General features: G+C 66.4%; 103 protein-coding genes (2 of these 103 cut by a window edge). 68 read left to right on the plus strand and 35 right to left on the minus strand.

From position 1 onward, the window contains the following. Positions 1-299, plus strand: partial view of a GNAT family N-acetyltransferase gene (locus LK539_RS02085; protein ID WP_227799249.1) — the end only. Its footprint begins 391 nt before the window's first position; only the last 299 of its 690 coding nucleotides appear in the window; its start codon lies beyond the left edge, outside the window; its stop codon occupies positions 297-299. A 7-nt stretch (positions 300-306) separates the two neighbouring features. On the opposite strand, the gene LK539_RS02090 is transcribed toward LK539_RS02085, so the two are convergent. From LK539_RS02090 to imuA, 3 genes are all read right to left on the minus strand, one after another. Next, positions 307-756, minus strand: a complete 450-nt coding sequence (locus LK539_RS02090; protein ID WP_227799250.1) for a response regulator — start codon at positions 754-756, stop codon at positions 307-309. A 189-nt stretch (positions 757-945) separates the two neighbouring features. After that, complete coding sequence (locus tag LK539_RS02095) at positions 946-2463, minus strand: DNA polymerase Y family protein (RefSeq protein ID WP_227799251.1); 1518 nt, start codon at positions 2461-2463, stop codon at positions 946-948. After that, positions 2393-3127, minus strand: a complete 735-nt coding sequence (gene imuA / locus LK539_RS02100) for a translesion DNA synthesis-associated protein ImuA (RefSeq protein WP_227799252.1) — start codon at positions 3125-3127, stop codon at positions 2393-2395. The genes LK539_RS02095 and imuA overlap by 71 nt, the downstream gene beginning before the upstream one ends. Before the next feature lie 230 nt (positions 3128-3357). Here imuA and LK539_RS02105 point away from each other — a divergent pair, with 230 nt between their 5' ends. Genes LK539_RS02105 through LK539_RS02115 form a run of 3 tightly spaced genes read left to right on the plus strand, consistent with a single transcriptional unit; the run spans position 3358 to position 5482 of the window. Further along, positions 3358-4596, plus strand: coding sequence for a putative Na+/H+ antiporter (locus LK539_RS02105; protein WP_227799253.1), 1239 nt, complete (start codon positions 3358-3360; stop codon positions 4594-4596). Between the two features lie 23 nt (positions 4597-4619). Then, entirely contained in the window at positions 4620-5057 is a 438-nt protein-coding gene (locus tag LK539_RS02110; protein ID WP_227799254.1) for a DUF86 domain-containing protein, read from the plus strand. Then, complete coding sequence (locus tag LK539_RS02115; RefSeq protein WP_227799255.1) at positions 5057-5482, plus strand: DUF4375 domain-containing protein; 426 nt, start codon at positions 5057-5059, stop codon at positions 5480-5482. The genes LK539_RS02110 and LK539_RS02115 overlap by 1 nt, the downstream gene beginning before the upstream one ends. 9 nt (positions 5483-5491) lie before the next feature. On the opposite strand, the gene LK539_RS02120 is transcribed toward LK539_RS02115, so the two are convergent. Further along, the gene (locus tag LK539_RS02120; protein ID WP_227799256.1) at positions 5492-6583 is read right to left on the minus strand and encodes an endonuclease/exonuclease/phosphatase family protein; all 1092 of its coding nucleotides are present in this window, start codon (positions 6581-6583) and stop codon (positions 5492-5494) included. Between the two features lie 212 nt (positions 6584-6795). On the opposite strand from LK539_RS02120, the gene LK539_RS02125 reads away from it, so the two are divergent. Beyond that, positions 6796-6951 (plus strand): hypothetical protein, encoded by a 156-nt coding sequence (locus LK539_RS02125; protein WP_227799257.1) that lies wholly within the window; start codon positions 6796-6798, stop codon positions 6949-6951. 23 nt (positions 6952-6974) lie between these two features. Here LK539_RS02125 and LK539_RS02130 read toward each other — a convergent pair whose 3' ends face one another. Beyond that, positions 6975-8000 carry an NADP-dependent oxidoreductase gene (locus tag LK539_RS02130; RefSeq protein ID WP_227799258.1) on the minus strand — a complete coding sequence of 342 codons (1026 nt, stop codon included), beginning with the start codon at positions 7998-8000 and terminating at the stop codon, positions 6975-6977. 353 nt (positions 8001-8353) lie between these two features. On the opposite strand from LK539_RS02130, the gene LK539_RS02135 reads away from it, so the two are divergent. From LK539_RS02135 to LK539_RS02145, 3 genes are read left to right on the plus strand one after another with little or no spacing between them, the layout of a single operon-like run. Next, positions 8354-8812: a hypothetical protein gene (locus tag LK539_RS02135; protein ID WP_227799259.1), complete on the plus strand. Its 459-nt coding sequence runs from the start codon at positions 8354-8356 to the stop codon at positions 8810-8812. A gap of 3 nt (positions 8813-8815) precedes the next feature. Continuing rightward, positions 8816-9718 (plus strand): DUF2145 domain-containing protein, encoded by a 903-nt coding sequence (locus LK539_RS02140; RefSeq protein WP_227799260.1) that lies wholly within the window; start codon positions 8816-8818, stop codon positions 9716-9718. An 11-nt stretch (positions 9719-9729) separates the two neighbouring features. Then, positions 9730-9870: a hypothetical protein gene (locus LK539_RS02145; RefSeq protein ID WP_227799261.1), complete on the plus strand. Its 141-nt coding sequence runs from the start codon at positions 9730-9732 to the stop codon at positions 9868-9870. A 63-nt stretch (positions 9871-9933) separates the two neighbouring features. Here LK539_RS02145 and LK539_RS02150 read toward each other — a convergent pair whose 3' ends face one another. Further along, entirely contained in the window at positions 9934-10131 is a 198-nt protein-coding gene (locus LK539_RS02150) for a hypothetical protein (RefSeq protein ID WP_227799262.1), read from the minus strand. A 376-nt stretch (positions 10132-10507) separates the two neighbouring features. Here LK539_RS02150 and LK539_RS02155 point away from each other — a divergent pair, with 376 nt between their 5' ends. The 4 genes from LK539_RS02155 (at position 10508) to LK539_RS02170 (ending at position 17473) form a co-directional block, all read left to right on the plus strand. Beyond that, a complete protein-coding gene (locus LK539_RS02155; protein WP_227799263.1) occupies positions 10508-12025 on the plus strand; it encodes a BCCT family transporter in 1518 nt (505 codons plus the stop codon). A 230-nt stretch (positions 12026-12255) separates the two neighbouring features. Continuing rightward, positions 12256-12840, plus strand: coding sequence for a DUF2760 domain-containing protein (locus tag LK539_RS02160; RefSeq protein ID WP_227799264.1), 585 nt, complete (start codon positions 12256-12258; stop codon positions 12838-12840). Beyond that, complete coding sequence (locus tag LK539_RS02165) at positions 12837-14672, plus strand: Hsp70 family protein (protein ID WP_227799265.1); 1836 nt, start codon at positions 12837-12839, stop codon at positions 14670-14672. The genes LK539_RS02160 and LK539_RS02165 overlap by 4 nt, the downstream gene beginning before the upstream one ends. 5 nt (positions 14673-14677) lie before the next feature. Continuing rightward, positions 14678-17473, plus strand: coding sequence for an Hsp70 family protein (locus tag LK539_RS02170; protein ID WP_227799266.1), 2796 nt, complete (start codon positions 14678-14680; stop codon positions 17471-17473). Between the two features lies 1 nt (position 17474). Here LK539_RS02170 and LK539_RS02175 read toward each other — a convergent pair whose 3' ends face one another. Beyond that, the gene (locus LK539_RS02175; RefSeq protein ID WP_227799267.1) at positions 17475-18692 is read right to left on the minus strand and encodes an MFS transporter; all 1218 of its coding nucleotides are present in this window, start codon (positions 18690-18692) and stop codon (positions 17475-17477) included. Between the two features lie 106 nt (positions 18693-18798). Here LK539_RS02175 and LK539_RS02180 point away from each other — a divergent pair, with 106 nt between their 5' ends. Then, positions 18799-19701, plus strand: coding sequence for a LysR family transcriptional regulator (locus LK539_RS02180; protein WP_227799268.1), 903 nt, complete (start codon positions 18799-18801; stop codon positions 19699-19701). A 211-nt stretch (positions 19702-19912) separates the two neighbouring features. On the opposite strand, the gene LK539_RS02185 is transcribed toward LK539_RS02180, so the two are convergent. After that, positions 19913-20527 carry a TetR/AcrR family transcriptional regulator gene (locus LK539_RS02185; protein WP_227799269.1) on the minus strand — a complete coding sequence of 205 codons (615 nt, stop codon included), beginning with the start codon at positions 20525-20527 and terminating at the stop codon, positions 19913-19915. 151 nt (positions 20528-20678) lie between these two features. On the opposite strand from LK539_RS02185, the gene LK539_RS02190 reads away from it, so the two are divergent. Next, positions 20679-21704 (plus strand): SDR family oxidoreductase, encoded by a 1026-nt coding sequence (locus tag LK539_RS02190; protein ID WP_227799270.1) that lies wholly within the window; start codon positions 20679-20681, stop codon positions 21702-21704. A gap of 413 nt (positions 21705-22117) precedes the next feature. After that, on the plus strand, positions 22118-22771 hold the full coding sequence (locus LK539_RS02195; protein ID WP_227799271.1) for a PRC-barrel domain-containing protein: 654 nt from the start codon (positions 22118-22120) through the stop codon (positions 22769-22771). 144 nt (positions 22772-22915) lie between these two features. Here the strand turns inward: LK539_RS02195 and hrpA are convergent, their stop codons facing one another. Continuing rightward, entirely contained in the window at positions 22916-27082 is a 4167-nt protein-coding gene (hrpA, locus tag LK539_RS02200; protein ID WP_227799272.1) for an ATP-dependent RNA helicase HrpA, read from the minus strand. Positions 27083-27137: 55 nt separating this feature from the next. Between hrpA and argA the strand changes: the two genes are divergently transcribed. After that, a complete protein-coding gene (argA, locus tag LK539_RS02205; protein ID WP_227799273.1) occupies positions 27138-28451 on the plus strand; it encodes an amino-acid N-acetyltransferase in 1314 nt (437 codons plus the stop codon). A 52-nt stretch (positions 28452-28503) separates the two neighbouring features. Beyond that, complete coding sequence (locus tag LK539_RS02210; RefSeq protein ID WP_027864371.1) at positions 28504-28779, plus strand: oxidative damage protection protein; 276 nt, start codon at positions 28504-28506, stop codon at positions 28777-28779. Between the two features lie 34 nt (positions 28780-28813). Here the strand turns inward: LK539_RS02210 and LK539_RS02215 are convergent, their stop codons facing one another. Continuing rightward, positions 28814-29842, minus strand: coding sequence for an AraC family transcriptional regulator ligand-binding domain-containing protein (locus tag LK539_RS02215; RefSeq protein WP_227799274.1), 1029 nt, complete (start codon positions 29840-29842; stop codon positions 28814-28816). Beyond that, the gene (locus tag LK539_RS02220; protein ID WP_227799275.1) at positions 29839-30699 is read right to left on the minus strand and encodes a GGDEF domain-containing protein; all 861 of its coding nucleotides are present in this window, start codon (positions 30697-30699) and stop codon (positions 29839-29841) included. Before LK539_RS02220 ends, LK539_RS02215 begins: the two co-directional genes overlap by 4 nt. Positions 30700-30975: 276 nt before the next feature. Between LK539_RS02220 and LK539_RS02225 the strand changes: the two genes are divergently transcribed. Continuing rightward, positions 30976-33468, plus strand: a complete 2493-nt coding sequence (locus tag LK539_RS02225) for a TonB-dependent receptor (RefSeq protein WP_227799276.1) — start codon at positions 30976-30978, stop codon at positions 33466-33468. Next, the gene (locus LK539_RS02230) at positions 33468-35303 is read left to right on the plus strand and encodes a phytase (RefSeq protein WP_227799277.1); all 1836 of its coding nucleotides are present in this window, start codon (positions 33468-33470) and stop codon (positions 35301-35303) included. The genes LK539_RS02225 and LK539_RS02230 overlap by 1 nt, the downstream gene beginning before the upstream one ends. Before the next feature lie 18 nt (positions 35304-35321). Here LK539_RS02230 and LK539_RS02235 read toward each other — a convergent pair whose 3' ends face one another. Further along, positions 35322-35666 carry a hypothetical protein gene (locus LK539_RS02235; RefSeq protein ID WP_227799278.1) on the minus strand — a complete coding sequence of 115 codons (345 nt, stop codon included), beginning with the start codon at positions 35664-35666 and terminating at the stop codon, positions 35322-35324. 11 nt (positions 35667-35677) lie between these two features. After that, the gene (rpiA, locus tag LK539_RS02240) at positions 35678-36355 is read right to left on the minus strand and encodes a ribose-5-phosphate isomerase RpiA (RefSeq protein ID WP_227799768.1); all 678 of its coding nucleotides are present in this window, start codon (positions 36353-36355) and stop codon (positions 35678-35680) included. A 166-nt stretch (positions 36356-36521) separates the two neighbouring features. Here rpiA and LK539_RS02245 point away from each other — a divergent pair, with 166 nt between their 5' ends. From LK539_RS02245 to LK539_RS02260, 4 genes are read left to right on the plus strand one after another with little or no spacing between them, the layout of a single operon-like run. Further along, on the plus strand, positions 36522-37736 hold the full coding sequence (locus LK539_RS02245; protein WP_227799279.1) for an efflux RND transporter periplasmic adaptor subunit: 1215 nt from the start codon (positions 36522-36524) through the stop codon (positions 37734-37736). Next, complete coding sequence (locus LK539_RS02250) at positions 37736-38482, plus strand: ABC transporter ATP-binding protein (RefSeq protein ID WP_227799280.1); 747 nt, start codon at positions 37736-37738, stop codon at positions 38480-38482. The genes LK539_RS02245 and LK539_RS02250 overlap by 1 nt, the downstream gene beginning before the upstream one ends. Then, the gene (locus tag LK539_RS02255; protein WP_227799281.1) at positions 38479-39702 is read left to right on the plus strand and encodes an ABC transporter permease; all 1224 of its coding nucleotides are present in this window, start codon (positions 38479-38481) and stop codon (positions 39700-39702) included. Before LK539_RS02250 ends, LK539_RS02255 begins: the two co-directional genes overlap by 4 nt. After that, on the plus strand, positions 39695-40186 hold the full coding sequence (locus LK539_RS02260; RefSeq protein ID WP_227799282.1) for a GNAT family N-acetyltransferase: 492 nt from the start codon (positions 39695-39697) through the stop codon (positions 40184-40186). Before LK539_RS02255 ends, LK539_RS02260 begins: the two co-directional genes overlap by 8 nt. On the opposite strand, the gene LK539_RS02265 is transcribed toward LK539_RS02260, so the two are convergent. After that, positions 40156-40662, minus strand: a complete 507-nt coding sequence (locus LK539_RS02265) for a DUF1203 domain-containing protein (RefSeq protein WP_227799283.1) — start codon at positions 40660-40662, stop codon at positions 40156-40158. The two genes, LK539_RS02260 and LK539_RS02265, sit on opposite strands and share 31 nt — an antisense overlap. Positions 40663-40957: 295 nt before the next feature. Here LK539_RS02265 and LK539_RS02270 point away from each other — a divergent pair, with 295 nt between their 5' ends. Both LK539_RS02270 and LK539_RS02275 read left to right on the plus strand, forming a co-directional pair. Then, positions 40958-41374: a response regulator gene (locus LK539_RS02270; RefSeq protein ID WP_227799284.1), complete on the plus strand. Its 417-nt coding sequence runs from the start codon at positions 40958-40960 to the stop codon at positions 41372-41374. Further along, the gene (locus tag LK539_RS02275; protein WP_227799285.1) at positions 41371-43020 is read left to right on the plus strand and encodes a sensor domain-containing diguanylate cyclase; all 1650 of its coding nucleotides are present in this window, start codon (positions 41371-41373) and stop codon (positions 43018-43020) included. Before LK539_RS02270 ends, LK539_RS02275 begins: the two co-directional genes overlap by 4 nt. A gap of 4 nt (positions 43021-43024) precedes the next feature. Here the strand turns inward: LK539_RS02275 and LK539_RS02280 are convergent, their stop codons facing one another. The 4 genes from LK539_RS02280 to edd all read right to left on the minus strand — a co-directional run bounded on the left by LK539_RS02280 (position 43025) and on the right by edd (position 47220). Continuing rightward, positions 43025-44032, minus strand: a complete 1008-nt coding sequence (locus tag LK539_RS02280) for a cyanophycinase (protein ID WP_227799286.1) — start codon at positions 44030-44032, stop codon at positions 43025-43027. Positions 44033-44106: 74 nt separating this feature from the next. Then, entirely contained in the window at positions 44107-44616 is a 510-nt protein-coding gene (locus tag LK539_RS02285; RefSeq protein ID WP_227799287.1) for a Rhs element Vgr protein, read from the minus strand. A gap of 52 nt (positions 44617-44668) precedes the next feature. Further along, the gene (eda, locus tag LK539_RS02290; protein ID WP_227799288.1) at positions 44669-45292 is read right to left on the minus strand and encodes a bifunctional 4-hydroxy-2-oxoglutarate aldolase/2-dehydro-3-deoxy-phosphogluconate aldolase; all 624 of its coding nucleotides are present in this window, start codon (positions 45290-45292) and stop codon (positions 44669-44671) included. 8 nt (positions 45293-45300) lie between these two features. Then, entirely contained in the window at positions 45301-47220 is a 1920-nt protein-coding gene (gene edd, locus LK539_RS02295) for a phosphogluconate dehydratase (RefSeq protein WP_227799289.1), read from the minus strand. A gap of 226 nt (positions 47221-47446) precedes the next feature. Here edd and pgi point away from each other — a divergent pair, with 226 nt between their 5' ends. Together pgi and LK539_RS02305 are read left to right on the plus strand one after the other, a co-directional pair. Continuing rightward, positions 47447-49090, plus strand: a complete 1644-nt coding sequence (pgi, locus tag LK539_RS02300; RefSeq protein ID WP_227799290.1) for a glucose-6-phosphate isomerase — start codon at positions 47447-47449, stop codon at positions 49088-49090. Between the two features lie 18 nt (positions 49091-49108). After that, positions 49109-50005: an SMP-30/gluconolactonase/LRE family protein gene (locus LK539_RS02305; RefSeq protein ID WP_227799291.1), complete on the plus strand. Its 897-nt coding sequence runs from the start codon at positions 49109-49111 to the stop codon at positions 50003-50005. A gap of 157 nt (positions 50006-50162) precedes the next feature. On the opposite strand, the gene LK539_RS02310 is transcribed toward LK539_RS02305, so the two are convergent. Beyond that, positions 50163-52694, minus strand: a complete 2532-nt coding sequence (locus tag LK539_RS02310) for a PAS domain-containing protein (protein WP_227799292.1) — start codon at positions 52692-52694, stop codon at positions 50163-50165. A gap of 238 nt (positions 52695-52932) precedes the next feature. Between LK539_RS02310 and zwf the strand changes: the two genes are divergently transcribed. The 3 genes from zwf (at position 52933) to LK539_RS02325 (ending at position 55833) form a co-directional block, all read left to right on the plus strand. Beyond that, entirely contained in the window at positions 52933-54402 is a 1470-nt protein-coding gene (gene zwf / locus LK539_RS02315) for a glucose-6-phosphate dehydrogenase (RefSeq protein WP_227799293.1), read from the plus strand. 12 nt (positions 54403-54414) lie between these two features. Further along, a complete protein-coding gene (locus LK539_RS02320; protein ID WP_227799294.1) occupies positions 54415-55269 on the plus strand; it encodes an SIS domain-containing protein in 855 nt (284 codons plus the stop codon). Between the two features lie 138 nt (positions 55270-55407). Continuing rightward, positions 55408-55833, plus strand: a complete 426-nt coding sequence (locus LK539_RS02325) for a hypothetical protein (RefSeq protein ID WP_227799295.1) — start codon at positions 55408-55410, stop codon at positions 55831-55833. Between the two features lie 137 nt (positions 55834-55970). Here LK539_RS02325 and LK539_RS02330 read toward each other — a convergent pair whose 3' ends face one another. Beyond that, positions 55971-57305: a hypothetical protein gene (locus LK539_RS02330; RefSeq protein WP_227799296.1), complete on the minus strand. Its 1335-nt coding sequence runs from the start codon at positions 57303-57305 to the stop codon at positions 55971-55973. Positions 57306-57911: 606 nt separating this feature from the next. After that, positions 57912-59108 (minus strand): S8 family peptidase, encoded by a 1197-nt coding sequence (locus LK539_RS02335; protein ID WP_227799297.1) that lies wholly within the window; start codon positions 59106-59108, stop codon positions 57912-57914. A 459-nt stretch (positions 59109-59567) separates the two neighbouring features. Between LK539_RS02335 and LK539_RS02340 the strand changes: the two genes are divergently transcribed. Together LK539_RS02340 and tal are read left to right on the plus strand one after the other, a co-directional pair. Then, entirely contained in the window at positions 59568-60068 is a 501-nt protein-coding gene (locus LK539_RS02340) for a GAF domain-containing protein (protein ID WP_227799298.1), read from the plus strand. 21 nt (positions 60069-60089) lie between these two features. Then, a complete protein-coding gene (gene tal, locus LK539_RS02345; protein ID WP_227799299.1) occupies positions 60090-61022 on the plus strand; it encodes a transaldolase in 933 nt (310 codons plus the stop codon). A gap of 157 nt (positions 61023-61179) precedes the next feature. Here tal and LK539_RS02350 read toward each other — a convergent pair whose 3' ends face one another. After that, positions 61180-61797: a TetR family transcriptional regulator gene (locus LK539_RS02350; RefSeq protein WP_227799300.1), complete on the minus strand. Its 618-nt coding sequence runs from the start codon at positions 61795-61797 to the stop codon at positions 61180-61182. Between the two features lie 154 nt (positions 61798-61951). Here LK539_RS02350 and LK539_RS02355 point away from each other — a divergent pair, with 154 nt between their 5' ends. The 4 genes from LK539_RS02355 (at position 61952) to LK539_RS02370 (ending at position 69002) form a co-directional block, all read left to right on the plus strand. Next, on the plus strand, positions 61952-63241 hold the full coding sequence (locus LK539_RS02355; RefSeq protein ID WP_227799301.1) for an efflux RND transporter periplasmic adaptor subunit: 1290 nt from the start codon (positions 61952-61954) through the stop codon (positions 63239-63241). A gap of 27 nt (positions 63242-63268) precedes the next feature. Next, positions 63269-66430, plus strand: coding sequence for an efflux RND transporter permease subunit (locus LK539_RS02360; RefSeq protein ID WP_227799302.1), 3162 nt, complete (start codon positions 63269-63271; stop codon positions 66428-66430). Continuing rightward, a complete protein-coding gene (locus tag LK539_RS02365) occupies positions 66427-67857 on the plus strand; it encodes an efflux transporter outer membrane subunit (RefSeq protein WP_307729076.1) in 1431 nt (476 codons plus the stop codon). The genes LK539_RS02360 and LK539_RS02365 overlap by 4 nt, the downstream gene beginning before the upstream one ends. 158 nt (positions 67858-68015) lie before the next feature. Further along, positions 68016-69002 (plus strand): M28 family peptidase, encoded by a 987-nt coding sequence (locus tag LK539_RS02370; protein ID WP_267877661.1) that lies wholly within the window; start codon positions 68016-68018, stop codon positions 69000-69002. Between the two features lie 126 nt (positions 69003-69128). Here the strand turns inward: LK539_RS02370 and hemW are convergent, their stop codons facing one another. From hemW to LK539_RS02395, 5 genes are all read right to left on the minus strand, one after another. After that, entirely contained in the window at positions 69129-70364 is a 1236-nt protein-coding gene (gene hemW, locus LK539_RS02375) for a radical SAM family heme chaperone HemW (RefSeq protein WP_227799303.1), read from the minus strand. Then, positions 70361-70945, minus strand: a complete 585-nt coding sequence (rdgB, locus tag LK539_RS02380) for an RdgB/HAM1 family non-canonical purine NTP pyrophosphatase (protein WP_227799304.1) — start codon at positions 70943-70945, stop codon at positions 70361-70363. Before rdgB ends, hemW begins: the two co-directional genes overlap by 4 nt. 177 nt (positions 70946-71122) lie before the next feature. Next, the gene (gene rph, locus LK539_RS02385) at positions 71123-71854 is read right to left on the minus strand and encodes a ribonuclease PH (protein ID WP_227799305.1); all 732 of its coding nucleotides are present in this window, start codon (positions 71852-71854) and stop codon (positions 71123-71125) included. 11 nt (positions 71855-71865) lie between these two features. After that, positions 71866-72792 (minus strand): PP2C family serine/threonine-protein phosphatase, encoded by a 927-nt coding sequence (locus LK539_RS02390; RefSeq protein ID WP_227799306.1) that lies wholly within the window; start codon positions 72790-72792, stop codon positions 71866-71868. Positions 72793-72802: 10 nt separating this feature from the next. Then, complete coding sequence (locus tag LK539_RS02395) at positions 72803-73792, minus strand: serine/threonine-protein kinase (RefSeq protein ID WP_227799307.1); 990 nt, start codon at positions 73790-73792, stop codon at positions 72803-72805. A 94-nt stretch (positions 73793-73886) separates the two neighbouring features. Here LK539_RS02395 and LK539_RS02400 point away from each other — a divergent pair, with 94 nt between their 5' ends. The 4 genes from LK539_RS02400 (at position 73887) to LK539_RS02415 (ending at position 78196) form a co-directional block, all read left to right on the plus strand. Continuing rightward, positions 73887-74774 (plus strand): YicC/YloC family endoribonuclease, encoded by an 888-nt coding sequence (locus tag LK539_RS02400; protein WP_227799308.1) that lies wholly within the window; start codon positions 73887-73889, stop codon positions 74772-74774. A 203-nt stretch (positions 74775-74977) separates the two neighbouring features. Continuing rightward, on the plus strand, positions 74978-75625 hold the full coding sequence (gene gmk, locus LK539_RS02405) for a guanylate kinase (protein WP_227799309.1): 648 nt from the start codon (positions 74978-74980) through the stop codon (positions 75623-75625). A gap of 48 nt (positions 75626-75673) precedes the next feature. Continuing rightward, the gene (gene rpoZ / locus LK539_RS02410; RefSeq protein WP_005665923.1) at positions 75674-75877 is read left to right on the plus strand and encodes a DNA-directed RNA polymerase subunit omega; all 204 of its coding nucleotides are present in this window, start codon (positions 75674-75676) and stop codon (positions 75875-75877) included. A gap of 75 nt (positions 75878-75952) precedes the next feature. Next, positions 75953-78196 carry a bifunctional (p)ppGpp synthetase/guanosine-3',5'-bis(diphosphate) 3'-pyrophosphohydrolase gene (locus LK539_RS02415; protein WP_227799310.1) on the plus strand — a complete coding sequence of 748 codons (2244 nt, stop codon included), beginning with the start codon at positions 75953-75955 and terminating at the stop codon, positions 78194-78196. 23 nt (positions 78197-78219) lie between these two features. Here LK539_RS02415 and LK539_RS02420 read toward each other — a convergent pair whose 3' ends face one another. Next, entirely contained in the window at positions 78220-78786 is a 567-nt protein-coding gene (locus tag LK539_RS02420) for a hypothetical protein (RefSeq protein WP_227799311.1), read from the minus strand. 133 nt (positions 78787-78919) lie between these two features. Here LK539_RS02420 and LK539_RS02425 point away from each other — a divergent pair, with 133 nt between their 5' ends. Continuing rightward, entirely contained in the window at positions 78920-80881 is a 1962-nt protein-coding gene (locus LK539_RS02425; protein WP_227799312.1) for an ATP-binding protein, read from the plus strand. A gap of 16 nt (positions 80882-80897) precedes the next feature. On the opposite strand, the gene LK539_RS02430 is transcribed toward LK539_RS02425, so the two are convergent. Continuing rightward, positions 80898-82496: a methyl-accepting chemotaxis protein gene (locus LK539_RS02430; protein ID WP_227799313.1), complete on the minus strand. Its 1599-nt coding sequence runs from the start codon at positions 82494-82496 to the stop codon at positions 80898-80900. Between the two features lie 264 nt (positions 82497-82760). Between LK539_RS02430 and LK539_RS02435 the strand changes: the two genes are divergently transcribed. Together LK539_RS02435 and LK539_RS02440 are read left to right on the plus strand one after the other, a co-directional pair. Next, a complete protein-coding gene (locus LK539_RS02435; protein ID WP_227799314.1) occupies positions 82761-84932 on the plus strand; it encodes a tetratricopeptide repeat protein in 2172 nt (723 codons plus the stop codon). 19 nt (positions 84933-84951) lie between these two features. Next, positions 84952-85338: a VOC family protein gene (locus LK539_RS02440; protein WP_227799315.1), complete on the plus strand. Its 387-nt coding sequence runs from the start codon at positions 84952-84954 to the stop codon at positions 85336-85338. A gap of 18 nt (positions 85339-85356) precedes the next feature. Here the strand turns inward: LK539_RS02440 and LK539_RS02445 are convergent, their stop codons facing one another. The 3 genes from LK539_RS02445 to greB all read right to left on the minus strand — a co-directional run bounded on the left by LK539_RS02445 (position 85357) and on the right by greB (position 87102). After that, complete coding sequence (locus LK539_RS02445) at positions 85357-85779, minus strand: YciI family protein (RefSeq protein WP_227799316.1); 423 nt, start codon at positions 85777-85779, stop codon at positions 85357-85359. Between the two features lie 100 nt (positions 85780-85879). Beyond that, positions 85880-86473, minus strand: coding sequence for a biliverdin-producing heme oxygenase (locus tag LK539_RS02450; protein ID WP_227799317.1), 594 nt, complete (start codon positions 86471-86473; stop codon positions 85880-85882). 59 nt (positions 86474-86532) lie between these two features. After that, positions 86533-87102 (minus strand): transcription elongation factor GreB, encoded by a 570-nt coding sequence (gene greB, locus LK539_RS02455; RefSeq protein ID WP_227799318.1) that lies wholly within the window; start codon positions 87100-87102, stop codon positions 86533-86535. 59 nt (positions 87103-87161) lie between these two features. Here greB and LK539_RS02460 point away from each other — a divergent pair, with 59 nt between their 5' ends. The 4 genes from LK539_RS02460 (at position 87162) to LK539_RS02475 (ending at position 91564) form a co-directional block, all read left to right on the plus strand. Beyond that, positions 87162-87773 (plus strand): hypothetical protein, encoded by a 612-nt coding sequence (locus LK539_RS02460; protein ID WP_227799319.1) that lies wholly within the window; start codon positions 87162-87164, stop codon positions 87771-87773. Further along, a complete protein-coding gene (locus tag LK539_RS02465) occupies positions 87770-89227 on the plus strand; it encodes an ATP-binding protein (RefSeq protein WP_227799320.1) in 1458 nt (485 codons plus the stop codon). The genes LK539_RS02460 and LK539_RS02465 overlap by 4 nt, the downstream gene beginning before the upstream one ends. Then, positions 89220-89867: a response regulator transcription factor gene (locus LK539_RS02470; protein ID WP_227799321.1), complete on the plus strand. Its 648-nt coding sequence runs from the start codon at positions 89220-89222 to the stop codon at positions 89865-89867. Before LK539_RS02465 ends, LK539_RS02470 begins: the two co-directional genes overlap by 8 nt. A 128-nt stretch (positions 89868-89995) precedes the next feature. Next, entirely contained in the window at positions 89996-91564 is a 1569-nt protein-coding gene (locus tag LK539_RS02475) for a GGDEF domain-containing protein (protein ID WP_227799322.1), read from the plus strand. A gap of 6 nt (positions 91565-91570) precedes the next feature. On the opposite strand, the gene LK539_RS02480 is transcribed toward LK539_RS02475, so the two are convergent. Then, positions 91571-91819, minus strand: coding sequence for a hypothetical protein (locus LK539_RS02480; protein ID WP_227799323.1), 249 nt, complete (start codon positions 91817-91819; stop codon positions 91571-91573). Positions 91820-92226: 407 nt separating this feature from the next. Between LK539_RS02480 and LK539_RS02485 the strand changes: the two genes are divergently transcribed. The 9 genes from LK539_RS02485 (at position 92227) to LK539_RS02525 (ending at position 101372) form a co-directional block, all read left to right on the plus strand. After that, a complete protein-coding gene (locus LK539_RS02485) occupies positions 92227-93666 on the plus strand; it encodes a flagellin (RefSeq protein WP_227799324.1) in 1440 nt (479 codons plus the stop codon). Between the two features lie 88 nt (positions 93667-93754). Continuing rightward, the gene (locus LK539_RS02490; protein ID WP_227799325.1) at positions 93755-94114 is read left to right on the plus strand and encodes a flagellar protein FlaG; all 360 of its coding nucleotides are present in this window, start codon (positions 93755-93757) and stop codon (positions 94112-94114) included. 185 nt (positions 94115-94299) lie between these two features. Next, entirely contained in the window at positions 94300-96951 is a 2652-nt protein-coding gene (gene fliD, locus LK539_RS24525) for a flagellar filament capping protein FliD (protein WP_227799326.1), read from the plus strand. A gap of 23 nt (positions 96952-96974) precedes the next feature. Beyond that, the gene (gene fliS, locus LK539_RS02500; RefSeq protein WP_227799327.1) at positions 96975-97433 is read left to right on the plus strand and encodes a flagellar export chaperone FliS; all 459 of its coding nucleotides are present in this window, start codon (positions 96975-96977) and stop codon (positions 97431-97433) included. 5 nt (positions 97434-97438) lie between these two features. Further along, positions 97439-97768: a flagellar protein FliT gene (locus LK539_RS02505; RefSeq protein WP_227799328.1), complete on the plus strand. Its 330-nt coding sequence runs from the start codon at positions 97439-97441 to the stop codon at positions 97766-97768. 24 nt (positions 97769-97792) lie between these two features. Next, positions 97793-98920 (plus strand): flagellar hook-length control protein FliK, encoded by a 1128-nt coding sequence (locus LK539_RS02510; protein ID WP_227799329.1) that lies wholly within the window; start codon positions 97793-97795, stop codon positions 98918-98920. Continuing rightward, positions 98913-99281, plus strand: a complete 369-nt coding sequence (locus LK539_RS02515) for an EscU/YscU/HrcU family type III secretion system export apparatus switch protein (protein WP_227799330.1) — start codon at positions 98913-98915, stop codon at positions 99279-99281. Before LK539_RS02510 ends, LK539_RS02515 begins: the two co-directional genes overlap by 8 nt. After that, positions 99274-100023 carry a flagellar brake protein gene (locus LK539_RS02520; protein WP_227799331.1) on the plus strand — a complete coding sequence of 250 codons (750 nt, stop codon included), beginning with the start codon at positions 99274-99276 and terminating at the stop codon, positions 100021-100023. Before LK539_RS02515 ends, LK539_RS02520 begins: the two co-directional genes overlap by 8 nt. Positions 100024-100115: 92 nt before the next feature. Beyond that, entirely contained in the window at positions 100116-101372 is a 1257-nt protein-coding gene (locus LK539_RS02525; protein WP_227799332.1) for a sensor domain-containing diguanylate cyclase, read from the plus strand. A gap of 5 nt (positions 101373-101377) precedes the next feature. Here the strand turns inward: LK539_RS02525 and LK539_RS02530 are convergent, their stop codons facing one another. Continuing rightward, positions 101378-101992, minus strand: a complete 615-nt coding sequence (locus LK539_RS02530; RefSeq protein ID WP_227799333.1) for a response regulator transcription factor — start codon at positions 101990-101992, stop codon at positions 101378-101380. Positions 101993-102162: 170 nt separating this feature from the next. On the opposite strand from LK539_RS02530, the gene LK539_RS02535 reads away from it, so the two are divergent. Next, entirely contained in the window at positions 102163-102624 is a 462-nt protein-coding gene (locus LK539_RS02535) for an Rrf2 family transcriptional regulator (protein ID WP_227799334.1), read from the plus strand. Between the two features lie 111 nt (positions 102625-102735). Here the strand turns inward: LK539_RS02535 and fliE are convergent, their stop codons facing one another. Further along, positions 102736-103110: a flagellar hook-basal body complex protein FliE gene (gene fliE, locus LK539_RS02540; protein WP_227799335.1), complete on the minus strand. Its 375-nt coding sequence runs from the start codon at positions 103108-103110 to the stop codon at positions 102736-102738. A gap of 172 nt (positions 103111-103282) precedes the next feature. Between fliE and fliF the strand changes: the two genes are divergently transcribed. The 11 genes from fliF to fliP form a co-directional block, all read left to right on the plus strand. After that, positions 103283-104980, plus strand: a complete 1698-nt coding sequence (gene fliF / locus LK539_RS02545; RefSeq protein ID WP_227799336.1) for a flagellar basal-body MS-ring/collar protein FliF — start codon at positions 103283-103285, stop codon at positions 104978-104980. Further along, positions 104973-105977 (plus strand): flagellar motor switch protein FliG, encoded by a 1005-nt coding sequence (gene fliG, locus LK539_RS02550; protein WP_227799337.1) that lies wholly within the window; start codon positions 104973-104975, stop codon positions 105975-105977. The genes fliF and fliG overlap by 8 nt, the downstream gene beginning before the upstream one ends. Continuing rightward, positions 105977-106690: a flagellar assembly protein FliH gene (gene fliH / locus LK539_RS02555; protein WP_227799338.1), complete on the plus strand. Its 714-nt coding sequence runs from the start codon at positions 105977-105979 to the stop codon at positions 106688-106690. The genes fliG and fliH overlap by 1 nt, the downstream gene beginning before the upstream one ends. A 105-nt stretch (positions 106691-106795) precedes the next feature. Continuing rightward, a complete protein-coding gene (gene fliI / locus LK539_RS02560) occupies positions 106796-108196 on the plus strand; it encodes a flagellar protein export ATPase FliI (RefSeq protein WP_373889505.1) in 1401 nt (466 codons plus the stop codon). Positions 108197-108232: 36 nt separating this feature from the next. After that, positions 108233-108676 (plus strand): flagellar export protein FliJ, encoded by a 444-nt coding sequence (fliJ, locus tag LK539_RS02565; RefSeq protein WP_227799339.1) that lies wholly within the window; start codon positions 108233-108235, stop codon positions 108674-108676. A gap of 17 nt (positions 108677-108693) precedes the next feature. Beyond that, positions 108694-110037, plus strand: coding sequence for a flagellar hook-length control protein FliK (locus tag LK539_RS02570; RefSeq protein ID WP_227799340.1), 1344 nt, complete (start codon positions 108694-108696; stop codon positions 110035-110037). Between the two features lie 163 nt (positions 110038-110200). Further along, complete coding sequence (gene fliL / locus LK539_RS02575; RefSeq protein WP_227799771.1) at positions 110201-110725, plus strand: flagellar basal body-associated protein FliL; 525 nt, start codon at positions 110201-110203, stop codon at positions 110723-110725. An 11-nt stretch (positions 110726-110736) separates the two neighbouring features. Then, positions 110737-111720, plus strand: a complete 984-nt coding sequence (gene fliM, locus LK539_RS02580; RefSeq protein ID WP_227799341.1) for a flagellar motor switch protein FliM — start codon at positions 110737-110739, stop codon at positions 111718-111720. Positions 111721-111778: 58 nt separating this feature from the next. Further along, on the plus strand, positions 111779-112213 hold the full coding sequence (gene fliN, locus LK539_RS02585) for a flagellar motor switch protein FliN (protein WP_227799342.1): 435 nt from the start codon (positions 111779-111781) through the stop codon (positions 112211-112213). A 158-nt stretch (positions 112214-112371) separates the two neighbouring features. Continuing rightward, positions 112372-113091: a flagellar biosynthetic protein FliO gene (gene fliO / locus LK539_RS02590; protein ID WP_227799343.1), complete on the plus strand. Its 720-nt coding sequence runs from the start codon at positions 112372-112374 to the stop codon at positions 113089-113091. Next, a protein-coding gene (gene fliP, locus LK539_RS02595) for a flagellar type III secretion system pore protein FliP (protein WP_229520561.1) crosses the window boundary here: on the plus strand, positions 113081-113109 show its beginning. It continues 724 nt past the right edge of the window; only the first 29 of its 753 coding nucleotides appear in the window; it begins with the start codon at positions 113081-113083; its stop codon lies beyond the right edge, outside the window. Before fliO ends, fliP begins: the two co-directional genes overlap by 11 nt.

Below are 113109 nucleotides of genomic sequence, written 5' to 3' on the forward strand. Positions count from 1 at the left end.
ACGAGCTGGGCGAGTTCCTCGGCATCCGCGCAGGCGGGCGGCTGGCGGCGATGACGGGAGAGCGGATGCGCCCGACGGGTGCGGTCGAGGTGAGCGCGGTGTGCGTGCATCCGGATTTCCGTGGCAAGGCCTATGCGCGCCAGCTTCTGGCCGAGCGCACGCGCCGCATCGCCGCGCAGGGCGACCAGCCTTTCCTGCATGTGTATCCGAGCAACAAGGGTGCGATCGCCCTGTACGAATCCTTGGGCTATGTGGTGCGGACCCAGCTGCACCTGACGCGTGTTGCGCTGGCGCCTTGATGCCGGCTCAGGTGTGCAGAAGCTTGAGGAGATGGTCGATCCGGTAGGGTTTGGCGATGAACAGCTGCTTGAGCGGCTGGCCGTTGAACATGGACGGGGCCATGTAGCCGGATGCCAGGATGATCTTGACCTTGGGATAGTTGCGTGAAATCCGCTCGGCCAGTTCCAGGCCATTCATGCCGGGCATCATGACGTCGGAAATGACGGCGTCGATGTCGGGATGGGTGGCCAGCAGCTCGAGGGCCTGGGCGGCGGAATAGGCGACCATGGCATCCAGACCATGCGCCGACAGCAACATCTCGGCCAGGTCGGCGACGTCGGCTTCGTCATCGACGACCAGCACCTTGCGGATGCCGCCCACCTGCGCTTCCGTGTCTTCCCCGTAGGGCTGTCCAGCACCAGGAGGGAATCCCGGATGTCCCGCGCTGCACCAGCGGCTGCTCATCAAGCCGAACACTCAGCCTCCATCCCATGCATGATCGATTGCCGACGCAGGCGCAATGCAACATGCACGCCGCCTGTCGACCTGGCGCTAGTATCGCGCAAACGCGCAAATTGAAGCGCCCGGTTAGCCGCACCATGACCCCGCGCGGATATGCATGGGACACGCGGCCCGCGCCTCGCGCAGCAGGCCGCAGCCGCCGTGCTAGCCGAACAGCCCGTGCAGGTACCAGCGCGGCTCGGCATCCTCGCCCGACCCGACGATGCGCTCGCGGTAGATCCAGTACAGCGTATGGTCCTGGCCTTCCGCAATGAAATAGTCCCGGGTTTGCGTGTCGCTCCACCAGCCGGCCTCGATGCGCTCAGGCGTCGAGGCCACCTTGAGCGGCGAACCGTAGAAGGGTCGGTGGTTGCGTATAAGCAGCGCGATCGGCTTGGCCAGCAGCCAGCTCGGGCGCGGCAGGCTGGACACGTCCGGCGGCAGGCGCGCCGCAGCCTGCGCCGCACGCTCGGCCTTCTGCTGCACCGGCACCCATTCGTTAGCGACCTCGGGCCGGTAGTCGGCCTGCGGCAGCGCCTGCAGCACGTTGTCGGCGCCCAGCCGCGCCACCAGCAGCTCGAGCATGCGCATGCGGTCTTCCTCGCTGCCGCCCGGCTCGGGAAACAGCGATTCGGTGGGCGGCGCCATCGCCCTCACCTGCCGCGCCTCCAGGCCGAGGCCGATGACCGGCGCCGGCAGCTCCTGGCGGGCCAGGCGTTCCTTGAGCAGGCGCACCAGGTGCTCGTCGCGCCAGCTCGGCTCGGCCAGGGCGATCTCGAGCGGCGTGGGCGGCATCCCCACCCGTCCGCGCTCGTGTTCCATCAGCAGCGTGATGCGCTCGACCGCAAGCTGGCGCGCGCACAACCAGCCGACCAGCTGCAGCACCAGGTGACGGGCGCCGGCCAGCAACAGATCGGCCTGCTCGATGCGGTCGAACAGTTCCAGCCGGGCGCGGAAACTCTCGGGCGGCGCGACCCATTCGAACAGCTCGGGACACATGCCGTAGGCGGCGTCGAGGGTGTCGAGCAGTTCGCGCCCGCAGCGCCGTTGCAGGCCGGGGCGCGGCAGGCGCCGCAGCTCGCCCAGGCGCTCGCAGCCGATGCCTTCGAACCAGGACATGTAGGGCCGGGCCGGCGGCAGCAGCGCCACCGGCAAGTGTTCCAGGCGGCGCTCGAGCGAGGCCATGCGCAGCGCACGTCCGCGGCCCTGCCGCTGGCCATGGGCAAGCCGGTTGGCGCCGGCGCGCGCCAGCAGCCAGGCCGCGCGCGCCGTCGGCGCACAGCTGATGGAGGCCGTGAAGCCGAGCGCCTGCAGGCTGGCGCGCACCCGTGCGCACAGGGCGCGGATGCCGCCGAACAGGCGCAGGCTGGCGCCGATGTCGAGCAGCAGCGTCGCTTCCTCGGCCAGCGCGACCTGGGGCGTGAATTGCAGCATCGCCAGCGCGACCGCATCGAGCGCCTCGGCTTCGCGCGCGGGGTCGCGCTCGTGCAGGCGCGCCTCGGGCATGAGCATCAGCACGCCGCCGCGCCGCATGCCGCGCCCGACGCCGGCGGCGCGTGCCAGCGGCGAGACCGCCAGCACGCGCTCCTGCTCGAGCACGACGCTGCCCGCGTCATTGCACCAGTTGGGGCTGAAGATTTCGAGCGCCAGCTGGGGTAGGGACAGGCCGATCCACAAACGCATGTCGTTGCAGGAGAGAAGAAGCAAGTGGTAAACCAAGCGGCAGGAACAGCGGCGCATCGCGCTGCGGCCCCCGGCGCTTGACGAAGTCGATGTGCACGCCGCCGGCCGCCGGGCGCAGGGCCAGGCGCAGCGGCGCGGGCGAGGCATCCTGGGCCGCGGCCAGCGGGCGCAGCATGAAGAACAGGGTTTCGCCGGCCTGGGCCGCCAGGTGCAGGCGGCGCAGGCTTTCGCCGCGTGCATGGTTGGCCCAGAACAGCAGCGCGCCGCAGCTACCGCTGCGCAAGACCTGCTCGGCCGCCCACAGCGCGTCGGCACTGCGGCTGGTACGCAGCCACAGCAGTTGCGAAGGTTGCAAACCCAGCGCAGCCAGCGCCAGGGCCTGGGGTGGATGGGGCGGCTGCAGCAGGACGATGCGGCGTTCGGCGCAGGCCTGCAGGGCCGGGCGCAGCAGGCGCATCTCGCCGATGCCGGGCTGTTGCTGCAGCAGTTCGACGAGGGTGCCGACGGGCCAGCCGCCACCCGGCAGCTGGGGCGACAGCGCCGCATGACCGGTGTCGATGCAGCGCGTGCCGGAGCGCGCCAGCTGCGAGGCGCGCCACAGCGAAGGGTGCAAAGCCTCCGGCGCAGCCAGCGGGGATACCCCCGGTGTGGATGAGCAATTCATATGGGTTGGCAAACAAATACTGTATAAACGTACAGTACTCGTTGAGCCCGGGTTTGGCAAGGTGTATTCATTTCGGCCATACCAGTTGGGTGATTGGTATTGACAGAAGCTAAAGGTGCTCTCTGCCCGACAATCCAAGGCCGTCGCTGCGAAACATGGAATAATGCGGCTTCGTCCATTACCATCCAGACAATGCGCAATCTGTCTCCCGCACGCCACGGAGTCCATCCGTGACCACGCTCCAGCTCACCGGCGCCATCCTGTTCGCGATCGCCCTCGTCCATACCTTTTCCACCAAGCTGTTCCATTCGCTCGCGCGGCGCCATCCGCGCCATGCCGGCCTGTTCCACCTGCTGGGCGAAGTCGAGGTGGTGTTCGGTTTCTGGGCCTTCGTGCTGATCCTGGCCATGGCGCTGCTGGCCGGCGGGAGCGAGGCCATCCGCTATGCGGAAACGCGCCAGTACACCGAGCCGCTGTTCGTGTTCGTGGTGATGGTGATCGCTGCCTCGAAGCCGGTGCTGGACGCCGTGCGCGACCTGCTCGCCCTGCTCGCCCGCCTGGCCCCGGTGCGCACCGAGGTGGCGCTGTGCTGGCTCGGCCTGGCGCTGGTGCCCTTGGCCGGTTCCCTGATCACCGAGCCGGCCGCGATGACCCTGGCGGCCCTGATGCTGGCGCCCCAGGTGTTCCGTCCCGGCATTCCGGAATGGATGAAGTACGGTGCGCTGGGCGTGCTGTTCGTCAACGTCTCGATCGGCGGCACCCTCACCGCCTATGCCGCGCCGCCGGTGCTGATGGTGGCCGGCACCTGGGGCTGGGACAGCGCCTACATGGCCGCCACCTTCGGCTGGCGCGCCGCGCTGGCGGTGTGCATCAACGCGACGGTCGTGACCCTGCTGCTGCGCCGCCACCTGGCGCCTGGCGCCGTGGTGGAAGATGTCCGCATGCCGGTCATCGTGTCGCTAGTTCACCTGCTGCTGTTGGCGGGCGTGGTGCTGCTGGCGCACCACCCGGTGCTGTTCATCGGCCTGTTCCTGCTCTTCCTCGGCTATACCCAGGCCTACCCCAAGCACCAGTCGCCGCTGATCCTGAAGGAAGGCCTGCTGGTCGGCTTCTTCCTGGCCGGGCTGGTGGTGCTGGGCGGCATGCAGCAGTGGTGGCTGCAGCCGCTGGTCTCCAGCCTGGAGCCGACCGCGCTGTTCTTCGGCGCGCTGGCCCTGACCGCAATCACCGATAATGCGGCACTGACTTACCTCGGTTCGCTGATCGAAGGCCTGTCCGAGCACGCCAAGTACATGCTGGTGGCCGGCGCGGTCGGCGGCGGCGGGCTGACCGTGATCGCCAACGCCCCCAACCCGGCCGGCGCCGCCCTGCTGCGCGAGGGTTTCAATGACGGTTCGATCGGCATGGGCGGGCTGTTCCTGGGAGCGTTGGGGCCGACTTGTGTAGCGGCGCTGATGTTCCTGATCTAACTAAAAGACGCGCGGAGGGTTTGATGGACGACGACATCCTGATTCACAAGGCCGGCACGATCGAACGCTGCTGCCGGCGCGCGCGGGAAGAGTACGAAAAGGACCCGACCACGTTTGTTACCGACCTGACGCGCCAGGATGCGGCCACCCTCAACGTGATCCGCGCCTGGGAAGCGGCCATCGAGATGGGCGACTACGTGATCGGCAACGCCAGGCTCGGCCTGCCGCACGACGAGCGCGAAGTCATCACCCTGCTGGCCGAGCACGGCTGGATCCAGCCCACGCTGGCCGAGGACCTCAAGCGTACCGGCGAATTCTGCCGCGCCGAATGGGATTACCAGGAAGCGCCGCTGCCGGCCCTGGTGACCATCATCAAGCGGGGGCTGGATGATTTCACCCTGTATGCCCAAGCCCTGGTCGCCGGCGCCGCCAGCGTGGAAGGAAGGTCGGGAGACCAATAATGGTGCAGGGCAAGGATATGCTGTCGACCTGCTATACCATGTTCGAACAGCTAGGCAAGCCGCTCGAGCACCTCAACGATCCCTGCCGCAGCGCTATCATCGTCGACACTGCTCTCGGCATCATTGGCAATGGCGGATTTCAGTATTTTTTCGAGGCAAATTTCTCGGACAATCCCGACTATGGGATCTTTGTCGACGCATTCCAGCGCGTCGGCTTGAACGAGATCGCGCAAGGTCTTGCCGCCCTGCTTGCAATGTTTCCGTTCGAAGCGCCACACCAGTCTGCTGAACGGCGCCAGCGCTTTCTCGAGGCTAGTTCCGACGAATTCGAACAGGCCATGCAGCGGCTGGAAGATCTCATCTATGCCCGCAAAGACCTCGACTCTGTCGTGGAAGATTTCCTCAAGCGTTCAAGGGCAGCATAAGCCCCGGCCTCACGCCTGGGGTTCGTGCACGTCGTCCACCGTCACATCCTCGGCGGCGATCTTTTCATCGGCCAGCGCATGGTCTTTCTCGTCCGCGACCAGTCCTTCCTGGCCGGCGCCGTGCTTGCTGTCATAGGTCAGTTCGACCAGCATCGGGAAATGGTCCGAGCCGAAGGACGGCAGGCGCCGGATGAAGGACAGCGTGAAATGCTCGCTGTGGAACAGGTGGTCGAGCGGCCAGCGCGCGAACCAGAAGCCGGCATGGAAGGTATTGAACATGCCGCGTCCGATGCGCGGATCGAGCAGGCCGCTGATCTTGCGGAACAGCCGGGTCGTGGTCGACCACGCCACGTCGTTCAGGTCGCCGGCGACGATCACCGGCGTCGCCAGGCCGGCCTCGGCCACGCTCTTGGCCACCACTAACAGTTCGGCGTCGCGCTGGGTCGATTCCATGTGCTCGGTCGGGCTCGGCGGCGTCGGGTGCAGGAAGTGCATGCGCACCTTGTGCCCGGACGGCAGCACCACAAGGGTGTGCATCGAGGGGATGTCGTCCTCGACCAGGAACTGGATCGCGCTGTCCTCGAGCGGATAGCGCGAATACACGTGCATCCCGTACAGGTTCTCCAGCGGGCACTTAAGCGAATACGGATAGTCCTTTTCCAGCACATCCAGCCTTTCCTGCCACCATGCATTGGTTTCCAGGGTGACGAAGATGTCCGGATTGTGCACACGGATCAGGGTGATCAGGCCTTCGGCATTCCGGTTCGGCATCAGGACATTCGCAGTCAGGATGCGGAACTGCCGGCTGCTGTCGGCGATCACGGCGGGCTTCACTTCACGGGGATAGGCTTTGGTATAGGGAATGATCCACCAAGCCTGGTAGGCCAGGCAGGCGGCATTCGCCACCAGCAGCCAGTGGAAATGGCTGTCGCGCCAGTCGAGGAACACGAACTGCCCGACCAGCACCGCCAGCGACAGGATGGCCAGCTGCAGGCGCGGGAAATCGAGGTCGCGGATCCACCACCCGGTACATCGCAACAAGGGCAGCAGCGTCGCGAGGACGATGACGGCAACCAGGGTCACGAAGGTAGGCAGCAGCATGGCGATCTCAAAGTCGGTTATGGCTCATCAATACAATGCCTCGAATATGCTCCTTTCCGGCGTAGCCGTCTGTGCGTTAGCGTGCGTATGCGCGCTAAGTAATATGGTGCATTCTGGAAATTTGTAAGAATTCTTTTCAGTTTGGCCGTAACACTTGAAACTTTTGGCAGAGGCCGTAATCTCACCCTTAACCGAACTCCAGAGGCGGCCCTATGAATACCATTCACATAGCACAAGCGAGACATTTCCCGAAACGCCGGCCAGGACGCAAGCAGCGCGTCAATGTCTATCCGCTGCTGGGCTTGCTCCTTGTCGCGCTAGCGGCAGTGCTCGGTTACGGCGCCCTCTACTTCCTGCTCTGGGGCTGACGCCCCCCTCCGAACAGCCAGATTCATTCGCCCAGCTTGACGACCAGCTTGCCGAAATTGCGCCCCTGCAGCAAATCGATAAAGGCGGCCGGTGCCCGCTCCAGGCCCTCGACAATGTCCTCACGGTAGCGCAGTGAGCCGTCGGCAATCCAGCCCTGGGCTTCCTGCAGGAAGGCAGGCCGCAGGTTCGCAAATTCGCGCTGGATAAAACCGCGGATCGTCAGACTCTTCTTCAGCACGTCGCGCATCACGAGCGCCAGGCGGTCCGGTCCCGGTTCGGCCTGGGGCAAGGCGTTGTACTGCGAGATCAGGCCGCAGACCGGCACCCGGGCGAAATCGTTCAGCAGCGGGAACACCGCATCGAACACCTTGCCGCCCACGTTTTCGAAATAGACGTCGATGCCTGCCGGGCAAGCACTGGACAGCTGCTGTGCGAAATCAGGCGCGCGGTGGTCGATCACGGCGTCGAAGCCCAGCTCATCGCGCACAAAGGCGCACTTGTCCGGCCCGCCCGCAATGCCGACCGCACGCGCGCCCTTGATGCGGGCAATCTGCCCCACCGCCGAGCCCACCGCGCCGCTAGCCGCGGCCACCACCACGGTTTCGCCCGGCGCCGGGCGGCCGATCTGCAACAGGCCGGCCCAGGCCGTAAAGCCCGGCATGCCGAGCACGCCGAGCGCGGTGCTGGGTGGGGCCGCGGCTGGGTCGAGCTTGCGCAGGTCGGCGCCATCCGAGAGCGCATAGCGCTGCCAGCCCGAATGCGACAGCACGATGTCGCCCACGGCGTAGCCATCCAGGCGCGAAGCGACCACGCGCGCCAACGTACCGCCTTCCATCACAGCGCCGATCTCGACCGGTTTGGCATAGGACTTGGCATCGTCCATCCTGCCGCGCATGTAGGGGTCGAGCGACAGGTACAGGACTTCCAGCAGCAGCTGGCCCTCAAGGGGAACGGGGATAGGTTCGTCCACGATCCGGAAGTTTTCAAGTCGCGGCAGGCCCTCGGGACGGGAAGCGAGCAGGACCCGCTGGTTCATGGCTTGTGTCATCGGCACCTCCTGGTGGTTACGTACTCGCCCCGAAATCAATGTGTTTTTGGCTGCCATAACCGGCGCGCTGCTGCGTTGGCTCCTGCTTGCAGTGCTCGCACTGCGGCGCACTCGCCGCCTTGCATCACATCGGCAAGCCGCACCTCCGGTTCTGTTTGCCAAAACTCACATTGATTTCTTGTCGAGTACTTAGCAAAAGGAACATGCTACGCCGGATCGCGGATTCTTTCCGGAGCCACCCCAGGATGAGCCATTACAAGAACTTACAGATTTAGCTCGACAGCCGCCTTCTCAAGGGTTCGCGCGGCTTGTACCATAGGCGCCATCCGTCCGATCTCATCGAAAGACACATCATGAACACCAGTACTTTCTCGCGCGCCCTGTGCCTGGCCGCTTTCGCGCTCGCCTGTGCCGCCCCAACCCAGGCCACCAGCCTGACCTCCTCCGCTTCCAGCGCGGGTTCGGCCTCGTCCGGCAGCATTTCCGATTCGATCGGCGCTTCCAGCAACAGCTCTAGCGGCGACGACCGCGTGGCCGCGGGCGACTATCGCGTGATCGACATCGCCCAGGCGCCGGCCAAGCCGGACACTACCCGCATGACCCTGCGTGCGGTCGCCGGCGCGCGCGAATTCACGCTCGACGTGCCGAACCGCGCGCTGACGGATCGTGGCGTGGACAAGGGCGAACTGGTGCAGGTCAGCGAGCGCGTCTATGGCTTCGAGTTCGCGCACGCCGACACCAAGCGTTCCTTCTTCCTGGCCCTCCAGGACGACTGGTACCGCGACCTGGCTTCGCGCAAAGTCACCATCTGATCGATGTTCCGCCAGCTTGCCCTTGGCGCCCTGCTGCTGGGCGCGAGCGCCGGCGCATGGGCGGGCCTCCCTGTCTTCTGCCAGCAGTCGCTTGATATCGGCGCCGCCGGGCAAGACCGCGTGCTGCGCTTCGCCGGCGTGGTCAAGGCCGAACTGGAACGCTCAGGCAGCAATGTCGCCCTGATCTCGCGCGCCGGCCTCGACCTGAGCCGCTTCGGCCAGCTGTACTCGCACGCCGGCATTGCCCTGCGCGACAATCCCGGCGGTCCCTGGGCCGTGCGCCAGCTCTACTATGCCTGCGACGAATCGCGCCCGCGCCTGTTCGACCAGGGCATTGCCGGCTTCGCGCTGGGCGCGGATGCGCCTGCGCGCGGCCATGTCTCGCTGCTGTTCCTGCCCGAAGAAGACGGCGCCCGCCTGGCCCGGACTGCGCTCGACAAGCGCCTGGCGCTGGCCCTGCTGGCCGGCCAGTACAGCGCCAACGCCTATGCCTATGGCACCCGCTACCAGAACTGTAACCAATGGGTGGCGGAAGTGCTCGCCAGTGCCTGGGGGCGCCTTGAGGGCGAGGCCAGCGCGCACCCGCGCGAGGATGCCCAGCAATGGCTGCGCGCCCAGGGCTATGCCGCCGGCCCGGTCACGATCCCATCGCGCTGGATGATGTTCGCCGGCCAGTTCGTGCCGCTGGTGCACCTGGACGACCACCCGGACCAGGACGTCGAGGCGCTCGCGCTGCAGGTCAGCGTCCCGGCCTCGATCGAAGCCTTCGTGCGCCGCCAGGCGCCGCAGACGCGCCGCGTCGAGCTGTGCCACACGCAGGAACGCATCGTAGTGCGGCACGGCTGGGAGCCGCTGGGCCCGGACTGCAAGCCAGGACCAGATGACGAAGTGACTGTGCTGGAATAAGAGGAGACAACATGCTTGCCGAGCTGATCTTGAACGTTTTCGGTGAAATAGCCGCCAGACGATACCGCACCGTACGTTGGATCGTGTGGCTGATTCTCCTCGCCGTGATCGCGCGGATCATCTACGCCTGCATGAAAGGCCCAATTTCCTGACCTAGATCCTCGGATACAAAAAAGCCTGCGCGAGGCAGGCTTCGAGAGGGGTTTGCTGGACGCTTATTTCGCTGCAGCGTCGGCCAGCTTGCGCAGGACTGCGGGCGAGACGGAATCGCGGCCGCGGCTCATCTGGTACAGGGTAAACAGGTCGGGCGCATTGGCGTGCACGGCGGCAGGCGCCGGGCGGCGAAACAGGCTCTGGATGAAACCGAAGGCGGTATTGATGACCTGGGCGGACACGGGCAGGGAGCTGGGCATGATCTTCTCTCTTGGAATCGTTTTGGATGCTTCCAGTATGATCCCTTCCAGATAGAAATCAAATTGCGATCCATGATGATCGCCATTCACCGATCGACTATCTCCCCATACCCGTGTACATTTGCTAAAACATTTGTGCAAATGCACGATGTGTTACACTGCAGACCGCTGGCCCAGGCCAGCCCTACTATTCCTCTCGCCAGTCGGGTCATCGCGTCGCTGCCACAGCAACGCGATGCGTGCCCCTCTGAAGCCTGTCATGCAGGCTATCCGTCAAAGTGCAAGGTGGCCACACGTGCCGGGGCCGTGTCGTGCCCACGCCACGCCCGCCTTGCCTGCCTGCGGCAGCGTCCGCACGCATCAATAAGGAGAACTCATGCAAATGCTCTGCTCTGCGGGCTTTATCTTTCTCATCGTGTTATGGGGCATCCTCGCCCCCGACAACATGGCGTCCGTGTTCGACACCATGCTCGCTTCGCTCACCCGCAACTTCGGCTGGTTCTACCTGTGGGTGGTCCTCGGGCTGGTGTTGTTCGCCGCCTATGTCGCCTTCAGCCGCTACGGCAGCCTGAAACTCGGCGGCGAGGACGACGAACCGGAATTCAGCGTCGGCAGCTGGTTCGCCATGCTGTTCGCTGCGGGCATGGGCATCGGCCTGGTGTTCTGGGGCGTGGCCGAACCTATTTCCCATTACGTCACCGCGCCGCCCGGCGTCACCGCCGGCACCCCGGAAGCCGCCAACGCCGCCATGCGCTATGTGTTCTTCCACTGGGGTATCCACCCCTGGGCCGTGTACAGCGTGGTGGCGCTGGCGATCGCCTTCTTCCAGTACCGCCGCGCCGGCAACTCCCTGATCAGCACCGTCACCAGCTCACTGCCCTGGCGCCCCGTGCGCGCCATGTCCGGACTGTTCAATGGCCTGGCGGTGGTGGCCACGGCCTTCGGCGTGGCCGCCTCGCTCGGCGTCGGCGCACTGCAGATCAACAGCGGCCTGAACGCCGTGTTCGGGCTCGCCATCAGTCCCGCCTCGCAGGTCGCGATCATCGTCGTGACCGCCGCCATGTTCATTGTCTCGGCCGTGAGCGGCGTGGAAAAGGGCGTCAAGCTGCTGTCCAACGTGAACATGGCGATGGCGGCCCTGCTCGCCCTCGCCGTGTTCCTGCTCGGCCCCACGGTGGCGATCATCGACACCTTCACCAATACCCTGGGCAGCTATGCCAGCGAGATCGTGCGCATGAGCCTGCGCGCCACGCCCTTCCGCGACAGCAGCTGGGTGGCCAACTGGACCATCTTCTACTGGGCCTGGTGGATTTCGTGGTCGCCCTTCGTCGGCCTGTTCATCGCGCGCGTCTCGCGCGGCCGCACCATCCGCGAGTTCATCATCGGCACCGTGCTGGCTCCGTCGCTGGCGGCCTTCGTCTGGTTCTCGATCTTCGGCGGCACCGCGCTCTACCTGGAGATCTGGCAGCACATCCCGCTGGCCGACGCCGTCAAGGCCGACCTGGCCACGGCCCTGTTCGCGATGTTCGAGGCCCTGCCTTTTGGGAGCATCATGTCGGTGGTGGCCACGCTGCTCGTGGTGGTCTTCTTCGTGACCTCGGGCGACTCGGCCGTGCTGGTGCTGGGCATGATGAGCCGCGGCGGCGACCCGAACCCGCCGGCCCGTACCAAGCTGGTCTGGGGCATCCTGATCGCCGGCATCGCCATCAGCCTGCTGCTGGCGGGCGGGATCGACGCGGTGCAGACGGCCACCATCCTGTTCGCCCTGCCCTTCGCGCTGGTGATCGTGCTGATGGTGATTGCCCTGTGGCGCGCCTTGCGCGAAGACTGGCAGGAAGAGGCGCGGCGCGAACGCGCGCTGCGGCGCCGGATGCGCGAAATGGCGGCGCACTAGATCTTGCGTGACCCGTAGGGTGGTCGGCTATGCCGACCGCGCGTTCAAATAACGTATGAGCAGATGTTGCGTCTGCTCATATGCTGGCTGGACGCGCGGTCGGCCGAGCCGATCACCCTACCGCACGCGTGCCTCGGCTGTAGCCAAACTGGTATCATGCGCGTTTTCCGGACCGTGGCCCGGACTCTGTCCGACAGCGCGCCCGTCCCTTACCCTACAGAACATCAAGAATGACTACTCCGACCAATCTGCCGGGCTTCTTCAGCCGGCTTTCGATCGCCTTTGGCGCCTTCTTCAAATCGCTCGGCGACGCCGAGTTTGCAGCGCGCGTGCGCGATGATGGGGTGGGCCCGGTTGCCATGCCCACACCGGCACCGACCGCGGCGCCGACGCCCGCGCCTACCGCCGCCCCGACCGCGGCCCCGCTGCGCGCCCCGAGCGCCGAGTCGGCCCTGCAGCTGCTGAGCCTGTTACAGCGCGAAGCGCGCCTGATCGACTTCACCCAGGAAAACCTGAGCGCCTATTCCGACGCAGACATCGGCGCCGCCGCCCGCGTGGTGCACGAAGGCTGCGCCCGCGTGCTGCGCGAGCACTTCACCATCGAGCCGGTGCGTGCTGAAGCGGAAGGCGCACGCGTCACGCTGGAAGAAGGCTTCGACGCCGCCAGCGTGCGCCTGACCGGCAACGTGGTCGGCCAGGCCCCGTTCAAGGGCACCCTGTCGCACCGCGGCTGGCGCGCCAGCAAGGTCCAGTTGCCGCAGCTGGCCGAGAAGCATGACGCGCGTGTGCTGGCGCCGGCGGAGGTGGAACTGTGAGCGACGCACGTTACGCCATCGGCATCGACCTGGGCACCACCCACAGTGCCCTGTCCTATGTCGACCTGCAGGCCAGCGACGGCGAAAAGACCGTCGACGGCGTGCTGGCCATCCCGCAGCTGAGCGCGCCCGGCACGGTCGAAGCGCTGCCGCTGCTGCCCTCCTTCTTGTACCTGCCGCACCCGGACGAACTGGCGGCCGGCGAAACGGCGCTGCCATGGAGTGCGGGCGGCGAAGGCTACGTGGCCGGGGAAATGGCGCGCAGCCGCGGCGCCACCACGCCCATCCGCCTGGTGTCTTCGGCCAAGAGCTGGCTGAGCCACCCGAGCGTCGACCGCCGCGCCGCCATCCTGCCGCACGACGCGCCGGAAGAAGTCACGCGCGTCTCGCCGCTCGAGGCCTCGACCCGTTATCTTGCGCACCTGCGCCAGGCCTGGAATGCCGCTCACCCGGACGCCCCGTTCGAGCAGCAGCAGGTCACCGTCACCATCCCGGCCTCCTTCGATCCGGGCGCGCGCGAACTCACCGCGGAAGCGGCGCGCAACGCGGGCATGAACCCGACCCTGCTGGAAGAGCCGCAGGCGGCCCTGTACAGCTGGATCCAGGGCAGCCGCGGCGCCTGGCGCAAGCAGGTCAAGGCCGGCGACATCGTGCTGGTGGTCGACGTCGGCGGCGGCACCAGCGACTTCTCGCTGATCGCGATCCTCGAACGCGAGGGCACGCTCGAGCCGCACCGCGTGGCGGTGGGCGACCACATCCTGCTGGGCGGCGACAACATGGACCTGGCGCTGGCCCACTTCGTGGCGCGTAAACTCCAGGCAAACGGCACCCAGCTCGACGCCTGGCAGATGCGCGCCCTCACCTATGGCTGCCGCAGCGCCAAGGAACACCTGCTGGCCGACGCGAATGCCACCTTGTGGCCGATCGTGGTGCCGAGCCGCGGCTCGAAACTCATCGGCGGCTCGATCCGCACCGAACTGACGCGCGATGAAGTCACCGCCTTCATTACCGACGGCTTCTTCCCGCGCGTGGAAGCCACCGCACGTCCGGCCACCCGCACCCGCGCCGGCCTGACCCAGGTCGGCCTGCCGTATGCACAGGACGCCGCGATCACGAAGCACCTGGCCGCCTTCCTGGCGCGCCAGGCCGGCGCCACCGCCGAGCTGGAAGGCTTCGGCCGCGCGGTCAATCCGGATGCGAGCTTCCTGCACCCGAGCGCGGTGCTGTTCAACGGCGGCGTGTTCAAGTCGAACATCCTGGCCCAGCGCGTGATGGACACCATCAACGACTGGCTGTACATGGAAGGCGCCGAGCCCGCACGCATGCTGGAAGGCGCCGACCTGGATCTCGCGGTGGCACGCGGCGCGGCCTACTTCAGCTATGCACGCCGTGGCGGCGGCGTGCGCATCCGCGGCGGCACGGCCCGTTCCTACTACGTCGGCGTGGAATCCTCGATGCCGGCGATTCCCGGCATGGAGCCGCCGATCGAGGCGCTGTGCGTGGCCCCCTTCGGCATGGAAGAAGGCAGCGAACTCGAACTGCCGGGCCAGGAATTCGGCCTGGTAGTGGGCGAGCCGGTCACCTTCCGCTTCTTCGGCTCCACCACCCGGCGCCAGGACCGCATCGGCGAGGTGCTCGAGTTTTGGGGCCCGGACGAGCTGCAGGAAATGAACGAGATCCAGGCGACCCTGCCGGCGGAAGGCCGCGTGGCCGGCGACGTGGTGCAAGTCAAGCTGCACGCGCTGGCGACCGACGCAGGGACGCTGGAGCTGGCCGCGGTCGCGCGTGACGGCCAGCGCTGGAAGATCGAGTTCGACGTCCGCCAACAGTAAGCGCGGTGACCTACCTCGTCAGCATCGACCTGGGCACCACCAACACGGTGCTCGCCTTTGCCGCGCCCGGCGCGGCGGTCGAACTGCTGGACATCGAACAGCTGGTGGCGCCCGGCGAAGTAGCGGCAACTGCGCTGTTGCCTTCGATGCGCTACCACCCGCTCGATAACGAACTCGCTCCCGGCGAACTGCAACTGCCCTGGGTCCAGCAGGACCCGGCCGGCGTCGAGCGCGTCGCCGTCGGGCGCCTCGCCCGCGTGCTGGGTAGCCAGACCCCGGGCCGGCTGGTGGCCAGCGCCAAGAGCTGGCTGTCGCATGCGGGCGTGGACCGCATGGCGGCGATCCTGCCCTGGGGCGCCGATGCGCTTGAAGTACCCAAGGTGTCGCCGGTGGCGGCCAGCGCCAGCTACCTCGCGCACCTGCGCGCGGCCTGGAACCGGCGCTTCCCGACGGCGCCGCTGGAGCGCCAGCAAATCGTCCTCACCGTTCCCGCCTCCTTCGACGAAGGCGCACGCGCCCTCACGCTGGAGGCCGCGCGCATGGCCGGCCTGCCGGAGCTGCGCCTGCTGGAAGAACCGCAGGCGGCCCTGTACGACTGGCTGTACCGCCATCGCGCCACCCTGGCGCAAGACCTGGCGGGCACGCGCCTGGTGCTGGTGGCCGACGTCGGCGGCGGCACCACCGACTTCAGCCTGGTCAAGGTCGAGCTGGAAGAGGACGGCCAACCGAAGCTGACGCGCATTGGCGTCGGCAACCACCTGATCCTCGGCGGCGACAACATGGACCTGGCGCTGGCGCACCTGACCGAGTCGCGCCTTGGGAATACTGAACGCCTCACGGCCGGCCGCCTCGCCCAGCTGACGGAACGCTGCCGCGCCGCCAAGGAACTGCTGCTCGCGCCCGATGCGCCGGACCAGGTGACGGTGACCCTGCTCGGTTCCGGCGCGCGCCTGATCGGCGCCAGCCGCTCGGCCACCATCACGCGCGAAGACGTCCAGCGGATCGTGCTCGACGGCTTCTTCCCGCCCAACGAAGCCCAGGAGGCGGCGAAACGCGCGCGCGCCGGCATCGTCGAATTCGGCCTGCCCTATGCGAGCGACCCGGCCATCACGCGCCACTTGGCCGGTTTCCTGCGCCAGCATGCGCAGGTGGCGCGCGAAGCGCTGGGCATCCTTGATGACGGCAGCCTGCCGGTGCCGGACACCCTGTTGCTCAACGGCGGCGTGTTCCGCGGCGCCGCGCTGGCGCAACGTCTTGTCGATGTGCTCTCAAACTGGCGCGGTGCGCCGGTAGCGCTGCTGCACAACGAGGACCCGGATGTCGCCGTGGCGCGCGGCGGCGTCGCCTATTCGCTGGCGCGCGCCGGGCAGGCGCCATCGATCGAAAGCGGCTCGGCGCGCAACTACTACCTGCTGCTCGATGCCGAGCAGTCGGGCGATACCGTACGCGCGGTCTGCCTGCTGCCGCGTGGGGCGCCGGCCGGCGAGGAAGTGCGATTGGTGAGCCGCAGCTTCGCACTGCGCCTCGGGCGCCCAGTGCGCTTCCACCTGGTTTCCTCGACCGCCGATCCGGGCGGCGTGCTGCCGCAGCCGGGCGATCTGCTGGACCTGCCTGCAAGCGACATCGTGCGCCTGCCTGCCATCTCCACCGTCCTGCGTAGCAAGCGCAGCGCCGACATCCCGGTGCAACTGGCTGCCGTGTTGTCCGAGGTCGGCACGCTCGAGGTCTTCTGTATTGCGGAAGAAGATGCATCCCAGCGCTGGCGCCTGGAGTTCCAGCTGCGCGCGCAAGAGGACGAAGCGGTCGAGGAGGAAGTGCTGCCGGCCGAACTCGATGACGCAATCGCCCGCCTCGACCGCATCTTCGGCAACCGCTCGCAGCAGGTCGATCCGCGCGAGGTGCGCCAGCTGCGCGCCTCGCTGGAACACCTGCTCGGCTCGCGCGAACGCTGGACCACGCCGCTGCTGCGCCGCCTGTTCGACACCCTGCTGGCACGCGCCAAGGGCCGGCGCCGCTCCGCCGAGCATGAGCGCGCGTGGCTGAACCTGGCCGGCTACTGCCTGCGCCCGGGCTTCGGCCATCCGCTCGACGAATGGCGCATCGAGCAGCTGTGGGCCATGTTCGAGACTGGCGTCCAGTACCACAAGGACAGCCAGGTGCGCGCCGAATGGTGGACGCTGTGGCGGCGGGTGGCGGGCGGCCTGTCTGTCGAGGCCCAACTGCGCCTGCTCGACGACTTTGCCTTCAACCTGCAGGCCGACGCAGCGGAGCGCGGACGGCGCCCCGTCACCCTGGTCGACGGCACCGAGGACGACATGCTGCGCGTGGGCGCCTCGCTCGAACGCATCCCGGCCGCCTACAAGGCCGAGATCGGGGACTGGCTGATCGGGCAGATCATGGAGATGCCGACGGGCGCGAAAATCGACGCCAGGGCAGCGGCGCGTTACGGACGCTACCTGTGGGCCCTCGGCCGCGTCGGCGCGCGCCAATCCTTCCACGGCGCGGCGCATGAAGTGGCGCCGAGCGCATCGGCGGAAAGCTGGTTGACCCAGCTCCTGCAGCTGGACTGGAAGAAGATCGAGCCAGCCGGTTTTGCCGCCGCCCACATCGCGCGCATGACGGGCGACCGTTCGCGCGACATCGTCCAGGCGGTGCGCGACGAGGTGCTGCGCCGCCTGTCCGCGACTGGCGCACCGCCGGCCTGGTCGGCCATGGTGCGCGAGGTGGTGGAACTCGACCAGGCGGTCGAGACCCGGATGCTGGGCGATGCCCTGCCCCCGGGCCTCAAGCTGCTGCGCTAACTTACTGCGTGCACGGCACGGCGGCAGCGGGCCGGCCGTAGGCCGCCCATGCCACCAGCAGGAAAGCGAGCACGCTCATGGCCGCGCCGCCGAACAGCACCGAGGGATAGCCCATGCCCGCATTCAGGACGGCCGCGCCCAGTGCGGCGCCGATCGCATTACCGAGATTGAAGGCGCCGATGTTGACGGACGAGGCCAGTCCCGGCGCTTCGCTTGCGGCGCGCATCACGCGCATCTGCACCGGCGGCACCAGGCCAAAGGCCGCGGCGGCCCAGACGAACAGGCCAACGGCTGCCCCCAGCTTGCTCGCTGCCAGCCACGGGAAAGCGATCATGGTCGCGGCTTCGACCAGCAGGAAGAGCAGAATGGTCCGGTCGACCGAGCGGTCCGCCATCTTGCCGCCGATGGTATTGCCGACCGTGAAGCCGATACCGATCAGCGCCAGCATCATGGTGATGAAGCCCGGCGAAGCCTGCGTAAAGGTCTGCAGCACCGGATTGATGTAGGTGTAGAGGGCGAACATGGCGGCCGAGGACAGCACCGTCGTCAGGAGCGCCTGCAGCACGACGGGACGTGCCAGCACCTTCAGTTCGCGGCGCACGTTCAGCGCCTCCCCGCGGCTGCCGGCCGGCAGGAACATCATGAGGGCCGCCATCGCGAGCACGCCCAGCATGCCGATCGCGCCGAAGGACTCGCGCCAGCCCAGGTGTTCGCTGACCCAGGTGGCGGCCGGCACGCCGCCGATGTTCGCGATCGTCAGGCCCAGGAACATCATGGCCACCGCGCTTGCCTGCCGCTCGCGCGGCACCAGGCTGGCCGCCACCACCGATCCGATTCCGAAGAAGGCGCCGTGCGCCAGGCTAGTGACCACGCGCGCCGCCATCAGGCTGGCATACTGCGGCGCGAGCGCCGACAGGATGTTCCCGAGCGCGAAGATGGCCATCAGGGCGACCAGGGCACGGCGCCGCGGCCAGCGCGCCAGCAGCAGGCTCATGACGGGCGCACCCGCCATCACGCCCATGGCGTAGGCCGACACCAGCATGCCAGCCGCCGGGATCGATACGCCGACGCCGCCGGCGATGGTCGGCAGCATGCCCATGGGGCCGAACTCGGTGGTGCCGATACCGAAGGCGCCGACGGCCAGCGCCAGCAGCGCCAGGCCGGCACCGCGCGTCGATTGATCGGAAGAAGAAATATTGTTGGAAGAAGATGCGTGCATAGCTTCGGCTTTCGTGTGACAGGCCGAGCATTATCACGGTAATCATTTTTCGGATAAAGTAGGCAATCCGAGAAAGACTTTTGCGTGCAGTGAGAAAATAAAAAACATGAAGATCGAGCTGGAAGAACTGGTCGTGTTCCTCGCCATCGTGGACACTGGGTCGATGACGGCGGCCGCGGAGCGCCTCGGCCAGCCGGTATCGACGGTCAGCCGCCTGCTCGGCCGGCTGGAAGAGAAACTGGCGACGCCGCTGCTGCGCCGGACCACGCGCCGGCTCGATCTCACCGACGAGGGCGATGCCTTCGTCGGCGATGCGCGCGGCATCCTGCATGCGGTGCAGGCCGCCGAAGACCGCCTCGTGGAGCGGCGTGGGCAGCTGTCGGGCCAGCTGCGCATCGATGCCGCGACACCCTTCATGCTGCACGTGCTGGTACCTCTGATTCCCGAATACCGCGCGCTGCACCCGAACGTGACGCTCACCCTCAGCAGCAACGAAGGCTTCATCGACCTGCTGGAGCGCCGCGTGGACCTGGCGGTACGCATCGGCGAGCTGAAGGACTCGACCCTGCACAGCCGCCTGCTGGGCCACGCGCGGCTGCGGCTGGTGGCCAGCCCTGACTACCTGCGCTGGCGCGGCACGCCGAAGGATGTCGAGGACTTGCTGCGCCACGAGCTGCTGGGTTTCAGCGAACCCGACAGCCTGAACGTCTGGCCGCTGCGCGATCTCGAGGGCAGGCGGGTGCGCATCAAGCCGACCCTGAAATCGTCGAGCGGTGAAACCCTGTGCCAGCTTGCCCTGCAGGGCATGGGCATCGCCAGCTTCTCCGACTTCCACACTTCAAGCGAGCTGGCCGCGGGCCGCCTGGTGGAAGTGCTGCCCGAACTCACGATCCCGGCGAGCCGGCCGATCCACGCCGTGTATTACCGGCAGTCCGCGGTGTCGGCGAAGATCGAGTCGATGGTGAACTACCTGGCGCAGGCCCTGCCGCGCCAGCCGTGGATGGCGTGAGTACAGGCTCAGCAGAACACGAAATCCTCATTGCACTCCGGGCAGTCGCGCACGACGCCTCCCACGACATGCCACGCGAATCCGGCAAGGAGAAGCAACAGCAACCAAAGGACAGACATGGCAATCTCCTTGTGCACAGCTCGTTTCGCACACCTGTGCGAAATCAGTTGAAAAAAAGGGACAGGCGCCGCCCGTCCCGGTTGGGAATTCACTACTCCAGGTCGTTGAAGCTCTTGTACGTCGATATCAGGCGGTTGAAGGCCCGTTGCGCCCGCCGCGGCACCGCATTCGCACGCAGGAAGCGCGCGTCGTGCATCACCCCGATCGCCAGGCTGTAGATCTCGAACACCAGCTGCTCGGGTTCGGTATCGGGCCGCAGGTGCCCTGCCTCCATCGCCTGCAGCACGGTTTTGCGCATCGATGCGCGCCAGCGGTTCACACCGGCCTCGATGCGGTCGCGCAGCGGACCGGGCACGTCGTCGAACTCGAACGCGCCCGCCGTATAGAGGCAGCCGCCGCGCGTGGTCTCATTGCCGATCTTCTTCAGCCACAGCTCGACCTGCATGGTCAGGCGCGGCAGGCCGCGCTCCACGTGCAGCGCCGGCATGAACACCTCTTCGCCGAAGCGGCGGTCGTATTCGTCGAGCACCGCCGACTGCAGCGCTTCGAGCGAGCCGACGCGCGAGAAGATGCCGCTCTTGCTGATCCCGGTGCGCTTGGCCAGTTCGCCCAGCGATACCTTGCCGATGCCTTCGCTCGCCGCCATGTCATAGGCGGCTGTGAGGATGGTCGCGTAGGTGGCTTCGCTTTTGGTCGTGCTGTTCATGCGATAACTTTAGCACAGGTGTGCGAAATAACAAGGACAATTTTGGCTGCTTGTTATTGCCTTAGGGCTAACGGATGCCCCGTCCGGCCGGGAACCGCTACCATCGCCCGCACTGTCGTGGTCGCCCTTTCCCTCACTTTCAGGAGCATGCATGGATTCCGATAACAAGAAGCCCGTCGATGCGCCCGCGCCTTCGCGCCGGCGCTTCGTCAGCACCGTCGCCACCGGCATCGCGGCCTCGGCCGCCGCCGTCCCCGCATTGGCCCAGCAATCCGAGGGCAGCCAGCCGCCGCCCGGCCGCGCGCGCGAAGCCGCCGCGCGCTACCCGGCGCCGCCCTTCCCCAACCAGCAGCAGCCCTGGCCGGGCCTGGCCGCGAAGATGACGCCGCGCCCCGACCATGGCAAGACCACCTACCGCGGCAGCGGGCGCCTGGCCGGACGCAAGGCGCTGGTGACGGGTGGGGACTCCGGCATCGGCCGCGCCGCCGTGATCGCGTTCGCGCGCGAAGGCGCCGACGTGGCCATCAACTACCTTCCGGCGGAAGAGCAGGATGCCCAGGAAGTCGTGCAGCTGATTCGCCAGGCCGGCCGCAAGGCAGTAGCGATCCCCGGCGACATCCGCGACGAAGCCTTCTGCCGCAAGCTGGTCGACGAAGCCGTGCGCCAGCTGGGCGGGCTCGACATCCTGGTCAACAATGCGGCGCGCCAGAAGTCGGCGCAGTCGATCCTCGACATCTCGACGGCCGACTTCGACTGGACCATCAAGACCAATGTGTACGCGGTGTTCTGGATTACCAAAGCGGCGGTGCCGCACCTGAAGCCGGGCAGCTGCATTATCAATACGGCCTCGCAGCAGGCCTACGACCCGTCGGAGAACCTGGTGGACTATGCGATGACCAAGGCGGCCGAGGTGTCGATGACCAAGTCGCTGGCCAAGCAGCTGGCCTCGAAGGGAATCAGGGTGAATGCCGTGGCGCCAGGGCCGGTGTGGACGCCGCTGCAGGTATCGGGCGGCCAGACGCAGGAGAACCTGAAGAAGTTCGGAGGAGATACGCCGATGAAGCGGCCGGGCCAGCCTGCCGAACTGGCGGCGACCTATGTGACGCTGGCGTCGGATGAATCGAGCTATACCACCGGACACGTCTATGGGGTGTCCGGTGGCGGCGGCCAGCCCTGAGGCTGGGCAGGAATAGGTCCTGAGACTGGCGCGCGGGCCGGGGCCGACCCGCGCGCTGCGCCCCGGTTCAGCGGCGGCCGAACCAGCTCAGGCGGGCGAAAAGGGAACCGATGGAACGGGTAGGAATACGGTTGCTGAACAGGCCGGTGTAGTGGCAGCGCTTAGTCACAGTCATTTCTTTTCTCTCCGAAACATTACTTAGCACAATAACTACAGTGCAAATAACCTTCTGTGCGCTATCTCGCTTAACTCGCAGCCCGGCCGGTCCTGCCGCGCGCGCCTTGGTACGTTTGAGCCATATCATGCGACGAGCAAGGCTGGACTCTACCCTTGAAGGGTAAGCCTGCTGTCTTGCGGGTATTTCATGCACAAGGAGGTGAATGATGCGCTACGCAGATCGTGACAGATATGGCATGTACAGGAACACGCGCAGCACCGGCCCCGGGCCGGCGCTGATGGGCGCCGATACGCTGATCGGCGACAGCGTCGTCAATGCACAGGAAGAAGACCTCGGCGACATCAAGGAAATCATGCTGGACATGCAGACCGGGCAGGTGGCCTATGCCGTGCTGGCCTTCGGCGGCTTCCTCGGCATCGGCGAAAAGCTGTTCGCCCTGCCGTGGCAGGCCCTGCACCTGGACACCGTCAACAAGCGCATGGTGCTCAACGTCGAGAAGGAAAGATTGAAAAACGCGCCGGGCTTCGACAAGGACGCCTGGCCCGATATGAGCGACATGAGCTGGGCCAGCAGCATCCACAGCTTCTACGGCACCGACCCGCAGCGTTCCGGGGCGCCAACGATGGGCCCGGGCAGCTCGATGGGTGGCGGCATGATTGGCAGCGCCAGTTCGGATGCCGGTTCCGCGATGGGCCGTGGCATGGGTTCCAGCGTGGGTGCAGGCTCGGCCGGAACCAGCGGCGGCGCCGGCAGCAGCCTGGGTGCCAGCGTCGGCTCGGGCAGCCTGCATGGCGATTCGTACGGGGTCGGTGGCAGCGCCGATCCGCGGCCCAGTCATGAAGGCGACGACAAGGACCTGAGCCGCATCCGCGGCAGCAATATCGGCTGATCTGTAGGGTGGGCGGATTTTCCGCCCACGCGGTCAACCGCTGTCAACGCCACCGCGAAACTTCATATTGCACGTATCACCGCGTGGGGTGAATCGTGCCAGTGGCACGATTCACAAGCCGCCCACCCTACGAACTTCCACTACTCAGCGTATCATCGACTCCCACACCTTCTGCAAGCGCTTGGCCGACACCGGCATCGGCGTCCTCAGCTCCTGCGCGAACAGCGACACCCGCAGCTCCTCCAGCATCCAGCGGAACTCGATCATGCGCGGATCGTTGTTCTTGCCCGCCTGGTTCTTCAGCGTGCGCTGGAACTGGCTGGCCGCGTTCTGCCATTCCGCCATCAGCTGCGCGTCGCGCGAGGGATTGCCGCGCAGTTTCTCGATGCGCACATTGATCGCCTTCAGGTAGCGCGGGAAGTGCGCCAGCTGGCTGTACTCGTTGTCGGCGATGAAGCGCTTGTGGATCAGTCCCTGCAGCTGCGCCTGGATATCCTGCTGCACCGCCTGCGGCAGGCTCTGGATGCGCTTCGGCATGCCGTGGAACTCGGCCAGGATCGACCCCACCAGGCGCGCGATCTCGTTGATCAGGAGGCCGATACGTCCCTTGCCCTCGTCCTTGCGCTTGTTGAACTCGCCAGAGTTGATCGGCAGCGGATCCTGCAGGCAGGCGATGTCGATCGCCTTGGCAATAATCTGGTCGCGCAGGTCTTCCTGCGTGCCCACGACCATGAACTGCATGCCCATCCCCTGCAGGCCCGGGATGTTCTTCTCGGCGAACTTGAGCTGGTCCTTGAGCTGCAGCGCGAACAGGCGGCGCAGGCCGACGCGATGGGTGCGCGCCGCCACGTTCGGGTCGTCGAACACTTCCAGGTCGCAGTGCGTGCCCTTGTCGACCAGAGCCGGGAAGCCGATCAGGGTCAGCTTGCCCTGCGTGATCTCGAGCAGTTCCGGCAGCTCGCCGAAGCTCCAGGTGGTGAGGCCGGTGTGCTGGACGGCGCCCGGCGCCGGCGTCGGCGCCGCCGTGGCGGCAGCCGCCTTCGTTACCGGCGCATTGCCCTTCCCTTTCGCCGGCGCCGGCGCTGCACTCGGCTGGAAGGCCTGCAGCTTCGCGGGCGCGGCCGGCGTGGCTTCCGCCATCTTCTGGAAGCTCTCGCGCGCCTGTCCGCCCAGCTCCGCCTGCAGCGTCGCCAGGTTGCGGCCCATGTCGAGCTGGCGCCCGTGCTCGTCGATCACCTTGAAGTTCATGAACAGGTGCGCCGGCAGGGTCTCGAGCTTGAAGTCGCTCGTGAGCACCCGGGCACTCGTGTGCATGTGGATGTCGGCGATCAGGGCGTCGATCAGGTCACCCTTGGCGAAGCGCAGCGGTTCCTGGTGGCGCTCGAAGAACTTCGCCGCGTAGTCGGGCAGCGGCACGCAGTGGCGGCGCAGCTTCTGCGGCAGGGATTTCAGCAGCAGGTGCACCTTCTCCTTCAGCATGCCCGGCACCAGCCAGCCCGCGCGCTCTTGCGGGATCTGGTTCAGCGCGAACAGCGGCACCGCGAGGGTCACGCCGTCGCGCGCGCTGCCTGGCTCGAAGTGGTAGGTGAGACCCATCTCGATGCCGGTGACGTTCATCGTCTTCGGGAACAGTTCCGTGGTGACGCCGGCCGCTTCGTGCCGCATCAGCTCTTCGCGGTTCAGGTACAGGAGCTTGGGATTGTCGCGCGCGGCGTCCTTGTACCACTTTTCAAACCCTGCGCCATTCACGACCGTGTGCGGGATCTCGTTGTCGTAGAACGCGGCGATCAGCTGTTCGTCCACCAGCACGTCCAGGCGGCGCGACTTGTGTTCGAGGTTCTCGATTTCGCGCACCAGCTTGTGGTTGTGCGCGAAGAACGGCGCACGGGTTTCGTAGTCGCCCGCCACCAGCGCGTCGCGGATGAAGATCTCGCGCGCCTCCATCGGGTTGTGCTGGCTGTAGTTGATGCGGCGGTTGCTGTAGACGACGATGCCGTACAGGGTCGCGCGCTCCAGCGCCGTCACCTGGGCCTGGCGCTTCTCCCAGCGCGGCTCGCCCCACGATTTTTTCAGCAGGTGCGCGCCGATCTTCTCCACCCATTCAGGCTGAATCTGCGCGATGGTGCGCGCGTACAGGCGCGTGGTCTCGACCAGTTCGGCCGCCATCACCCAGCGTCCCGGCTTCTTGGCGAGGTAGGAACCCGGCCAGATGTGGAACTTGATGCCGCGCGCGCCCAGGAACACCGGCTCGTCCTCGGCCTTGAAGCCGATATTGCCGAGCAGGCCGGTGAGCAGCGCCATGTGCAGCTGGTCGTAGGTCGCGGGCGCGGCGTTCAGGCGCCAGCCCTGCTCGCGCGCGACGGTGAGCAGCTGCGAATGCACGTCGCGCCACTCGCGCAGGCGCAGCTGCGACAGGAAGTTGGCGCGGCAGTTCTCCTGCAGCTGGCGGTTAGACTTCTTGTGTTCGATCGCGTCCTCGAACCAGGCCCAGATCTTGAGGTAGCTGAGGAATTCGGACTTCTCGTCGGCGAACTTCTTGTGCTTCTCGTCGGCCTGCTGCTGGTATTCGATCGGCCGGTCGCGCGGGTCCTGCGTGGACAGCGCGGAAGCCACGATCAGCATCTCGGTCAGGCAGTCGTTGTCGACCGCGGCCAGGATCATGCGGCCCACGCGCGGGTCAAGCGGCAGCTTGGCCAGCTTCTTGCCCAGGGCCGTCAGTTCGTTGGCGTCGTCGACCGCGCCGACTTCCTGCAGCAGCTGGTAGCCATCGGCGATCGCGCGGCCCTGCGGCGGCTCGATGAAGGGGAAGGTCTCGACGTCGGTCAGGTGCAGCGACTTCATGCGCAGGATGACCGAGGCCAGCGAGGAACGCAGGATCTCCGGGTCGGCGAACTTCGGGCGCTTGTTGAAATCGTCTTCTTCGTACAGGCGGATGCAGACGCCGTCGGCCACGCGGCCGCAACGGCCGGCGCGCTGGTTGGCCGAGGATTGCGCCACCGGCTCGATCTGCAGCTGCTCGACCTTGTTGCGGAAGCTGTAGCGTTTTACACGCGCCAGGCCGGTATCGACCACGTAGCGGATGCCCGGCACCGTCAGGGAGGTCTCGGCCACGTTGGTCGCCAGCACGATGCGGCGCGCATTCGTGGTGCGGAACACGCGGTCCTGCTCTTCCACCGACAGGCGCGCGAACAGCGGCAGGATCTCGACGTGCGGCGGATGGTGCTTGCGCAGGCTTTCTGCGCAGTCGCGGATCTCGCGCTCGCCCGGCAGGAAGACCAGCACGTCGCCCGAGCCGATGCGGCACAGCTCATCGACCGCGTCGACCACGGCTTCCATCAGGTCGCGCTTGTCGCGTGCGACCTGGGCCTTCGGCGCCGGCTCGCCAGGTTTGGCGTTGGTGGCCGTGACCGGGTCGCGGTCCACCGGACGATAGCGTACCTCCACCTTGTACAGGCGGCCCGAGACCTCGATCACCGGCGCCGGCTTCTCCGGCGTGCCGAAGTGGCGCGAGAAGCGCTCGGCGTCGATGGTCGCCGAGGTGATGATCACCTTCAGGTCCGGACGGCGCGGCAGCAGCTGCTTCAGGTAGCCGAGCAGGAAGTCGATGTTCAGGCTGCGTTCGTGCGCTTCGTCGATGATGATCGTGTCGTAGGCGCGCAGCAGCGGATCGGTCTGGGTTTCGGCCAGCAGGATACCGTCGGTCATCAGCTTGACCGAGGCGCCCTTTTGCAGCGTGTCGTTGAAGCGCACCTTGAAGCCCACGTGTTCGCCCAAGGGCGAGCCGAGTTCCTGCGCGATGCGCTTGGCCGTGCTGGATGCCGCGATACGGCGCGGCTGGGTGTGGCCGATCAGGCCCTTCTGGCCGCGGCCCAGCTCCAGGCAGATCTTCGGCAGCTGGGTGGTTTTACCGGAGCCGGTCTCGCCCGAGACGATGACCACCTGGCTCGCTTCGATCGCTTTCGCAATCTCGGCGCGGCGGCCGGAGACAGGCAGGTCTTCGGGGAAGGTAATCGGCGGGATCGGGTTGCGGAAGGGCGGAGTGTCGTCGCGCGGCGGGCGCTCGCCGCGCTCACGCGGCGGCTTGGCACCACCCTGCCCGTTCGTCGGACGCTGGCCGCCATCGCTGCGCGGCGCCGGCGCGCGGCGTGGACTGCTGCCCTCCGTTTTGGTCTGCAGTTCGCCATCGCGCGTCTGCGTCATGGGTGCGCGCAGCTCACCGACGGGCCGCTGCTTGCGCGGCTCGTGAGGGGAAGGATTCTGGGAAGCGCTGCGCGCCTGCTGCGGCGAAGGCTTGTTACTCTGTTCAGACATTGATTTTTACGAGGTATTTGGTGCGCACGACGCGCAGCGAATTATAATGCGGCAAATGGAAAACCCTACCCAATTCGTCCAGTGGCTGCGCTCTGTCGCGCCATACATTCACACCTTCGGCGGCAAGACCTTTGTCGTCGCTTTTCCGGGCGAACTGGTCGCCGCCGGCGCCCTGCCGGTGCTGGCCCAGGACTTGTCCCTGCTGCTCGGACTCGGCATCCGCCTGGTGCTGGTGCATGGTTCGCGTCCGCAGGTCGCCGAACAGCTCGCCCTGCGTAACGTCGAAGGCCGCTTCCACAACGGTATCCGGGTCACCGACAGCGCGGCGCTCGAATGCGCGAAGGAAGCCGCCGGCGAATTGCGTCTCGACATCGAGGCGGCCTTCAGCCAGGGCTTGCCGAACACCCCGATGTCGCACGCCCAGATCAGCATCGTCTCGGGCAACTTCGTCGTCGCCCGCCCGCTCGGCGTGATCGACGGCGTCGACTTCGAACTCACCGGCGTGACCCGCAAGATCGCCGCCGACAAGATCCAGCCGATCCTGCAGACCGAAGACAGCCTGGTGCTGCTGTCGCCGCTGGGCTTCTCGCCCACCGGCGAGATCTTCAACCTGACGATGGAAGACGTCGCCGCCGCGGCCGCGATCGCCCTGCACGCCGACAAGCTCATCTACGTCACCGAAACCGGGATGATGAGCGACGCCGCCGGCACGGAGATCCGCGAACTGTCTTCGCACCAGGCCGAAGCCGTGCTGCAGGCCGGCTTCCTGCCGCCGGACGCCGCCTTCTACCTGCAGCACGCCATCAAGGCCTGCAACAGCGGCGTCGACCGCGTCCACATCGTGCCCTTCGAGATGGACGGTTCCGCCCTGCTCGAGCTGTTCACGCACGACGGCGTCGGCACCATGATCAGCCACGAAAACCTGGAAAGCCTGCGCCAGGCCACAATTGAGGACGTTGGCGGGATTATCAAGCTCATCGAACCGCTGGAAGCCGACGGCACCCTGGTTTATCGCGGCCGCGAGCTGATCGAGCGCGAAATCGACCAGTTCTCGGTCATCGACCACGACGGCGTGATCTTCGGCTGCGCCGCGCTCTACCCGTTCCCGGAAGCGAAGATGGGCGAGATGGCCTGCCTGACCGTGAGCCCGGACGCCCAGACCCAGGGCGACGGCGAACGCATCCTCAAGCACATCGAGAACCGCGCGCGCGCCGCGGGCCTGACCAAGCTGTTCGTGCTGACCACCCGCACCGCGCACTGGTTCAAGAAACGCGGCTTCGTCCCTGCCACGGTGGACGACCTGCCCAAGGACCGCCAGCACATGTATAACTGGCAGCGCCGGTCACAGGTTTTCATCAAGACTCTATAATGGCGGTCTACCCGATTTTATAGCGCAACCAACAGGATTACAGGAGTACACCATGGCCCGCACCGTCCAATGCATCAAACTGAACAAGGAAGCCGAAGGACTGGACTTCCCGCCGGTACCAGGCGAAATGGGCAAGAAGCTCTACCAGTCGGTTTCGAAGGAAGCCTGGCAGGCATGGCTGAAGCACCAGACCATGCTGATCAACGAAAACCGCCTGAACCTGGCGGACGACCGCGCCCGCAAATACCTGGCGACGCAGATGGAACGTCATTTCTTTGGTGATGGCGCTGCGGACCAGGCGCAGGGTTACGTGCCGCCGGCGGCCTGAGCATCGGCTTCTCCGGCTGGCGGCCGCCGCGCCGCTAGCCGGCCCATCCCAGCACCCCATCCAGCGCAGCCCGGATCGGTCCCGGCGTCAGCCCGGTCCAGCGCTTGAACGAGCGCCGGAAATTGGCCGCATCGTGAAAGCCGAGATAGCGCGCCACCTCTTCGTTATCCGCCCTCTCCACCTGCAGCAGCCATAGCGCGACATGCGTGCGCACCTGGTCCAGTTCACCCTGAAAATGGGTATGGTGACGCAGCAGTTGCCGCTTGAAGGTCGCCGGGCTGACGCCGAAGTCGCTCGCGGTTCGCTCCAGCGTCGGCACGGAGCGCACATGTTCCAGCAGATAGTCATAGAGCGCAGCCAGCAGGCCCGGTGCGCGCGCCGCTTCGGCTGCCGCCTGCTGCCAGGCCAGGCGCGCGGCCAGTTCGCTGGCGCGCGGCCATGGCCGGTCCAGCCACGCGGACGGCAGCAACATCGCGTCGAGCTGGCAGCCGAAACGCAGCTCGGCGCCCAGGTGGACATGGTGCTGCTCGATGTGGCGCGGCGCGGCGCGGCTGAAGCAGAAGCGCCAGGGCAGGCGCTCGCCGCCGAGCCAGCGGCACAGGCCCACGAGGGCTGTCATGTGCATCTCGACCAGCGCGGCCCGGATACCCGGGGCGCCGTAAGCATCGACCCAGTACACCAGTGCCACGTCGCCGCGGCTTTCGAAGCGCGGACGCAGGAGCGGCGTCAGGCGCGCATGGAAACGGCACAGGGTCTCGAGCAGCACGCGTAGGCTGGGTGCCTGCACCAGCGCGTGGCTGGCCGCGCCGTCGTGGCCCGGCAGCAGCAACTGGCCCAGCATGAAGCTGGTGTCCGGGCTGTCCAGCACGCGCAGGGTGTTCAACAGCTGCTGCAGGTACTGGGCCGGCGCGACCAGACGGTCAGGCCCCAGGCCGCCCAGCAGGCCGGTATCGCGCAGCAGGTCGGCGTCGGCCGCATCGCGCGAGCGCCCGTACTCGAGGGCCAGCGCCGGCTGCTGGTGCGCCGGGATCGTGGGTTCTCCGGCGCTCTGCCAGGCGATCACGCCGCATCCATCCTTCGGCACAGGTCGGCAAGCAGGGCGTCCGGCGTTCCGCGCGCGGGTGCACAGCCGTGGCGTAGCGTCAGCTGCAGCGCTTCTCCTTTCGCGTGGTGACGCATCGCCGACACCATCCCGCACAGGTGCTGCGCGGCCTCGGCGGCCTCGTCGATCTCGCGCTCCGGCATCAGGACGGCGAAGCGGTCACCGGCATAGCGACAGAGCAGGTCGTCGTTGCGCAGGTTCAGCAGCAGCATGTGCGCCACCGCCTGCAGTACGCGGTCGCCCTCCGCCGGGCCGTGTTCGCGGTTAATGCGATGGAAGCCGTCGATATCGAACAGCACCAGCACGCAAGCCTGCGCTGCGTCGCGCCGGGTCTCCAGGCGCAGCTGTTCGCGCAGGTAGGCGGCGTCGGCCAGCTGGGTGATGCGGTCGAACGGCCGGTGGCTGCGGAACAGGCGCTCGCGCTTCCTCATGTGCTCGGACAAGGTGGCCTGCTCCTGCCGCCAGTAATACAGGCCGGCCGTCAGCACCAGCATCCCCAGCGGCAGCAGCGCCTCGAAGGCATTGTCCCACCAGGCAGCCTTGCCGATATCGATCGCTTCGTCCAGGCAGTCGGCCCAGGAGCCGAGCATGATGCAGGCCAGGCCGCCCGCCAGCAGGCGCGTCACCCGTCCGTCCGGGCGGCTTCCCAGCACGATCAGGCACCATAGCGCCGCCAGCAGGGCGGTGCCGCCTTCGCCCGCGATATCCATCCAGTTCCATTGGGCGAGCGGGAGCACGGTACCGGTGGCGATGAACAGGAGGAGCAGGCTGCACGACAGGCCGGCAAGCAGGAGGACGGGGCGGATCGCGAAAGTCATGGTGGAAGTCGGGACGTGGATCGCCCTACCCTAGTGCAGCGGTGTGACCGCAGCATGACAGAAAGACAAAGCCGTGGCGGCGCCGCACGGGTCCGAACGGCTCATGCCTGCGCCATATCTTCCCACCTCAGCCTGCCTGGCGCCGCGACCGGCAAGGCGCGGGCCGGGTCAATTCAGCTCATCTGCGCCCGAATCGGCTGCCGGATGCGGCGGCCGTCACCGATACGTCACATTCGGCCACCAGAATCCGCCGCATCCCAACAACCTGGTGCCCCCATGCGCTACTTCGCCCTCCCCGCCCTCACCGCCGGACTGCTGTCCGCGGCCGGTGTCCACGCCGCCGACGAACCCAGCGTGATCATCACCGGACAGCGCGCCAGCCTGGCGCACGCCATTGCCGCGCAGGAGCACGCGGACACCATCGTCAGTGTGGTGAGCAGCGACGACATCGGCCACCTGCCCGACAAGAACGCCGCCGAAGCGCTGGCGCGCATGCCGGGCGTCTCGGTCCAGCGCGATCAGGGCGAAGGCCGCTACGTGGTCGTGCGCGGCCTGGATGCCGACTACAACAGCGTGACCATCAACGGCGCGCTGGTTCCCTCGCCTGAAGCCTCGCGCCGCGCGGTGGCGCTCGACGTGCTGCCTGCGGGGCTGGTGCGCTCGCTGGAAGTGTCGAAGTCGAGTACACCCGACCAGGACGCGAATTCGCTGGGCGGCAGCGTCGAGGTCAAGACCTTGTCGGCATTCGACCTGCCAGGCACCCTGTTCAGCGTCGGCGCAGCTGTCGGGCGCGACGGCAACACCCGCCAGACCAGTCCGCAGGCCAACCTGCTGTGGGCGCAACGCTTCATGGACGGCAAACTCGGCATCGCTGCCGGCGCGTCTGGGGAAAAGCGCAAGTTCGGCTCCGACAACGTCGAGACCGGCGGCGCCTGGGACGGCCCGCGCTTGTCGGGCTTCGAGCTGCGCGACTACCTGCCCCAGCGCGAGCGCCGTGCCGGCGCCTTCAACCTCGACTACCGTCCCGACGCCTTCACCAGCGTCGCGCTGCGCGGCTTCGTCAGCCGCTTCTCCGACGAGGAATCGCGCGACCGCCTCACAGTCGGCGACTTCGAAGGCGACGACGTCGCCGAGGGAGAGCTGGACACGGCACGCCTGGAACGCCGCCTGCGCCAGCGCAAGTATACGCAGGAGATCCGCTCCCTCACCGGCGCGCTTGACCACCGCTTCGGCGATGGCTGGAAACTGCACCTGGAAGCGGCCGCCAGCCGCGCCACCGACGAGACCCCGGATGCCCTGGGCGACGCACGCTTTCGCAACGTCGATGACTTCTCCGGCGTCGGCTTTTCCAACGGCAGGGTACCGCGCCTGATCGCTCCGGCCGCGGCCTTCGATCCGGCCAACTACGAGTTGCGCGAGTTCGCGCTCGAGCGCAGCTTGGCCCGCGACCGCACGCGCCAGCTGCGCCTGGACCTGCAGCGCGACTTCGGGGCCGGCGAATGGAACGGCACGCTGAAATTCGGCGCCAAGGCGACCCGCCGCGACAAGGACAACGAATCGGAGCAGTGGGAGTTCGGCAGCGACGATCCGGAGGACGGCGACTATTTCGGCGCCGGCTCGACCTCGCTGGCCGCCTTCGTCGGCGGACGCCAGCTGGACTACAAGCTGGGACGGATCGGCTACGCGATCGAGCCGGCGCTGGTGCGCGCCCGGGTCGCGGGACTGGACCGCGCCGGCGCCCGCCTGGATGCGGAATCGGCGCTGGACGACTTCCGCATGCAGGAGAACATCGACGCGGCATACCTGCAGGCCAGCCTGCGCAGCGGCGCCTGGTGGCTGCTCGCCGGCGTGCGCGCCGAACGCACCCGCTTCGACGCCCGCGGCAACCAGGTCGCGGACGATGAGATCAGCGCGCGCAATGCCGCCCGTTCGTACACCAACTGGCTGCCGGGCCTGCACCTGCGCTACGACATCGATAACGCGACCAGCCTGCGCGCCGCCTGGACCAACTCGGTGGTGCGCGCCAACTTCAGCCAGCTGGCGCCGGCCATCAGCATCGACGGCGACGAAGCCACCATCGGCAATCCGGACCTGGCGCCGCTGCGCTCGCACAACCTGGACCTGGGCGTCGAACGCCTGCTTGGCAAGGACGGGGTCATGTCCGCCTACCTGTTCTCGAAGCAGATCCGCGACTTCACCTACGCCACCAACCTGGCCGGCAGCGGCGCCTGGGCCGAGTATGCCAGCGCGCTATCCTACGCCAATGGCGGCGAGGCCCGGGTGCGCGGCATCGAGCTGGCCTGGCAGCAGCCGCTGCGCATGCTGCCGGCGCCCTTCGATGGCCTGCTGGTCGGCATCAACGGTGCACTGATCCATTCGCGCGCCAGCATCGACAGCGCCGACGGCGATGGCCTGCGTATGGCCCGCAGCATCCGCATGCCCGGACAATCGAACCGTGTCGGCAACCTCATGCTGGGCTACGAGCGCGGGCCCTTCAGCGCGCGCCTGGCCATGAACTACAAGTCGCCCTACCTGCTGGAACTGGGCGAAGACCTGCTCGACGCCGGCCAGGACCGCTGGGTGGACAGCCAGAAGCAGCTCGACCTGTCGATGTCCTGGACCATCAACAAGCGCTGGCAGCTGAGCTTCGATGCAAGTAACCTGAACAATGAAAAGTACTATGTGTACCAGGGCGACAAGGCCCGCAACGCCCAGTACGAACAATATGGCCGCACTTACAAGATCGGCCTGAAAGCGAGCATCTTCTGATGAAACGGACCTTCATTCCCGCGGCATTGGCCCTGCTGTTGGCCGCCCTCCCAGCAATGGCGGCCGAGCCTCCTCCATCCTTGCGCGACGCGGAAGAGCTGGCGCCGCTGCCCAACGGCGCCTGGCTGGCGCTCGACAAGCGCGCCCTGCGCCTGGTGGATGCCGACGGCCGCGAGCGGGCCAGCCTGCCCCTGCGCGGCGAGGGGCTCGACCTGCGCCCGCTGGACGGCGGCGCGCTCGCCATCGTGGTCGATTCGAACGCCGAGCGCCTGCAACCGGTGCGCGTCGACACCCGGGCAGGCACCCTGGCCGCGCTGGCGGCGCTGCCCGACACCGGCTTCGGCATCGAAGCGGCCTGCCTGTTCCGCGACGCCCAAGGCCTCGACCATGTCTTCCTGGTGGCCAAGGATGGCCAGGCCCAGCAATGGCTGCTGGGCGGCGAGTACCGCCTGGTGCGCCGGCTCGCGCTGCCAACCGGCGTCGAGCACTGCCGGGTCGATGATGCGCACGCCACCCTGTTCGTGGCGGAAGAAGCCCTGGGGGTCTGGGCCTACGGCGCCGAGGCGGAAGGCCCGCCGACACGCACGCCGGTAGCGCTGCGCGCACCATGGGGCGCACTGAAGGACGGAGTCGCCGCGCTGGCGGTGCTGCCGGGAGGCCTGGCCGCCGTCGATGACAAGGGCGCCCTGCTTAGCTGGCGCCGTGCAGGCGCAAACTGGCAGCCGCTGCCCGCCCGCAGGCTTCGTGCGCAGGGACTGGCCTCCGGCGCCGGCGCATCCGCCAGCCTCTTGGTGCGTACCGGCAAGGGATGGCAAGCCCCTGTGCTCGGCTGGAAGGCCGGAACGCCGGCAGCGCCCACGCTGCCCGTGGTGCTGCCGCGCATGCAGACCGAGCCTGTCGCGCGGGCCGGCGACGCGGCCGACGATCCGGCGATCTGGGTCCACCCCACCGACCCGTCCAGGTCGCGCATCCTCGGCACCAACAAGAAGCAGGGCCTGCTGGTCTACGACCTGCAGGGTCGCCAGGTGCAGCTGCTCGAGTCGGGGCGCCTGAACAACGTCGACCTGCGCCAGGATGTCCGTTTCGGGACCGAGCGCTTCGACCTGGCGCTGGCAACCCAGCGCGACGAAAACGCCATGGTGCTGTTCACGATCGACGCCGAGGGCGGCTTGCGCGAGGCAGCGCGGCTGCCGACCGGGCTGGACGACATTTATGGCGCCTGCGTGCTGCGGACCCCGGAGGGCGGGATGGACGCCTTCGTGAACGACAAGGACGGACGCTACGAGCATTACCGGATCACCCGCAGCGCAGGACGCTTCGGTGCAAGGCTGGCGCGCAGCTTCCGGCTGGCTTCCCAGCCGGAAGGCTGCGTGGCGGACGATCGCAGCGGCCTGTTGTTCGTCGGCGAGGAGCGGCGCGGCGTATGGGTGACCTCGGCGCGCGCAGACCAGCCGGCGTCCCTGAAGATGGTGATGCCGGTGGGCCCGCTCCTGCACGCGGATGTCGAGGGCATGGGGATCTATCATGGGTCGAAGCGGAGCTACCTGGTCGTGTCAAGCCAGGGTAACAACAGCTATGTGGTGCTGGATGCGGCAGCCCCGTTCGCGGTGCGCGGGGCATTCCGGATCGGCATGGATGCCGTGAAAGGCATCGATGGGGCGTCGGAGACCGACGGGCTGGAGGTGAGTTCGGCGAACCTGGGCGGCGCTTATGGCCGCGGCATGCTGGTGGTGCAGGATGGTTTCAAGCGACTGCCGGACGGAGCGCAGAATTTCAAGGCGGTCGCCTGGAACGATATCGCCGCCGCCCTGGGACTGGACGACGGCGCGCGCTGATGCGAACCGTGGCCCGGCCTACATCTTCGCGCACTGGCGCAGCTCGCAGCGCGCGGTGAATACCTTGCCGCGCATGGGGCCCTCCTCGCAGCGCATCCGGTAGACCTCGACCGGGCCGGGCTCGGTCACCAGCCCGGCGCCCTGCCCGCCGCCGCAGCCGGCCTGCTTCGCCATCTTCTCGACTGTTGCCGAGGACACGCCGGTCCTGAATGGTACCCGCTCTATCGGTGTGCCGTTTGGATCGAGCAGCCCCGGCGCCGCCGGCTTGACGGCGGCAACCGGCGCGGGCGCCGGCGCCACCCTGCCCTTGAACGACGTACAGCCGCCCAGCAGGACGGCAACCAGCACCAGCGCGCGCTTCATGCTTTCCTCGCTCAGAAAGTCAGGGTCTTGACGCCGTCCGGCGTACCCAGCAGGCAGACGTTGGCGCCCGCCTTGGCGAACAGGCCGACGGCGATCACGCCGACGATCTGGTTGATCTGTTCTTCCAGGGCGATCGGGTCGGTGATCGACATGCCCACCACGTCGATGATCTCGCCGCCGTTGTCGGTAATGAAGGCTTCATCGCTGCCCGCCTTGGTGCGCAGGCGCGGCTGGCCGCCCAGCGCCGCCAGCTGGCGCATCACCGAGGCGCGCGCCATCGGGATGACTTCCACCGGCAGCGGGAACTTGCCCAAGGTCTCGACCAGTTTCGAACCGTCCGCGATGCATACGAATTTCTTCGCGACGGACGCGACGATCTTCTCGCGCGTCAGCGCCGCGCCGCCGCCCTTGATCATGGCGCCGCTGGCGGTGATCTCGTCCGCGCCATCGATGTAGACCGCCATCTCGGTAACCTCGTTCAGGTCGAACACCGGGATGCCATGGCCGCGCAGGCGGCTCGCGGTCGCTTCGGACGAGGCCACGGTGCCCTTGATGCGGTCCTTGATCTTCGCCAGCTCGTCGATGAAGAAGTTGGCCGTCGAGCCGGTGCCGACGCCGATGATTTCGCCGTCCACCACGTAATCGATCGCGGCGCGCGCCACGGCTTGCTTGAGTTCGTCCTGGGTCATGATGCTGTTGGAGTGAATAAGGGAAGCCGTCATTTTAGCGGATCGCACGCTCTATTCCCCGAAAACGACGCTTCATCGCATGGATCAGCCGGTCGATGCATATTGCATTGCCAAGCCCCTGGCTCTACAGCACACTGGATCTTTCCCTTGGCAAGAGTAGAAAACAATGAAACTGTTTACCAGGAAGCGGGTGGCGATCGCCGCTGCGGTGATCGTGGTGGGCGGCGCTGCAGCCGCCTGGCTGGCGCCCAAAGGCGAGCCCAGGCTGCCGCCCTCGAAGTACCGCAGCACCGCGGTCGACATGGGCGCCATCAACCAGACCGTCACCGCCACCGGCACCATCAACCCGGTCGCGCTGGTGAACGTCGGTTCCCAGGTGTCCGGCACCGTGGTCGAGCTGAACGCCGACTTCAACGACCGCGTCACCAAGGGCCAGGTGCTGCTCAAGCTCGACCCGACCATCTTCAATGCCCAGATCCGCCAGGCCGAGGCCAGCCGCGCCTCCAGCATGGCAAACCTGAAGCTGGCCGAGGCCAACTACCACCGCAACCAGCAGCTGGTGACGCAGAACTTCGTGTCCAGCACGGTCCTCGACCAGAGCAAGCGCGAGATGGACGTGGCGCGCGCCAACGTGCAGCTGGCGCAGGCCCAGCTCGACCGCGCACGCGCGGACCTGAACAACAGCGTGATCCGCTCGCCGATCGACGGCGTGATCATCAAGCGCACCATCGACCTGGGCCAGACCGTGGCGGCCTCGTTCAACACGCCGAACCTGTTCCAGATCGCGCGCGACCTCACCAAGATGCAGATCGACACCAGCGTGTCGGAAGCCGACGTCGGCGCCCTGAAGGACGGCCTGCCGGCACGCTTCGTGGTCGACGCCTACCCGGACCGCGAATTCCATGCCACCATGCGCCAGTTCCGCCTGGCCGCCAACGTGGTGCAGAACGTGGTCACCTACAACGTGGTGCTCGACGTCGACAACAAGGACGAGATGCTGAAACCCGGCATGACCGCCCAGGTGCGCCTGGTGGTGGCCAACCGCCCGAACGTGATGCGCATCCCGACCACGGCGCTGCGCTTCACCCTGCCCGAGGAAGAGCTGGAAAAGCAGCGCAAGAAGGACAAGGAAAAGGGCAAGGTGCAGCAGGTCGCCCTGAGCCCGGCGTCGACGCCGGACGACGACCTGGCCTTCCGCAGCGCGAGCGAGACCGCGCGCATGTTCAAGGTCTACCGGCTGGACGCGCAGAACCAGCCGCAGCCCGTCGACATCCGCGTCGGCCTGTCGAACTTCCGCTATACCGAGGTGCTGTCGGGCGGCCTGAAGGTGGGCGACCAGGTGGTCACGCGTGCGCTGGCGCAGACAAAAGAAGGCCTGTAATGACGTCGTTGATCGATATCCGCGGCGTCACCAAGACCTACGTCAGCGGCAGCGTCGAGACCCGCGTACTGCACGGAATCGACCTGCAGGTGGCGCGCGGCGACTTCGTCTCCATCATGGGCCAGTCGGGCTCGGGCAAATCGACCTTCATGAACATCCTCGGCTGCCTGGACCAGGCCACGTCCGGCACCTACCTGCTGGATGGCGTCGATACGCTCTCGCTGTCGCGCGCCCAGCTGGCCGACATCCGCAACCGCAGCATCGGCTTCGTGTTCCAGAGCTTCAACCTGATCAAGCGCATGAGCGTGGCCGAGAACGTGGCGCTGCCGCTGATCTATGCGGGCGTGGGCCGCAGCAAGGCGCATGCGCGCGCGCTGCAGGAGCTCGAACGCGTCGGCCTGGATGGTCTGGCGAAACGCACCCCGAGCCAGCTCTCCGGCGGCCAGCAGCAGCGCGTGGCGATCGCGCGCGCCCTGGCCACCGATCCACCGATGCTGCTGGCCGACGAACCGACGGGCAACCTCGACACCCAGACCAGCGACGACATCATGAACAGCTTCCGCCAGCTGAACCAGGAGCGCGGCATCACCATCGTGCTGGTGACCCACGAAGCCGACGTGGCGGCCTACAGCCGCCGCCTGGTGCGCCTGAAGGATGGCCGCGTACTGTATGACGGTCCTGCCGCGGAAGGCCTGCGCCAGCTGAACGCCAATGTGCACACACACCCGGCGGAGGTGCCGGCATGAATTTCATCCAGATCCTGATCGAGGCCTTCCGCTCGATGGCGGCAAACCGCCTGCGCACCGCACTGACCATGCTCGGCATCGTCATCGGCATCGCCTCGGTGGTGCTGCTGCTGGCCATCGGCGACAGCATGCAGCGCTTCATCGGCAAGGAACTCCAGGCGCTCGGCACCAACATGCTCTACGTGTTCCCGGGCGGCGACCGCACCAGCGAGCGCCGCGCGCGGACCGGCGCCGTGCAGTCGATCACCCTCGAGGACGCGGCGACGCTGAACCGGATGCCGAGCCTGGTCGGGGCTGCGCCGGCCCTGCAGGGCAGCTTCAAACTCAGCGCCGGCAACGAAACGGCGAACAGCGCCGTGCACGGGGTCACCCCGGCCATGTTCAAGATCCGCAACTGGCGGCTCGACCAGGGCAACCTGTTCAGCGAGGCCGACGTCCGCGCCTCCGCGCGCATGGTGGTGATCGGGCAGAAGGTGGCCGACCAGTTCTTCTACAAGACCGATCCGCTGGGCCGCTACATCCGCATCGAGAACGTCGCGTTCCAGGTGATCGGCGTGCTGGCCGGCGAAGGCAAGCAGATCGACGGCTCGAATATCGCGGAACTGGTGCTGGTGCCGATCACCGCCGCCAGCGCCAACCTGATCCGCTCGCCCTTCCCGCAGAACGTCCATTACATCGCGGCGCAGGGGCGGCCCGACATGGCGCTGAACGAAGCCGTCGAGGACATCAAGGAGACCCTGCGCGTCCGCCACCGCATCCGGCCGGAAGATCCGGACACTTTCCGAGTGGAGAACATCGCGTCGTTCGCGGAAACCGCCAACAAGATCAGCGCCGGCGTCGCCCTGCTGCTCGGCCTGATCGGCGCGATCTCTTTGCTGGTGGGCGGCATCGGCATCATGAACATCATGCTCGTGTCGGTGACCGAACGCACCCGCGAGATCGGCATCCGGATGGCGATCGGCGCCCGCCCGCGCGCGGTGCTGCTGCAGTTCCTGGCCGAATCGGTAGTGATCTGCGTGGCCGGCGGCCTGGTGGGCGTGGCGATCGCAATGGGCGGCGCGGCGGCGATCACCGCCACCGGCAAGTTCGACGTGTTCCTGACCTTCCAGGGCGTGCTGGTGGCCTGCGGCTTCGCCAGCGCGGTCGGCGTGTTCTTCGGTTTCTACCCGGCGCGCCGTGCCTCGCGCCTGCTGCCGGTGGATTGCCTGCGCCATGAGTGATGCTGCCCTCATCCACGGACAGGGACGGTTCCGGCGCGCGCGCCGCGCCGACATTCCCGCCATGTCGGCGATCCGCCTGTCGGTGCGCGAGAACGTGCTGTCCGATCCCACACGCGTGACCCTGCAGATGTACGAGGACTATCTCGAGCGCGACGGGCATGGCTGGGTGGCCGAGGTCGATGGCATGGTGGCCGGCTTCTGCTATGCGGACCGCAGCCGGGCCTCGATCTGGGCCCTGTTCGTCAGCCCCGGGCACGAAGGCCTCGGTCTCGGCCAGGGCCTGCTCGGCCTTGCCGTGTCCTGGCTGTTCGAACTGGGCCACCAGCGCATCAGTTTGACTACCACACCCGGCACGCGGGCCGACCGCTTCTACGCCGCGCAAGGCTGGACCCGGCTGCCAGAAGGCGGCACAGAAGTCGGGTACGTGCTCGAGCGGGCCGCATCGCCTTTGTCTCAGCTGGCAGGCTCGATGCGCAGCGCGTAGCAGCCGTAGGTGGGAAAGCGCGCCAGCACGAATGCGACCTCGGGTCGCGCCAGGAAGGCTGCGAGGTCGCCGCAAGCTGCGCCCGGACTGCTCATGCGCGCATCCAGGATGCGCTCCTCGCGCGAGTAGGCGCGCAGCACAAAGGCTTCGCCCAGGTAAGGAGCTTCGCCTTCCAAAGGCAGCCGGTCCAGGCGCGGCTGCGGCTGGGCCGCTGCGGACACGAACACCGGCCCGTATTCGCGATAAGGGCCGGCCAGCGTAAACGGACAATAACTGGCCAGCAGGATCGCTTCGCCCGGGCTGGCGCGGCGCAGGCAATCACGCAACGGTTCGCCGCCCCTGGCGACATGGCGCTCGACCGGCTGGCCAAGGTCGTCCCTGGCTTCTCTCACCCGTGCCAGGAAAGCAGGCGCCAGCGGCACGATGCGAAACGGTGGCGCCGGCTGGGTGGCGGTGGACATGGCGGCTGCAAGCATCAAGGTTCTCCAGTTGTGCGATGCCTGCGAGGATGCTCTGCCGGGCTGCGAGCGGCACTCCGCTTCTTGCGCGCGAATCTGGGGTCTGAGCGCGATATGCATGCATACTGCCGCGCCAAAAGATTGTCAAATGTCCTAAATTTGTATCCTTAGGGAAACTTCCACCACCCAGGGGGGAAGCGTTTCCGCGGCCGTCAATAGCGCGGCAAACGCTTTTAGAATCACGCCAACACCCCCGTTCACATTGGCAGCCGATTCCGTCCAGGATGGCTCACCAGCATCCCAGGACCTTATCGTGCACAGCAATCCAGGCAAGACCACCCAGCCAGACGCCGACATGCCGCAACGGCGCCGCCTGCTGATCGTCGACGACAACGCAGACGCGGCCACGCTGCTGTCCATGGCCCTGAAGCGCCAGGGACACCACGTCGAGACCGCATTCAGCGGCACCGATGCATTGGCGGCGGCGATCCGCTTCCGGCCCGAGCTGGTGTTCCTCGACCTCGCCATGCCGCGCATGAACGGCTTCGAAGTGGCGCGCCGCCTGCGCAGCCTGCCCAGCCTGAGGCATACCCGGATCGCCGCGCTGAGCGGGCGCGCCGACCCGGATACCCGCGCCGCCACGACGGCGGCCGGTTTCGACCATCACCTGGCCAAGCCACCGAACCTGGCCGAGATTTTGGCGGTGCTGGCGCAAGGAGGACCGCCATGATCCCCAAGACCCTCAAAGGCAGGCTCACCGCCGCCGTGACCGCGCTGGTCGCCGCCGCCTGCATGCTGGTGACGGCCGTCGCCCTCGAAGTCGCCTACCGCGAGATGAAGGAGTCGACCGGCCGCCAGCAATACGCCCTGCTGACCAGCGCCGCCGCCCACCTGGCGTTCGAACTGGACGCCAAGCGCACCCTCCTGCGCACGCTGGCCGAAGAGATGGCGCAGCAGCCGGCGAACGGCGGCGCCCGCATCCAGGACATGCTGGCGCACCATCCGGGCCTGCGCCAGGCGTTTGCCGACCTGGTCGTGCTGGATACCGCCGGACGCATCGCCGGCCTGCAGCAGCCCGGCTACTTCCTGCGCTCTCAGCTGGCCGACAGCAGCTGCCTGCGCGAGACCGTGCAGACCGGCGCCGCCCTGACGCTGCAGCCGCCCGCCGGCACGGCCAACGGCCGCGCCGTCGTGGTGCTGACCCAGCCGGTGGTCGACGGCCACGGCCGCACCGTGTTGGTGCTGTGCGGCGGGACCAGTCTGGAAGACTCTTCCTTCTTCAGCCAGGCGGCGCGCCTGCGTCCGGGCGCCACCGGCTACCTGTTCGCCCTGACCCGCAGCGGCACCCTGCTGTACCACCCGGACCGCGGCCGCCATGCGCTCAAGGCCGGCGACGAGGCGCCCCTGCCGGCCATGGCGCGCGCCGCCATGCAGGGCTGGGATGGCTGGACCTTCGGCAAGGACGCCCAGGGCACGCCTTCGCTGCTCACCTACAAGCAGGTCGGCAGTTCGGGCTGGGTGCTCGCCTCCGCCTTCCCGGCGGACGAAGCCCTGGCCGGCATCTCGCGCGCGCGCCATCACGCCTGGACCTGGGCCGCGATCCTTGCGGTATGCGCCGGGGTGGTCGGCTGGGCCACCATGGTCGTCCTTCTGCGGCCGCTGCGGGCCTTGCGCCGCCACGTCCACGCCGTCGAGCGCGAGGAAGCCGACATCGGCGTGCTCGAGCTCGAACGCGACGACGAGATCGGCGCGCTGGGACGCGCCTTCCACTCGCTGTCGGTCAAGCGCCAGATCGCGGAGCAGCAGCTGAAGGAACTGAGTCTCACCGACACCCTGACGGGGCTCGGCAACCGGCGCCAGTTCGACCACGAAGTGGCGCTTCTGATCGAACAGGCCGCGCGCTACCGCTACGGCCTGGCCGTGGCCTTCCTCGACGTCGACTGCTTCAAGTCGATCAACGACACCTACGGCCATGCGGCAGGCGACGCGGTACTGAAGGAGTTCGCGCGGCGCCTGCGCACGGTGACCCGCCCGACCGACCGCAGCTACCGGCTGGCGGGGGACGAATTCGTGATCGTGTCGGAACGCCTGGAGTCGGGTGAAAACGCGCGCCGCTTCGCCGCCAAAATCCTGCGCGCGATCCGCCGCCCGTTCGACATCGGCGGCGGCATATCGCTGCCGGTCACCACCAGCATCGGCGTTGCGGTGGCCCGCTTCCCGGTGGCGCCGGTGGGCGACCTGCTGCAGCACGCCGACGCGGCGCTGTACCAGACCAAGCGCAGCGGCCGCGACGGCTACACGATCAAGGAACTCGGCATGCCGGCGTTCGCCGCGGCGCCAGCCCGCCGGGCAGGCCTGCGCACGGTGGGACAGTGAGTCGCTAGTAGACCGAGCCGCCCGGCTGGGTCGAACTCAGCACGCCCTGCACCGCCGAGATCGAATAGTTGGTGGTGGAGCCGTAGCCGGCCCAGTTGTTCAGGTCGAAGCTGCCGGCGCCGGACAGGCGCTGCACGCCCAGGTTGCGGTAGGTCAGCGGCGTCTTCGGCGCGCACACCTGCGGCAGGCCGACGGTCTGCAGGAAGTAGACCGAGCCCAGGCCGATGCGCCGGGCCTGTCCGTTCTCGACCAGCAGCGCCGTCTCGACGTCGACGCCGAGCCCGCGCGCGGTGCCGGTCCAGCCGTCTTTCACAATGCGGCCCATGAAGGCCACCAGGCGGCCGATCCGGTCGCGCGTGTCCAGGTGCGAATCCGTGATCACCCGGCCCATGCCGGGGAGCGTGAGGAAGTCGCGCCCCAGGGTGACGTTCTTGTTGTAGGGGTTTGCCAGCGCTTCTGGCGATGTCACCGACTGGTTCTCGCCGGTGTAGATGAACTGCCCCAGCACCGCCAGCCCGGCGCTGGTGCCGCCGAGCGGGACGTTGCGGTTGGCCAGCTCCTGCAGGGCGTCGTCGAGCGGGGTGTCCTTCCAGTAGCGCATGTAATCGCTCTGGTCGCCGCCGGCGATGAACACGGCTTCGGCATTGCGCACGCGTTCCAGCACGAAGGGGTCGCTCGCCGCGGCGCGGCTCGGGATGATCAGGGTCTCCACCGAACGCACCCCGCCCATCGCGTAGATGTAGGGATTGTAGGCATCGGTGCCGGTGGCGCGGATGACGACGAAGTTGCCGCCGCCGGACTTCTGGATCATCCACTGGAAGGCGGCATCGACGTCAGGACCGCCGCCCATCAGCACCAGCGAGGGGTAGGCCGGCTTGGGCAGGACCACGTTGCTGCCGTCGCCGACGACGAAGTGCTGGTAAGGCTTGGCTGCGAGAGCGGCCTGCGAGGCGCCGAGTACGATCGTGAAAAGTGCGGCGCGGAAAATACGCGAGAGGAAGGAGGTGTTCATGGGGCCCTTTCAGAACAGAAAGTGGGAATCCATTCTCGCACCGACATCAAGCGCGCACAACCGCTTGGGAGGAATCAGACAGCAGTTCGACGCCGCGTCAGCCAGCGCGCGGGACCGTGATGGAGATGGCGGCGCTCCGCGGGAGCGGCGAGGAAACCGGCCAGGACTTGTTCGTACAGCGCCAGGCAATCGCGATAGCGCCCCTGGCGCATGGCCTGCGGCTTGCGCAAGAATTTCAGCACGAAGTAATCCGCCAGCAGATCACCCTGCGCTTCCATGTTGTAGTCGGCCAGCGTGGCGCCCTCGCGCAGCGTGTAGGCATAGGGAAGCCCGATGCGCACGGCGCCGCGCAGGCGCACCGGGTAGCCCAGCTGGTGCTGCCACACGTGCACCATCTCGTGCATGAACCAGTGGATGGCGCCAGGATCGCCGCGGGTGTAGTCGGGAAGGAAGCAGGACCGATGAAAATACATGCTGCCGTTCGGCGTCATGCAGCAGTTCTTCGGCTGGAAGGGCATGTAGCGGCGGCCGTGGATACGGACGCGGCTGTAGTCGATGGCGTCGCCGAACAGTAGCGACGCCATCGCGATCTCGTTCTCCGTCAGGGGACGGGAACGGGGTCTTTGCTTGAGCTCTTTAGGCAGCACGCAGCGCGGAAGCCGCCTTCGCCAGTTCGGTGATGCCGGCCCAATCGCCTGCGGCGATCAGGTCTTTCGGCGTCAGCCAGGAACCGCCGACGCAGGCCACGTTCTTACAGGCCAGGAACTTCGGCGCGGTCTCGATCGAGATGCCGCCGGTCGGGCAGAAGGTCACGTCCGGCAGCGGGCCGGCGATCGCGTTCAGCATGCCGACGCCGCCCGCCGGCACCGCCGGGAACAGCTTCAGCTGCTTGAAGCCGTGCTCGCGCGCGGCCATCACTTCGGACGGGGTCATCACGCCGGGCAGCAGCGGCAGGCCACTCTTCTTGGCCGCCTCGATCATGGTCGCGGTCAGGCCCGGCGAGACGCCGAACACCGCGCCCGCGTCGCGCGAGGCTTCGAATTCGTGCGGCTGGGTGAGCGTGCCGACGCCGACGATCGCGCCTTCCACCTGGCTCATGTCACGGATCGCCTGCAGGCCATGCTCGGTGCGCAGCGTGACTTCCAGCACGCGGATGCCGCCTGCCACCAGGGCCTTTGCCAGCGGTACGGCGTGGCTTGGGTCGTCGATGGCGATGACGGGGATGACGCTCGCCGAGCGCATGATTTCAAGTAAGCTCATTTGTCCCATTATTTCTGCGTCCTAAAGAGAAAGTCTTCGTCCGAACCGGGCTGCCCTTCTTCGACGTGCATGCCTTCGTGCAGCGGTACGGTGGTTTCAATCGGCGACGGCAGCGGGAACGTCGCCGCGCCCTCTTCCGCCGGGCTGGAATGGGTGCGGAACATGGCGAACAGTTCGCGGCCCATGCCGATGTGGCTCTTCGACAGGTCGGCGGTCGCCATGCGGCGCGACGCCCAGACCGTGTCCGTCACCAGCGCTTCCAGGGTGCCGCTGGTGGCGTCGACACGGATGATGTCGCCGTCGCGCACCAGGCCGAGCGGACCGCCGGCCAAGATCTCGGGCGACACGTGGATCGCTGCCGGCACCTTGCCGGACGCGCCCGACATGCGGCCGTCGGTCACCATCGCCACCTTGTAGCCGGCATCCTGCAGGTTCGACAGCGCCGGCGTCAAGGCGTGCAGTTCCGGCATGCCGTTGGCGCGCGGGCCCTGGAAGCGGATCACGGCCACGAAGTCGCGGTTCAGTTCACCGGCCTTGTAGCGCAGCATGAAGTCTTCCTGCGAATCGAAGGTGATGGCCGGAGCCTCGATCACGTGATACTCGGATTTCACCGCCGAGATCTTCATCACCGCGCGGCCCAGGTTACCCTGCACCAGCACCATGCCGCCATTGTTCGCGAACGGGTTGCTGGCCGGGCGCAGCACCGCTTCGTCGCCGCTCTGCGCGGGCACGTCGCGCCACACCACGCGGCCGTCTTCGCCCAGGAAAGGCTCCTTGCAGTGGGCGCGCAGGCCGTGGCCGAGGATGGTGTTGACATCCTCGTGCGCCAGGCCGGCATCGAGCAGTTCGCGGATCACGAAGCCCGGGCCGCCGGCGGCCTGGAAGTGGTTCACGTCGGCTTCGCCGTTCGGGTAGATCCTGGTGAGCGACGGCACCACCTTCGACAGTTCGTCGAAGTCGTTCCAGTCGATCACGATGCCCGCCGCGCGTGCGATCGCCACCAGGTGCAGGGTGTGGTTGGTCGAGCCGCCGGTCGCGTGCAGCGCGACGATGGCGTTGACGATGCTCTTTTCGTCGACGATGCGGCCGATCGGCATGTATTCGCCGCCCTGCTGCGAAATCTTCACGGCCTGGTGCGAGGCAGCTTTGGTCAGCGCGTCGCGCAGCGGGGTGCCCGGGGTGATGAAGGCGGAACCCGGCATGTGCAGGCCCATCATCTCCATCAGCATCTGGTTGCTGTTGGCGGTGCCGTAGAAGGTACAGGTGCCGGCGCCGTGGTAGGACGCGGATTCGCCCGCCAGCAGCTCTTCGCGGGTGGCTTCGCCCTTGGCGTAGCGCTGGCGGATCGCCGCCTTTTCCTTGTTCGAGATCCCCGAGGTCATCGGGCCGCCCGGCACGAAGATGCCCGGGATGTGGCCGAAGTGCAGCGCGCCGATGAGCAAGCCCGGCACGATCTTGTCGCAGATGCCCAGGTACAGGGCAGCGTCGAACATATTGTGCGACATCGCCACCGCGGTGGCCATGGCGATGGTGTCGCGCGAGAACAGCGACAGTTCCATGCCCGGCTGGCCTTGCGTGACGCCGTCGCACATGGCCGGCACGCCGCCTGCGAACTGGGCCACGGCGTCGACTTCGCGCACGGCTTCCTTGATCACCTGCGGGAAGTACTCGAAGGGCTGGTGCGCCGACAGCATGTCGTTATAGGACGAGACGATGGCCACCGACGGCTTCTTGTATTCCTTGAGCTTGAGCTTGTCGTTGGCCGGGAAGGCGGCGAAGCCGTGCGCGAGGTTGGTGCACGACAGTGCCCCGCGCTGCACGCCCTGCACGCGGGCGGCTTCCAGATGCGCCAGGTAGGCCGCACGCGAGGGACGGCTGCGCTTGATGATCCGGTTCGTTACCTGTTCGACTACGGGGTGCAGCGCCATGATCGTTCCTTCTTAAATTTAGTATCTGAAATTTTACTACAGATTTAAAACCAGCGCAGACAGCGCGATTTCCCTCTTACCGCTGACTGAACTCGTCAAAAGTGGGGATCCCGCGCAGAAGCGGCCGCTATCAAGGCGACCATTATTTGTGTAGTGAATTTACGCCTGCTTCCTGTATTATTCGATAATCTGCACTTGACAATATTGTTCCTTCGACACCGACCTCATGCGCCAGCCTTCCCTCACCAGCACCGCCAGCTTCCAGGCTCTCGAAAACCACGCCCTCGAGGCCGAAGACTGGGAGATGCGCAGCCTGTTCGCTGCCGATCCCCAGCGTTTCGACAGACTCTCGGTCGAGGCCGCGGGGCTGTTCCTAGACTATTCAAAAAATCGCCTCGACGGGCGCACGCTTGAACTGCTCGCGGCGGTGGCGCGCGAGCGCGGCGTGGAGGCGCGCCGCGACGCGATGTTCGCGGGCGAACGCATCAACAATACCGAGAACCGCGCCGTCCTTCACACCGCCCTCCGTGCGCCGCGCGGCAGCAAACTGGTGGTCGACGGCCAGGACGTGAATGCCGACGTGCACGCGGTGCTCGACCGTATCCGCAGCTTCACCGATGCCGTGCGCAGCGGCGAATGGCTGGGCCATACCGGCAAGCCGATTACCGACATCATCAACATCGGCATTGGCGGCTCCGACCTGGGGCCGAAGATGGTGGTACTGGCCCTGCGCCACTATGCCCACCCCCGTCTGCGCATGCATTTCGTCTCGAACGTCGACGGCCACGACATGGACGCGGCGCTGTCCCAGGTCGATCCCGAAACCACGCTGTTCATCGTCGCCTCGAAAACCTTCACCACGGCCGAGACCATGATGAACGCGCAGACCGCGCGCAGCTGGTTCCTGGAACGCGCCCCGGAAGAGGCATTGGCAAAGCACTTCGTCGCCGTCTCGACGAATACCGAGGCCATCAAGGCCTTCGGCATCGACCCGGCCAACATGTTCCCGTTCTGGGACTGGGTGGGTGGCCGCTATTCGGTGTGGTCGGCGATCGGCCTGTCGGTGGCGCTGGCCGTCGGCTTCGGCTATTTTTCCGATTTCCTGGCCGGCGCCCACGCCATGGACGAGCACTTCCGCACCGCGCCCATCGAGCAGAACATGCCGACGATCCTGGCCCTGGTGGGCTTCTGGAACCGCGAGTTCCTCGATGCGCATTCGGTCACCATCGCGCCCTACCACCAGGACCTGAACCGCTTCCCGGCCTACCTGCAGCAGCTCGACATGGAAAGCAACGGCAAGTCCGTCACGCGCGAAGGCGAACCGGTCGACACCCCGACCTGCCCGGCGATCTGGGGCGAGCCGGGCACCAATGGCCAGCACGCCTACTTCCAGCTGCTGCACCAGGGCACCGACCTGACCCCGATCGACTTCATCGCCGCGCTGCGCCCGGCGCACGAGATGGAGCACCACCACAGCGCCCTGCTGGCAAACTGCTTCGCCCAGTCGGAAGCCTTCATGAAGGGCAAGACCATCGATGAGGTACGCGCCGACCTGCAGGCGCAGGGCCTGGCGACGGATGAAGTCGAACGCCTGGCGCCGCACAAGACCTTCCCCGGCAACCGTCCGAGCAACACCATCCTGATGGAACGCCTGACCCCGGCCACGCTGGGCGCCCTGATCGCGCTGTACGAGCACAAGACCTTCGTGCAGGGCGTGATCTGGAATGTCAACAGCTTCGACCAGTGGGGCGTCGAGCTGGGCAAGGTGCTGGCGAAGAAAATCGAGGCCGAGCTGGCGGGCCAAGCCCAGCCGGACCTGCACGACAGCTCCACCAACGGCCTGATCGCCCGCGCCAAGGCCGCGTTCTGAACCTATCCACTTACATACATGGCAACGGATAAATTCGAGGTAGTGCACGACGCGCCCATGCTCGTCGGTGAAGCGGCGACCTGGCACGAGGTCGAGTCGGCGCTGTACTGGGTCGACATCAACGGCTACACGGTCAACCGGGTGCACCCGGCAAGCGGCAAGTATTCGTACTGGAAGATGGCCACGGAGCCGTCGGCGCTGGCCATCGACGGGGACAACAACCTGATCGTATCGACGCGCTCGGGCCTGCTCTGCCTGAACACGACCAGCGGCAAGGAAACCCCGATCGCCGACGCGCCCTACGACACGAAGATCGTGCGCTTCAACGACGGCCGCGTGGACCCGGCGGGCCGCTTCTGGATCGGCACCATGTACGAGCCGCGCGACAAGCCGGCTGCCGAGATGTACGTGCTCGAGCGCGGCAGCTTGCGCCAGGCCTGGGCCGGCAACATGACCAACTCGAACGGCCTGGCCTGGAGCCTGGACGGACGGACCATGTTCCACGCCGATACCACCACGCACCGGATCGACTGCTACGACTACGATCCGGCCACCGGCGCGCATTCGAACGGGCGCACCATCAAGACCTTCTCGATGGACAAGAGCGCGGCCGACTATGGCGGCCGTCCGGACGGCGCGACGGTCGACAGCGAAGGCGCCTACTGGGTGGCGATGTTCGAGGGCGGCCGGGTGCTGCGCCTGTCGCCGCAGGGCGAGATCCTGCGCGAGATCGCCCTGCCGCTGCGCTGCCCGACCTCGGTGGCCTTCGGCGGCCCCGACCTGCGCACGCTCTACATCACCAGCGCCAGCCATGGCCGCTCGCCCGAGGAGCTGGCGCGCTATCCGCTCAGCGGCAAGCTGCTGTCGATCCGCGTCGACGTCGCCGGACGAGAAGAGCCGGAATACCGGCACTGAATTATTGCTCGTAGGGTGGGCGGCTCGCAATCAGGGCCACTGGCCCTGATTACCCCACGCGGTCAAATTACGTATCTCGGCCCGCTCCATGGCTTCACATGCTTTGGTTGACCGCGTGGGCGGGAATATAGTCCACTGGACTATATTCCCGCCCACCCTACAGTTTCGCAGTAATTTCCCGCACTTTGGCCCTGAAGTCGACCAGGGCGAAAGGCTTGATCATCAGGTGCACCCCTTCCATCAGCCCTTCTTCCGGCGGCGCGGACTCGGCATAGCCGGTGATCAGGAGCACCCTGGTGCCGGCGCCGTCGGCGCGCGCGGCTTCGGCCAGCTGTCGGCCGTTCATCCCGCCCGGCAGGCCGATGTCGGTCACCAGCAGGTCGACGTGGTCGATGTGGCGCAGCTTGGCCAGCGCCGTACTGGCGTCGCCTGCCTCGAATACCGTGTGCCCCTCGTCGCGCAGGACTTCGGACAGGACTTCGCGCAGCGAGGCTTCGTCGTCGACCAGCATGATGGTCAGTTCGCGCGAGGGGCTTGCCTCCTGCGGCAGGACGGTCGCGACGCGCGCCGACTGCGCCTCTCCCGTGTAGCGCTCCAGGTCGATGTGCAGCGCGGTGCCCTCACCCGGCGTCGAGGCGATGCTCACCTGGCCGTTGCTCTGCTTGACGAAGCCGAACACCATTGACAGGCCCAGTCCCGTGCCCTGCCCGATCGGCTTGGTCGTGAAGAAGGGTTCGAAGGCGCGCGCCGCCGTCTCCGCATCCATGCCGAAGCCGTTGTCGATCACGCTGATGCGCAGGTAGCCGTTCGACATCAGCCCTGACACGGCGCCGCGGCGGTCGGGCGCGACGTCGGAGGTGGCGATCTCGAGCCGGCCGCCGCGCGGCATGGCGTCGCGCGCATTGATGGCCAGGTTCAGGATCGCGTTCTCCAGCTGGTGCGGATCGCACAGCGTCATCCGCCAGCGGCTCTCGAGCCTGAACTCGACCGCGATGCCGGGCCCCATGGTGTGGGTGACCAGGTCGGCCATCGAGCGCACCAGCTCGTTGACATCGGTCGGCCGCGGCTCGAGGGTCTGGCGGCGCGCGAAGGCCAGCAGGCGGTGGGTCAGCGTGGCGGCGCGCTGGGCCGCCTGCTGGGCGCCGTCGAGGTAGCGCGGCAGCACCTCCATGCGGCCGGCGTTGTAGTGGAAGCGCCCCAGCTCCAGGTTGCCCACCACGCCCGCCAGCATGTTGTTGAAGTCGTGCGCCAGCCCGCCGGTAAGCTGGCCGATCGCTTCCATCTTCTGCGCCTGGCGCAAGGCTTCTTCCGCCTGGCGCAGCGCTTCCTGGCCTTGCTTCTCCTCGGTGAGGTCGCGCCCCGCCATGTACAGCAGGCGCCCCTGCGGCACCACGGTCCAGGACAGCCAGCGGTAGCTGCCGTTGCGGTGGCGGGTGCGGATTTCATAGCGGTTGATGGTCTTGCCGGCCGCCAGCTGGGCCACCACGCCGAGCAGCTCCTCGCGCTGCTCCGGGTGGGCGAACTCGATAAAGGGGGTCGCACGCAGCTCTTCCTCGGTCCAGCCCACGGCCTGCGTGATTGCCGGGTTCGCGCTGACGAAGTAGCCGTCGGTCGAGGCGACCGCCAGCAGTTCCTGCGCCATGTCCCACAGGCGGTCGCGCTCGGCGGTGCGTTCGCCCAGCAGCGCCTCCAGCTGCGCATTGGCCTCGCGCAGCGCGGCTTCGGCGCGCGCCCGCTCGACCGCGTTCCAGACCCGCTCGGCGACGTCCTCGGCCAGCGCGATTTCATACGGCGTCCAGGCACGCGGCTGGTGGTGGTTGACGATCAGCATGCTGGTCAGGCGCCCGCCGCGCAGCACCGGCACGCTGAGCTCGGCGCGCGTGTCGATCGCCAGGAAGCTGGCCGCCGTAGCGGGCTCGCACTGGCCCAGTTCGGCTTCGATGTCGGCCAGCACGCTGGTCTGCCCGGCGCGCAGGCGCGCGATCACGCTGCCGAATTCCTCTGTCTGGAATGATCCCAGCAGTTCGCGCATCGGCGGCGCCGTGTAATTGGTATGGAAGATGCCGTCGCTGCCGTCCTCGGCCATCTCGCAGAACAGCACGCGTCCGGCGCCGAGCTCCTCGCCCAGCAGGCGGCTGGCGCGCCGCATCACCTCCAGCGGATCAGACAGGCCCCGCAGCTGGTCGGCCATCCTGACCTGCAGTGCCTGCCGGCGCTCGGTGGTGACGCGGCGCGTGGTGTCGACGCCGGTCCCGTACAGCCCGACGATGCTGCCGTCATCGGCGTGGATGGGCGAATACGAAAAGGTAAACCAGGTCTGCTCGTGGCGGCCGTTGCGGAACATCACCAGCGGCATGTCCTCGATATAGATCGATTCGCCCGCCAGTGACCGTTCGATCAGGGGTGCAAGCTGCGGCCACAGTTCGGGCCAGACCTCGCGGAAGGGCCGGCCAAGCGCAGATGGATGCTTGTCCTGCAAGAACTCGACGTAGGGCTGGTTGTAGAGCATGCCCAGCTCCGCCCCCCAGAACACGAACATCGGATGGCGCGCATCGAGCATCAGCCGCACCACGATCCGGATCGCCGGCGGCCACGTGTCCGGCGCGCCCAGCACCGACGATGCCCAGTCGTGCTGGTGCAGACGGATGCGCAGTTCCTCGGACCACGTGGACAAGGGGGCAGAAAACATCAGGGCCTTTTGAGTGAGCCGCCGGCAGCACGCGCGCCAGCAGTGTGCATTTGTGACATTGTAACGATCACTTGCCGACACCCTGTTTCGCTAGGACGGGCCAGCGCCTGCCGCTCTGCAAATATGGCACCATGGCGCAGGCCGCCAGCAGGTTGCGTAGTAAATTTACTTGCAAAGTCAATATCTGTGTAGTAAATTTACAACCGCGCTTTCACCCTCTTCAGCACCGATATCCACCATGGCCCTTCTTGACTTCGACCTCGTTTTCTTTGGCGGCAGCGGCGACCTTGCGATGCGCAAGCTGCTTCCCGCCATGTACGCGCGCGACCTCTGCAACGACCTGCCGGACACGGCGCGCATCATCTGCGTCGGCCGCGACGACTCCACCCAGGAAGACTTCCTGCAGTTCATCGAAAAGAACTCGAAACCGCACATCAAGGAGCCGCCCACGGATGAAGCCTGGGCCCGCTTCCTGAAGCGTATCGTCTACGTCTCGCTCAACGCCACCGACGTCGCCAGCTTCGCACCGCTGGTCGAGGCCCTGCGCAAGGACGAAGGGCTGACCCGCGTCTACTACCTGGCCACCCCGCCGCACCTGTTCGCGACCATCTGCGACAACCTGGCCAAGACCAGCCTGGTCACGCCGAATTCGCGCGTGGTGCTGGAAAAGCCGCTGGGACGCGACCTGGCCTCGGCCAAGCAGATCAACGCCGACGTCGGCAAGGTCTTCGCCGAATCGCAGATCTACCGCATCGACCACTACCTGGGCAAGGAAACGGTGCAGAACCTGCTGGCCCTGCGCTTCGGGAACATCCTGTTCGAACCGCTGTGGCGCCGCGAGTACATCTCGGACGTGCAGATCACCATCGCCGAGAAGATCGGCGTGGGCAACCGCCTGGGCTATTACGACACCTCGGGCGCGCTGCGCGACATGCTGCAGAACCACCTGCTGCAGCTGCTGTGCATCGTGGCGATGGAGACCCCCAGCTCGATCGCGCCGGACGCCGTGCGCGACGCCAAGCTGCAGGTGCTGCGCTCCCTGAAGCGCTTCACCCCGACCACCCTGTCCCAGAACATCGTGCGCGGCCAGTATCGTGCCGGCCACATCGACGGCCAGGCGGTGCCCGGCTACCGCGACGAACCGGGCGCCCCGAAGGGCTCGCGCACCGAGACCTTCGTTGCCATGAAGGCCGAGATCGACACCTGGCGCTGGGCCGGCGTGCCCTTCTACCTGCGCACCGGCAAGCGCATGGCCGACCGCCTGGCCGAGATCGTGGTGCGCTTCAAGCAGATCCCGCACTCGATCTTCAACCAGCCGACCTCCAGCTTCCAGCCGAACAGCCTGGTGATCCGCCTGCAGCCGGACGAAGGCCTGTCGATGAACCTGATGGCCAAGACCCCGGGCGACTCGATGCGCCTGAAGCAGGCCGAACTCGAACTCGACTTCCGCGAGCAGTTCACCAGCCCGCGCATGGAAGCCTACGAGCGCCTGCTGGTCGACGTGCTGCGCGGCCAGCTGACCCTGTTCATGCGCGGCGACGAGCTGGAAGCGGCCTGGGAATGGGTCGAACCGATCCTGGAATACTGGGAGCAGGACGACAGCGCGCCGGTGCCCTACACCTCCGGCACCTGGGGCCCGGCCGCTTCGAGCGCGCTGATCGGGCGCGACGGGCTGCAGTGGCGCGAAGAAGTGCTGCCCGAAGACTGAGCGGGACACGCCATGCTGCTCGATTCCATCCGCACCCAGCTCGACTCGCTCTCGAAATCCGAGCGCAAGGTAGCGCTCGCGGTGCTGGCCGCGCCCGCCAATACCGTCAGCCAGAACATCACGGCCCTGGCCAAGAGCGCCCAGGTGTCGGAGCCGACCGTGGTGCGTTTCTGCCGCACCCTCGGCTACGACGGCTGGCACGAGTTCAAGCTCAAGCTGGCGCAGGGCCTGGCGCTGGCGCTGCCGGGCGCGAACGAGCAGCCGGCGCCGGACGACCTGGCGTCCGACCTGGTGAACAAGATCTGCAGCCGCTCGATCAACACCCTGCTCGACCTGCGCAACAACCTCAAGCCGGAACTGGTCCAGAAGGCGCTCGACATCCTGTCGCGCGCCAACAAGATCGAGTTCTACGGCCAGGGTTCCTCCGGTTTCGTGGCGGCCGACGCCCAGCATAAATTCTTCCGCTCGGGCGTGCCCACCGTGGCCTACACCGACCCGGCGATCCACTCGATCGCGGCGGCACTGCTGCGCCAGGGCGACGCGGTGGTGGCGATTTCACAGCGCGGCAACAATCCGGCACTGACCCGCTCTGCAAAACTGGCGCGCCGCGGCGGCGCCGACGTGATCGTGCTGGCGCCTTCGGGCACCCCACTGGCCGAGATCGCGACCCTGTTCATCCCGATCGACCTGGTGTTCGCGATCGACCCCTACACGCCGATCTCGGCGCGCCTGGCGTATCTCGTCGTGATCGACGTGCTGGCTGTCGGGCTGGCGCTGCAGCGCGGGCCGGAATTCCGCAAGAAGATGCAGAACGCCCAGAAAGCGCTGCAGGAATTCGACATGCAGTTCGATTCCTTCATCGGCTGATTCGCCAAGCACGCCGATGGAACCTCGTCGTCGTTCTTCAAGTAACGACTGCGTGCGCTGAGCCATTCCGACCGTCCGCTATCGGCCAGAAGCGGACTTCGCACTACACGAACCTTCACCAAATGGGGGTGGAAGAGAATGCCGATTGAAGCCGTGATTATCAGCCTCGATGCTTTTGTGCCAAGCGAAGAGAGTGAAAACGTCGAACAGCTCTACCAGTATTTGGTGCCATTAGCTGCCTTACCCCTGGCTGAGCGTTTACCTGCGATGCCGGCAATTTTGAACTTGATTGAACGCTTTCCAGACGCTGAATTTGGCTCGCCTGGACCATTGGTTCATGAGCTTGAGGCAATGCCAGGGTACGAAAAACTGCTCATGGGTTCGCTTCAGCGACAACCTGCAGCTCTCACCGTTTGGATGGCGAACCGAATCCTTAACTCTGAACTAGCGCCCAATGCTCGGGCGACGTGGCTATCGATCCTCACTGATGTACTGCGCCACCCAAATACATCCGAGGCCACGAAGGAAGTGGCTTTGGCATTCCTTGAATACCAGACTGCTTAGGTGTCAAAACATTCTAAAGTACCCATGCAGCTCGATCGTCTGCAATGGGTCGTAAGCAGACGCTACAACAGGTTCGCAATCGGCTAGAAGCCAGATAATGCCGCCCCCCTGGCGCGGGCATGTTTCCATTGTGTGCATCAGTCGATTCTGACCTTGCTCAACTGCGCATACGATTGCAATATCACGACGCCAGGAATGCCAGCATAGAGTGACACGATGGCGTTTTGAGGTTGCATTCCAGTAAAACCCAGAGAGCTTGCCACTGTAGTTGCAACGCCGGATGGCGTAATTTTTCTCAGCTGCCCCCTACCTCCGAGCTTGTACAGATTGCCGTCAGCATCAATGGTCATTGGGCTATTGCCGGCGAAAACGGCGGCGTTGCCCGTGCCATCGATATCGTCGAGGAAGTCAAAGTTCCGGCTGGTTCGACCGGCAAGCGTCGTGACCTGGCCTGCAGGGGTGATCTTCCGGATTAGCGCTTGGTCGCTGACGTACAGGTTCCCCGCTTTGTCGGTAACGATTGCAGCCGGTCCCATGAATCGTGCCTGCGTGCCAAGACCGTCGATTGGATTTTTCCGGTCGGCGCAGGTCGCTCCCGGCGGGGTGCCGGCTTCGCAACCGCCTCCTGCCAAGGTCGAGAAAGAACCGTCGGGCGCGATCCTGCGCACCCTCGAGCCATCGGTCGCATACACAGCACCGTCTGGCGCCACCGCAAGGTGCAATGTATAAGCGGTGGCGACGCCAGAGGAGCCATCGACCGTTCCTGTTGCAGCCGCATATGGCGCGGTTTGCGTCAACGTGGACACCGTCCTGTTGTCCGCGATACGGCGGATCGCATATGCGGAGGCATTGAGTTTGTCCACAACGTACAGTACCCGGTTCGGGCCAAAGGCTAGCGAAATCGGTTCGCCTACATGCGCATAGGTCGTGATACTGCCGTCCGTCGCCACCTTCTTGATTTCCGACACGGGCGAAGAATAAGCAAGGTAAAGATTGCCGGATTCATCGGCTGCTGAGGCAACGGGTCGCGGTCCCGCAAGAGAGGGCGGGTCGCCGAAAAGAACATTCCATGTGACCGGCAGGGTAACCCAAGGCACTGGCACTGGCGATGGCTTCACCTTCAACTCGATCGAGCTCGAGATGCCGCCTGCGCTGGCCGTGATCGTGACCTTGTCCGCATTCAGATCCGGAGGGGTTGCATAGGCGGCGATCGGCTTGTCTGGAAGGGTATACAGGGTGTCGCCAATATTCGCCTTCGGCGTCACCGACCAGACAACCGGCCCCGCGATGCCCGTCAGTGTTGGCGTGATCTCGACCGCCGCACCGTTCAGCATGACTGACGTCGCCGAAGGGGCCAGCGCGATCGTCGGGGCAGGAGGCGGAGATGGCACGGGCGGGGCGTCGTCCTTGCCGCCACCGCATGCAGCCAGGATTACAACGGAGCATAGCGCAAGCTGGCGCGCAGTGATCATGACAATCTTTCGTTAAATGGCCGTCATCAGCATCTTACACATTCGGTGCGGCGCAAAACTCACAAAAACACGCACAGGCCCACCGGCCGCGCTCAACACGCTCTCCGCAGGCTGCGCGCCAGTGACAGGCGGCTACGTTGCTGCGTGAGCATACCTGCCACAGAATCATGCATGGATGAGCGCAGTAAATAGTTGAACACGTGTTCTTCCGGATGCGCGGGATAGCTGATGCGCCAGTGGCGCTGGATGCCGGTAAAACGCCTTAACAAAAATCGAACGACCGCAAGTGGGTCGAAAGCGGACGTATTAGGGACTAGTCGGAGCGCTACAACAACAGTCTTTTCCCATTCTGTTAAGCGCGCTAATGCGCTAGGCGACAAGGCATAAAAAAGGACGCCGAAGCGTAATGCCAGTCATTTAAGGGCCATCGCTCATCCGTAGGGTGGGCGGGTCTTCCGCCCACGCGGTCAAATCACAGTACTGCAGCCCGTGCGGCTGTTCATATCGCAACTATCACCGCGCGGGCGGACAAGCCGCCCACCCTACAATTTTCATTAACTGACCGGCATTACGCCGAAGCGTCCCTTTTTGATGGCGAAGCCAGGCTCAGTTACCGCAACCCAGCGAAGCGATGCGGTCGCGCGCGGCCTTGGCCTGTACCAGGCCAAAGCCGTATTTGGTATCGCGGCCGGCCGTGCCCAGGTCTTGCGCGCTCTTGCCGAGCGTGGAGCGGATCTGCGCCGCGGTGCAGGTCGGGTAGTAGCTCCACACCAAGGCGGCGACGGCGGCCACGTGCGGGGTCGCCATCGAGGTGCCGCTCTTGTAGCCGTACTTGCCCCGGGAGGTCGGAATGGTCGAGTAGACCGACACGCCGGGGCCGGCCAGTTCGACCTTGCTGTTGTACTGCGAGAAGCTGGCCCATGCCTTGTACTCGTCGACCGCACCCACCGACACCACGCTGCTGTAGCCGGCCGGATAGGACATCGAGCTGTTGCCGGCGTTGCCGGCCGCGGCGATGCTGAGGATGTTGGCGCTGGCGATGGTCGCGAAGGCATTCGATTCGGTCGTGGTCCCGCTCGGGCCGCCCAGCGACATGCTGATGATGTTGGCGCCGGCGGCGCGGCACTTGTTGGCGGCGGCTGCGAGGTCCGAGGAATAGGCCCAGCCGTTGGCGCCGAACACCTTCACGATGTGCAGCTTGAGGCGGCGATTGGCGTTCACGCCGACCACGCCCACGCCGCTGTTGTTGATCGCGGCAATGGTGCCTGCCACATGGGTGCCGTGGCTGTTTTCATCGGTGTACCAGTTACCCGTGCCCGCATCGTATTCGCCGGTGTGGACGTTGCCGGACAAGTCTTCGTGGGCGCGGTCGTAACCGGAATCGATGATGCAGACCTTGCGGTTGCCGACGTTGACGTCGCTGAGCAAATCGGCCTGGACCAGCTTGATGCCATACGGGACGGCCTGGCCGCTGGCGTATGGCGTGCCGGTCGAGGGCGTGGTCAGCGCCAGCGGATAGCGCTTCGCGTCTTCTTCGATGTACTCGACGTTCGGGTTGTTCTCCAGGCCTTTCAGGGCGGTCATCGGCACTTCCATGGCCACCGCGTCCATGCCAAAGATTTCCTTCTGCAGGGTGGCATTGGCGCCGACCGCCGCCGACTTCATCGCGGCCTTGGCGCCGGGCTTGAACTTCACGATGACACGGGTGGTGTCCGCGGGCGCGGCCTTGACCGGGCTGCACAGGACAGCGACCGCAGCGGCGACTGCACACATCTTCAGCTTGCTTGCAACTTGCTTGCTCATTGTGTTCTCCGTAATGGCACTTCTTATAGGAATGCCGCGAACTCTGCGGTCGCGTGCACGATGTCGGTAAGACGCTTGCAGCCGTTGCAACGGCTGAGCCAGTGTATGTGCGTGGAGGCAACAATGACACCATCTATTCTGATAGGGCCCTTTTGCCACACAGAGCATGTCTGTTACGCGTTTACGTCATCAATTGTTTGGCATATATGATAGGAAGCCGAATATTATTTCTACCTGATAAACATACTTTCCAAGGATCACGCTTCTTCCTCCTCGACCCGCCTGCGCGTCGGGACAGCCGCATATTGGTGGACGTGGTCCACAGCTCCTATGCTCGTTCAGCTAAGGAGCCGGCCCGTCCCGCTCCCGCGCGTCACGATCGGGTCGCCGGGGCCGGCCGCGCGCCATCGGCCAAGCTGGCTGTAAAATAGCGGTTTTCGTACCCCATACGGCCCTGCCATGCACATCAATCCCGAACGCAGTTCCCGCCCTGACTACGCCCTGCTGGAGCGCCAGGTCGAGAGCGTCCTTGAAGGCGAACGCAGCCTGATGACGAACGCGGCGCAGTTTTCCGCCCTCGTCTACGACACCCTGGCCGACCTGAACTGGGCCGGCTTCTACTTCACCGTCCCGGCCCGCAAGGGCGAGGGCCAGGACCTGCTGGTCGGCCCCTTCCAGGGCAAGCCGGCCTGCGCCCGCATCCCCTTCGGACGCGGCGTCTGCGGCACCACGGCCGTCGAGCGCAAGACCATCGTCGTCCCTGACGTGCACGCCTTCCCGGGCCACATCGCCTGCGATTCGGCCTCGAACTCGGAAATCGTGCTGCCCCTGATCAAGGACGGCGAAGTGGTCGGCGTGTTCGATATCGACAGCCCCCTGCTCAACCGATTCTCCGACGAAGACCGCGAAGGCCTGGAGCGCATGCTCGCCGCCTTCATGGACGGCACCGATTTTTCCTGACTTTTTATTCTGGCCTCTACCATGAATCAACTCGAACAACTCAAGCAGTACACCACCGTCGTCGCCGACACCGGCGACTTCCAGTCGATCAAGGCCTACGCGCCGCAGGATGCGACCACCAACCCGTCGCTGATCCTGAAGGCCGTGCAGAAGCCGGAATACCGTCCGCTGCTGGAAAAGGCAGTTGCCGAAGCCAATGGCGCGTCGGTCGACGCCATCGTCGACAGCCTCTTGATCGCCTTCGGCACCGAGATCCTGAAGTACGTGCCGGGCCGCGTCTCGACCGAGATCGATGCCGCCCTGTCTTTTGACACGGAAGCCACCGTTGCCAAAGGCCGCGAGCTGATCGCCCTGTACGAAAAGGCCGGCGTGTCGCGCGAGCGCGTGCTGATCAAGATCGCCTCGACCTGGGAAGGCATCCGCGCCGCCGAGATCCTGGAAAAGGAAGGCATCCACTGCAACCTGACCCTGCTGTTCTCGCTGTGCCAGGCGGTGGCCTGCGCCGAAGCGGGCGTCAAGCTGATCTCGCCCTTCGTCGGCCGCATCTACGACTGGTACAAGAAGTCGACCGGTACCGACTACCAGGGCGCCGACGATCCGGGCGTGCAGTCGGTCAAGCGCATTTACCAGTACTACCGCAAATTCGGCTACAACACTGAAGTGATGGGCGCGAGCTTCCGCAACACCTCGCAGATCCTGGAACTGGCGGGCTGCGACCTGCTGACCATTTCGCCGGACCTGCTGCAGAAGCTGGCCGACACCGATGCGCCGGTCGAGCGCAAGCTGGTGGCCGACGCCAACGCTGACATCGCGAAGATCGACATCGACGAGAAGACCTTCCGCTTCATGCTGAATGAAGACGCGATGGGAACCGAGAAGCTGTCCGAAGGCATCCGCGCCTTTGTGGCCGATTCGATCAAGCTGAAGAAGATGATCGAAGAGCTGATGAAGTAAAAAACAAAACCCGCTTCACAGCGGGTTTTTTGTAGGGTGGGCGGATCTTCCGCCCACGCGGTCAGCGGTCGCCGGACAGTCGCGACGAAGTAAAATTTGCGTATCACCGCGTGGGCGTTCGTAATTCCGGGCATTGCCCGGAATTACCCCGCCCACCCTACGCCCGCAATCCCGCCAGGTAGGTATCGATCACGGTACCACCCAGCGTCTGCAGATCGAACATGGTCGGCTCGAAGATCCAGTTGCGGATCAGGCCATCGACCATGATCCAGCCGCCCTGCGCAGCCGCCAGCGTCGACACGCCGGGACGCAGCATGCCCTTCTCTTGGGCCTGCTTCAGGTGCCCTTCCATGCGCTCCTGCCACAGGCCGATCGATTCGCGCCGGCGCGCGCGCACCGCATCCACCTCGTCGATGAATTCCGTCTTCAGCGTGGCGATCTCGAACACGCGGCGCGCCTTCTCGTCCTCGACCACGATGCGCAGCACCGTCATCATGTCGTCGCGCAGGCAGTGCAAGGGGTCCTTGACGTCGCGCTGGTTGTCGAGCACCTGCATCGCCTCGTCCATCGGCATCTTGGCGCGGTCGAACATGGCGTTGAACAGCGCGCCCTTGTCCAGGAAATGCCAATAGATCGCACCGCGCGTCACGCCCGCCGCGGTTGCAATATGCTGTAAAGTCGTTCTTGATACGCCTTGTTCAGCAAACAATCTTTCAGCAGCGTCAAGGATGCTGTCGCGGGTCGCCGCAGCTTCCGCTTTTGTCTTACGAGCCATTTTTTTCCATTCCCTCCCGTTTGAGGGGTGTTCCAGCAATAAACATACAGCCGTGATAGTATATAAAACTGTTCGTAAAAGCCAGTGACGATTCGTGTGCGGTCGAAGTGTCTGCGCCGGTTGTCGAAACAATAAAGAGAAGGAAGCATACGTAATGCGCTCAGACCACTCCTCCCTGTCCCTGACTCGCGTCGCCGCCGGTACCCTGGTCGCGCTTGCCCTGCTGTCGGGTTGCGGCAAGAAAGACGCCGCCCCGGCCGCCGGCGGCCCCGGCGGCGGCATGCCGGCGCCTGAAGTCGGTGTCATCACCACCAAGTACGAGCCGGTTGCCCTGCTGACCGAACTGCCGGCACGCGCCGAACCGATCCGCACCTCGCAGGTGCGCGCGCGCGTTGACGGCGTGGTGCTCAAGCGCCTGTTCACCGAAGGCAGTGTCGTCAAGCAGGGACAGTCGCTGTTCCAGATCGACCCGGCCCCCTACCAGGCGCGCCTCGCCGCGGCCCAGGCCGACGTCGGCAGCGCCCAGGCGACCCTGAACCAGGCCACCGCCCTGGCCGAGCGCTACAAGCCGCTGGTCGAGGCCCAGGCCGTCAGCAAGCAGGAATACACCAACGCCCTCGCCGCCCAGAAGCAGGCGGAAGCGGCCGTCGCGGCAGCCCGCGCCCAGGTGCGCATCGCCCAGATCAACACCGGCTACGCCAACGTGTACGCCCCGATCTCGGGCCGCATCGGCCGCGCGCTGGTCACCGAAGGGGCGCTGGTCTCCGCTACCCAGGCTACCGAACTGGCGCTGATCCAGCAGACCGATTCGATGTACCTGAACATCACCCAGTCGGCCAGCGAGCTGCAGCGCCTGCGCAAGCAGGCCGGCGGCGGCGCGGACGCGTCGGTCAGCGTGATCCTGGACGACGGCACCGAACTGGCAACCAAGGGCCGCCTGCAGTTCTCCGACATCACCGTCGACCCGAGCACCGGCCAGGTCACCCTGCGCGCGACCATCGCCAACCCGGACAACGCCCTGCTCCCGGGCCAGTACGTGCGCGTGCGCCTGGCCCAGGCCCAGATCCCGAACGGCATCGTGGTGCCGCAGCAGGCCGTTACCCGTGGCGGTCCGCAGGGCGACACCCTGATGGTGGTCGGCGCCGACAACAAGCCCACCCCGCGCACCGTCAAGATCGGCTCGCAGCAGGGCTCGAACTGGGTCGTCACCGAAGGCCTGAAGGAAGGCGAACGCGTGATGGTCGACGGCTTCCAGAAGCTGCAGATGCTGCCTCCGGGTACTCCGGTCAAGGCAGTGCCATGGACCGCGTCGACCTCTGCTGCAGCGCCGGCAACGGCCGCCGCGGGCGCCGCCGCCGCGCAGTCGGCAGGCCAGGCCCCGGCCTCGGCGCCGTCCGGCTCCACCGCGAGCGCCACCCCGGCCGCAGGCACGCCGCGCCGCTAAACGGCAGGAACAGAACAGGACTAAGCAATGGCTCGTTTTTTTATTGACCGCCCCATTTTTGCCTGGGTGATCGCGCTGTTCATCATGGTGATCGGCGGTGTCTCGATCACGCAGCTGCCGATCGCGCAGTATCCGAACGTGGCGCCGCCATCGATCGTGATCAATGCCGCCTACCCGGGCGCCTCGGCACAGACCCTGGAAGACTCGGTCATCTCCGTCATCGAACGCGAGATGAACGGCTCCCCAGGCCTCATCTACATGGAATCGAGCAGCTCCGCCAACGGCAGCGGCTCGATCACCCTGACGTTCGAAACCGGCACCAACCCGGACCTGGCCCAGGTGGACGTCCAGAACCGCCTGTCGCGCGCGGCCCCGCGCCTGCCGGCGGCGGTGAACCAGCAGGGCGTGCGCGTCGACAAGGTGCGCGCGAACTTCCTGCTGTTTACCATCCTGTCGTCGGACGATCCGAAGTGGGACCCGATCGCGCTGGGCGACTACGCCTCGCGCACGGTGCTGCCTGAAATCCAGCGTATCAAGGGCGTCGGTACCGCGCAGCTGTTCGGTACCGAGCGCGCGATGCGCATCTGGATCGACCCGGCCAAGCTGGTGGGCTTCCGCCTGTCCCCGGCCGACGTCAACAACGCGATCCGCAGCCAGAACGCCCAGGTGGCCTCGGGCACCATCGGCGAACTGCCGCTGGCGGCCGGCCAGGAAATCAACGCGACCGTGGTGGTGACCGGCCAGCTCTCGACCGTCGAGCAGTTCGGCAACATCGTGCTGCGCGCGAACCCGGACGGTTCGACCGTGCGCCTGCGCGACGTGGCCCGCATCGAGATCGGCGGCCAGGCCTATTCGACCTCGGCGCGCCTGAACGGCAAGCCCTCGACCGGTATCGGCGTGCAGCTGGCGCCGAGCGGCAACGCGCTGGAAACGGCGCGCCTGGTGCGCGAGCGCATGGACGAACTGTCGAAGTACTTCCCGGCCGGGATGAAGGCCACCGTGCCCTTCGACAGCTCGAAGTTCATCAACATCTCGATCGAGCAGGTGCTGCATACCCTTGTCGAAGCGCTGGTGCTGGTGTTCCTGGTGATGTACCTGTTCCTGCAGAACTTCCGCTACACGATCATTCCGACCATCGTGGTCCCGGTGGCCCTACTGGGCTCGCTCGGCACCCTGCTGGCGCTGGGCTACTCGATCAACGTGCTGACCATGTTCGGCATGGTGCTGGTGATCGGTATCGTGGTCGACGACGCCATCGTGGTGGTCGAGAACGTCGAGCGCATCATGTCCGAGGAAGGCCTGCCGCCGCTGGCGGCAACGCGCAAGGCGATGGGCCAGATCTCGGGCGCGATCATCGGCGTGACCGTGGTCCTGATGTCGGTGTTCGTGCCGCTGGCCTTCTTTGCCGGCGCCGTCGGCAACATCTACCGCCAGTTCGCGGTGGTCATGGTGTCCTCGATCGCCTTCTCGGCCTTCCTGGCGCTGTCGCTCACCCCGGCGCTGTGCGCGCACCTGCTGAAACCCGTCGAAGCCGGCCACCACCACGAGAAGCGCGGCTTCTTCGGCTGGTTCAACCGCCGCTTCGCCCGCACCGCCAAGGGCTATGAAGGCTGGGTCGGCAAGCTGATTCGCAATTCGGGGCGCGCGCTGGTGGCCTTCGTGCTGGTGTGCGGCCTGGTGACGCTGTTCTTCACCCGCATGCCGAATTCCTTCCTGCCAAACGAAGACCAGGGCTACGTGATCGCCAACATCCAGCTGCCGCCGGGCGCCACGCTCGAGCGTACCAACGAGGTGATGCGCACCGCCGAGGCCTTCATCATGAAGCAGCCGGAAGTGGCGAACATGGTCAGCGTGCTGGGCTTCTCGTTCTCGGGCGCGGGCCAGAACATGGCGCTTGCCTTCATCCCGCTGAAGGACTGGGATGAGCGCAAGGGCGCCGATTCGAGCGCCCAGGCCGTGGCCGGCCGCATCATCGGCGGCCTGTCGGGCGTGCGCGATGCCTTCATCTTCGCGTTGTCGCCGCCGCCGATTCCCGAACTGGGCCGCGGCACCGGCTTCACCTTCCGCCTGCAGGACCGCGGCGGCAACGGCCACAACGCCCTGCTGGCGGCGCGCAACCAGCTGCTCGGCATGGCCGCGCAGAGCCAGATCCTGACCGGCGTGCGTCCGGAAGGCCTGGAAGACGCGCCGCAGGTGATGCTCGATATCGACCGCGACAAGGCGCAGGCGCTGGGCGTGACCTTTGATGCGATCAATACCGCGATCTCGACCTCGCTCGGATCGAGCTACGTGAACGACTTCCCGAACGCCGGCCGCCTGCAGCGCGTCGTGGTGCAGGCCGAGGCCAGCGCCCGTATGCAGCCGGACGACCTGCTGCGCCTGAACGCGATGAACGTCCAGGGCGAGCCGGTGCCGCTGTCCTCCTTCGCCACCACCAAGTGGGTGACCGGTCCGATGCAGACCATCCGCTACAACGGCTATCCGGCGATGAGCCTGTCGGGCGACGCCAAGCCGGGCTATTCGACCGGTGACGCGCTGGCCGAGATGGAACGCCTGGCAGCCAAGCTGCCGCCGGGCTTCGCCTACGAGTGGACCGGCCAGTCGCGCGAGGAACAGCTCTCGGGCGGCACCATGGGCATCCTGATGGCCTTCTCGCTGCTGGCGATCTTCCTGGCCCTGGCGGCGCTGTATGAAAGCTGGTCGATCCCGGTGTCGGTCCTGCTGGTGGTGCCTTTCGGTATCCTCGGCGCGGTGCTGGCGGCCATGATGCGCGCCTACCCGAACGACGTGTACTTCAAGATCGGCCTGGTGACCATCATCGGCCTGGCGGCGAAGAACGCGGTCCTGATCATCGAATTCGCGAAGGACCTGCAGGCGCAGGGCAAGTCGCCGGCGGAAGCGGCGATCGAGGCGGCGCACCTGCGCTTCCGCCCGATCATCATGACCTCGATGGCCTTCATCCTGGGCGTGCTGCCGCTGGTGGTCGCCGGCGGCGCCGGCTCGGCATCGCAGCGCGCGATCGGTACCGGCGTGATGGGCGGTATGATTACGGCTTCCACCCTGGGTGTGCTGTTCGTGCCGCTGTTCTTCGTGGTGGTCCGCAAGATCTTCAAGGGTCGCAAGCGCCCGCAAGAGATCCCTGCACACCTGGAGGGCAGCGCTTCGGCAGTCGAAGGAAAACAACCATGATCGATACGATGAAAAAACTGACTCCACTGGCCCTGGCGATGACCCTGGCAGGCTGCATGTCGCTGGCGCCGAAGTACGAGCGTCCGGCGGCCCCGGTGGCCCAGGCCTTCCCTGAAATGCCGAAGGCCGCCAGCGCCCCGGCCGCCCAGCTGGTCAACGAGGCCCCGGCGGCAATCGCCTGGCAGCGCTTCTTCCCGGACGCGCGCCTGCGCGGCCTGATCGAGCAGGCATTGAGCAACAACCGTGACCTGCGCGTCTCGATCGCCAACATCGAGCAGGCCCGTTCGCAGTACCGCATCCAGCGCGCCGACCGCCTGCCCTCGGTGGGCCTCGGCATCAGCGGCTCGCGCCAGACCACTGGCGAAGACCAGCCGATCCAGAGCCTGTACCAGTCGGGCTTCTCGGTCACCGCCTTCGAGCTCGACCTGTTCGGCCGCGTGCGCAACCTGTCGCAGGCGGCGCTGGCCCAGTACCTGGCAACCGAAGAGGCGCGCAAGTCGGCGCAGATCAGCCTGGTCTCGTCGGTGGCCAACGTCTACCTGCAACTGCTGGCCGACGAAGAGCTGCTGGCGATCACCCAGCAAACCCTGGGCACGCGCCAGGAATCGCTGCGCCTGACCCAGCTGCGCTTCGACAACGGCGTCGCCTCGCGCTTCGAGCTGCAGCAGGCGCGTTCGCTGGTGGAGACCGCGCTGGCCACGCTCGCGGCGCAGCAGCGCCAGCGCGCCCAGGACCTCAACCTCCTGACCCTGCTGGTGGGCACGCCGGTGCCGGCAACGGCAGCCGCCGGCGCCACCCTGGCGTCGACCGAATTGCCCGACCTGCCGGCCGGTTTGCCGTCGGACCTGCTGGCCAGCCGTCCGGACATCCGTTCGGCCGAGCAGCAGCTGATCGCGGCCAACGCCAACATCGGCGCGGCGCGCGCCAACTTCTTCCCGCGCATCAGCCTGACGGGCAGCGTGGGCAGCGCCAGCACCGAGCTGTCCGGCCTGTTCAAGAGCGGCAGCTATGGCTGGACCTTTGCGCCGCAAGCGATCCTGCCGATCTTCGACTATGGCCGCAATACCGCCGTGCTGGGCTCGGCCCGCGCCCAGCGCGACATCGCGGTGGCGCAGTACGAGCGCTCGATCCAGCAGGCCTTCCGCGAAGTGGCGGACGCACTGGCGGGGCAGTCGACCTTCAGCGAGCAGCTGCGCGCCCAGCGCGCGGTGGCCGAGGCCGAAGCCGACCGCTTCAACCTGGCCGACCTGCGCTACCGCAACGGCGCGGCCAGCTACCTCGAGCTGCTGGATGCGCAGCGCGCCCTGTTCCAGGCGCAGCAGCAGGCGGTCCAGGCCAACCTGCAGCGCCTGCAGAACCAGGTCACGCTGTACAGCGTGCTGGGCGGCGGCTGGACCGAGCCGGCCACGCCGGTGGCGGCGCGCTGAGCTTTCAGGCGTTCACATCGAAACCGGGCTGTGCGCAGCCCGGTTTTTTTTCGTCCAGCGTCAAGCTGGGGCGAATTGAAGCGCGGAATTGAAGCAATGCGGAATGCGCAAGCTCGCTACACTGGACGCATGAACGCTTGCATGAAGCTCCCCCGACCATGCGCAAATTCGCCCGCTCACATTGGAAAGTCATTATCGCGATCCTGCTGGCGATCGCGCTGGCTACGCTGACCTTGGAAACCGACTCCGCCCCCGCCACCAGCCCCGAACTGTCCACCCGCCTGCGTGCGCACGTGCAAGCCATCGCCAGCAAGGAGCACAACACCGCCACCCCGCGCGAACTGGAACAGGCCGCGCGCCACATCGAAACCACCTTGGAAAGCTACGGCTATCGGCCACGCAAGCAGGAATACCAGGCCGACGGCCAGAAGGTACGCAACATCGAAGTCTCGGTGTCGAACACCGTGGCGGGCGCCAAACCTGAACGCATCTTCATCGTCGGCGCCCATTACGACTCGGCGCGCGGCGCGCCCGGCGCCAACGACAACGGCAGCGGCACCGCCGCCGTGCTGGAACTGGCGCGCCTGCTCAAGACCATGCAGCCGAGCCGCGGCACCGAAGTGAAGTTCGTGTTTTTCGTGAACGAGGAACCGCCCTACTTCATGGGCGAAGAGATGGGCAGCATGCAGCACGCGCGCGAACTCAGGCAGAGCGGGCAGAACGTGGCGGGCGCGCTGATCCTGGAAACCATCGGCTGGTACTCACAGGAGAAGAACAGCCAGAAGCTGCCGCCGGGGCTGGAGAAGCAGTACCCGAGCACCGGCAATTTCATCGCCTTCGTGGGCACGCTGGAATCATCGGCGCTGGTGCGGCAGGCGCTGGCGGCCTTCCGCGCGCAGTCCGATTTCCCGGCCGAGGGCCTGGCGGCGCCGGCCCATGTGATGGGCGTGACACTGTCGGACCACTCCTCGTACAACCGGCACGGCTACCCTGCCCTGATGATCACGGATACCGCCTTCCTGCGCTATCCCTACTATCACACGGCGGAAGATACGCCGGACAAGCTCGATTACGCGAGCATGGCGCGGGTGGTCAAGGGACTGGCGCGCACCATCGATTCGCTCGCTGGCGCCGCGCGCACGTAGGGGTGATCTGGTCCAATGGACCAGATCACGGTCTTCCCGCCCACGCGGTGATAGTTTGCAGCGAGATCATCGGGCGCGAGAGCGGAGCAGTTTGCAATCTCCGCGTGGGCGGCGAAGCCGCCCACCCTACGAACCCAGAAACATCTCCTGCAAGTCGTTCAGGAAGCGCTGCCCTAGCTCGGTTGGCTTGATCAGCTTGTGGTCGCGCAACAAGAGACCCTTGGCCTCCGCCTCGTTCAGCGCCTTCGTGATGGCGCTGATGCTCATGCCGGTGCGCTCGCCGAACAGGTTCGGATCGAAGCCCTCGGTCAGGCGCAGCGCGTTGAGCATGAACTCGAAGCCCATGTCGCCGCGCGCGATCTCGTGCTCTTCCTGCACCGGGTTGCCGCGCTTTGCCGCCTCGATGAAGGACCCCGGCTGCTTGTAGCGCGCCTGGCGCAGCACGCGGTGCGGGAACGAGATCTTGGAATGCGCGCCGGCGCCGATGCCGAGGTAGTCGCCGAACTGCCAGTAGTTCAAATTGTGCTGCGCGCGCTTGCCCGGCTGGGCGTAGGCCGAGACTTCGTAGTGCTCGTAGCCGGCGTTTGCCGTCGCCTCGAGGATCATGTCCTGCATGTCGGCGCTCGTATCGTCGTCCGGCAGGGTCGGCGGATACTTGGCGAAGACCGTGTTCGGCTCCATCGTCAGGTGGTACATCGACAGGTGCGGCGGCGCAAACGACAGCGCGGTCTCCAGGTCGCGGCGCGCTTCCTCGAGCGTCTGCGAGGGCAGCGCGAACATCAGGTCGAGGTTGAAGTTGTCGAAGGTCGACCGCGCGATCTCCACCGCGCGCAGCGCTTCCGCCTCGTCGTGGATGCGGCCCAGCGCCTTCAGGTGCGCGCCATTGAAGCTCTGGATGCCGATAGACAGGCGGTTCACACCACTGTCACGGTAGGACTTGAAGCGCTCGGCCTCGAAGGTGCCCGGGTTGGCTTCCATCGTGATCTCGGCGTCCAGCGCCAGCGGTAGCAGGGTACGCACGTCGGACAGCAGGCGATCCAGGCCGGCCGCCGACATCAGGCTGGGCGTGCCGCCGCCAATGAAGATGGTGTGGATCTTGCGGCCCCAGATCATGGGCAGCGACTGCTCCAGGTCGAGGCGCACGGCGTCCAGGTATTCCTTCTCCGGCAGCTCGCCCTTGGCCTCGTGCGAATTGAAGTCGCAGTAGGGGCACTTGCGCACGCACCAGGGGAAGTGGATGTAGAGCGACAGCGGCGGCAGCGCCGTGAGGTTCAGCGCGCCGGGCTGCAGGTATTGCAGGGCGGTGGCGGCGGGAGAACGTGATTCGCCGGGCATCGGACCAGCGACTTTAATCGGGATCATTTCAGTTTTTCTACCAATGCACGCAGGGCCTGGCCGCGGTGCGAGTGGGCGTTCTTGACGGCGGGTTCGAGTTCGGCCGTCGTCTTGCCGAGCGATGGGATCAGGAAGTGCGGGTCGTAGCCGAAGCCGTTGGCGCCGCGCGCGGTTTCGATGATCTCGCCGTGCCACTGGCCGTCGGCGATCACCGGCTGCGGGTCGTCGGCGTGGCGCACGTAGACCAGCACGCAGTAGTAATAGGCCGACTTGTCGGCGTGCCTGGCCAGTTCGGCAACCAGCTTCTCGTTGTTGCGGGCGTCGGATTTCGGCTCGCCGGCAAAGCGTGCCGAGTACACGCCGGGCGCGCCGCCCAGTGCGTTGACGCACACGCCCGAGTCGTCCGCCAGGGCCGGCAGGCCGGTCAGGCGCGAGGCATGGCGCGCCTTGGCCAGCGCGTTTTCCACGAAGGTGCCGAAGGGCTCTTCCGCTTCCGGAACGTTGAATTCGCCTTGCGGGTGCAGCTCGAAGCCGATGGGCTCCAGCAGTTGTGCGAATTCCTTCAGTTTGCCGGCGTTGTTGGAGGCGAGGATCAGGCGTTGGGTCATTGGGGCTCTGGGAGTGTTTGCTGCGGAGGGGGGATATTTTAGCGCTTTGGGTGCAAGGGCGCTTGGTCGGTCCGGGTAGAAAATTGGGTTCCGGCCTTCGCCGGAACGACGGCTCATCATTAAGTGGTGCTCTCAGCACGTCGTCCCGGCGAAGGCCGGGACCCAAGTTCCAATCGATCAGATCAACCCAAGCGCCTGCTTCTGCAAGCGCACCAACTCCGTCACCCCCAGCTGCCCCAGATCCAGCAGACGATTCATCCCCACCCTGTCAAACGCCGCCCCTTCCGCTGTCCCCTGCACCTCGATGAAATGCCCCTGCTCCGTCATCACGATATTCATGTCGGTATCGCAATCCGAATCCTCGACATAATCCAGGTCGAGCACCGGGGTGCCGCGGTACACGCCGACCGAGATCGCGGCCACGAAATGCCTGACCGGCACCGTGGTCAAGACGCCCTGCCCCACCAACGCGTTGAAGGCGTCGTAGGCCGCCACCATCGCGCCGGTGATCGAGGCGGTGCGGGTGCCGCCGTCGGCCTGGATCACGTCGCAGTCCAGGTGCAGGGTACGCTCCCCGAAGGCTTCCAGGTCGAAGGCGGCGCGCAGCGAGCGGCCGATCAGGCGCTGGATTTCCTGGGTGCGGCCAGTCTGCTTGCCGCGCGCGGCTTCGCGGTCCATGCGGGTGTGGGTGGAACGCGGCAGCATGCCGTATTCGGCGGTCAGCCAGCCCTGCCCCTTCCCTTTCAGGAAAGGCGGCACCTTTTCTTCGATGCTGGCGGTGCAGATCACCTTGGTGTCGCCGCACTCGATCAGCACCGAGCCTTCGGCGTGCTTGGTGTACTGGCGGGTGATGCGGATGGGACGCAGCTGGTCGACCGCGCGGCCGCTCGGGCGTTGTTCGAAGCTCATGGCTTTCCTTTTTATTTCAGCAATTGGGAGGACTTCTCGATCGCCTCGCGAATCTCGGCGATCGCTCGTTCGATTTCGTCTTCATCGAAGGCGTCGGCGCCCGACGGCAGCGGCTGGCCGGCGCTGATGGTCGAGCTGACCGCATCCTCGGGCAGCATCTGGGTCGAGATCATGTCCGGCGTCGTGGCGCCCGCCGCGTCCGCGCCCTGCCAAGTGATGGCGAGCGCCGTCGTGTTGTCGGCGCGCGCGCCGCCGATCGCCGCAGCCATGGCCACCAGGTCCGGTACCGCCTGCACGATGGTGGACGTCGACAGCCGGTGCAGGATCTCGCTCTCCGGCAGCATCGACCACAAGCCGTCGGAACACAGCAACAGGGTGTCGCCCGGCTCCAGGCTGGCCTGGCGCGAGATGTCGATCTTCGGCGCCTGGCCCGCGCCCAGGCAGTTGTACAGCTTGTTGCGGTCCGGATGGGTGTTGCGCTGGGCCTCGGTGGCGCGGCCGCGTTCGATCAGGTATTCGAGGTGCGAATGGTCGCGCGTACGCGCCAGCACCTGGTTGCGGCGCACCCAGTACAGGCGCGAGTCGCCGCAATGCGCCCACACGGCGCAATTGTGCTGCACCAGGCAGGCCACCACCGTGGTGCGCGGCGTTTCCGGCAGCTTGTGCTTTTCGGCGTAGGCCAGGATGTCCCAGTGCGCCTGGTTCAGCGCGTCTTCCAGGAAGCGCTCCGGCTTCTTCACATAGGGCCGGGCCTGCATGCGGAACATCATCGACAGGGTCTGCAGCGCGATGGTCGCGGCGACCTCGCCCGCCAGGTGCCCGCCCATGCCGTCGGCCAGCACCAGCAGCAGGGCGTCGCGCGTGAAGCTGTAGCCCATGCGGTCCTGGTTGACCTTGCGGCCGCCGATGTGGGTCTGCTGGTAGACGGAAAACTGCATGCTTGCTCTCCTAGGTGCGGGCCTTGCGGCCCATGCCCAGGCGGCCGGCCAGGGCGCGCCAGCCGCCTGCGCGCGCTTCGGTTTCTTCCATCTCGTCCGCCGCCTGCGGCGCCAGCGACGGCGCCGCTTGCAGCACCTTCTGCATTGCGAACACGCTCTGCGGCCGCGCCAGCGGATCGAGCGCCATGCAGGAGCGTACCATCGCGACCAGCTCGGGCGAATAGCTGCCTTCGAGTTTTGCGAACTGGGCCTCGGTCTTGTCTTCCTGGCGGCGCGCCTCGACTGCCGGCGGCATCGAGCGCGTCATGCAGGCGTACATGGCCGCGCCGATGCTGTAGATGTCGGTCCAGGGCCCCAGCGTGGCCGCCTTGCTGTACAACTCGGGGGCCGCGAAGCCCGGCGTGTACATCGGCGCCAGCATGGGCGCGTCGATATTGATGGTCTGGCGCGCCGCGCCGAAATCGAGCAGCAGCGGCGAGCCGTCGACGCGCAGGTAGATGTTGGCCGGTTTCAGGTCCAGGTGCAGCAGCTTGTTGGCGTGGACTTCGCGCACCCCGGCGCACACGCCGTTGAACAGCTGGCGAATCGACGTCTCGCTCATGCGGCTGCCGCGCGCGTGCAGGCGCGCGATGTGGTCCTGCAGCGTGTGGCCGGATTCGTAGGCCATCACCATATAGACCGTCTCGTGGGCGCGGAAGAAGTTCACCACCCGCACCACGTTCGGATGGACGATGCGCGCCAGCGCCCGCCCCTCTTCGAAAAAGCACTTCAGGCCGATCCGGAACACGGCCAGATTGGGTTTCGAGACCACGGGAACCAGCTCGCCGGGGGCGCGCAGGGCGAGCTGGCTGGGGAGGTATTCCTTGATGGCGACCGCGTTGCCTTCCGCGTCATATGCCAGATAAACAATACTGAACCCACCGGACGCAATTTTCTTTACAATGCGATATCCGGCAATTTCCAGGCCATCCGGCAGGGGGGCGTTATTCTGTGCGGCCATTCACGAAGGTTTCCTTGCTTAACAGGGCAATTGTGTGGATAAATGTCGGCTTTGTAAAGAATAAGAACCGGGGATCCCTTTGAGCATTTCAAGCATGACAGGTTATGCGGTGGCCACCAGCGAAGGCGCTGCCGGCACCCTCACGATCGAGATCAAGAGCGTCAATTCGCGCTTCCTCGACCTCCAGTTCCGCATCAACGACGACCTGCGCGCGCTGGAACCCGACCTGCGCGCCGCGATCATGGCCGCCATCACCCGCGGCAAGGTCGAGGTGCGCCTGTCCTTCGGCCGCAAGACCGCCGGCGGCTCGCAAGCGCTCAACCAGGAACTGCTGGCCGACCTCGCGCGGCTGCAGGGCGAGGTGACGAAGCACTTCGCCTCCGCGCCGCCGATGACGGTGGCCGAGCTGCTGCGCTGGCCCGGCGTGATCGAGGAATCGACGGTGGGCCAGGAGTCGCTGCAGCTTGACGTCGCCGCCCTCACCGCCACCACCGTCGTCGCCTTCGTCGACAGCCGGAAGCGCGAAGGCGCGGCGCTGGAAGCGATGCTGCTGTCGCGCATCGAGGCGATGGAAGCGATCGTCAAGCGCATCTCCCCGCTCATTCCGCAGGTGATCTCCCAGTTCCAGCAAAAAGCCATCGAGCGCATGCAGGACGCGCTGGGCTTGGCCGGCCACGGCAATCCCTCGGTGCTGAGCCGCCAGGAAGTGCTGGAACGCATCCGCCAGGAAGTGACGCTGTACGGCATCCGCATCGACGTGTCGGAAGAGCTGTCGCGCCTGTCGGCGCACCTGAACGAAACCCGCCACATCCTCAAGAAGGGCGGCCAGGTCGGCAAGCGCCTCGACTTCATGATGCAGGAACTGAACCGCGAAGCGAACACGCTGGGCGCCAAGGCCTCGGTGAAGGAATTGGCGGATGCGTCGATGGAGCTGAAGCTGCTGATCGAGCAGATGCGCGAGCAGGTGCAGAACCTGGAATAATTTGTTGTCGTCGCGCAACAATGTGCGATGACCATTTGAACGCGTGGGCTGCAAAACAGTCCACTGGACTGTTTTGCCCCGCCCACCCTCCGAAAGTGTTTTCGTAGGGTGGGCAAGTTTTTTGCCCACGCGTTCAACGTTATGATGAACACATGCAGCAAAGAAGATCGCTGCGCGATAAAAAACGCTACAAGGAACAAACAATGATCACTCCCGCCCTCTCCGGCAGCCTGTTCGTCGTCGCCGCACCCAGCGGCGCCGGCAAATCGACCCTGGTCAACGCCCTGCTGAAGCTGGAACCGGGCATCAAGCTGTCGATCTCGACCACCACCCGCCCACCGCGTCCGGGCGAGCAGGATGGCCGCGAGTACCATTTCACGACGGCGGAAGACTTCGTCTCGCGCGCCGACCGCGGCGAGTTCCTGGAATGGGCGGAAGTGCACGGCAACTATTACGGCACCAGCCGCCTGACCGTGGAACAGGAAATGAAACTGGGGACCGATATCCTGCTGGAGATCGACTGGCAGGGTGCGCGCCAGGTCAAGAAGCAGTTCCCCGACGCGGCCGGCATCTTCATCCTGCCGCCGTCGATCGAAGCCCTGGAGGAGCGCCTGCACAAGCGCGGCACCGACGAGCCCCACATCATCACCCGCCGCCTGCTGGCCGCCGGGGGGGAGATCGCTCACGCTCCGGAGTTCGAGTATGCTATCATCAACGAAGAGTTCAACGTCGCCCTCGCGGAACTGCAGGCGATTGTCAAAGCGACACGTTGCCGTTTCGCCCAACAGGCCGCGCGCAACGCCGACTTGTTTGCCCAGCTGGGAATCCACGCGCAACAACCAAGCTTATAAGCGCGGCGCCGCAAGGCTCGCCGCATATTGTCCATTCAGGAGTAAACCATGGCCCGCATCACCATCGAAGATTGCCTCAAGAACGTCCCGAACCGCTTCCAGCTGACCCTGGCCGCGACCTATCGCGCACGCCAGCTGCTGCAGGGCCACACCCCGAAGGTCGAAGCCAAGGACAAGCCGACCGTCGTCGCCCTGCGCGAAATCGCCGCCGGTAAAGTCGGCCTGGAAATGCTGAAGAAAGTGCCGATGTAAGACCCTGTTGGGGCCTGAATCCGTCATATCGATATTCTGTTATTCTGTGCCTACACTGGCTGATCGATATTACATATGAGTTTGTCTTCCCCGGATTCGACCCATCCAGGCCCCACCACTACCCGCACCAAGCGTCCGGGTAAACCGCAAGACGCCGAGGCACCGGCGCCCGCCCCGGGCGTTGCCTCGGTCACGCAGCTGATCAACAAGCTGTCCGACTACCTCACCCCCGCCGAGCTCAAGAAAGTCAAGGAAGCCTACCGCTTCTCCGACGAGATGCACCTCGGCCAGGTGCGCAAGTCGGGCGAGCCGTATATCTCGCATCCGATCGCCGTCGCCGAAATCTGCGCCGAGTGGAAGCTCGACGCCCAGGCCATCATGGCCGCGCTGCTACACGACGTGATCGAGGACCAGGACGTCAAGAAGGACGAGCTGATCGAGCGCTTCGGCGCCCAGGTCGCCAACATGGTCGACGGCCTGTCCAAGCTCGAGAAGATCGAATTCCAGAGCCAGATCGAGGCCCAGGCCGAGAACTTCCGCAAGATGCTGCTGGCCATGGCTTCGGACGTGCGCGTGATCCTGATCAAGCTCGCCGACCGCCTGCACAACATGCGCACCCTCGGCGTGATGGTCCCGGCCAAGAAGCGCCGCATCGCGCGCGAGACCATGGAAGTCTACGTGCCGATCGCCCACCGCCTCGGCCTGAACAACATCTACCGCGAGCTGCAGGACCTGTCCTTCTCGCACCTGTACCCCCTGCGCTACCAGACCCTGGCCAAGGCCATCAAGGCGGCGCGCGGCAACCGCCGCGAAGTGGTCAAGAAGATCCTCGAGGCGGTCAAGGCCCAGCTGGCGACGGGCGGCATCCAGGCCGAGGTCTACGGCCGCGAAAAGACCCTGTACGGCATCTATAAAAAGATGCGCAACAAGCACCTGTCGTTCTCGCAGGTGCTGGACGTGTACGGCTTCCGGGTGGTGGTCGACACCGTCCCCAACTGCTACGTGGCGCTTGGCACCCTGCACGCCCTGTACAAGCCGATGCCCGGCAAGTTCAAGGACTACATCGCGATCCGCAAGATCAATGGCTACCAGTCGCTGCACACGACCCTGATCGGCCCCTACGGCACCCCGGTCGAGTTCCAGATCCGCACCCAGGACATGCACCGCACCGCCGAGAGCGGCGTGGCGGCGCACTGGCTGTACAAGACCGGCGACTCGAACATGTCGGACCTGCAGCAGCGCACCCATGCCTGGCTGCAGTCGCTGCTCGACATCCAGCAGCAGACCGGCGACTCGGCCGAGTTCCTCGAGCACGTCAAGGTCGACCTGTTCCCGGATTCGGTCTACGTGTTCACGCCGAAGTCGAAGATCATCGCGCTGCCGCGCGGCGCCACCGCGCTCGACTTCGCCTACTCGATCCACACCGGCATCGGCGACCATACCGTGGCGGTCAAGATCAACAACGAGACCCAGCCGCTGCGCACCGAACTGCACAACGGCGACATCGTCGAGATCGTCACCGACCCGGAATCGCGCCCGAGCCCGACCTGGCTGAGCTTCGTCCGCACCGGCAAGGCACGCTCCGCGATCCGCCACCACCTGCGCACCGTGAACGTCAACGAGTCGGTGGAGCTGGGCCAGGAACTACTGGCCGGCGCCCTGGCCGCGCGCAACATCGGCGCCGAGCTGCCGCCCGCCACGGTGGAAAAGCTGCTGGCCGAGTCCTCGGCCAAGTCGATGGAAGAACTGTACGCCGACATCGGCATCGGCAAGCGCATGCCGCAGCTGGTGGCGCGCCACATCTTCGGCCTGATGGACGCCGACCCGGAGCACAAGCCGACCAGCCTGCCGATCCCGGCCACCGACATCGACCCGGTCACGATCTACGGCAGCGAAGGCGTGTCGGTGCAGCTGGCGCCTTGCTGCCTGCCGATCCCGGGCGACCAGATCCTGGGCCAGCTGCGACGCGACCAGGGCCTGGTGGTGCACACCTGCGACTGCCTGCCGGCCAAGCGCGTGCGCGCCAAGGAACCGGACCGCTGGATCGCCGTCCAGTGGGGCGAAGAACTGAACCGCCGCTTCGACTGCCGCATCCGCCTACTCATCAACAACGAGAAGGGCATCCTGGCGCGCGTGGCGGCCGAGATCGGCGAGTCCGACGCCAACATCACCTATGTCGGCATGGACGAGGACGACGAACACCTCATGACGCAGCTGCGCTTCACCATCCAGGTCAAGGACCGGGTGCACCTGGCGCAGCTGATCCGCAACCTGCGGCGGGTCGCGGGCGTCAACCGCGTCGAGCGCGAACGCTCCTGAGCGGGCCGGCCTCGGTGCCGGCCTCAGTGTTTGCTTGCCTTGCCCGACGCCGCCGGCACCAGTTCCGTAAAGTCGAGCGTCTCCCCGGACAGCAGCGCCGCTTCGTCGTGGCGGTAGCCGGACAGCGCGTTCGCCAGCATCAGCGGCACCTCGAACAGGCAATCCACATCGGCCTCCAGGCCGCCCTGCTCGTCCTGGGTCGCCTTCATTTCGGCGTGGATGGTGGCGAGCAGCGCGGGCGGCGCACCGTCCACGGCCAGGTGGTACAGGCCTTCGTCCGACAGGTGCGCCACATCCCACAGCTTGACGCCATCCCTGTACTGGAAGGCGGCGCTGGCCATGATGTGCTCCTCGACCTGGCAGCCGAGCGCTTCAGCGCCCTCGGACAGGCGCGCCATGCTCTCGGCCTGGACGGCCGGGTGGGCCATGTCGTTGAAGAAGACCAGGTAGCCGCCGCCCGGCAGCGCCGCGCCGGAGACCGGGCTCTCGTTGGCTTCGTCAGGCGCCCCCGTGTCGGCCAGTCCCAGCTGGGCCAGGATGTCCTCCTTCGATTTGCCGCGTATCGCGATCCAGGCGATCGAGAATCCCATGTGTGCATCCTTTCGAAACGTTGAACTGCCGGGGTCCGACAGTGTGGGGCAAGGGGCATCGCTTGGCAAATCGCCGGCTTGCAATCGTGCCGACGCGCTATGATGTCGCCATTCTCTTTTCGCGCTGGACACTATGCTCTCATTGGACCAGATCCAGGCCGTCTTCAACAGCTCGACAATTCCCACGGCCCTGTTTTCGCCATCCACGGACCCCGTCTTCGTCGCCGTCAATGACGCCTTCCTGCGCACCAGCACCCGCAGCCGCGAAGAACTGCTGGGCATGCGCCTGTTCGCCGCCTTCGGGGCTCCCGGCGAAAGTGTCGAGAATTCCAGCGCCAGCGCCCTGCGCGACTCGATCGCGCAGGCCATCCGCACGGGCCAGCCGCAGACCATGCCGGCCCAGCACTATCCGATCCTGGTCAGGCAGGCCGACGGCAGCGAACGCTTCGAGGAGCGCTACTGGAATGCGGTCAATGCGCCGGTCTTCGACGCGGCCGGGCAGCTGATCTTCATCCTGCATTACACGCTCGACATCACCCAGCAGGTCAAGGCCCAGGAGCAGCACCGCGCCACGACGGAGCTCTACAGCAAGCTGATCGAGTCGATGGACAACGGCTTCTGCCTCGTCGACATCATGTACGACGAGGACGGCAAGCCGGTCGACTACCGCTTCCTCGACATCAATCCCGCCTTCGAGGCCCAGACCGGCCTGGTGGGCGCGCGCGGCAAGTACGTGCGCGAGCTGGTGCCGGGCCTGACCGATACCCATTGGGCCGAGCTGTACAGCACCGTAGCCCTGAGCGGCAAGCCCCTGCGCTTGGTCGAGGAACCGTCGCCGCTCGGACGCTGGTTCAACATCTATGCCACGCGCGTGGGCGATCCGGCGCTGGGCAAGGTGGCGGTGCTGTTCACCGACGTCACCGAAAGCCGGCGCACGCGCGACGACCTGCGCAGCCTCGCGAGCGACCTGGCCAACGAGAACCGCCGCAAGACCGAGTTCCTGGCGACCCTGGCGCACGAACTGCGCAACCCGCTGGCGCCGCTGCGCACCGGCCTGGACCTGCTGCGCATGGCGGGCGCGACGCCACCGCCGCGGGTTCATGAAATGATGGACCGGCAGCTGAACCAGCTGGTGCACCTGATCGACGACCTGCTCGACATCGCCCGCATCAACAGCGGCAAGGTGCAGCTCAGGCGCGAACGGATCGCGCTGCGCGACGTCATCGACAGCGCGGTCGAGACGGCGTCGCCGCTCATCCGCGCCGCCGGGCACACGCTCGATGTTTCGGTGCCGGAGGCGCCGCTGGTGCTCGATGCCGACCCGGCGCGCCTGGCCCAGGTCCTGAGCAACCTGCTCACCAACGCGGCCAAGTACACGCCCGCGGGTGGGCGCATCTCGATCGCCGTGGACAGCGACCGGGAGCGCGTGCGCATCGCCGTCACCGACACCGGCATCGGCATCCCGGCCGATGCCCTGCCCGGCGTGTTCGACATGTTCAGCCAGGTGTCGCGCAACATGGGGCGCGCCCAGGGCGGGCTGGGGATCGGCCTGTCGCTGGTGCGCAGCCTGGTCGAAATGCATGAGGGAACGGTGCGCGCCGAGAGTGCCGGCGAAGGACAAGGCAGCAGCTTCATCGTGGAACTGCCGCTTGCCGCTGCCGCCCCGCCTCAGGCACAGGCTCCGTCCCGCGCCGATGCCGCCGCCATCGGCGCGGGACGCAGTCTGCGCATCCTGGTGGCGGACGACAATATCGACGCCGCGAAGACGATCAAGGCCCTGCTGCAGGCCAGCGGCCACGAAGTCGACGCCGTGCATGACGGGCGCCGCGCACTGGAGCTGGCGCTGGCGGCCCACTACGACCTGGCGATCCTCGATATCGGCATGCCGGGACTGAGCGGCTACGAGGTGGCGGCCGCGCTGCGCGGCAGCGCCGGCCGCCCGGACATCTACCTGGCCGCGCTCACCGGATGGGGTTCCGAAGAGGACCAGGCGCGCGCCCGTGCCGCCGGGTTCGACGCCCACCTGACGAAACCCGCCAGCCTGGCCGAACTCCAGCGCCTGCTGGCCGCCCTGCCCGAGGGCAGGCGCGCTTAGGGCAGACGCGTTTAAGTCAGGCCGCGGCCAGCGCCGGCCGCACGCGCGCCGCCGGCTGCGCCTGCACCTGCACGCCGCGTTCGAGGCGGAAGGTGCCCACCACCTGCGACAGCGTGGCCGCCTGTTCCTGCATTGCCACCGCGGCCGCCGCGGCTTCCTCCACCAGGGCCGCGTTCTGCTGGGTCACGCGGTCCATCTCGACGATCGCCCCGTTTACCTGTTCGATGCCGGCGCGCTGCTCCTCGCTGGCATTTGCGATCTCGTTCATGATGACGGTCACCTGGCCGATGCTGCGCACAATCTCCTGCATCGTCACGCCGGTGCGGTCGACCTGGCCGCTGCCTTCGGCCACCCGGGCGACGGAGTCGTCGATCAGTGCCTTGATTTCCTTGGCCGCGCTGGCCGAGCGGTGCGCCAGGTTGCGCACCTCGGTCGCCACCACCGCGAAGCCGCGCCCCTGCTCGCCGGCGCGCGCCGCTTCCACCGCGGCGTTCAGCGCCAGGATATTGGTCTGGAAGGCGATGCCATCGATGACGCCGATGATGTCGGCGATCTTGCTGGAGGCCGTGTTGATCGCCCCCATGGTGGCCACCACCTCGGCCACCATCTCGCCGCCCTGGCCGGCGATCATCGCGGCCTCGCCCGCCAGGCGGTTGGCCTGGCGCGCATTGTCGGCGTTCTGCTTGACGGTCGAGGTCAGCTCTTCCATCGAGGCCGCGGTCTCTTCCAGCGCGCTGGCCTGCTGCTCGGTGCGGCGCGACAGGTCCTGGTTGCCGGCCGCGATTTCACTGGAGGCAACCGTGATCGCGCCGGTGCCTTCGCGCACCTGGCCGACGATGCCGGCCAGGCCGTCGTTCATGACGCTCAGTGCGCGCATCAGCTGGCCGGTCTCGTCGCGGCCGTGGGCGACGATGTGGCTGCTCAAGTCGCCCGAGGCGACCTTTTCCGCGACCGCGACGGCGGCGCGGATCGGGACCGTGATCGAGCGGCTGATCAGCCAGGCGCAGGCGATGCCCAGCGCCAGGGCCGCCAGGCCCAGCGCGCTCAGGAGCACGCGGGTGGCGGAATAGGAATCGAGGATCGAGGCGGCGACGCCGTCGGCGGCACTGATCTGCATCGTCGCCAGCTTGTCGACGGCCGCACGGAACGCGGCGCTACGGGGCACCAGCTGCTCGCGGTAAACCGTCGTTGCCAGTTCATGGTCACCGGCCAGCTTGGCCTTGAACACGGCGTCGCGCGCCGCCAGGTAGCCGTCGCGCCCCGCCTTGACCGCCTTGAACTGTTCCTTGACGGCCGGATTGCGCAGCGAGCCTTCGATCTCGTTCTGCAGCTCGGTCGAGCGGGCCGACACGCGCTTCATGCGCTCGGCCATCTCGACGGCGACTGCCGGATCGGTGGCCGCGAATACGGTTTCCATCCGCGCATTGTTCAGCTCGATGAGCTTCCCCCACTCGGCCACGTTGCGCTGGTTCTTGATGCTGGTGTGGACCAGGCGGTAGGTCATGTCGCCCGCCGACTGCATGCGCGCCAGCGCGCTCAGGGTCACGACGAGCAAGAGGGACAGGACGATGGCAAAGCCGATGCCGAGGCGGGCGCCGATCTTGAGGTTTTTCACTGCTGGATTCCTTCTGGATGCTGATGGCGGCGTAGCGCGCGCAGACTGGATGAAACGGGCCGTATGCCGTCGAGGCGCAGGATAGCATTGCCACTCAGCAATATGGTGCAATGCGGCAATTTCGCAACTCAGGGAAATCACGTATAGGCCGCGCGGGAATGCGTCCGGCCGACGCGGCCCGGCCTTCCTTGACGCTGGCAGGACCATGCTCTATCTTAACGGCCAGAAACCGGCCGCAGCCGCCCCTCCCCGCAGGAACCATTGATGCCTCCCGCCACTGACGACATCCAGCAGCTCGCCGACGAGGCGCTGCACGCAGCACTCAACGAGCTCGAAGCCGGCCAGGCCGCGCAGGCCGAGGCGCTGTTCAGCGCCGTCCTCGAGCTCCAGCCGCAGCGCGCCGAGGCCCACTTCGGACTCGGCCTGCTGCAACGCCGCGCGGGCGACGCGGGCGCGGCGATCCCGCACTTCGCCAACGCGCTGCAGGCGGCGCCGCAGGAAGCATCTTTCTGGATCGCCTACCTCGACGCGCTGATGGAGGCGCGCCAGTACGCCACCGCGCGCGAACTGCTTGCGCTCGGCCGCGCCCAAGGCCTCGAAGGTCCCGAGATCGAGGCGTTCGAGCAGCAGCTGGCGCAGCGCGGCGAGCCGCCGGACGCACGCATCGAAGCTGCCGGCACCCTGTACAAGCATGGCAAGAAGGAAGCGGCAGCCAGGCTGGCGCGTGCACTGACCGAGGAATTTCCCCAGCACCCGTTTGGCTGGCGCGTCCTCGGTGGTGTTCACTACGCCAAGCGGGAATACCCGGAGGCGCTGGCGGCGATGACCAAGGCGGCCGCCTACGATCAGGATGATGCCGAAACCCTGTGCAACCTGGGTCTGATGCTGCGCGGGGCCGGCCAGCTGGAGGAAGCGAAAGCCGTGCTCGAGCGCGCTGCCGAACTCGAACCGGGCAACATCAATGCCCATAACCACCTGGCCGCGACGCTGCAGGAAATGGGCCGGCCGACCGAAGCCCACGCCGCCGCCAGTGCTGCGCTGGCGATCGATCCCGACGATACGGGCGCCCTCGCCAGCATCGCCGTGATCCTCGACAACCTGGGCCGGGCCGAGGAAGCCATCGCGGCCTACCGGCGCGTGCTGGCGCGGGAACCGGATCATTCGAATGCCTACGGCAACCTGCTGTTCTGCATGAGCCACACGGAGGGCGTCACGCCGGAGGAGCTGTTCGCCGAACATGTCCGCTTCGGCCAGAATTTCGCAAGCCGCTTCAAGCCGGCGCGCAAATGGCGCAACACGCGCGAACCGGGACGGCTGCTGCGGATCGGCTTCGTGTCCGGCGACCTGCGCAACCACGCGGTGGCCAGTTTTATCGCGCCGATGTTCCGGGAGCTGGGCAAGCGCCCTGGCCTGGAAGTGCACGTCTATTACACCCATCCGGTCAACGACGACACCACCGCCGGGCTGCGCAGCCATGTCGCGCACTGGCATGACGCCAGTCCGCTCGACGACGACGCGCTGGAAGCCCGGATTCGCGAAGACGGCATCGACATCCTGATCGACATGAGCGGCCATACCGCCTACAACCGCCTGCACGTATTCGCGCGCAAGCCGGCACCGATCCAGGTGTCCTGGCTGGGTTACCCGGGCACCACCGGCCTGGCGACCGTGGATTACTACCTGGCCGACAGCGTCATGATGCCGCGCGGGAAGTACGATCACCTGTTCACGGAAGCGCTGGTCCAGCTCCCGGTGGGCGCACCCTTCGAACACCCACAGGACGCGCCGCCGATCACTCCGCTGCCGGCGCTGGAGAACGGTTATCTTACTTTCGGCAGCTTTAACCGACTCAGCAAGATCAGCCGGCAGGTGATCGCGTTGTGGGGTGAACTGCTGCGCGCGCTGCCGGATGCGCGGCTCGTGGTCGCGGGCATGCCGATCGAAGGAGGCGGGCACGAGCAGCTCGCCGGCTGGCTGCAGGAAGAAGGCATCGAGGCCGCGCGCATCAGCTTCCATCCGCGCTCCGCCACCCCCGACTACCTGGCAATGCATGGCGGGATCGATATCTGCCTCGACACCTTCCCCTACTCCGGCGGTACGACGACGCTGTTCGCCCTCTACATGGGCGTGCCGACACTGACATTGGAAGGCCGGACAATCGCAGGGCGGCAGGGCACCTCGATCCTCACCCACCATGGCCTGCCGCAATTCATCGCCAGCGATGCTGCCGATTTCGTGGCCAAGGGGCTTGCTGCGAGCCGCGACCTCGCGGCCCTGGCTGACATCCGTGCAGGCTTGCGCATGCGTGCGCCGGGTGTCGAGGCCATCACCGACGCCTTCGAGTACGCGCTGCGCCACATGTGGGAACGCTGGTGCGCGGGCCTGCCGGCGGCGGGCTTCGAAGTACCGGCGCAGCATCCGCTGCAGCCGGATTGATACTCAACAGGGAAACAACATGAAACGGGTGACGGGCATCGGCGGGATCTTCTTCAACGCGCAGGACCCGGTCGCGCTGCGCGCCTGGTACGCGCGCCACCTGGGCATCGACGTACAGGACTGGGGCGGCGCCGCCCTCCTCTGGGACGAGGAGGCGCGCAAGCCGGATGGCGGGATGACCGTCTGGTCAATCGGCCAGGCCGGCAACGAACACTTCGCCCCCGGCCGGGCCAACTTCATGATCAATTACCGGGTCGCCGACCTGGACGCCCTGCTGCAGGCCCTCCGCGACGAGGGCTGCAATGTGATGGACAAGACCGACGACTCGGAATTCGGCAAGTTCGGCTGGGTCATCGACCCCGAGGGCAACAAGGTCGAGCTGTGGGAGCCGCCCGCGGGCTCGTAACGCGGGTTACTGCGCCACTCAGTTGGCCAGCGCGGCGCGCTGACGCTCTTCCTGCTCGCGCAGCTCGGGCGTCATGGCGTCGCCGAAGTCTTCCATGTCGAAGATCTGGCGGATCTCGATCTCCGCTTCGCCGCCCTTCATCGGCATCGGTACGCGCTTGACCCACTCGATCGCCTCTTCCTTCGACTTCACCTGCCAGATCCAGAAGCCGGCCAGCAGTTCCTTGGTCTCGGCGAAGGGGCCGTCGATCACGCGCGACTGGCCGTCCTTGAAGTGCACGCGCGCGCCGCGCGAGGATGGGTGCAGGCCTTCGCCCGAGACCATCACACCGGCCTTGATCAGCTCGTCATTGAAGTTGCCCATGTCGGTGAGCAGTTTTTCGTCCGGCATTTCGCCCGCTTCGCTGTGTTTGTCCGCCTTCAGCAGAATCATGAATCGCATCGCATCCTCCGTTTGGTATGGTTGGCCATGACGGTTTTCTTCGTCATTTGACAGCACGACGATCGGCGCAGGACGAATTCGACAGCGGCGCCGGACTTTTTTATTGTTTATCGAGCGGCGCCAGCGCCAGGATCGCGTCGAAGGCATCGCAGGCCCCGGCGCAGGCGTCGGCGATCTGTTCCTGGCTGGTGACGTGGGCGCGCAGGGCCTGCATGAAGGCGCGCCAGCGCGGACCCGGGCCGACGTCAAGGCCGCGCAGGTAGCGCAGCGGGTGCGGAGCCAGCGGTCCGACCAGCTTGCCGTACAGGACGGCCCCGCCCAGCTGCGAGCCTTCGATGACATAGGCCACGCCCCAGCGGTAGGCGGCGCTGGCGTCGGACGGCCAGCTGGCAGGCGCGCGCGGCGGCGTGTCGACCATGCCCGGCTCGGCCAGGTCGGCCTCGATCAGGGCCAGGCGCGCGGTCGGTGGCAGGGTGGGATCGCGCTGGGGGCCGTCGTCGAAGCCGGCCAGCCAGGCTTCGAGCGGCGCCAGCCAGTCGCGCACCATGGTCAGGTGCGCGGCGTAGTCAGCCAGGTCAGGGAGGGGAGCGGACAGCGGCAGGCCGCTGTCGAGCCGCTCGTGCCGCGAGGCAGTCGCAGTCCGCAGCGCGGCCAGTACATCGGTGTCGCGCGCGGAATCGTTTGGACGGTTCATGAAGGCTCGAGAAGGTTCTCGATGGGCGGCAATCGTCCATCTTACCACCCGGGGGCCGTTCAATCGGTAACAGGCTCCGGATATTCGACCGAAAGGATCTCCAGCTCGTCCGTACCGAGCGGGGTTTGTAGCGTGATGACATCACCCTCGCGCCCCTTGGTGAGTGCGCGCGCCACCGGCGAGACCCAGCTGATCTTGCCGCGCAGGGGGTCGAGCTCGTCGACGCCGACGATGGTGACGGTATGCTCCTCGCCGGCCTTGTTCAGGTAGGTGACGGTGGCGCCGAAGAAGACCTGGTCGTTGCCATGGTGCACGCTGGGGTCGACCACGAAGGCCGAATCCATGCGCTTGGTGAGAAAGCGGATGCGGCGGTCGATCTCGCGCAGGCGGCGCTTGCCATAGATATAGTCGCCGTTTTCCGAGCGGTCGCCGTTCGAGGCGGCCCAGTGCACCACCTTCACCACTTCCGGACGCTCGACGTCGATCAGCTGCAGCAGCTCGTCCTTGATGGCCTTGTAGCCGCTTGGGGTGATGTAGTTCTTGGCCCCGGCGGGAATAGCCTGGGCCAGCGCCAACGCGTCCGCGTCGTCGTCATCGTTGTCCGATTCTTTTACGAATGCCTTGTTCATGGGCTTATTGTAATGGCAAGTGGCGCCGGGGCGCTTCCGCTTCCCGTATCATGCACACCATGAAACGAGCGAAACAATCACGCTCCCGGCTTCTCGCGCCGCTGGTGCACCTGGCGGCGCTGATCCTGCTCGTCGAAGCCTGGACCTGGGACGTGGGCAGCAGAGCCGCCGCGCGGATGGCGGCCTGGCCGCCGCTGCGCTGGCTGGAAGCGCGTATCCGCCAGTTGCCGGCCTGGGCCGCCCTGTGCGCCTTCGTGCTGCCCGGGCTGCTGCTGCTGCCCGTCAAGCTGCTGGCCCTGCTCGCGATCGCCCATGGCCATGCGCTGGCGGGGGTCGCCGGCTTCCTCGCGGCCAAGCTGGGCGGCGCGGCGGTGGTGGCGCGCATCTACGTGCTGACCCTGCCTGCCCTGCTCACCCTCGGCTGGTTTGCGCGCTGCCATGGCGGCTTCCTGCGCTTCAGGGACCGCGTGCTGACAGCGCTGCGCGCCAGCGCCTTCTGGCGCGGCACACGCGCCGCCGTGTCCGGCATGCGGCGCGGCCTGCGCCGCACGCTGCGCCGCGCCGGCCGCCAGCCCAGCCACCTGAGGCGCGTACTGCGCCGCTTCACTACCCGTTTTCGCTCGCGCGAAGCGGCGCGACGACAAGAAAAGACAGAGACCGAAGTGCCATGAGTCCGCTTCCCACCCTGGCCGCCGAGATGCAGGCGGCCGCATCGGAAATCTACCTGCTCGACGCCGCCACCCTGGCCGTGGTCGACGCCAACCAGGCCGCGCGCCTGAACCTGGGCATGGACGCGGGCGCGTTGCAGGGCGCCGACTTCCATGCCCTCGCCCCGGAACTCGAACCCGCCACCCTGGCCGGCCTGCTTGCCGGGCTGGGCGAGGAGATTGGGGCCCAGGTCGGCCTGCGCACGCAGCTGCGGCGGCGTGACGGCAGCCGCTACCCGGTGCGCCTGTGTTTCCTGCGCATCGTGCGCGACGGCCGTTCGCTGCTGCTGGCAATCGCGGACGACCTCAGCCTGGAAGAAGCATCGGCGCGCGCCCTGGCCCAGTCGCAGGCGCGCTTCGACGCCATCGTGCGCAACACCCCGGGCCTGGTCTACCAGTTCGTGCTGCATCCGGACGGGCGCACCGATTTCCCCTGGCTCAGCGAAGGCTGCTCGGCCCTGCTCGGGCTATCGGTACTGGAGCTGCAGCACGACGCCAGCCTGTTCGAGCGCCTGATCCTGCCGGAGGACCGCAAGGGCTACCGCGAATCGATGCTGGCCTCGCGTGAAGCCATGTCGGGCTGGAACTGGGAGGGCCGGATCTGGATCGACGCCTGGAACGACGTCAAGTGGATCAACCTGCGCGCCACCCCGCACCCGGCCGACGGGGGCGCGGTGCAGTGGGATGGCATCATGAGCAACATTACGGCCAGCAAGCAGGAGCAGCAGGAAGTGCTGCGCTCGCGCGCCCGCCTTGCCGAGCTGACCGACCACATCGAGCAGGTCAAGGAACAGGAGCGGGCCCGCATCGCGCGCGAGATCCACGACGACCTGGGCGGCAACCTCACGGCCATCAAGATGGCCCTCGCGATGCTGGCCGCGCGCCTGCCCGACAAGCAGCCGGCGCTGCTGGAAAAGGCAAATTACCTGGATGACCTGGTCGACCGCAGCATCGAAGCGGTGCACCGCATCTCGCTCGACCTGCGCCCCACCATGCTCGACCTGGGCATCGTGGCCGCGCTCGAATGGCAGGCGCGCGAATTCGAGAAGCAGATGGGAATCGCCTGCGTGTTCCGCGGCCCGGACGAGGACATTCTTCTGGACGACGACCACGCCACCGCCCTGTTCCGCATTTTCCAGGAAGCGCTGACGAATATCGCCAAGCACGCCGGCGCCACCCGCGTCACGGTGCTGCTGCGGCGCCAGCGCGCCCACCTGAGTCTCGACATCTGCGACAACGGGCGCGGCATCCAGCCCGCCGACCGCCTCAAACCCCATTCCTTCGGCCTGCGCGGCATGAGCGAGCGGGCCAAGGCCCTGGGCGGCACGCTGGTCTTGTCGTCCGCGCCCGGAGGTGGCACGATGGTGACTATCAAAATCAGGCTGGCAACACCGCAGGAAAAAACGAAGAATGAGTGACAAAGCAACAATTCGTGTATTCATCGCCGACGATCACGCCATCGTCCGCGAGGGCCTGAAGCAGATCCTGGCCGAGCAGGGCGACATCATCGTTTCCGGCGAGGCCGAAACCGGGCTGGACGCCGTCAAGCTGGTCGGCAAGGCCAAGCCGCACGTGATGCTGCTCGACATTTCCCTGCCCGACCGCAACGGCATCGAGGTGCTCAAGCAGATCAAGAAGGACCGGCCGGAACTGGCGGTGCTGATGCTGTCGATGCACCGCGAAGACCAGTACGCGATCCGTTCGCTGAAGGCGGGCGCGGCCGGCTACATGACCAAGCAGAGCGCCCCGCGCGAGCTGGTCACGGCGATCCGCCAGGTGGCCGGCGGCCAGAAATACGTCAGCGCCGCACTGGCCCAGACCCTGGCGGCCCAGGTCGGCGAAGACCACGAAGCCCCGCCCCACGACGCTTTGTCCGACCGCGAATACCAGACCCTGACCATGATCGCCTCGGGCATGTCGGTGAGCGACATCGCGCGCGAACTGTCGCTGTCGGTGAAGACCGTGAGCGAATACCGGGCGCGCCTGCTGGCCAAGATGAAGCTCAAGAACAGCGCCGAGCTGACCCACTACGCGATCCGCAACCAGCTGGTGGGTTGAGCGCCACACGGAAAACGCGGGTTGTTGCACAAACGGTAGGCAAAAACAGTTTGTTACCGCTTTTTAATTGATGGTTGGCAAGAAAGCTGATTATCATGTCGGTAAACAGCAATCTGTCATTACACGCCATGTCCATCTCGTCCCCGCCTGCCGGCACCGGCCAGAATCCCGCCGATATCGCCCGCGAAGCCTTCCGCCGCCTCGCGACACGCCGTATCGCCCCCACGCCGGACGCCTACCGCGCCATCTATGACGAGATCGCCGGCGTGCCGCCCGCGCCGCCGGCAGCAGGCGGTCCCGGCCCGGCTGCCGAGGTGCTGGAAAGCTTCGGCCGCAAACTGGCCGATACGCCGGGCGAAGTGTCCGAATACGGGCGCCGCATGCTGCGCGCCGCCAAGAGCGGCGACTGGACCGGCTACGCCCAGGCCCTGACCCAGGTGGCCGACCGCCACCTGCGCCGCAACACCCCGGTGATGGCGCTGGGCGACGAAGATCCCGATGCGCGCCACCTGCGCGAGATGCTGAACCGTTCGCTGGCTTATGCGCTGGCCACCCTGCTGGCCGGCAGCCCCGCCCTGGTAACAGAGGCCGAAGCGCTGGGCGGCGCGGTGCGCACGGCGCGCGGCGAGGCCGAGCTGGGCGAGCTGTCCGGCCGCCTGAAGCAGCTGTGCTACCAGATCGAGCTGCGCAGCGGCGATTCGGCGGAAGAACGCGAATTGCTGCTGCGCCTGTTCCGCCTGCTGCTCGACAACGTCACCGAACTGCTCGACGACGACAGCTGGATGCGCGGCCAGATCGCCGTCGTGCAGGACCTGATCGCGGGGCCGCTCGATGCGCGCGCCCTGGAAGAGGCCACGCGCGGCCTGAAGGACGTGATCCTCAAGCAGGGCCGCCTGCGCCACAGCATTTCCGACGTGCGCGCCACCATGAAGAACATGATGATGACCTTCATCGACCGGCTCGGCTCGGTGGCGGCATCGACCGGCGACCACCACGCGCGCCTGGCCGGCTACTCGGAACGGATCGGACGTGCCGCGAACATCGAGGAGCTGGGGGAAGTGATGGACGAGGTGCTGCGCGAGATGCGCGCGGCCCAGGACGAGGCGCTGGCCTCGCGCGACCGCATGGTGGCCGTGCACCGCGAAGTGCAGGAAGCCGAGGAACGTATCCGCATGCTGGAAGCCGAACTCCAGCACATGAGCGAGCTGGTGCGCGAAGACCAGCTGACGGGCAGCCTGAACCGGCGCGGCCTGGACGACGTGTTCGAGCGCGAGAGCGCGCGCGCCGACCGCCGCAACACCCCGCTGTGCGTGGCCATCCTCGACCTCGACAATTTCAAGAAGCTGAACGATACCTACGGCCACCTGGCCGGCGACGGCGCCCTGAAGCACCTGGTGAAGGTGGTGCGCGACACCCTGCGTTCGATGGACGTGATCGCCCGCTTCGGCGGCGAGGAATTCGTGATCCTGATGCCGGAAACGGCAGTGGATGCGGCAGCCAGCGCGATGGTGCGGGTGCAGCGCGAGCTGACCCGCCATTTCTTCATGCATGACAACGAGAAGATGCTGATCACCTTCTCCTGCGGCGTGGCCCTGCGCCTGCCGAACGAGGACCAGGCCAGCCTGGTGGCGCGGGCCGACCGCGCCATGTACCAGGCCAAGCAGAGCGGCAAGAACCGGGTGGTTGTCGCCGAGTAAAGCCGCCTAGCGCGAATCCAGCGGCCGCGGCGCGTTCGCCATTTCATCCTTCGCGCCCTGGGCGCCGACCGCCTTCAGCATGCGGTCGGTCGACGTGCGGTCCTTCAGGCGGCTGCCGGTCATGGTGTGACCGTCCTGGCCGGCGGTGTTGCCAGCGCTGGCGATCAGTTCCTGCTCGGTCGGGCCCGGCCCGACTTCCTGGGTGGCGCATCCCGCCAGCGCCAGGGCGGCGCATGCTGCTGCAATCATCTTCATGAGGTCATCTTCTCCGGATAAGCGTTGCTGGAAGCCCGTCAATACGGCAGAGCTTGTCAAAATCCTAGCATTCCCTTGCAGCTGGCGCGCATTTCGGACGAAATTATTCCTTCCGGATGAGCAAATTGACAAGATGCGGTGCATATTGCCGCTCGCCGGCACCTGCCTTGAGGGGAAAAATAAATTATTTTTCGCCCTAAAGTTCCGCTTTTCGCTGTCGTCTAAACGCAGCGCCAGAGGGAACTTGAGCAAAAACATACAGATTTATTTTCGATGCCAGCCATCAAGTTTTTGCCGTGGAGCACGTTACCAGCATCAACAGCGGTGTGATCGTCACGGAACAGCGTGGCGCACCAAAGTGAACAGGGCAAGGTGGCCCACCCCGAAATACAGTCTGGAGAAATACCATGGCATCCGTAATCAATACCAACGTTGCATCCCTGAACTCGCAGCGTAACCTGTCGACCTCGCAAGCTTCCCTGAACACCTCGATCCAGCGCCTGTCCTCGGGCCTGCGTATCAACAGCGCGAAAGACGACGCCGCTGGTCTGGCCATCTCGGACCGCATGAACTCGCAGATCAAGGGCATGACCCAGGCCACCCGCAACGCGAACGACGGCGTGTCGATGGCCCAGACCGCAGAAGGCGCCCTGTCGAGCTCGGGCGACATCCTGCAGCGTATCCGCGAACTGGCAGTGCAGTCGTCGAACTCGTCGAACTCGGCCAGCGACCGCAAAGCCCTGCAGACTGAAGTCACCCAGCTGACTTCGGAACTGAACCGTATCGCCAACACCACCGAATTCAACGGCCAGAAGCTGATGGACGGCACCATGGGCACCGCCAACTTCCAGGTGGGCGCCAATGCAGGCCAGCTGATCTCGATGGGCGGCGCGAACTTCACCACCTCGACCTACGGCAATAACACCGCCACGTCGGGTGCACCGTCGGCTGCGTCGAACGCTGCCATCAGCGCCGGCACCATCACCATCAACGGCTACCAGGGCTCGAAGGACATCGGCATCGGCAGCGGCAGCGCCACCAGCGCCAAGGGCGTCGCAGCTGCGATCAACGCCGAAAGCGCCAACACCGGCGTGAGCGCCACCGCCAAGACTGAAGCCAAGATCAGCGCCGCCGTCAATTCGTCGGTGACCATCAAGCTGAAGTCCGACAACGACGACGCGGTCACCATCTCGTTCAAAATCGGCGGCACCTCGGACGCCGACGGCTATGCCGCAGCAGTCAGCGCCTTCAACGCCCAGTCGTCGAAGACCGGCGTGACCGCGAGCTACGACAGCAACGGCATCAAGCTGACCAACGCCACCGGCGCCAACATCGAGATCGAGAACGACGCCAGCTCGGGCGCTGCGCTCAACGTCGGCAACTATGACGACCAGGGTGGCCTGCAGTCGGGCTCGGTGGCCATCGGCAGCTCCTCGAAAGCGATCGGCCGCGTGACCATGGACTCGGAACAGGGTTTCTCGACCAGCTCGCAGAACTCGAACATGGCCGCGCCCGCTACGTCGGACCTGAAATCGGTCGCCAAGCTGGACGTGACCAGCTTCGACAACGCCCAGCAGGCCATCAAGATCGCCGACGCAGCACTGGCAGCGGTCAACAGCAAGCGCGCCGAATACGGTGCACTGCAGTCGCGTTTCGAATCGGCGATCTCGAACCTGTCGTCGTCGACCGAGAACCTGTCGGCATCGCGCAGCCGCATCGTCGACACCGACTTCGCAGCTGAAACCGCGAAGATGACCCGCGGCCAGATCCTGCAGCAGGCCGGTACCTCGATGCTGGCCCAGGCGAACTCGCTGCCGAACGGCGTCCTGTCGCTCCTGCGTGGCTAATGGTTGATGGACTAATCAGTCCACCGATGCAGTAAAACACTCCTCGGCTGAAGAAATTCAGCCGGGGATTTTTCGCTATGGAGGTCACATGAACATCCAATCGCTTGGTTCACCCGTGGCATCGCCGCTCGCCGCGCCCGATCAGCCGGCCGCCCAGCCCGTCAAACCTGCCGCGCCGGCCAAAGCCGTCGACGGCAAGGACGCCGAGGCCGCCGCTAGGCCCTCGCGCGAGCAGGTCGGCGACGCGGTCAAGAAGATCAATGAAGGCATGCGCGCTTCGTCGCAGAGCCTGGAGTTCGCGATCGACGAGGACAGCAAGGACATCGTGGTCAAGATCATCGACCAGAACACCCGTGAGGTGGTGCGCCAGATCCCATCGGTCGAAGCACTCGAGATCGCCAAGTCGCTCGACAAGATGCGCGGTCTCCTCATCAGCCAGACGGCCTGATCTGTCTTGACGGGCACCGCGCTGCGCGCTCCCTCGCGGGCAGCGCGCGGCGTCGCTGCGTCGCAGCTACTTGCGTTCCTGACATCTATTCCCAACTATTTGAATTGGGACACATTTCCCACTCTTAAGTCCCGTTTGCTTCTGTCGATAATGACTTACATTATCGCTTTCACGGGAGAAACAAAGTGGGCATCAGTTCATCGGGCATCGGTTCCGGCCTCGACGTCGACGGCCTCGTCAGCAAGCTGATGCAGGCGGAAGCGGCGCCGCTCGCCAACTTCGACAAGAAGGCGTCGGCCCTGCAGCAGCGCATGGGCGCGCTGAGCAAGGTCAGTGCGGCGGTAGGCGCCTTCCAGGGCGCCCTCACCTCCCTCAATTCTCCCGCCACCTTCAAGGCGCTCAGCGCGAGCAGCGGCGACAAGGATGTCCTGAGCGGCAGCGCCGGGGCTGATGCGGTCGCCGGCAAGTACCGGATCAACGTCACCCAGATGGCGTCGGCCCAGAGCCTGAGCACCAGTGGCCGCGCCAGCACGAGCGCGACCATCGGCGGCACCGCCAAGACCACGCTGACTTTCCAGTTCGGCAGCATCGGCGGCGGCAGCTTCGGCGTCGCCGGCGGCGCGCTGGGCGCCGCGACCGCCAGCAGCGGCATCAGCAACGGCGCGCTCAGCATCAACGGCACCGCCATCGCGACCAGCAGCGCCACCCGCAACGCGGTCCAGCTGGCCGAAGCCATCAACGCCAAGAGCGACACCACCGGCGTGACCGCCAAGGCCAGCGCCACCAGCGCCGCCAGCCTGTTCGCCGATTTCGACACCGTCACCACCGACTCCGCCTCCAGCTATGCGCTCACGGTGGGCGGCGTGCAGATCGCCTCGCTGGCCAGCGCCGGCACGCTCAGCGCCGCCCAGATCGACAGCGCCCTGGGCGGCGGCAGCGTCGGCGCGGCGCTGGCGGCCGCCAACATCAGCTACACCGGCAGCGCCGTGGACGGCACGCTGCAGTTCACCGCGACGGACGGTTCCAACCTGACCGTCGCCGAAGTCATTGGCGGCAGCGGCAGCGTGACCGGCGGCACCAAAGGCACGAATCAGCCGAACACCGGCACCAGCGCCACCACCAACGCCGGCGTGACCCTGACCTCGAAGGACGGCAGCCAGATCCTGATCGGCGGCACCAATCCGGCCGCCGCCGGTTTGACCGCGGGCAGCGCCGGCAGCTACCTGGGCGGCGCCAGCTTCAGCCAGGACGGCTCGCAGGCCAGCGCCGTCGTGACGCTCGATACCGGCGACCAATCGCTGCAGGGCATCCGCGATGCCATCAACAAGGCCAATATCGGTGTCACCGCGACCATCGTGTCCGACGGCGGCACCAACCCCTACCACCTGGTGCTGACCTCGAACAAGACCGGCGAAAAGTCCTCGATGAAGATCAGCGTCGGCGGCGTCGACGGCGCCGACCCCGATCCGGCCATCGCCGCCCTGCTCGGCCACGATCCGGGCGGCGTACAGGGCCTGACCCAGACCAGCGCGGCCCAGGACACCCTGCTCAACATGAACGGGATCGACATCCGCAGCAGCACCACCACCGTCACCGAGGCGGTGCAGGGTGTCTCGCTCGACATCGCAGGCCTGGGCAGCACGACCCTGAACGTGTCGCGCGACACCGGCTCGGTGACCAGCGCTGTCAACGACTTCGTCAAGGCCTACAACGACCTCAACAAGACAATCTCGAGCCTGGCCGGCTACAACGCCGAGACCAAGGTCGCCGGCATCCTGCAGGGCGACGCGTCGGTGCGCTCGATCCAGAGCCAGCTGCGGCGCGCGCTGGGCACGTCGGTCGAAGGCCTGGGCGGCAAGCTCACCACCCTGAGCCAGGTCGGCATCACCTTCCAGAAGGACGGCAACCTGGCCGTCGATACGGGCAAGCTGAACAAGGCCATCAACGAGAACTTCGCCGAGATCGGCGGCCTGTTCGCGGCCATGGGCGCGGCCACCGACGGCCAGGTCAAGTTCGACAAGTCGACCGCGGCGACCAAACCCGGCACCTATGCCGTCAAGGTCGACTCCCTCGCGACCCAGGGCACGCTCAGCAGCGGCGCCCCGCTCGTGGGAACGGCCACGATCCCGCCGAATACGACCTGGCGCGTTACCCTGAACCAGACCGACCCTGTCACCGAAAGCAAGATCCAGGAGATCAAGCTGACAGCCGGCACCTATACCAATACCCAGCTGGCCGCGATGCTGCGCGCCGCGATCAACGGCAACACTACCTTCGCCGGCGCCGGCGACACGGTCGAGACCAAGGTCGAGGACGACGGCCGCATCTCGATCTCCTCGAGCAAATTCGGCGAGACCTCGAACATCCAGATCGGCCACGTCGGCGGCTACGACCCGGCCCAGCTGTTTGGCGCGCCTACCACGGCCAAGGGCACCAACGTGGTCGGCACGATCGGCGGCGTGGCCGCCACCGGCAACGGCCAGTCCCTGACCGCGGCGGCCGGCTCGCCGGCGGAAGGCATCCAGATCTCGATCACGGGCGGCGCCACCGGCGAACGCGGCAGCGTCAGCTTCTCGAAAGGCTTCGCCTTCGAGCTGACCAACCTCGCGTCCAGCTTCACCGGCAAGGGCAGCCTGCTCACCAGCAAGACCGATGGCCTGAACGTCACCCTGAAGTCCATCACCAGCGCCCGCGACCGTTTCGAGTCGCGCCTGGAATCGGTCGAAAAACGATACCGGGCCCAGTTCACGGCGCTCGACACCGCCTTGATGTCGATGCAGTCGACCTCGGCCTACCTGACCCAGCAGCTTGCGGCGCTGACCGCGAACGCAGGCTAAAGCACTCTCACCTGGAGAACACGATGTTTGGAACCATGCAACGCGGCGTCGGCGCCTATGCGAAAGTCGGTCTGGAGACCGGCGTCGCCGGCGCTTCCCCGCACAAACTGATCGTCATGCTGTACGACGGCGCGATGGTGTCGATCCTGAGCGGCATCACCAACATGAAGGCCGGGAACGTCGCCGCGAAGGGCGCCGCCATTTCGAAAGCCATCAACATCATCGACAACGGCCTGCGCGCCGCCCTCGACAAGAAGGTCGGCGGCGAGATCGCCCAGAACCTCGACGCCCTGTACGAATACATCAGCGCGCGCCTGCTCAAGGCCAACCTGAGCAACGACCCGGCGATCCTGGAAGAAGCGCATTCGCTGCTGTCCGAGCTGCGCGACGCCTGGAACGCGATCGACCCGCAGGCTGCCGCCGCCGAAGCGCAGGCCGCCGCTCCCGCGCCGCTGCGCGCCCCTACCCTGATGAGTGCTTGAACACCATGCCACAGATGACCAGCGAAGATATCGTCGAGGTGTACGAAACGATGGCGGTGATCACCGACCAGATGCTGTGCGCCGCCAATGACAGCGACTGGGACCGCCTGGCCGAGCTCGAGCAGCAGTGCGCCGCCCACGTGCGCCAGCTGAAGGACAACGAGCCGCAGGCGCTGGCCGGCGCGCAGCGCGTCAAGAAGGTCGACGCGATCCGCCGCATGCTCGCCGCCGACCGCCAGATCCGCGACCTCACCACCCCGTGGATGGCACGCCTGTCTGCCCTGATCAACAACACCTCGACCGAACGCCGCGTCGCCCGCGCCTACGGCGTCTAAGCCGGCCAGGGACCGCCCACCGCCATGCTGCCGCGCGAGCTCGTCTCCGCCGTCCTGCGCACCGGGCCGGTCCTGCCGGTCGAACATCTCAATGACCCGCGCCAGCAGGCCTTCCAGCGCGCCCTTGCCCCCCAGCTGGGCAAGGCGCTGCACGGCGAAGTCCTGGCCAAGCTCACCGACGGCAGCTTCGTCGTCAAGGTCGCCAACATCCCCGCCCGCATGCAGCTGCCTGCGGGCGCCCAGGTCGGCGCCGACGTGCCGCTGACCCTGGTTTCCGTCAACCCGCGTCCCACCTTCCAGGTCGGGACCGGGGCCAATCCCGTCTTCAGCGAAGCCGGCCCGCCGCTGCCGAAAGGCGCCGATCCGGGCAAGGCGCCGCTGGCCATGCGCGAAGGCGCCGCGCCGCAGTCCGGCGCCGCGGTCGGGCGCGCCGCCGCCCTGCTGCAGGCCGGCGCGGCCGGCGCCGGCGCCCAGTCGCTTGGTGCGGAAGCCAACAACACCACCCTGAGCCAGGCAGGCAAGACCATCGGCGGCGTGCTCGCCGCCGCCCAGAAGGCGGAGCTGCCGTTGAGCGCCGCCCTCGGGCGCACTCCCGTGGTGGCCGCGGCCGGGGCGGACCCCGCCAGCATTGCGACCGGCCTGCAGCAGGCCGTCGGCAAAAGCGGCCTGTTCTACGAATCGCACGTGGCCGAGTGGGCCCAGGGCGCCCGTCCTATGGCCGAGCTGAACGCCGAGCCGCAGCAGCAGCTGGCGCGCGAAGGCGTGCGCCAGCTGCCGACTGACCCTGCCACCGCCCAGTTCATCAACCTGCAGCTGGCGACCCAGGAACAGGCCCAGCTGGCCTGGCAGGGCAACCTGTGGCCGGGCCAGCCGATGCGGCTGGAAGTGCAGCGCGAAACCCGGGAAGGCCATGAGGAAGCCGGCGGGCCGGAGACTTCCTGGCACAGCCGCCTGCGCCTGCACTTTCCCGAACTGGGCGAACTCGATGCGCGCCTGACGCTCACGGGCGGCCGCCTGCAGCTGCAGTTCGCGGCCGGCAGCGCGGACACGGCCGCCCTGTTGCGCCGGCATGCGGGCAGCCTGGCCGGCGCCCTGGAAGCGGCCGGCACCCAGCTCGCCGGCTTCGACGTGCGCGCCCAGGCCGATGACTGAACCGAAGGCCGGCCCACCGGCACGGCGCCAGAGCGCCGTCGCGATCGCCTATGCCGGCGGCGATGGGGCGCCGAAAGTCGTGGCCAAAGGCCAGGGCCTGGTGGCCGAGCAGATCATGGAGCGCGCCCGGGAAGCCGGCGTATTTATCCACGAATCGAAGGATCTGGTGCAATTGCTGATGGGCGTGGACCTGGACCGTGAAATTCCGCCCGCGCTGTATCGCGCAATTGCGGAACTGTTGGCGTGGCTTTATCATATTGAGTCGGCTCAAAAGCAGGGAACGGCGATTCCGCCCCCGCCCGATCCGACGCCCCACCTCAACCAGGACGACGCGGCGAACGCCGGCACAAGCAATGAATAATCAGGAACTGGACAACTGGCACGACTACGAGGTGGAGTCGCGCCGTGAGATCGCGTCGCTGCTGCGCCAGATCGGCGAGAAGCACCAGCTGGTGCGCATGCTGATCAAGGGCGAGGCCGACGTGTGCGTCACCACCGTGCTCGACGTCGACCCGGACACCAACACCATGGTCCTCGACCGCTCCATCGAGCGCATGCAGAACGAACGCATCGTCGAAGCCGGCGCGGTACGCTGCGAGACCTCGCTCGACAAGATCCGCATCCTGTTCAGCGCGGAGAACCTGCGCCATACGCAGTTCGAGGGCAGCGACGCCCTGCGCGCCGACATCCCGGCCAAGCTGATCCGTCTGCAGCGGCGCGAGTACTACCGCATGGAGACCCCGGTCTCGAACCCGGTGCGCGCGATCATCCCGCTGCCGCCCGAGCTGGGCGCCGGCACCGCCGTGTTCCCCCTGCACGACATCAGCTGCGGCGGCATCGCGATCCTCGACAACAAGCTGCAACTGGACACGACGATCGGCACCACGATCCCGAACTGCCGCATCGAGCTGCCGGAAGTCGGTCCGGTCACGGTGGCGCTGCAGGTGCGCAATTCGCTCGACCTGACGCTGCTGAACAACAAGACCAACCGCCGCATCGGCCTGCAGTTCGTCGACATCTCGCGCGGCGGCATGGCGGGTGTGCAGCGCTACATCACCAAGCTGGAACGCGAGCGCAATGCGCGCCTGGCCGGGCTGGCCTGAGCCCGAAAGAATATTTACACTTCAGCAATTTTGCTGTCTTTCTAGCATCACATCGGCTACACTCGGACACCATTACACGTGCCGAGCTGTCGATGCTGCCTCCTCAATCCGACTATTACCGCGCCGCGTTTGCCCAATCGGACGCCGGCATGGCCATGCTCAGCCTGGAAGGACAGTGGATCGACGTGAACCCGGCGCTGTGCCGGATGCTGGGCTATTCCCGTACCGCCCTGCTCGAGCGCGACTGCAGCGAGATCAGCCATCCCGATGACCATGCTGCAGACCGGGCCTGGGTAGCGCGCCTGCGTGGCGGCGAGGCCGATTCGTTCGGTTTCGAAAAACGTTACCGCCAGCAGAGCGGCGCGCTCATCTGGGGCTTGCTGAGCGCTACGCTGTGCCGGGACAGCCGCGGCGAACCGCAGTTCATCGTGGTGCATATCGTCGACATCAGCGCGCAGAAGAAGGCTCTGGAAGACCGCGACGCCCTGTTCGCCCTGTCTCCCGACCTGCTTTCCGTCACCACGCCGGACGGCTACATCGTCCAGGCCAACCCGGCCTGGCGCGCACTGCTCGGATGGGACAATGCCGCGCTGATGGCGCGGCCCTTCATGGAATTCATCCACCCGGACGATGCCAGCCGCACCATGCAACAGGCCCAGGCAATCGCACACGGCGGCTCGGTCATGGGTTTTCGCAACCGTTTCCGCCATGCCGACGGCGGCTGGCGCTGGATCGAATGGAGCACCCGGGTTGCCGACGACGGTCGCATGTTCTGCCTGGGTCGCGATGTCTCCGAGCAGCGCCGCATGTCCGAGCAACTGCACTACCGCGCCACCCACGACTTTCTCACCGGCCTGCCCAACCGCTACGAGTTCATGGGGCGGCTGCAGCAGGCGATCGATGCACTGGGCCGCGAGCCGCGTCCGCTGGTGCTGCTGTTCATCGACCTGGACGGCTTCAAGACGGTCAACGACCTGTGCGGCCACGAAACGGGCGACGTCGTGCTGACCGCCTTCGGGCAGCGGCTGGCGGCCTCGGTGCGGCGCACCGACACGGTGGCGCGCCTGGCCGGCGACGAGTTCGTGGTCCTGCTCGACCACCTGGGCGACCCCTGGCAGGATGCCGACCAGGTGGCCGGCAAGATCCTGCGCGCGGCCAGCCAGCCCTACCCCGAACTGGCCGGCCTTACCGAGCCGGGCGCCAGCATCGGCATGGCGCTCTACCAGCCGGGCGACAGCGCCGACCGGCTGCTGTCGCGCGCCGACGCCGCCATGTATGTCGCCAAGAAGGCCGGCAAGAACCGCGCCGCATTCCAGCGCGACGGCCGCTGGGTGGTGCACGGCGCCTGAAACGCTCAGGCCTGGCAGACGCCTCCGGGCCGGATCAGGCCGCGCTGGGTCGCGACCACCACGGCGTGGGTGCGGGCGGTGGCGTCGAGCTTGCTCATGACGCCCTTGACGTGGGTCTTCACGGTGCCCACGCCGATGCCGAGCTTGCGCGCGATCGACTTGTTGCAGCAGCCCTGGGCCAGCAATTGCAGGACGTCGGTCTCGCGCCCGGTCAGCGATTCACGGGTGAGGCTGTCGGCGACGCTGCGCGTCATCGGTTCGCTCAGGTAGCGCTGGCCGCGCGCCAGCTGGTCGACCGCCTGGGCCAGCTCGTCGGTGCCGCAGGACTGCAGCAGGTAGCCGGCCACCCCCGCATCCATCGCCAGGCGCACTTCCCATTCCTTGTCAAACTGGGTCACCAGCAGGATCCCCGGCGCCGGGTTGCCCGGAAGCGGCTGGCGCGCCAGCGCGACGCCGGTGTCGTAATCGGTGACGATGACGCGCGCGACGCGCTGCGCCTCGGGCTGGCGCAGGTGGGTCGTGACGCGCAGACCGGGCTGGTCGGCGAGGATCGCATGCAGCCCGACGGTCATGATCGGGTCGGCGTGCATGATATGGACGGCGGAAGAGATCGGTTGCATGTGCTTGCTCCGGCAAACGGCGACGGAAGAGATGGACCAGCATGGTCCGGATTCCCGACATATTGAAACGACAAGAACGGCAAGGCAAGTAATGCTTTGTAATAACTGGTCGATATGTATGCCGTCTGCATGAGGTGGCGACAGCATGTATGCGGTATACTCGCTTGACCATGCGCCTGACCTCTTTCACCGATTACACCTTGCGGACCCTGCTCCACCTCGGCAGCAACCCGGGCCGTCTGGTGACTATCCAGGAGATCGCGGACCTGCACAACATCTCGAAGAACCACCTGATGAAGGTGGTGCACGAACTGGGCCGCAACGGCGTCATCGAGACCATCCGTGGGCGCAACGGGGGCTTCCGCCTGGCGCACCGCCCGGAAGAGATCAACATCGGCGCCGTCGTGCGCCAGAGCGAGAGCGATTTCTACATGGCCGAATGCTTCGACCCGGCCGGCAATCCCTGCGGGCTGGTCAAGGCCTGCGGCCTCAAGGGCGTGCTCAGCAACGCCACCGCCGCCTACCTCGCCGAACTAGACCGCCATACCCTGGCCACGCTGCTGCCGGAACCAGCCCCGCGTGACGCCAGCATCCCCGTTACCCTGCACCGCAACGCTACCCGCGCCGCATAAGCGGTGCCCGTGCAGTTCATGCCACAAGGGTAAGCCGCCCAGCTCCTGACGGCCGTCGCAGCGCCGAAAAAAAACCGGCCAGTGGCCGGTTACTTTTCGACATTGCAAGGCTTACACCTGCATGTTCATGATGTCGTGATAGGCTGACACCAGTTTGTTGCGTACTTGCACGGTTCCCTGGAAAGCGATGCTGGATTTCTGCATCGCGATCATCGTATCGGACAGGCTCACGGTATCATCCCCCATCGCAAAGCGCTTACCGAGCTCTTCCGCAGTTTTCTGGGTATTGCTGACCTGTTGCAGCGAGGTCTTCAGTGCGTCGGCGAAGTCGAGCTTGGCGACTCCCGGTTGGGCAATGCTACCCGCGCCACCCACGCCGAGGGGCGCGACGGGGCTGGCCGCCGGCTTGGTCGCCGCAGATTTCAGCTGTTCCATCATCGCCTGGATGCGGCTGCTGTCGATGCCGCCGATTCCGCCAATACTCATCGTTTTCTCCTGCCCGTGAGGCCATCCACTTTTTCAGGCTGTCAGAATATCAGCGCCCAGACAATTTCCTGCTGTGAAGAAGCATGGATTTCCACCCCTATTTCAGGGTTTGAATGTTGCCCTATGGCTTCATAATCCTGCTAATTCCTCCATCCTGGACAGTTAACCCACCATGGCAGCAGTCGCTGAAGAACTGATCGACACCCCGGCTTCCGAGCAGCAAGCGGAAAAGCAGGGCTTTTTGCAGACGACGATGGGCAAGCGCGTTGCCCTCGGCGGCGGTATCGCGCTGGTCGTCGCCATCATGATTGCGCTCTGGATGTGGAGCCAGGCGCCGGAATACCGCGTGCTGTTCTCGAACTACAGCGACCGCGACGGCGGCGCCATCACCGCCTCGCTCGACCAGATGGGGGTCAAGTACAAGTTTTCCGAAGGCGGCACGGCGATCCTGGTCCCGGCCGAGCAGATCCACGACCTGCGCCTGAAGCTGGCGGCGCAGGGCCTGCCCAAGGGTGGCAACGTCGGCTTCGAACTGATGGAAAACCAGAAGCTGGGCACGTCCCAGTTCGTCGAACAGGTCAACTACCAGCGCTCGCTCGAAGGCGAGCTGGCGCGCTCGATCCAGTCGCTCGGCTCGGTCGGCAGCGCGCGCGTGCACCTGGCGCTGCCGAAACCTTCCGTGTTCGTGCGCGACCAGCAGAAACCCACCGCGTCCGTGCTGCTGAACCTGCAGCCGGGCCGCGCCCTCGACCCGGGCCAGGTCAGCGCCATCGTCCACCTGGTCGCTTCCAGCGTGCCGGAACTGACGGTCGGTAACGTCACCGTGGTCGACCAGAACGGCAACCTGCTGTCCGACACCGGCAACAAGGCCGCCGGCAACAAGGGCCTGGACGCGACCCAGCTGAAGTACGTCGAGCAGGTCCAGCAGAACATCATCAAGCAGGTCGAATCGATCATCGCGCCGCTGGTCGGCAAGGAAAACGTGCGCGCCGAAGCGACCGCCGAGGTCGACTTCGCCCAGGTCGACACCGCGGCCGAGATGTACAAGCCGAACTCGCCGCCGGAACCGCAGGCGATCCGCAGCCAGCAGACCTCCGAGTCGAACCAGCCGGGCGCGGGCGCCTCCGGCGTGCCGGGCGCGCTGTCGAACCAGCCGCCGGGCGTGGCCACCGCGCCGATCGACGGCCAGCCGGTCGCCGGCGCCCCGGCAGCCAGCGGGCCGACGCGCAAGGACGCCACCACCAATTACGAAGTCGACAAGACCATCCGCTACGAACAGCGCCCGATGGGCGGCATCAAGCGCCTGACCGTGGGCGTGGTCGTGAACTACCGCCGCTCGATCGATCCGAAGACCGGCAAGGTCATCGTCAAACCGCTGGCGGCCGCCGAAGTGGCCCAGATCAACGAACTGGTCAAGCAGGCGATGGGCTACTCGCAAGGGCGCGGCGACACCCTGAACGTGACCAATGCCCCGTTCGACGGCGTCGACCGCCCGGACGACACCCCGGCCCAGCTCGACTGGTGGCGCGATCCGGCCAACCTGCCGCTGGCCAAGGAAATCGGCAAGTACCTGCTGCTGTTCGCGGTGCTGGCCTTCCTCTACTACCGGATCCTGCTGCCGCTGATGCGCCCGGCGATCAAGAAGTTCGACGAGGTCACCGCGCTGCCGCCGGAACCGGAACCGGAAGAGGAAGACGAGATCTCGGATGAAGAGGCGGCCGAGATCGACGAAGAAGAACTGGAAGAACAGGAAGTCGAACGCCGGAACCAGGGCTACCGGAAGAACCTGGAAATGGCGCAGGAGCTGGCCCGCCAGGACCCGCGTATCGTGGCTAACGTTGTGAAAGCATGGTTGGGATCAAATGAGTGACAAGGACAAGGAAGGCGTAACCCAGGCAGCGATCCTGATGCTGGCCCTGGGCGAAGCGGAAGCGGCTGAAGTGATGAGGTTCCTGGGCCCGCGTGAAGTGCTGAAGCTGGGCGGCGCGATGGCGCAGATGAAGGCGGTGCAGCACGGCGAAGTGGTCAAGGTGCTGGAAGCCTTTGTGGAAGAGACCAACCTGCACTCGACCGTCGGCCTGGATTCGGACGAATACATCCGCCAGGTGCTGACCAAGGCGCTGGGCGACGACAAGGCCGCGGTGCTGCTCAACCGCATCCTGGGCGGCAAGGACGCCTCGGGCATCGAAAGCCTGAAGTGGATGGATTCGCCTTCGGTGGCGGAACTGATCCGCAACGAGCACCCGCAGATTATCGCCACCATCCTGGTGCACCTCGAGCGCGACCAGGCCTGCGAGATCCTGGCCCACTTCACCGAGCGCCTGCGCAACGACGTGGTGCTGCGTATCGCCACCCTGGACGGCGTGCAGCCGGCCGCGCTGCGCGAGCTGAACGACGTGCTGACCAAGCTGCTGTCGGGTAACGAGAACATCAAGAAGTCTTCGCTGGGCGGCGTGCGCACCGCGGCCGAGATCCTGAACTTCATGAGCGGCGAGCAGGAAGCGGCCGTCATGGACAACATCAAGAACTACGACAACGACATGGCGCAGAAGATCATGGACGAGATGTTCGTGTTCGACAACATCATCGACATCGACGACCGCGGCATCCAGCTGCTGCTGCGCGAAGTGCAGTCCGAAATGCTGATCATCGCCCTCAAGGGCGCATCGCAAGACCTGCGCGAAAAGATCTTCAAGAACATGTCGCAACGTGCCAGCGAAATGATGCGCGAAGACCTGGAGTCGAAGGGTCCGGTGCGCCTGTCGGAAGTGGAATCTCAGCAGAAACAGATCCTGCAGATCGTGCGCCGCCTGGCGGACGAAGGCCAGATCGTGCTGGGCGGTAAGGGTGAGGATTCCTTCGTCTGATGATCCCCAAGGAACAGCAAAGCGCCTACCAGCGCTGGGAACTCACCTCGTTCGGCGACGAGCGCCCGTCCACCCAGGCGCGCCGCGCCGCGATGGCGCCCCCTCCTCCGGCCCCGGAGCCGGAACCGATCGAGATCGTTCCGAACGTGGTGCTGCCGACGGCGGAAGAACTGGAAGCGATCCGCGAGCAGGCGCGTGCGGAGGGCTATGCCGAGGGCTTGGAAGAAGGCCGGGCCGCCGGCCATGCCGAAGGCTATGCCGATGGCGCTAGAGCCGGCCAGATCGAGGCCGAAGGCGAACTGGAACACCTGCGCACGATCGCCGCGACCTTCAGCGACGCCGTGGTGCAGGCCGACGAGACCATTGCCCACGACGTGCTGGAACTGGCCCTGCGCCTGGCGCGCGGCATGGTGCGCACCGCCTTCGACGTGCGCCCCGAACTGATCCTGCCGGTGGTGCAGGAAGCGATCGGCTACCTGCCGGTGCTGTCCCAGCCGGCCACCTTGACGCTGAACCCGGAGGACGCCGAGATCGTGCGCCAGGCCATGGGCCAGGAGCTGGTCAAGGGCGGCTGGCGCATCGTCGAAGACGCCGCCATGGCGCGTGGCGGCTGCAAGGTCGATACCGCCAGCAACCAGATCGATGCCCAGGCCCAAGCCCGCTGGGCGCGACTCACTCATGCCTTGCAGAGCAATGTGGACTGGTTGTCGTAGGGTGGGCGGATCTTCCGCCCACGCGGTCAACCACTGTCAACACCACCGCTAAACTTCATATTGCACGTATCACCGCGTGGGCGGCGAAGCCGCCCACCCTACGACATGACGACAACGACTGACCGCCACACCGCCCGCTGGAAATCCTTCATCAAGGACTGCGATTCCCTGGTCGGCTTTGCCGAGCCAATGCAGGTCTCCGGCCGTGTCACGCGCGTGGCCGGCCTGGTGATGGAATGCGTGGGCCTGAAGCTGGCCGTGGGCAGCGCCTGCACCATCCCCGTGGCCAACGGCCAGCGCATCGAGGCCGAAGTGGTCGGCTTCGAGGGCGAGCGCCTGTTCCTGATGCCGCAGAGCGACGTCGAGGGCGTGGTGCCGGGGTCGCGCGTGTTCCCGGTCGAATCGGCCCTGCCGAAACCGGGCACGGTGCAGCACCCGCGCCGCCGCCCGAGCGACCGCGCACGCCATCTGCCGGTCGGCATGCAGCTGCTGGGGCGCGTGGTGGACGGCGCCGGCCGCCCGCTCGACGGCAAGGGCCCGCTGAACACCGACGAAGTCGGCCCGCTGAATGCGCGCCCGATCAACCCGCTCGACCGCGCGCCGATCTCGGAAACCCTGGACGTGGGCGTGCGCGCCATCAACGCCATGCTGACGGTCGGCCGCGGCCAGCGCCTCGGCCTGTTCGCCGGTACCGGTGTCGGTAAATCGGTGTTGCTGGGCATGATTGCGCGTTACACCACGGCCGACGTGATCGTGGTCGGCCTGATCGGCGAACGGGGCCGCGAAGTGAAGGAATTCATCGAACAGATCCTGGGCCCGGAAGGCCGCGCCCGCTCGGCCGTGGTGGCCGCGCCGGCCGATTCGCCTCCCCTGATGCGCCTGCAGGGCGCGGCCTACGCCACCGCGATCGCGGAACACTTCCGCGAGCAGGGCAAGAACGTCCTGCTCATCATGGATTCGCTCACCCGCTACGCCATGGCGCAGCGCGAGATCGCGCTGGCGATCGGCGAGCCGCCGGCCACCAAGGGCTATCCGCCCTCGGTGTTCGCCAAGCTGCCGGTGCTGGTGGAACGGGCCGGCAACGGCCAGGAGGGAGGCGGCTCGATCACCGCCTTCTATACCGTGCTGTCGGAAGGCGACGACCAGCAGGACCCGATCGCCGATGCCGCGCGCGGTATCCTGGACGGCCACATTGTGCTGAACCGCCACCTGGCCGAGGCCGGCCACTATCCGGCGATCGACATCGAACAGTCGATCTCGCGCGCCATGCACGGGATTACCACCCACGAACACCAGCTGGCGGCGCGCAAGCTCAAGCAGCTGTACTCGCGCTACCAGCGCTCGCGCGACCTGATCAGCGTCGGCGCCTATGCCGCCGGCAGCGATCCGGTGCTGGACCAGGCGATTGCCAAGCACGAGCAGATCGAAGCCTTCCTGTGCCAGGAAATCCACGACAACGCGGGCATGCTGGAGAGCTTGGGGCAATTGACCTCTCTATTCGAGTGATGAAACGATGCCTGGCGGCACTATACTGCTCTCATTATGGCCACCGCATCCGCCCTCGACACCCTGATTGACTTGGCACAGCGCGATTCCGACGCGATCGCCAAGCGCCTGGGCGCCGCCCTGGCGGCGGTCGACGAAGCCGAGCAGAAGCTGGTGATGCTGGATGGCTACCGCGACGAGTACGTCCGCAAGCTCGACGCGGCGCAGATGGCAGGCATCACGCCCTTTGCGTATAACAATTTCGTGGCCTTCATCGGCAAGCTGGACAACGCCATCATTGGCCAGCGCGAAGTGATCAAGCACGCGAAGTACAAGGCGGACACGGAAAAGAAGGCATGGCAGGAGAGCGAGCGCAAGCGCCTGTCCTACCGCACCCTGAACGAACGCGCCGCCGCCGAAGCACTGGCGATCGAGAACAAGCGCGACCAGAAACTGATGGACGACCACGCCGCGCGTGGCGCCCGCTACAAACAACGCTGACACCAGGCAGATTCACCATGACGATGCAGACGACCACCCTTCCGTTCCAGGTTTCCGGCGCGAGCACCCTGGCCCAGCCGCAACGCAACGCTGCCGCGGGCGTGCAGGCGCCGGAAGGCGAAGGCTTCGGCGCCACCCTGTCGCGCGCGATGGCGCCGACCATGGCGCCCTCCGCCGCACCGACCATGGCGCCATCGGCCGCCCCGGCCAACAAGCCGGCCACGGCACACAAGGCGGCGGACAAACCGGCGGCCCAAGGTACGAAAGCCCCGGCGCGCGAGCCGGCCAAGCAAAAGGATGCGGCGCCCGATGCGCCGGCGCCCACCGCCCAGGGCGCAGCTGCGGGCACCGAGTCCGCCGACCCGGCCAAGGATGCCGCAGCCGCTGCCGAATCGGCCACTGCAGCCGCGGAAGCAGCAACGACGCCCGTCACCGACATGCTCGCCTTCATGGCCAGCCTGACCCAGCCGGCCCCGGCTGCACCGGTCGTTGCCGCGCCGGTGGCGGCGCAGGCCCCTGCCGCCAGCGTCGCTGCCGGCGGCGCCGAACTGCAGCTCGCCGCGCTCCAGTCCGCATTCGCGAAACTCGACACCAGCGCCAGCGCCGACGCCGTCGCCGTCGCGACCGCCCCTGCCCTGCCGGCCGCTACCGACGGCGAAGCGGCAGCCGGCGGCTTCTCGCTGGCTGCCGGTGTGCAGCCGGCAGCGGGCGAGACGGCCGACCTGCGCAGCCTGCAGCAGACAGCCCAGGCTGCCGTCCAGGCCGAGCCGGGCAAGCAAGGCGCGGCCGTGGTCCGCGAAGGGGGCGCGCAGGCCATGGCGGCCGTCGAGGCGCCGGCCCCTGCCCCTGCCCAGCTGCAGGCCCAGGCCGCCAAGCTCGAGACCCTGGCCAACCCGACCGCCGTGCCGGCCGATCGCATCCCGGCGCGCGTGGGTAGCCAGGCCTGGGACAACCAGGTCAGCCAGCGCATCGTGTACATGGTCGGCAAGGAACAGGCCGCCACACTGACGCTGAACCCGCCGGACCTCGGTCCGGTGCAGGTGGTGCTGAACGTGAGCAACGATGGGGCCAGCGTGGCCTTCTCCTCGAACCAGCTGGAAGTGCGCCAGGCCCTGGAAAACGCCATTCCGCGCCTGCGCGAGATGATGGGCGAGAGCGGCATCGCGCTGGGTAATGCGACGGTGGATGCCGGCATGCCAGATGGCCGCCAGGCACAGCAGGATGGCGAGCGCCGCAATCAGGGCGGCGCCAGCGGTTTCGGCAATGGCGGCACGAACGCGGTGAGTGAGGACAATGCCGCCCGTCCAGCGACGCGCAGCGTGGCCCTGGGCGACAACGGCCTGGTCGATACCTTCGCTTGAGCGCCTGTTAAACCGTCAACACGTCCGCGCAACAATCAGCGGGATAAGCACCCCTAATCCCCTCTTTTCGGGGCTTGGCGGGTTTTGTTTCCCCGCGATAATGCCATAATGACGGACACATTCTTTTAGGCAGTAAAGAGGCATCTTGAAAGCGAACCCGAAAATGAAGGCCGACCCGAAAGCAGACGCAGCGGCAGCAGCCCCGGCCGGCTCCAAGAAAAAGCTGGTCGTGATCGCCGCCGCAGCCGTGCTGCTGCTCGGCGGTGGCGGCGGTGCGGCCTGGTATTTCATGCATGGGGCAGGCGATGCCGCGGCCGAACACGACAGCCCGAAGGAATCCAAGAAAAAGAAGAAAAACAAGGATCCGGAAGCCAAGTCGGAATACGTGCCGGTCGAGGCCTTTACCGTGAACCTGCAGCCGGAAACCGGCGAGCAGTACCTGCAGGTCCAGTTCACGCTGCAGGTGGCGGGCGCCGAACAGGCGACCCTGGTCAAGGACAATATGGCGATCGTGCGCAACCGCGTGCTGCTGCTCCTGTCGGGCAAGAAGGCATCGGAAATCAGCACGGTCGAAGGCAAGCAGCAGCTCGCTGCCGAAATCCAGGCAATCGTGCAGGAACCTTTCGAGAAAGACGGCGACGAGCAGGAAGTAACCGACGTACTATTTACTTCGTTCATCATCCAGTAAGCTGACGTACCATGGCTGATAATTTCCTCTCACAGGAAGAAGTCGATGCCCTCCTCAAAGGGGTCAACGGCGATCAGGACGACATTGCGACGCCTGAAGACACCTCGGGAGTTCGCACCTATAACCTGGCGACGCAGGAGCGGATCGTCCGCGGCCGCATGCCGACGCTCGAGATCATCAACGAGCGTTTCGCCAGGTATCTGCGGGTCGGCCTGTTCAACTTCCTGCGCCGCAGCGCGGAAGTGTCCGTCGGATCGGTGCGGGTCTCGAAGTACAGCGAGTTCATCCGCAACCTTGTGGTGCCGACCAATCTGAACCTGATCCACATGAAGCCGCTGCGCGGCACGGCCCTGATGGTGTTCGACCCGGGCCTGGTGTTCCTGCTGGTGGACAACCTGTTCGGCGGCGACGGCCGTTTCCACACCCGCGTGGAAGGCCGCGACTTCACCCAGACCGAGCAGCGCATCATCATGCGCATCCTCGACATCGTGTTCGAAGCCTATGCCAAGTCGTGGGAGCCGGTGTACCCGGTCGAGTTCGAGTACATCCGTTCTGAAATGAACACGCAGTTCGCCAACATCGCGACCCCGAACGAGGTCGTGGTGTCCTGTACCTTCACCATCGAACTCGGTTCGGTGTCGGGCCAGATCCACTTCTGCATGCCCTACTCGATGATCGAGCCGATCCGCGATGCGCTGACCTCGAGCCTGCAGGGCGAAGCGCTGGAAGTCGACAAGCGCTGGGTGCGCCTGATGACCCAGCAGATCCAGGTGGCCGAGGTCGAGCTGGTCGCGGTGCTGGGCGAAGGCCGCGCCAACTTCGACGAGATCCTGAACATGAAGATCGGCGACATCATCCCGATCACGGTCCCGGAAATGCTGCAGGCCACGGTCGACGGCGTGCCGGTGATGGATTGCAGCTACGGTGTCTTCAACGGCCAGTACGCCCTGAAGGTCGAGAAGCTGCTGGCCAACAGCGACAACTTCAACAAGTAAGCGCACACATAACGTATGAATCCGCCTGCGCTGGCCGCGGGCGACACAGGAGAGCAACATGTCTGACACCCAGGACGACCAGGAAAGCCTCGACGACGATTGGGGCGCGGCGATTGCCGAGCAGGCCGCGGCCGAAGCAGCGGCGCTCGAACGCCAGCAGCAACAGCAGGCCACCGCCAGCGCGGCCGTGTTCAAGGATTTCTCGAACAAGGGCGCGCGCAACGAAACGCCGAACGACATCGACTTCATCCTCGACATCCCGGTCCAGCTGACCGTGGAACTTGGCCGCACCAAGATTGCGATCAAGAACCTGCTGCAGCTGGCCCAAGGCTCGGTGGTCGAGCTCGACGGCCTGGCGGGCGAACCGATGGACGTGCTCGTCAACGGCTGCCTGATCGCCCAGGGCGAGGTGGTGGTCGTGAACGACAAGTTCGGTATCCGTCTGACTGATATCATTACCCCATCGGAACGGATCAGAAAACTGAATAAATGACTTCGCGCAACGTCGCCAATCGCAATCCCATCGTAGGGTGGGCGGGTCTCCCGCCCACGCGTTCAAACCTGGCGAGATCTGCCTGTGCGCTTTTTCATCGTCTAACGATCACCGCGTGGGCGGCAAAGCCGCCCACCCTACGGATCGCCGCTGTGCTGATGTTTGCGCCTCTGGCAGCCTGTGCGTCACCCGTCGTTGCGGATCAGGCCCCTGCCCAGCATCAAGCTGCACCACAGGCAGCGCCACAAGCACAGCCAGCTCCCGCGGCCACTGCACCGATTCCCGTCCCGGCGCCCGCTTCGCAGGAAACCCAGCCCCTGCCGCGCGGCGCCACCACCACCGGCCGCCCGGCCACGCCGGCCCGTCCGGCGCCGTCCGGCCCGGTCTCGACGCCGGTGCAGGCGCCCGGCCCGGCAGCGGTGGAAAGCCCGCCCGCGCCGGCCGCCGAACAGCCCGCCACCCCGCCGGTGAGCACTCCGGTTCCCGGCCAGCGTCCGCCGCAAGTGGTGATGCCTGGCTCCGCCGTCCCGGCAAGCGGCGGCCTGCTGCAGACCATCATGGCCCTGGTGCTGGTGATCGGCCTGCTGCTCGCCCTGGCCTGGTTCATGAAACGCTACGGTCCGCGCGCGATGGGCGCGAGCGCCAACATCCGGCTGGTCGGCGCCCTGAATATCGGCGGGCGCGAGCGGATCATGGTGGTGGAAGTGGGCGACCAGTGGATCGTCGTCGGCGCAGCGCCGGGACGCGTGAACGCCCTGGCCACCATGCCGCGCCAGCACGATGTGGCGCCGCAGGCTGCACTGGCGGCCCACGCAGCTAGCGCGGGCAGCTTCGGCGACTGGCTCAAGAAAACGATAGACAACCGTAATGCGAAATAATCAAGCTGTGAAGCGACT

This window comes from Massilia sp. IC2-476, assembly GCF_020707295.1.
GTDB lineage: Bacteria > Pseudomonadota > Gammaproteobacteria > Burkholderiales > Burkholderiaceae_D > Telluria.

Coding starts and splice junctions, on each gene's coding strand:
- LK539_RS02095 (WP_227799251.1), bottom strand. CDS start 2,463: ATGCGTTTGTGGATCGGCCTGTCCCTACCCCAGCTGGCGCTCGAAATC.
- imuA (WP_227799252.1), bottom strand. CDS start 3,127: ATGAATTGCTCATCCACACCGGGGGTATCCCCGCTGGCTGCGCCGGAG.
- LK539_RS02110 (WP_227799254.1), top strand. CDS start 4,620: ATGGACGACGACATCCTGATTCACAAGGCCGGCACGATCGAACGCTGC.
- LK539_RS02115 (WP_227799255.1), top strand. CDS start 5,057: ATGGTGCAGGGCAAGGATATGCTGTCGACCTGCTATACCATGTTCGAA.
- LK539_RS02120 (WP_227799256.1), bottom strand. CDS start 6,583: ATGCTGCTGCCTACCTTCGTGACCCTGGTTGCCGTCATCGTCCTCGCG.
- LK539_RS02125 (WP_227799257.1), top strand. CDS start 6,796: ATGAATACCATTCACATAGCACAAGCGAGACATTTCCCGAAACGCCGG.
- LK539_RS02130 (WP_227799258.1), bottom strand. CDS start 8,000: ATGACACAAGCCATGAACCAGCGGGTCCTGCTCGCTTCCCGTCCCGAG.
- LK539_RS02135 (WP_227799259.1), top strand. CDS start 8,354: ATGAACACCAGTACTTTCTCGCGCGCCCTGTGCCTGGCCGCTTTCGCG.
- LK539_RS02140 (WP_227799260.1), top strand. CDS start 8,816: ATGTTCCGCCAGCTTGCCCTTGGCGCCCTGCTGCTGGGCGCGAGCGCC.
- LK539_RS02145 (WP_227799261.1), top strand. CDS start 9,730: ATGCTTGCCGAGCTGATCTTGAACGTTTTCGGTGAAATAGCCGCCAGA.
- LK539_RS02150 (WP_227799262.1), bottom strand. CDS start 10,131: ATGCCCAGCTCCCTGCCCGTGTCCGCCCAGGTCATCAATACCGCCTTC.
- LK539_RS02155 (WP_227799263.1), top strand. CDS start 10,508: ATGCAAATGCTCTGCTCTGCGGGCTTTATCTTTCTCATCGTGTTATGG.
- LK539_RS02160 (WP_227799264.1), top strand. CDS start 12,256: ATGACTACTCCGACCAATCTGCCGGGCTTCTTCAGCCGGCTTTCGATC.
- LK539_RS02175 (WP_227799267.1), bottom strand. CDS start 18,692: ATGCACGCATCTTCTTCCAACAATATTTCTTCTTCCGATCAATCGACG.
- LK539_RS02180 (WP_227799268.1), top strand. CDS start 18,799: ATGAAGATCGAGCTGGAAGAACTGGTCGTGTTCCTCGCCATCGTGGAC.
- LK539_RS02185 (WP_227799269.1), bottom strand. CDS start 20,527: ATGAACAGCACGACCAAAAGCGAAGCCACCTACGCGACCATCCTCACA.
- LK539_RS02190 (WP_227799270.1), top strand. CDS start 20,679: ATGGATTCCGATAACAAGAAGCCCGTCGATGCGCCCGCGCCTTCGCGC.
- LK539_RS02195 (WP_227799271.1), top strand. CDS start 22,118: ATGTACAGGAACACGCGCAGCACCGGCCCCGGGCCGGCGCTGATGGGC.
- hrpA (WP_227799272.1), bottom strand. CDS start 27,082: ATGTCTGAACAGAGTAACAAGCCTTCGCCGCAGCAGGCGCGCAGCGCT.
- argA (WP_227799273.1), top strand. CDS start 27,138: ATGGAAAACCCTACCCAATTCGTCCAGTGGCTGCGCTCTGTCGCGCCA.
- LK539_RS02210 (WP_027864371.1), top strand. CDS start 28,504: ATGGCCCGCACCGTCCAATGCATCAAACTGAACAAGGAAGCCGAAGGA.
- LK539_RS02220 (WP_227799275.1), bottom strand. CDS start 30,699: ATGACTTTCGCGATCCGCCCCGTCCTCCTGCTTGCCGGCCTGTCGTGC.
- LK539_RS02225 (WP_227799276.1), top strand. CDS start 30,976: ATGCGCTACTTCGCCCTCCCCGCCCTCACCGCCGGACTGCTGTCCGCG.
- LK539_RS02230 (WP_227799277.1), top strand. CDS start 33,468: ATGAAACGGACCTTCATTCCCGCGGCATTGGCCCTGCTGTTGGCCGCC.
- LK539_RS02235 (WP_227799278.1), bottom strand. CDS start 35,666: ATGAAGCGCGCGCTGGTGCTGGTTGCCGTCCTGCTGGGCGGCTGTACG.
- rpiA (WP_227799768.1), bottom strand. CDS start 36,355: ATGACCCAGGACGAACTCAAGCAAGCCGTGGCGCGCGCCGCGATCGAT.
- LK539_RS02245 (WP_227799279.1), top strand. CDS start 36,522: ATGAAACTGTTTACCAGGAAGCGGGTGGCGATCGCCGCTGCGGTGATC.
- LK539_RS02250 (WP_227799280.1), top strand. CDS start 37,736: ATGACGTCGTTGATCGATATCCGCGGCGTCACCAAGACCTACGTCAGC.
- LK539_RS02255 (WP_227799281.1), top strand. CDS start 38,479: ATGAATTTCATCCAGATCCTGATCGAGGCCTTCCGCTCGATGGCGGCA.
- LK539_RS02260 (WP_227799282.1), top strand. CDS start 39,695: ATGAGTGATGCTGCCCTCATCCACGGACAGGGACGGTTCCGGCGCGCG.
- LK539_RS02265 (WP_227799283.1), bottom strand. CDS start 40,662: ATGCTTGCAGCCGCCATGTCCACCGCCACCCAGCCGGCGCCACCGTTT.
- LK539_RS02275 (WP_227799285.1), top strand. CDS start 41,371: ATGATCCCCAAGACCCTCAAAGGCAGGCTCACCGCCGCCGTGACCGCG.
- LK539_RS02280 (WP_227799286.1), bottom strand. CDS start 44,032: ATGAACACCTCCTTCCTCTCGCGTATTTTCCGCGCCGCACTTTTCACG.
- LK539_RS02285 (WP_227799287.1), bottom strand. CDS start 44,616: ATGGCGTCGCTACTGTTCGGCGACGCCATCGACTACAGCCGCGTCCGT.
- eda (WP_227799288.1), bottom strand. CDS start 45,292: ATGAGCTTACTTGAAATCATGCGCTCGGCGAGCGTCATCCCCGTCATC.
- edd (WP_227799289.1), bottom strand. CDS start 47,220: ATGGCGCTGCACCCCGTAGTCGAACAGGTAACGAACCGGATCATCAAG.
- pgi (WP_227799290.1), top strand. CDS start 47,447: ATGCGCCAGCCTTCCCTCACCAGCACCGCCAGCTTCCAGGCTCTCGAA.
- LK539_RS02305 (WP_227799291.1), top strand. CDS start 49,109: ATGGCAACGGATAAATTCGAGGTAGTGCACGACGCGCCCATGCTCGTC.
- LK539_RS02310 (WP_227799292.1), bottom strand. CDS start 52,694: ATGTTTTCTGCCCCCTTGTCCACGTGGTCCGAGGAACTGCGCATCCGT.
- zwf (WP_227799293.1), top strand. CDS start 52,933: ATGGCCCTTCTTGACTTCGACCTCGTTTTCTTTGGCGGCAGCGGCGAC.
- LK539_RS02320 (WP_227799294.1), top strand. CDS start 54,415: ATGCTGCTCGATTCCATCCGCACCCAGCTCGACTCGCTCTCGAAATCC.
- LK539_RS02325 (WP_227799295.1), top strand. CDS start 55,408: ATGCCGATTGAAGCCGTGATTATCAGCCTCGATGCTTTTGTGCCAAGC.
- LK539_RS02330 (WP_227799296.1), bottom strand. CDS start 57,305: ATGATCACTGCGCGCCAGCTTGCGCTATGCTCCGTTGTAATCCTGGCT.
- LK539_RS02335 (WP_227799297.1), bottom strand. CDS start 59,108: ATGAGCAAGCAAGTTGCAAGCAAGCTGAAGATGTGTGCAGTCGCCGCT.
- LK539_RS02340 (WP_227799298.1), top strand. CDS start 59,568: ATGCACATCAATCCCGAACGCAGTTCCCGCCCTGACTACGCCCTGCTG.
- tal (WP_227799299.1), top strand. CDS start 60,090: ATGAATCAACTCGAACAACTCAAGCAGTACACCACCGTCGTCGCCGAC.
- LK539_RS02350 (WP_227799300.1), bottom strand. CDS start 61,797: ATGGCTCGTAAGACAAAAGCGGAAGCTGCGGCGACCCGCGACAGCATC.
- LK539_RS02355 (WP_227799301.1), top strand. CDS start 61,952: ATGCGCTCAGACCACTCCTCCCTGTCCCTGACTCGCGTCGCCGCCGGT.
- LK539_RS02360 (WP_227799302.1), top strand. CDS start 63,269: ATGGCTCGTTTTTTTATTGACCGCCCCATTTTTGCCTGGGTGATCGCG.
- LK539_RS02365 (WP_307729076.1), top strand. CDS start 66,427: ATGATCGATACGATGAAAAAACTGACTCCACTGGCCCTGGCGATGACC.
- LK539_RS02370 (WP_267877661.1), top strand. CDS start 68,016: ATGCGCAAATTCGCCCGCTCACATTGGAAAGTCATTATCGCGATCCTG.
- hemW (WP_227799303.1), bottom strand. CDS start 70,364: ATGATCCCGATTAAAGTCGCTGGTCCGATGCCCGGCGAATCACGTTCT.
- rdgB (WP_227799304.1), bottom strand. CDS start 70,945: ATGACCCAACGCCTGATCCTCGCCTCCAACAACGCCGGCAAACTGAAG.
- rph (WP_227799305.1), bottom strand. CDS start 71,854: ATGAGCTTCGAACAACGCCCGAGCGGCCGCGCGGTCGACCAGCTGCGT.
- LK539_RS02390 (WP_227799306.1), bottom strand. CDS start 72,792: ATGCAGTTTTCCGTCTACCAGCAGACCCACATCGGCGGCCGCAAGGTC.
- LK539_RS02395 (WP_227799307.1), bottom strand. CDS start 73,792: ATGGCCGCACAGAATAACGCCCCCCTGCCGGATGGCCTGGAAATTGCC.
- LK539_RS02400 (WP_227799308.1), top strand. CDS start 73,887: ATGACAGGTTATGCGGTGGCCACCAGCGAAGGCGCTGCCGGCACCCTC.
- gmk (WP_227799309.1), top strand. CDS start 74,978: ATGATCACTCCCGCCCTCTCCGGCAGCCTGTTCGTCGTCGCCGCACCC.
- rpoZ (WP_005665923.1), top strand. CDS start 75,674: ATGGCCCGCATCACCATCGAAGATTGCCTCAAGAACGTCCCGAACCGC.
- LK539_RS02415 (WP_227799310.1), top strand. CDS start 75,953: ATGAGTTTGTCTTCCCCGGATTCGACCCATCCAGGCCCCACCACTACC.
- LK539_RS02420 (WP_227799311.1), bottom strand. CDS start 78,786: ATGGGATTCTCGATCGCCTGGATCGCGATACGCGGCAAATCGAAGGAG.
- LK539_RS02425 (WP_227799312.1), top strand. CDS start 78,920: ATGCTCTCATTGGACCAGATCCAGGCCGTCTTCAACAGCTCGACAATT.
- LK539_RS02435 (WP_227799314.1), top strand. CDS start 82,761: ATGCCTCCCGCCACTGACGACATCCAGCAGCTCGCCGACGAGGCGCTG.
- LK539_RS02440 (WP_227799315.1), top strand. CDS start 84,952: ATGAAACGGGTGACGGGCATCGGCGGGATCTTCTTCAACGCGCAGGAC.
- LK539_RS02445 (WP_227799316.1), bottom strand. CDS start 85,779: ATGCGATTCATGATTCTGCTGAAGGCGGACAAACACAGCGAAGCGGGC.
- LK539_RS02450 (WP_227799317.1), bottom strand. CDS start 86,473: ATGAACCGTCCAAACGATTCCGCGCGCGACACCGATGTACTGGCCGCG.
- greB (WP_227799318.1), bottom strand. CDS start 87,102: ATGAACAAGGCATTCGTAAAAGAATCGGACAACGATGACGACGACGCG.
- LK539_RS02460 (WP_227799319.1), top strand. CDS start 87,162: ATGAAACGAGCGAAACAATCACGCTCCCGGCTTCTCGCGCCGCTGGTG.
- LK539_RS02465 (WP_227799320.1), top strand. CDS start 87,770: ATGAGTCCGCTTCCCACCCTGGCCGCCGAGATGCAGGCGGCCGCATCG.
- LK539_RS02470 (WP_227799321.1), top strand. CDS start 89,220: ATGAGTGACAAAGCAACAATTCGTGTATTCATCGCCGACGATCACGCC.
- LK539_RS02475 (WP_227799322.1), top strand. CDS start 89,996: ATGTCCATCTCGTCCCCGCCTGCCGGCACCGGCCAGAATCCCGCCGAT.
- LK539_RS02480 (WP_227799323.1), bottom strand. CDS start 91,819: ATGAAGATGATTGCAGCAGCATGCGCCGCCCTGGCGCTGGCGGGATGC.
- LK539_RS02485 (WP_227799324.1), top strand. CDS start 92,227: ATGGCATCCGTAATCAATACCAACGTTGCATCCCTGAACTCGCAGCGT.
- LK539_RS02490 (WP_227799325.1), top strand. CDS start 93,755: ATGAACATCCAATCGCTTGGTTCACCCGTGGCATCGCCGCTCGCCGCG.
- fliS (WP_227799327.1), top strand. CDS start 96,975: ATGTTTGGAACCATGCAACGCGGCGTCGGCGCCTATGCGAAAGTCGGT.
- LK539_RS02505 (WP_227799328.1), top strand. CDS start 97,439: ATGCCACAGATGACCAGCGAAGATATCGTCGAGGTGTACGAAACGATG.
- LK539_RS02510 (WP_227799329.1), top strand. CDS start 97,793: ATGCTGCCGCGCGAGCTCGTCTCCGCCGTCCTGCGCACCGGGCCGGTC.
- LK539_RS02515 (WP_227799330.1), top strand. CDS start 98,913: ATGACTGAACCGAAGGCCGGCCCACCGGCACGGCGCCAGAGCGCCGTC.
- LK539_RS02520 (WP_227799331.1), top strand. CDS start 99,274: ATGAATAATCAGGAACTGGACAACTGGCACGACTACGAGGTGGAGTCG.
- LK539_RS02525 (WP_227799332.1), top strand. CDS start 100,116: ATGCTGCCTCCTCAATCCGACTATTACCGCGCCGCGTTTGCCCAATCG.
- LK539_RS02530 (WP_227799333.1), bottom strand. CDS start 101,992: ATGCAACCGATCTCTTCCGCCGTCCATATCATGCACGCCGACCCGATC.
- LK539_RS02535 (WP_227799334.1), top strand. CDS start 102,163: ATGCGCCTGACCTCTTTCACCGATTACACCTTGCGGACCCTGCTCCAC.
- fliE (WP_227799335.1), bottom strand. CDS start 103,110: ATGAGTATTGGCGGAATCGGCGGCATCGACAGCAGCCGCATCCAGGCG.
- fliF (WP_227799336.1), top strand. CDS start 103,283: ATGGCAGCAGTCGCTGAAGAACTGATCGACACCCCGGCTTCCGAGCAG.
- fliG (WP_227799337.1), top strand. CDS start 104,973: ATGAGTGACAAGGACAAGGAAGGCGTAACCCAGGCAGCGATCCTGATG.
- fliH (WP_227799338.1), top strand. CDS start 105,977: ATGATCCCCAAGGAACAGCAAAGCGCCTACCAGCGCTGGGAACTCACC.
- fliI (WP_373889505.1), top strand. CDS start 106,796: ATGACGACAACGACTGACCGCCACACCGCCCGCTGGAAATCCTTCATC.
- fliJ (WP_227799339.1), top strand. CDS start 108,233: ATGGCCACCGCATCCGCCCTCGACACCCTGATTGACTTGGCACAGCGC.
- LK539_RS02570 (WP_227799340.1), top strand. CDS start 108,694: ATGACGATGCAGACGACCACCCTTCCGTTCCAGGTTTCCGGCGCGAGC.
- fliL (WP_227799771.1), top strand. CDS start 110,201: ATGAAGGCCGACCCGAAAGCAGACGCAGCGGCAGCAGCCCCGGCCGGC.
- fliM (WP_227799341.1), top strand. CDS start 110,737: ATGGCTGATAATTTCCTCTCACAGGAAGAAGTCGATGCCCTCCTCAAA.
- fliN (WP_227799342.1), top strand. CDS start 111,779: ATGTCTGACACCCAGGACGACCAGGAAAGCCTCGACGACGATTGGGGC.
- fliO (WP_227799343.1), top strand. CDS start 112,372: ATGTTTGCGCCTCTGGCAGCCTGTGCGTCACCCGTCGTTGCGGATCAG.